Here is a 115,343-nt window from a genome sequence, read left to right on the forward strand (position 1 = left end):
CCGGCCTGTTCGGCGGCATGGGCGGCTGCGCGATGATCGGCCAGACGATGATCAACGTGAAGGCCTCCGGCGCGCGCACCCGAATCTCGACGTTCCTCGCGGGCGTGTTCCTGCTCGTCCTCGTCGTCGTGCTCGGCGACGTCGTCGCGATCATCCCGATGGCCGCGCTCGTCGCCGTGATGATCATGGTGTCCGTCGCGACGTTCGACTGGCACTCCGTGCGCTGGTCGACGCTCAAGCGGATGCCGAAGTCGGAGACCACCGTCATGGTCACCACCGTCGTCATCGTCGTGATCACGCACAACCTCGCGATCGGCGTCATCGCCGGCGTCGTCGTCGCCATGATCGCCTTCGCCCGCCGCGTCGCGCACTTCGCGAGCGTCGAGCGACGCGTCGAGCTCGATGGGGCGGTGCCCACCGCGTACTACAGGGTGGACGGTGAGCTATTCTTCGCATCGAGCAACGACCTGACCACCCAGTTCGAGTACGCCGACGACCCCGACCGGGTCGTCATCGACATGTCCGGTTCGCACATCTGGGACGCCTCGACCGTCGCCGCGCTCGACAGCATCACCACCAAGTACGAGCACCACGGCAAGCGTGCGGTCATCGTCGGCATGAACGAGGCGAGCACCCGCCTGCACGGCCGCCTCGCCGGCAACCTGGGTGCCGGGCGCTAGCACGCCACATGACTTGAAGCGGACCCAACAGCACTCATTCGTCGATGGGCATCTCAATCATGCTGGCTCACCCTGGCGAAACCAGATCAAGGCCGGCAGGGCTGCCTCGATCTCGCGAAGTTCATCCGCTTCTCGACTAGTCCCACCGGAGCGCCGGCCTGATTGGCCGCCGATGGCTTCCCGGTACAACGATTCCACAGTGTCGATGGATTTCTCGATGCTGTGTCGTTCTGCGATCGCTCGGCTTGCGCGCGCCATGGCGTCGAGTTGCGTCCGCGTCGAGGTGGCGATGCGCACCATCCGGTCTGCAAGTTGCGAAACGCTGCCTGGCTCGAACAGGTAGCCGTTGACTCCATCCCGAACCAGATGCGGGAGTGCTAGTGCGTTGGCTACGAGTACTGGCTTGGAGGCCGAGAGCGCTTCAAGCGTTGCGAGAGATTGGAGATCCGCCGTTCCCGGCATGCAGAACATCGTGCAGCGAAGGTAGGCGTCCCGCAGCTCCTCATCCGTCACGCGCCCAAGGAATCGCACCCGATTGGAAACGTTCAAGTCGTCGCACAGAGCCATCAGCATCGGCAGTTGCTCCCCTCCGCCCACGATCTCCAACCGCAGGTTAGCGCTGTGCACTGCTTGAGCGATCGCGCGGATGATCTGGTCGACGTGCTTCTCCTTCGCGAGACGACCCACGAATAGCACGGTTGGTACGTCGCTGGCGCCATGGCTACCGTGCCCGGAGAACTGCTGGAGGTCGATCCCGTTAGAAATGACGCGGATCGGTGTCTGGATGCCGTTCTTGGCCATTTCCTCCGCGGATCGGCTCGTCGGCGTCGTGAGGATGTCTGCGTCAGCGAACTTCTTGTCCATGTCTTTCCACATCCACCACTTGACGATTCTCTTCAGCCAGTCGGGCGCGGGCACGAAAGGCAGCAAGTTCTCCGGCATGAGATGGTTTGTCGCGACCAACGCAACGCCCCTTCGCTTGGCTTCCCGTATCGCGGCGCTGCAGATCGCGAACGTGCCCTGAACGTGGACGACATCGGGGGCGAATTCATCGAAAGCCTGCCTGATGGTCGGGCGTACCTCCCATGGAACACCGACGCGGTGCGACGTGTGGACAGCCACGGCTCGCGACCTCACTTCGTACACGCTCACTCCGGTGTCGGCGCGGGAGAACCGTGCTCGACCGGCGGTGGATCGCGGCGCAACGATCCTTACCGCGTTCCCCCGTCGAGCCAGTGCGTCCGCGAGCCTATGCGTCGCGATGGCAGCTCCATTGATCTCTGGGAGGTAGGTTTCGGCGACGATCAGAACTTTGAGCGACTCCTGGGTTCGCACTGGCGACCTCGACTTCCAATTTCGGTGTATGACGTCACGGAGGTATCACGCGCTTGCCGTGCTGAGCTGTACCCCGTTGCGCGGCTCGGCTGACGGTGATGCGATGCGTTCCCGTCCGAGAGAGCGACGCACTCGCGTCCGGGACTCTTCAGTGACCGCCGGCGTGCGTGCGGACGCGCACAACCGGGCGCGGAACGGCACGGGTTCGATACTGCTGCCCTACACTAGGCGCGCCGTATCCACTAGACAACGACCAGAGATCTTGCCCCCTTCATCGCTTCTCCTTATGTGTTGATGGAGTGTCACGCTCCTTGAATAGGCGGTCAATGCGAACGTTGGATCGAGGCGTATCGAATCGCGAATCCTCGCGCGAACCGATTCCTGCAGCGTCATCGGGTGGTTCGTGCGGTCGTTCGCGATCTGCTCGATCGTTGGGCAGGGCTCACCCGGCGGGCAAGGCGTTCGACTTCGTCACGGCCCTCGCTCAATCAGGGCCCTAGACACAACACATCCGTCCAGCCCATCGCAGCGCAGGCCAACTCCGATGCCGATCAGCACGCTCGTCAAGTGCCTCGAGTCAGCGATTCAGCCGGAGGATCGTGCTCCCGGCCTTTGCTCCACCTGCCATCCGCAGCGTGAAGCCGATCTGGCGTGCTGCGGCCCGAGCTGCCATCCGCGAGTCCGCGGCAACGAGTCCGACGGAAGCGAGTCCTTCCAGCAATTCCTGCATGGCGATCTCCGCAATCACGTATTCGAACGCCATTGTCGGCTTGCCGCTGAGATGACGTGCGCGTGTCTCGATCGTGGCCTCGCGCGTAAGTCGCTCAAGGTTGTGCTCGGCATGGCGGACGATTGCGTTCATCAGTCGCTCGAGCACTTGCCGGCGCTCGGCTCTCCGGACAACCGCCTGGGTGCTTCGGACGGCCGCCGAGATGTCTCGGCTCGTCAGCAGGTCCACGCGTCGAACCTGAGCGATGACGACGTCGACAGCCCGCGCGTACACCACCCGCTCGATGTCGACAAGCGGAAGTCCAAGCCGTCGGCGCCGATTCGCATAGGACTCAGCGAAGTCACGCATGGTCTGGGCGTGCTCGAGCATGTGCTCGGTCAGCGTCTCCCCGAACACCGTGAGCTGCCGAACATGCTCGTTGAGTGAGGGATCCTCGAAATACGCATCGGCGTCACGTTCATTCGCGCGGCGCTCTGCCGCGGACGTCGGGTGGAGGCGCTTCGGCGGCAACCCGGAACGCGCGAGCCGCCGCTTCAACCGTCGAGCTGCAGCATTCGCCTCAAGCTCCGCTTGATAGGTCTTGGGATCGCTCCGCCGCTGGCGCTGAAGCTCCGCCCGACGCTCCTTGTTCCGCTCAGCCCATTCCTTCGACGCGCGCCTGGTGCGTTCAGGGTCGGCGTCGCGTCGGGCAGCGGCGCGAGCGCTCACCTCCTCGCGGTGCGTCTCGTAATAGCGGTTGTAGTACTCGCGCACCTTGTCGCGGTTCGCCTCGACCCACTGCAGCTGGTACGTGCGCACCCGCTCGGGATGCTCCTCCCGCCAGCGCTTCGACCGTTCCCTCGCCTTCCGCCTCGTCTCGGCCTCGCGCCGCTTTCGCGCAGCGGCGCGGCGCGCAGAATCGCGGTTCTGCTGGCGTGAACGGTCGAGGTGTTGCTCCCGCCAGCGTCGGTTCAGCTCGCGTACGCGCTCGGGGTGGGCTGCCTTCCAGGCTCGGCTCTGCTCGTGGACGCGATCGAGGTTTGCCTCTCGCCAGCGTCGCTTCACCTCACTGGTGTGTTCCCGCTTCGCGGCAGCCCGAGCTGCTTCGTCGTCGTAATCCGGATCAGGCACGGCAGATCCCTATTCACGGGGAGGCGGTGCGAGCTCGATCACCAGGGCGAGGAGCTCGGAGCGATGCGCCGACGGATTGGTGATGACGCGTCCGACGACGGTGCGAAGGCGCTCGAGGTCCTCGGGCGGGAGTCCGTCGATCGGCTCGAGGCAGTACGCGATGTCCCGTTGGAGGTCGTACTCGTCATCATCGATCGCGATCTCCGGGTAGTAGAACAGCGCCGCGAGCGCAGTTCGGCTGAGAAGGTCGTCGAACTGCTCCTGCGGGACCGTCATGGCTGCACCTCCTGCTTGCGGCATCCTCGTGCCACAAGACTTACGCGAAGAACAGGTGCGCCGACGGTGCCGTGCCGGTCATCCGGCGATGAGAATCTCTACCTGACCAGCTCGACCGACGCACTGTCGACGCTGCGGCCGACGGGAGTGCCAAGGCCAAGGTCCTCATCTGCCTCGCGCGCACCCGCCGATGCCCGACGCGCACGGGCCTCCTGCGTCCGCACTCGAGCAAGCCGAAGCAGTGTCGCTGGCCCGGCGACCACGAACTTGAGCGCGTTCCAGGTGAAGAGCAGCCCGACGAGGTTGAGCCATCCGGGAGCGCCGCCCTCCGCCATCCCGAAGCAGAGCAGCGCTCCGAGGCCGTAGGGAACCGCAAATAGCATTGCCGGCACACCCCACTTGAGCCCGCGGCGCGTGTGGATGGCGTCGAGCAGCAGGTTCGTCGGCATGAAGCGTCGGAACGCGAGGCGAGTGCGGGCGACGACCACCCAGATGAGTCCGAACATGCTGCAGCCCTCCACGTGTTCGGCGACGAGAACCTGGAAGGACCGCCGAGGATCGGAGGTCATGCCACCGCGACGAGCGGTGCAACGAAACGAGGTCGCCTTCAGCGGCATTCTAGAACTGCGAACCGACAGCCGGAAGGCGTGTCGGGACACTCGGTCGCTGGCGTCCGAAATCGGCTTCATGCTCGGACAGCTGCCGCGCGAGACCGAGAGCACGCCGGGCCCGCGCCGCATCCGCCCGCTGCACGTCGGTGACGGGTTCCGGCCCCAAGGCAGACTTGCTCGCGACACCGTACCGATCTCGGTAGGCCGCGACCAAGCGGGCATGCCGGCGCCATTCCTCCATTGCCTGGCGCCCGGGTGTCCCGAGGGCAAGCGCCCACGGCTCCTTCGATGCCAGCGCCCGATCGAGAAGCGCATCCGCGCGCGCCTCCATGAGATCGCGCCGCTCGTCGAGCGCACGCCGCGCGCCGGGGTCGATCGCCCCCAATGCCGCCGGAATGAGCCCCGCGATGAAATGAGCCTCCCGGCGAGACGATCCACCTCGTGCACCGACACCACGCGCGGCCGCCACAACGATCCGCGCGCGAAGAACCGCCGCGACATCCTGCGCGTCATCGAAACCCCGCCCGCCGACGGCCGCAGAAAGCAGCTGCTCGACGTCGAAGCCGGCCGCCTCCCCGCGCCGCAGCTCCGCGCCCAGCGGCCCCAACGCCTCAGACGAGATCACGGCAGTTGCTTGCTCGTCGCCAAGGCCGGAAGTACGCACCAGCCCAGCCCAACGATCGCGCTGCGCCGCCGCCGCGATCGTCTCGTACTCCGCTGCGAGCTGCGCAATCGACCCCCACGAGTCCTGCTCCGCCGCGAGCGTCTCGTGCGCCGACGGTTCGGCGCCGACGTGGTGCAGCACCCCGTATAGGACGCTCCGCGCCGTCACCGTCTCCGCATCGCCCGGTCGAGGCCCGGCATGCGCGACATCGGGTCGGTCGACGGCGACGTACGCGACGTTCGACTCCCGCCCACGCGTCATCCCCACATAGAAGTTCTCTCGCGACGTGCCCGACGCGACCACGACGTGCGCGGTGTCCGTCGTGATGCCCTGCGCACGGTGCGCGGTCACGGCGTACCCGAGCTCGACATGACCTGCGACGTACGACGCGGGCAGCACGACGGTGCCGCTCCAGGAACGACCCGGCCGTTGCACCTCGATCGAACCGTCCTTGTGCACCGCTGCAACCGTCCACCGGTCCCCGTTGCGAACCCATCCCCCGCCCGCACGGCGGCGCCGATCATTCCGGCGCGTGATGACGGTGTCGCCGACGGATGCCGCGGTCCCGTCGTGAAGAGCCACTTCGCGTGTTGCGTCGACCCGCCCCTCCAAGATCAGCTCGCTGCGTGCCCGGATGTTGATGGCCAGCACCGCCTCGTTCGATTCGCTGATCAGGAGGCTCGCCTTGCCGGCGCGGCTATCCAGACGCCACGCTGCGTAGGCGGCATCTGCCATGGCCTCCGTACTGCCTTCGACCACGCGGTCATGCGCGACGTACTGGTCGATCGCGTCGGTCTGGCCATTGCGCAGCGACAAGGATGCCTCCTTCTCCCAAGCATGCACGAAGCGATGCACCTCAGCGAGTTCGGCGACATCCGTTCGGTGGTGAACGAGCATCGAGAACGCGCCGCCGGCGTCGACGGACTGCAGTTGCGCGGGGTCGCCGACGAGGAGAACCTTCGCTCCCCCGCGTTCGGCGAGCGCGGTCACTCGGTCGAGGTGCAGGGTGCCTGCGAGGGATGCCTCATCGACGATGACGAGTTGTCCGGGCCGGAACGACGTGCCCGAGGCCAGATGGTCGTGCCACCACTTCGCGAGGTTCTCGGTCGGAATGCCGAGGTCCTCTGAGAGCACGTGGGCTGCCGCGGCGGATGGCGCGAGCCCGACGACCGAGCCGGCGCCGCGTGCTCGTTCCCAAGCTCGTCGAAGTGCGCTCATGGTGGTCGTCTTCCCTGTGCCGGCCGGCCCCACGAGCACGTCGACGACGCGCCCCGACGCGACGATCCTGGCGATCGCCTCGAGTTGTCGAGAGTCGACCAGCGGCGTGCCTCGGCGGCGACCTAGCGTCGCCCGCTCCGTGGTTGGCGCGACACGTGGCGCCGACTCGCGTTCTGAACGCTCAAGCAGGTTCGCCTCAGCCGCCATCACATCCGTCGACGTGAACACGGCGGAGTGCTTCGGTCGGAACACGGAGCTCCCGTCGACTCGCTGGAACGCCGCCGGGCTCGATGCAAGCTCCGGCGGGGTCAGACGCAGCGACACCTGTTCCGCGGCATCGACGATCATCCCCACCACCGCCTCGCGATCGGCGGCCGAAGCGAATCGAAGTCCCATCGTCTGGCGCGCCGCCTCGGCCACGAGGTTCCAATGCCGCCACGTCGCACGCTTCTCGCTCACGCCGTGCATGACCGCTACCCCGAGCGCACGAACCTCGGGAAGCGGGAGATCGTGGGCGCCGAGCACGCCCTGCGATCCGTTCGCCGTCGCCGTGCCCGCCCAGCTCGTGGCATCCGTACCGAGCACGCGCGACGCGCGCTCACACCAACCTGCCGTGAGATCTGCGAGCGAACGAACATGCTTGACGGGGCGAGTCGACAGGGTGGCCTGCGCGCGCAGCTTCATGATGGTCACCCGACCGGGACGACGCCCATGCGTTGCGATGTGCGCTTCGATCAGCCGGTCCGTCTCCTGGCCGATGTGCCGCGATCGCGTCGAGAACTCGGCGACCAACGAGTCAGGAACCGTCGCGATCGCCCACGCGGGATTGCGGTCACGCCCTCGCGCCCGCTGCTCCCAATGCACGCCGATCAGGCGGGTCAGCTCGTCGGCGAAGATCGCCTCGTGCAGCTCCGAGATCGCAACGACCGCCGCATGCAGTGGCCGGCCGTCGAGCGAGCGCCACCGTCCGTCGAGCACGGTCATGACCTTGTTGCTGATCACGACGTGCGTGTGCAGGTGCGGATCGCCGGCGCGACTGTCGAAGTGGTCGTATGCGGTTGCGATGACCCCCGAGACCTCGACCTGCGCAACGGCGCCATCGCGCACCGCAACCCCGGTGCGCGTCGCTGCAACTTCGCGCTCGAGGTAGGCAAGCGATTCTGCAACCGCTGCATGGTGCGCTTGCGCGATGAGCGCCTGCGTCGTCGCATCCGCAATGCCCCAGAGCACGCTTGCGGACTTCGGAATCGAGAACGTGAAGTCGTAACCGGCGACGGCGCGACGGCGGGATGTCTCGTGGCCGGGCTGTCTCGCCGATTAGTCGTTAGGCTTCGACCGCCTGCTGACGGAGCGCTGGTTCGACTTCGTCGATGAGCTTGATCCATCCGCGCATCACGGTTAGGCCATCCACGAACAGGGTGAGCCCCTCTCGAAGGGTGCGAAGAGGCTTGCGCAGGTCTCGCGACATTTTCTCGATTGGCTCAATCTGCTCGATCATCGATGCGACCGCAGCCATACCGACCTCTGCTTGCTCGACCATCCCTCTGATCGCGTCAAAAAACCCCTCGAATTGCTGGAGCGACTCGGGGTTCGCAGCGACTTCCGCAGGAGCGCGCTCGATGATGACGCGGACGCCCTCGTCGACCTCGTTGAGGCTGCTTGCAAAGTCGCCGCCGAGGCCGCGGACCTGCTCGGCAGGCTGCGCGAGGCTCTCCGCCAACGCGCGCGCCACACGCAACCGATTCGCGACCTCAGCCTGAGGATTTCGGTTCGACTTGATGTCGGTGGTCGCCTCCTGCATCGCTCGGCCGATGTCCTCAATCGCGCTGCCGACCTCGGCCAAAATGTCAGTCATGCGCGGGAGGGAAGTCTCCATCGCGCCTAGCTTGTCCAGCGATCCGAGCGAAGAGTCGTCCTGTTCTTCGTCTGCGACGCGATCGAGATCGAGTGCCGCCGCGCTCGCCTCAGCCGCCGCATTGGCCTGCACCAACCGTTCCGCAAGCTGCGCGACGGCTCGGCGGTACTCACCAGAGCCCAACTCTGCGAACTTCAACTCGGTCCAGTCGGACCATTGGAATCGTCGAACCAGGGCGATCAGGTCATCGTCCGGATCCTCAACGTGCAATCCGGGAAAGTTGACCCACAACAGCGGCAGCACGAGTTCCTTGACACCCAAGCGCTCAGCTCGGCGGGCGAAGAAATTGAGCTCTCGACGGCACTCCTTGCTCTGGAAGTATCGCGGAGTGATCACGGGCACGAAGAAGGCAACCGTCGCCAGACTCGCGTCAATCTCCGGCTTCCAGTCGTCGCCCCATCCCAGTTGGTCGCGGTCGAGGAACAGTTCAACTGTCTCGCCGGTTAGCATCTCGAATTGAGCGCGAACGTCACGGGCCAATTGGGCGATCCGCCCTGAGTCGGCATTGTCATCAGCATGCACGTACGACCAGAAGCCTGAAATAGAGGTCACGCACCCATAGTGGCAGAGGGCTCGCGAGTGGCAGAAGGGTCACGCGGAGGGGTTCCGGCGGGGATTGCCAAATCTGGCCGTATAAGCCTGAAGCCCGGTCCACCGCTACTTCCGCGGTATTCCGGGCTTCTCCTATGGCTGGGGTACCTGGACTCGAACCAAGAACAACTGAACCAGAATCAGCCGTGTTGCCAATTACACCATACCCCAATGGCCCTGAACCGGGGTTCCGGGCCGACATGTAACTGTAGCCGATCGCGGGGTGCGGTCCAAATCGAGGGGGCCTCGTGAGCGGATGCCGCGGCAGCGACGAGAGCGGCGCGGCCGCGGCATCCGTCGGGGTCAGCCGACGAGTGCGGCGAGGCGGTCCAGGCGCTCGAGCGAGTCGACGCGACCGAGGATCTGCATGGACTCGAAGAGCGGCGGCGAGACGCGTCGGCCGGAGACCGCGACGCGGATCGGGCCGAACGCGACGCGGGGCTTGAGGCCGAGTCCGTCGATGATCGCGGAGCGGAGGGCCTCCTCGATCTCGGTGTGCGTCCATGCCTCGCCGGGAATGCGCTCGAGCGCCTCGCGGGCGGCGGCGAGGACAGCGGGCGCGTCGGCGGGCAGCGACCCGACGGCGGCCTCGTCGAACTCGAGCGAAGCGGCATCCGTGAAGAGGAAGCCGAGGAGGCCGGGCACCTCGCCGAGCACGGTGATGCGCTCCTGCACGAGCGGGGCGGCCTCGACGAGGAGGGCCTCCTCGCCGGGCGTGATCGGCGTCGAGACGACGCCGGCGGCCTGCAGGTAGGGCACGGTGCGCGCCGTGAAGTCGGCGAGCTCGAGCAGGCGGATGTGGTCGCCATTGATCGCGTCGGCCTTCTTCTGGTCGAAGCGGGCCGGGTTCGGGTTCACGTTCTCGACGTCGAACGCCTCGATGAGCTCGTTGCGGCTGAACACGTCGCGGTCGGCCGAGAAGCCCCAGCCGAGCAGGGCCAGGTAGTTGACGAGGCCCTCGGGGATGAAGCCGCGGTCGCGGTGGTGGAACAGGTTCGACTCGGGGTCGCGCTTGGAGAGCTTCTTGTTGCCCTCGCCCATGACGTAGGGCAGGTGGCCGAAGCGCGGCACGAAGCTCGTCACGCCGATCTCGATGAGCGCGTGGTACAGCGCGATCTGGCGCGGCGTCGACGAGAGCAGGTCCTCCCCGCGCAGCACGTGCGTGATGCCCATGAGCGCGTCGTCGACCGGGTTCACGAGCGTGTAGAGCGGGGCGCCGTTCGGGCGCACCACGACGAAGTCGGTCGTCGAGCCGGCCGCGAAGTCGATGCGGCCGCGCACGAGGTCGTCGAAGCCGAGGTCGACGTCGGGCACGCGCAGGCGCAGCGCCGGCTGGCGCCCCTCGGCGCGGAAGGCGGCGCGCTGCTCGTCGGTGAGGTCGCGGTCGAAGTTGTCGTAGCCGAACTGCTTCGGCCGACCGGCCGCCTCGTTGCGTGCGTCGATCTCGTCGGCGGTCGAGTAGCTCTCGTAGACGTGCCCGGCGGCCTTCAGCCGCTCGATGACGTCGGCGTAGATGTCACCGCGCTGCGACTGACGGTAGGGCTCGTGCGGGCCGCCGACGTCGACACCCTCGTCCCACGTCAGGCCGAGCCAGGTGAGCGCGTCGATGATCTGCGCGTAGCTCTCCTCGCTGTCGCGCGCGGCGTCGGTGTCCTCGATGCGGAAGACGAAGGTTCCGCCGGTGTGGCGCGCGTACGCCCAGTTGAAGAGGGCCGTGCGCACGAGGCCGACGTGCGGGGTACCGGTGGGCGAGGGGCAGAACCGCACGCGGATGTCGGATCCGGTGGCGGTCGTCGTGGGGTGGGTCGTGTCAGACATCGCCCTCAATGGTACGGCCCGGGCCGGCATCCGCGGGGGTGCCGCCGCGGCCCGCGACGAGGCGCGCGAGCGCCTCGGCGGCCACCGCGACGGCCGGGACCCCGCGACCGCCGCGCGCGGTGACGAGGTGCAGCGTCCGCCGGTCGCCGTTCATGGTGCCGCGCACCGCCACCCCGGCGCGCGTGCCCGCCGACTCGATCGCGAGCGCGGGCAGCACGGCGACGCCCAGTCCGCTCGCCACGAGCTCCTCGACGGCGACGAAGTTGTCGGTCTCGACGGCGATGCGCGGCGCGAAGCCCGCGGTGTCGCACAGCTCGAGCAGGTGGCCGCGGCAGCGCGGGCAGCCGGCGATCCACGACTCCCCCGCGAGCCCTGCGAGGTCGACGGTGTCGCCGCCCGCGAGCGGGTGGGCGTCGGGCAGCACGACATGCATCGGGTCGCTGCCGATCGTCGTCACCTCGAGCCCGCGCGCGCTCTCGCGGTGCGGGTCGCTGCGGTCGCCCGGGTAGCTGAACGTCAGCGCGAGGTCGGCGCGGTCCTCGCGTACGGCCGCGACCGCCTCGGGCGGCTCGGCCTCGACGAAGCTGACCCGCACGCCCGGGTGCCGGCGAGCCATCTCGGCCATGAGCTCGGGCACGATCGTCGGCGACGCCGACGGGAAAGCCATGAGCCGCACGCGCCCCGAGCGAAGCCCGCGCAGTTCGGCGAGCTCGCCGCGGGCCGCCTCGAGGGCGGTCGCGACCGCGCCGCCGTGCCGCGCGAGCACACGGCCGGCAGGGGTGAGACGGATGCCGCGGCCGGTCCGCTCCACGAGTGCGACGCCTGCGCGCGCCTCGGCCCGTCGCACCTGCTGGCTGAGCGCCGGCTGGCTGTATCCCAGGGCGTTCGCGGCCGCGGTGATCGACCCGCGCTCGGCGATCTCGCGGAGCACGAGCAGGCTGGTGGCGTCGAGGTCGGCGAGGCCGGTGGTCTCGGCGGGCGAGGCTGGCGAGGAATCCATGCACCGATCATAAGCCTGCCTTATGCAACAGATCGCAGACCTGCTCTCGACGGATCGAACCCCACCGCTCAGGCTGGAAGCATGACCGCGACCACCCTCGCCTCGACCGCGACGACGCTCCCCGACCCGCGCTTCACCGCCGGCCGCGGCTACCTCGCCGCGTGCACGCTCGGCATCCCCGCCGCGCCAACCGTCGCCGCGGTCGCGCGCGACCTCGAGCGCTGGCGCGACGGCCGCGCCTCCGCCGCCGAGTACACGGGCGTCGTCGAGCGGGCGCGCGGCCACGCCGCGACGCTCCTCGGCACCACTGCCGACCGCGTCGCCGTCGGCTCGCAGGTCTCGGTCTTCACGGGACTCGTGGCCGCGTCGGCCCCGGCGGGCGCCGAGGTGCTCTGCGTCGACGGCGACTTCAGCTCGGTCGTCGCGCCGTTCCTCGCCCGTGGCGACCTGCGCGTGCGCCACGTGCCGCTCGCGCACCTCGCCGACGAGGTGCGCCCGACCACGTGGCTCGTCGCGTTCTCGCTCGTGCAGTCCGCGACGGGCGAGGTCGCCGACGCGGCATCCGTCATCGCGGCGGCCCGCACGGCGGGCGCGCTCACCCTGGTCGACACGACGCAGGCGACCGGATGGCTCCCCACCACCGACCTCGGCGCCGACCTCGTCGTCTGCCACGCGTACAAGTGGCTCTCCGCGCCGCGCGGCGCGGCCTTCATGTCGGTGGGCGACCGCGCGCTCGACGAGATCACCCCGTTCACCGCGGGGTGGTACTCGGGAGAGGACCCGTGGGCGTCGTGCTACGGGCCCGAGCTGCACCTAGCCGCGGGCGCGCGGCGGTTCGACGTCTCCCCCGCGTGGCACGCCTGGGCGGGCGCCGAAGCGGCGCTCGAACTTGCGGCCGGCCTCGACCCCGCCGCCGTGCTCGCGCACGACCTCGGACTCGCGAACGGGTTCCGGGCGCGACTCGGGCTCGCGGCATCCGACAGCGCGATCGTCACCTGGCCAGACCCCGACGGCGACGACCTCGCCGCGTTGACCGCGGCGGGCCTCGTCGCCTCCGGCCGCGCCGGGCGCGCCCGCGTCGCGTTCCACGTGTGGAACGACGAGGAGGACGTCGAGCTCGCAGCGGCGGCCGTGCGATCGGCGCGGGGCTGACCGGGGCGGTCCGACTCCGGACGAGGGCGGGCGCCCACGGCCCGCGCTACCGTGGGGGCATCTCGACGCAGAGGAGCACCTCATGGGCAAGGTGGTCATGTACGCCACGGTGTCGGTCGACGGCTTCATCGCCGATGAGGACGACCAGCCAGGGCCCCTGTTCGACTGGTTGACGAGCGGTGACGTGCCGCTCGACGACAGCGGCGTGCTGAAGGTGTCGCAGGCGTCCCACGACGTCATCCGCTCGTACTGGGACGAGATCGGCGTGACGATCTGCGGCCGCCGCGTCTTCGACCTGACCGACGGCTGGGACGGAACGCCTCCGAGCGGTATCGACCACGTGGTCGTCGTGACGCACCGGCCGCCGCCCGAGGGGTGGGACCCGGCAGCGCCGTTCCACTTCGTCGACGGCATCGAGGCCGCCGTCGCCGCGGCGCAGGAGCTCGCGGGCGACCGTACCGTCGAGGTCGCCGCGGGCGACGTCGGCGGCCAGGCGCTCGCCGCCGGCCTGGTCGACGAGGTGCGCATGGATGTCGCACCCGTCGTGCTCGGGTCGGGCCGGCGCTTCTTCGGGTCGGTCGACGCGCAGCACCTGCTGGAGGATCCGGACGTCGTGATCCGGGGCGAGCGGGTGCTGCACCTGCGCTATCGCGTGCGCCGCTGACCGGCCTCCGCGATCAGCGCGCGTGCGCCTCGCGCACCGGGTTCACGAGCGAGCCGAGGCCCGACACCGCCACCTCGACCGAGTCGCCGTCGACGATCGGCCCGACGCCGGCGGGCGTGCCCGTCAGGATCACGTCGCCCGGCAGCAGCGTGAACACGTCGGACGCGTACGAAACGATCTTCGCGACCGAGTGCACCATGTCGGCGAACCGCCCGTGCTGGTGCCGCGTGCCGTTGACGCTCGTCGTGAGCTCGCCGTGCGCGAGGTCGACGTCGGTCTCGATCACCGGGCCGAGCGGGCAGAAGGTGTCGAAGCCCTTGGCGCGCGTCCACTGGCCGTCGCGGCGCTGCAGGTCGCGTGCCGTCACGTCGTTCGCGATCGTGTAGCCGAAGACGACGGATGAGGCATCCGCCTCGCTCACGCGGCGGGCGACGCGCCCGATCACCACGGCGAGCTCGCCCTCGAACTCGACCTGCGCGCTCTCGGGCGGCAGCACGATCGCGTCGCCCGGGCCGATCACCGACGTGTTCGGCTTCAGGAACAGCAGCGGCTCGGCCGGCGCCTCGCCGCCCATCTCCTCCGCATGCTCGCGGTAGTTCTTGCCGACGGCGACGACCTTCGACCGCGGGATCACCGGCGCGAGCAGCTTCGCGTCGGCGAGCGCGACGCGCTCCCCCGTCGGCTCGTAGCCGGCGAACATCGGGTCGGCCTTCAGCACGACGAGTTCGTGCTCCTCCTCATCGACGACGCCGAACGAGATGGTCTCACCGTGGGAGAAGCGCGCGATCTTCATGCGTCCAGCCTATTCCGCGGCATCGGCCGCGGGCCGGGGCGCCGCGGCGTCGTGGCCGGGCCGCGGCCCGTCGGGGATCAGGCGCTTGCCGAGCCCGACCGCGCCGTCGAGCTCGTACCCGAGCCGGCGGTACCACTCGATCACGGCCGTGTTCGTCGAGCGCACCTGCAGGTTGAGCTTGGGGCATCCGCGCTCGAGCAGCAGCCGCTCGGCCTCGGCCATCAGCCGCGCGCCGAGCCCGCCGCCGCGATGGGCCGCATCGACCGCGAGGTAGTTCACCCAGCCCCGATGCCCCTCGTAGCCGACCATCGCCGTGCCGACGACGGCGTCATCATCGCCAGCGACCGCGACGAGGAACAGCTCGGGCTGCACCGTCAGCTTGCGCTCGATGTCGCGGTACGGGTCGTTCCACGGCACGACGAGGCCCGCCGCGCGCCAGAGCGCGACGACGGGCTCGGTGTCGGCGACGTCGAACGAGCGGATGCGCACGGACGTCTGGCCCGCGGCATCCGCTCGATTCGCCTCACTCACGCGTCGAGTCGGACCATCCAGCCGTGGCGGTCCTCGACGCGGCCGTACTGGATGCCCGTGAGCTCCTCGCGGAGCGACAGGGCGAGCTCGTCCGCCTGCGGGCCGGAGTGCACGATCTCGAAGTCCTCGCCGAGCAGGCGGCCGATGGGCACCACGACGGCGGCCGTGCCGCACGCGAACGCACCGACGATGTCGCCGGATGCCGCGCCCTCGCGCCACTCGTCGAGCGTGATCGGGCGCTGCTCGATCTGGTGGCCGCGGTCGGCCGCGAGCCGCAGGATCGAGTCGCGCGTGATGCCCTCGAGGATCGAGTCGGACTCGGGCGTGAGGAGCGTGCCGTCCTTCTTCACGAGGACGACGTTCATGCCGCCAAGCTCTTCCAGGTACTTGCCCTCGTCGAGGAAGAGCACCTGCTGGCAGCCCTTCTCGTGCGCCTCAGCCTGGGGCAGCAGGCTGGAGGCGTAGTTGCCGCCGGTCTTCGCCGCACCCGTGCCGCCCTTGCCCGCACGGGCGTAGTGCGTGGAGAGCCAGATGTTCACGGGCTGCACGCCGCCGGGGAAGTACGCCGCGGCCGGGCTCGCGATCAGGTAGTAGGCGACCTTCTTCGCCGGGCGCACGCCGAGGAACGCCTCCTTGGCGAACATGAACGGCCGCAGGTAGAGGCTCGTCTCGGGCGCGCTCGGCACCCAGTCGGCGTCGACCGCGATGAGCTGCTTGAGCGAGTCGATGAAGATCTCGACGGGCAGCTCGGGCAGTGCCATCCGCCTCGCCGAACGCTGCATGCGCGCCGCGTTCTCGTACGGGCGGAACGTGCGGATCGACCCGTCGGCATGGCGGTACGCCTTGAGGCCCTCGAAGATCTCCTGCGCGTAGTGCAGCACCGCGGCGGCCGGGTCGAGCTGGATCGGCCCGTACGGGGAGACGCGGGGCCGGTGCCATCCGCCCTTCTCAGACCAGCAGATGTCGGCCATGTGGTCGGTGAAGTGGTTGCCGAAGCCGGGGTCGGCGAGGATCGCGGCGCGCTCCTCCGCCGACTTCGCGGTCTCGTTGCTCGTGACCTGCCAGACGAGGCCGGCGGGCGACGGGGTCTTCAGGGTGAGGTTCGACGTGGTCAAGGTGTCCTCCTTCGGAAGGGTGCGAGTCAGTGGGCGCCGACGGTGGCGCCGATGCGTGCGGCGATGGCGTCGCCGATCTCGGAGGTCGAGCGTCGAGCATCGCCTCGGTCGGCGATGTCGGCGGCGACCGCGTCGCGAACCCGGTCGGCGGCGCCTGCCTGCCCGAGGTGGTCCAGCAGGAGGGCCACCGAGAGGATGGCGGCGGTCGGGTCGGCGAGACCCGTCCCGGCGATGTCCGGAGCCGAACCGTGCACCGGCTCGAACATGCTCGGGAACCGGCCGTCGGGGTTGATGTTGCCCGAGGCCGCGAGTCCGATGCCGCCGCTGATCGCGCCGGCCAGATCGGTGAGGATGTCGCCGAAGAGGTTGTCCGTGACGATGACGTCGAATCTAGCAGGATCCGTGACCAGGAAGATCGTCGCGGCGTCGACGTGCAGGTAGTCGACCGCGACCTCCGGGTACTCGGCCGCGACGGCGTCGACCAGCCGCTTCCAGAGGGAGCCGGCGAAGACGAGCACGTTCGTCTTGTGCACCAGCGTCAGCTTCTTCTTCGGGCGAGCGGATGCCGCGGCGAACGCGTAGCGCACGACGCGCTCGATGCCGTAGGCCGTGTTCACCGAGACCTCGTTCGCGACCTCGGCGGGCGTGCCGACGCGGATCGCGCCGCCGTTGCCGACGTAGGGCCCCTCAGTGCCCTCGCGCACCACGACGAAGTCGACGTCACCGGGGTTCGCCAGCGGGCTGCTCACGCCCGGGTACAGCACCGACGGCCGCAGGTTGACGTAGTGGTCGAGCTCGAACCGGAGCTTCAGCAGCAGGCCGCGCTCGATGTTCGCGCCCGCGAGGCGCGGGTCGCCGGGCACGCCGCCGACCGCGCCGAGGAGGATGGCGTCGTGGCCCTTGATGGCCGCGAGGTCGTCGTCGGTCAGCGTGTCGCCGGTCTCGAGGTAGCGCGCGGCGCCGAGCGAGAAGTGCGTCTGCTCGAACACCACGTCGGTGCCGGCCGTGGCGGCCTCGAGCGACTTCAGCGCTTCGCCCACCACCTCGGGACCGATGCCGTCGCCCGGGATGACCGCGAGCCTGACCGTCGTTACCATGAACACTCCTTCGTACGCCAGCCCTCCCAGCGTACTGTCCGCCGCGAGCGGCGATCACTACACTCGGCGGCATCGGGGCGGCACCCCGCCCCCTGCCCCGCGGCCCTGCGCCGCCCGAGTGAAAGCAGGCACCCCAGAATGAGTCTCGGCCTCGGAATCGTCCTCTTCGCCATCGGCGCCGTCCTCGCGTTCGCGCTGAACCTCGCGGTGGACTGGATCAACCTGCAGATGGTCGGCTACATCCTCATGGCGGCGGGCGCCGTCGTGATCATCCTCGGCATCATCCTGATGGCCCGGCGTCGGAGCTCGGTCTCCACGTCGCGGACCGCGGTCGACCCGGCGACGGGCGAGCGCGTCACGCGCAACGAGACGTCGCGTCCGGACGACACCACCACTATCTGACCTGAAACGAGCGGGCCGGCCGCTCGACTCGCCCGCGAGGGGCGCCGCCTCACTCCGAGGCGGCGCCCCTCGCGTCGTCGGCGCCCCTCGCGTCGTGCAGGGTGAGCGCCGCGACGACGCCCGCGCCCACCATGAGCAGCACGCCGATGAACGAGGTCACGACGACGCCGCCGTCGAACGCGTGCGCGGCCGACGCGAGCAGTTCGGCGGATGCCGCGGCAGGCAGCGACTCGGCGACCGTGACGGCGCCCGCGAGCGTCTCGCGCGCGGCATCCGCCTGCGACGCCGTCAGGCCGACCGGCAGCTCGAGCGACGCGCGATACCAGGCCGCGAGGATGCTGCCGAGGAGCGCCGTGCCGAGCACCGCGCCGAGCTCGTACGCCGTCTCGGAGACCGCAGAGGCCGCCCCCGCCTTGGCGGGCGGCGCCGCCGAGAGGATCAGCTCGTTCGACACGGTCTCGGCCATGCCGATGCCGAGGCCGAGCAGCGCGAAGGCGATCACGACGCCCGCGATGCCCTGCTCCCCCGCCGTCAGCGCGACGACGAGGTAGCCGGCGGCCGAGACGGCGAGCGCCGACGGCACGAGCACGCGCGGGCGGATGCGTCGGGCGAGCGGCACCACGGAGAGGCCCGCGGCAATCATCACCACGAGGCCCGGTGCGAGCGCGAGGCCGGCCTGGACGGGCGAGAGCCCCGCGACGAGCTGCAGGTGCTGCGAGACGAAGTAGAGGAACCCGACGAGCGCGATCACGCTGAGCAGGTTCACCACCACGCCGCCGCCGAACGCACCGACGCGGAACAGCCGCATGTCGAGCATGGGCGTGCGTGCGCGCAGCTGGCGACGAACGAACCACGCGCCGAGCGCGAGGCCCCCGAGCACCGAACCGATCGCGATGGCGTCGACGCCCTCGGTCGCGAGGTGCTTGATGCCGTAGACCGTGGCGCCCATCGCGCCGAACGAGAGCAGGACGCTGGGCACGTCGATCGGTCCGGGCGCCGGGTCGCGGCTCTCTGGGATCAGGATCGGCAGCAGCACGACGAGCGGCACGAGCACCGGCACGGCGAGGAGGAACACCGAGCCCCAGGCGAAGTGCTCGAGGAGCAGCCCGCCGACGATCGGGCCGAGCGCGGCGCCGGCCGCGAAGCCCGACGCCCAGATCGCGATCGCGAGCCGCCGCTCTTCGCGCTCGGTGAAGACCGAGCGGAGCAGCGACAGCGTCGAGGGCATGAGCATCGCGCCGAAGAAGCCGAGTGCGGCACGTGCCGCGATGAGCGCCTCGGAGGTCGGCGCGAACGCGGCGCCGATCGACACGACGGCGAAGCCGATCGAGCCGATGAGCAACATGCGGCGACGGCCGAAGCGGTCGCCCGCGCTGCCCATCGCGACGAGCAGCGCGGCGAGCACGAGCGGGTACGCGTCGATGATCCAGAGCTGCTGCGCGGCCGTCGGCCCGAGGTCGCGCGCGATCTCGGGCAGCGCGAAGCTCAGCACGGTGTTGTCGACCGCGACGAGCAGGACCGGCAGCATGAGCACGGCGAGCGCGACCCAGCGGCGCGTCGCGGCGCGACGACCGGCCGGGGTCGAGGTGCGGCCGGGGTCGGGGCGCAGGGCGGATGCCGCGGCATCCGTCGTCGCGTGGCCCTCGGTGGTGCCGCTGCGGCGGGTCGTGTCGATCGTGCTGGTGTTCGTGTCGTTCGTCATGTCGGAGTCCTATTACTGTACCGGCTGGACGGTAGAGTATCAGATGCCGCCGACCGTTCCCCTCGCTACCATCGGAGCCATGAGCCGACCCCCCGCCGCCCGCGATGCCGTGCTCGACGCCTTCGAGCGACTGCTCATCGACGGCGGCGTGCGCGCGGCCACGCTCGACGCGACGGCCCGCGCCGCCGGCGTCTCGAAGGGCGGGCTGCTCTACCACTTCGCGAGCCGCGACGCGCTCGTCGACGGCGTGCTCGAGCGCTTCTCACGACTCGTCGACGACGACATCGCCGTGCTCGAGCGCGCGCCCGAGGGCGCGATCGCGTACTACGTCCGGAGCTCGGTCTCGCAGGACTCCCCGCTCGAACGAGCAGGCGTCGCCGCCGCCCGGCTCGCGCAGGCCGGCAGTGCACCCGCCGTGGTGATGATCCGCGACGTGCGCGACCGGTGGCTGCGCGCCATCCGCCGCCACGTACCCGACCCGACCATCGCGCTCGCGGTCACGCTCATCGGCGACGGGCTGTACTACGACTCGGCCCTCCACGGCGTCGACCCCGAGATCGGCGTCGACGCGCCGCACGGCGCCGACATGGACGCGCTCGTGTCGCTCTTGGAGCGACTCGCGCACGGGGCGTCGGCCGAGTAGCGCCGCCCCGCGGCAACCGCGCCGGTGGTCGAGCAGCACGCAGCGCAGCCGCGCGCGTATCGAGACCCTGACGTCGACGTCGCAACGCGCGACGATCCGACCACTCCCGCCAAACGGCGCTCGAGGCCGCCGTTTCACGGGAGTCGCAGCGAATCGAACCGAGACACCGCGGGGCGGCGGGTCGCACGTGCGACCCGCCGCCCCGCGGCATCCGTCTCGGACTAGGACTCGGTGATGTCGACCTCGACGAGCACGTCGGCGGCGATCGCCTCGCCCACGCGCTCGAGCACCTCGGACGGCACCGGCGAGTCGACGGTCAGCACCGACAGCGCCTGGCCGCCGGCCTCGCGGCGCGCGATCTGCATGCCGGCGATGTTGATGCCGGCCTCGCCGAACTCGCTGCCGTAGACCGCGACGATGCCGGGGCGGTCCGTGTAGAGCATGACGATGTGGTGGTCGGCGATCGGCACCTCGACGTCGTAGCCGTTGATGCCGACGAGCTTCTCGATCTGCTTGGTGCCCGTGAGCGTGCCCGAGACCGACACCTGCGTGCCGTCGGCGAGCGCGCCGCGCAGCGTGATGACGTTGCGGTACTCGGGGCTCTCGGCGTCGGCGATGAGCCGCACGGCGACGCCGCGCTGCTCGGCGAGGAGCGGAGCGTTGACGTACGACACCGACTCGCTGACGACGTTCGTGAACACGCCCTTGAGCGCCGCGAGCTTGAGCACGCTCACGTCGTAGTCGACGAGTTCGCCGTGCACCTCGACGTCGAGGCTCTCGAGCGGGCCCTGCGCGAGGCCCGCGAAGAGCTGGCCGAGCTTCTCGACGAGGGGGATGCCGGGGCGCACGTACGGGTCGATGATGCCGCCCGCGACGTTCACCGCATCGGGCACGAGCTCGCCGGCGAGCGCAAGGCGCACCGACTTCGCGACCGAGATGCCGGCCTTCTCCTGGGCCTCGTCGGTCGAGGCACCGAGGTGCGGCGTCACGACGACGTTCGGGAGGGCGAGGAGCGGCGACTCCTTCGGCGGCTCCTGCACGAAGACGTCGAGGCCGGCGCCCGCGATCGTCTTCGCGACGAGTGCGTCGTGCAGGGCCTCCTCGTCGATGAGGCCGCCGCGCGCGACGTTCACGACGAACGCCGTGGGCTTCATCTTCGCGAGCTGCTCCGTGCCGATCATGCCCGTGGTCTCCGGCGTCTTCGGCATGTGGATCGTGATGAAGTCGCTCTGCTCGAGGAGCTCGTCGAGCGCCACCGTCTGCACGCCGAGCTGCTGCGCGCGCGCGGCCGTGATGTAGGGGTCGTAGGCGATGACCTCGACGCCGAACGCCTGCAGGCGCGCGGCGATCAGGGCGCCGATTCGGCCGAGTCCGATGATGCCGACCGTCTTCTCGTAGAGCTCGGTGCCGGTGTAAGCGGAGCGCTTCCACTCCCCCTGCGCGAGCGCCGAGTGCGCGGCCGGGATGTGCCGGGCGAGGCTCAGGATGTGGCCGACCGTGAGCTCGGCGGCCGAGATGATGTTCGAGGTCGGGGCGTTGACGACCATCACGCCGGCCGTCGTCGCCGACTTGATGTCGACGTTGTCGAGGCCGACGCCCGCACGCGCGATGACCTGCAGCTTCGGCGCCGCGGCGATCGCCTCGGCGTCGACCTTGGTCGCCGAGCGGACGAGGATCGCGTTCGCGTCGGCGAGCGCCGCGAGCAGCGCCGGGCGATCGGTGCCGTCGACGTTGCGGACCTCGAAGTCGGGCCCGAGGGCATCGACGGTGGCGGGCGAGAGTTCTTCGGCGATCAGCACGACCGGCTTGGTCACGGACGGATCCTCACTGCGATTGGGGATGCGGTGCGCGCACCGCGGAAGGTCGCGCCGGCGTCGTCGGGGCGCGGATGACGCGGCCAGCCTACTTCAGGCGTATCGCGCCGCCCGAATCGTGTGACGCGCGCAGACGAGCGGGTGCGGCGATCGAGGGTGCTCAGGCGAGCAGCGAGCGGCGCCGCCCGGACTTCGGTATGGCGAACTTCGCGAGGCGGTATGAATCCGGTATGAGGGATCCTCATGACTCGTTGACGTCGCGATCGGCCGAGTCGAGAATGCGGATGTGGAGATCCGAGTGCTCGGTGACGTCACGATCGACGGCGGCCGGCTCAGGCCGAAGGAACGCTCGTTGCTCGCGGCCCTCGTGCTCCGATCGGGAAGCGGGGTCGCGGCATCCGAACTGGCGGACGCGGTATGGGGGGACGACCTGCCGGCGACGTGGCGGAAGCAGCTGCAGGCCCTCGTCGTGCACGTCCGTCGCGCGCTCGGCTCCGCCTCCGTGGAGACCACGGGCACGGGATACCGGCTCCGCGTGGCATCGGAGTCGATGGACGCCGCGCGGTTCGAACGATTGCTCGACGACGCGTCCGTGCACCGTGCGAACGGCGACCCGTCCCGCGCCGTCGACGTCATCGAGCGTGCGCTCTCCCTGTGGGGCGGAACTCCCTACTCGGACCTCGGCGACTGGCCGCCGGCGCTCGTCGAGGCCGAGCGGCTCGAGGAGGTCAGAGCCGCGGCCGAGGAGGACCTCCTCGTCGCGCGGCTCGAGTGCGGCGAGCACCGGTACGTGGTGCCTGCCGCTGAGCGCCTCGTGCGCGGCGATCCGCTCCGGGAGCGGCGATGGGCGATCCTCGCCACGGCACTGTACCGCAGCGGACGCCAGGCGGACGCGCTCGCCGCCCTTCGCAACGCCCGCGAGCGCCTCACCGACGAACTCGGCATCTCTCCCGGCGCAGAGCTGGTGGCCTTGGAGTCCGCGATCCTCAATCAGGACCCGTCGCTCGAGGCGCCCACGGCACCGCCGCACGGCGACGCCGACTGCCCGTACCGGGGACTGCAGCCGTTCGGCATCGACGATGCCGAGACGTTCTTCGGGCGGGATGCCGACATCCGGGCCGCGCTGAACCGACTCTCGACGTCCCCGTTCCTCGCGATCTCGGGCGCCTCCGGCAGCGGCAAATCCTCGCTCGTGCTCGCGGGCATCGTCCCGGCGCTTCGCGCGCGCGGAGATCACGTCGTCGTCATCGGCACGGGTACGACGCCCCTCCCCCGCCTTCGCGAGGCGTTCGCGGGTCAGGGCGACGGCGTCGTGATCGTGGACCAGTTCGAGGAGCTCCTCCATGCCGGGCTCCCTGATGAGCACGTCGAGGAAGCCTGCTCGATGATCGCCGGCGCCGTCGCGGCGAACCGGCGCGTCGTCCTCGCCGTTCGCGCCGACTTCCTCAGCGCCTGCGCCGCCGAGCCGGGGATCGGGCCGCTCTTCGCGGAAGGCGTGCACCTCGTCGGGCCGCTCAGTCCCGGTGGACTGCGCAGCGCCGTCGAGGGACCGGCGGCGCTCGCGGGGCTCCGCCTCGAGCCCGGTCTCGTCGAGCTGATCCTCCGGGATACCGCGGGCGCGCCCGGCGTGCTCCCTCACGTGTCCCACGCCCTCGTCGAGACCTGGGCGCGGCGCGAGGGCTCGACGCTCACTGTTGCGGGGTACGAGGACTCGGGCGGCATCTCGGGCGCGATCGCCCAGTCTGCCGACCGCCTCTACCTGTCCCTCGACCCCGAAGCTCGCTCTACGTGCCGGACCACGTTCCTCCGTCTCGTGGAGATCGGGGCCGACGGAGCTCCGATGCGCCGCCGGATCCCGATCCGGCCCATGCGACAGGATGCCGCTCACGAGCGCGTGCTCGCCACCCTCGCCAGCGCCCGGCTCGTGAGCGCCGAGGAGGACTCCCTCGTCGTCGCCCACGAATCGCTCGCCACCGCGTGGCCGCGGCTCCGGAGCTGGCTCGAGGACGACGCCGAGGGCCTCCGCACGATGCGAGCGCTCGCGAGCGCGGCCGACACGTGGGACGCCGACGGGCGTCCCGAGGAGGATCTCTACCGCGGGGCGCGACTCGCCGGCGCACTTGCGTGGCGCGAGGCGACCGCACCGGAACTCACCCCCGCCGAATCGGCGTTCCTCGAGGCATCCGACGCCCGGCAGCAGGCCGCCGAGGCCGATCTCGAGCGGCGCGCGGCGAACGATCGGCGCCAGAACCGCCGGCTGCGGGTGGCGCTCGGCGCCTCGGTCGCCCTGTTCGCCGTCGCCGCAATCGCGGGAGGACTCGTCGCGGCTGGATCGATCGAGACCGAGCGTCAGCGCGAGACCGCCCGGATCGAGGCGCTCACGAGCACCGCGCTGTCGCTGCGCGCGACCCAGCCGGATGTCGCGAGCCTGCTCGCCGCGGAGGCCCACCGTCGCTGGCCCGACGACCCGCGTTCCCGCTCCGCGCTGCTCGGAACCATGACGGGTTCGCTCGGCAAGCTCGCCACGACCCCCGTGGACGGTGCGGGGGAGATCGCGGGCGTCCTCGTCCCCGGCACGCGCACGGCCGTCCTGGCCACCGACGTGCCCGATCTCCGTGTCATCGACGTCGACTCGGGTGAACTGGTCCGCACGATCGACATCCCTCGCGCGAGCGCGTTCCTTGACAGTCGGCTCGGTCCGGCGCTGAGCTGGGACGGGACCCGCGTCGCCACCGTCGAGCAGACCCTCACCGACTACCTCGACCGCTCGGGCGGCCGACTGAGCGTCGCCGACGTCGCATCCGGTGCAGCGGTGCTCGAGCCCATGGACCTCGACTTCCTGGTGAGCACGCTCGCCGTCAGCCCCGACGGCAGCGCGGTCGCCGCGATCGACGAGGTGGGGACGCTCCGCCTCGTCGACGTCGCGAACGGCGATATCCGCATCGTCTCCGGCATCCCGACGCACGAGCCCGAGATGGACACCGACCGCGCCGGCGTCGTGCGATTCGCCCCGGACGGCCGCCTGCTCTACGGTGCCCTGGACGGCCGGTTGCGCGTGGTCGACCCCTCGTCGGCCCGCGTCCGGGACGAGATCATGATGCCCGCCGACGCGGTCAACGTCTCGATGGCGATCGTGTCCGGCGCGCAGGTCGTGACCACCGGCGACCGCCGGATCGCGCTCGTGGACCTCGTCTCCGGCCAGGTGGTGTGGTCTCAGGAGTTCGCGGAGTCCGGGGAGCTGTGCCGCTGGGTCACCGCGTCGGCCGAGCTCCGCACCGTCTACTGCGGCGGGCTCGAGGCCACCATCGAGGAGCGCAGCCTGCGCACCGGCGCGCCGACCGGCATCGTGCTGGAACCGCGGCTCGGGTACGTCGGGCCGATCGCCGTGACCTCGGAAGGTCGAGAGCTGATCGCACTCGGCCGTGGAGCCCCGACGATCACCCGCTGGATGCTCGACGGCTCGGGTCTCGCGTCCCGTCTCCTCCTCCCCGGATGGTCGGTCATCGGGTCGTACTCGCGCATCGAGCCGCATGTCATCGTCGCGCGCCGGCCGGCTGCCGGGAGCACGGAGGGCGGATACACCGAGTACGCGGTGCTCGACACCGCCTCCGGCGAGATCGTGAGCCGGCTCCCGATCCCGTCCTACCGGGTGTCGTGGGCGGGCGCCGACATGCTCTACGGCGAATTCGGCGGCGAGGGCGCCGACCACGACGGGTTCTACGACGTGCGGACGGGCACTCTCGTCCCGGGCTCGGCGCTCCCGGACGACCTCGTCAGAACCTTCCCCGACGCCACGGGCGATCGGATGTTCGCGGTGCGGGAGGGCGGCGAGGTCTGGACCATGGACGCCGCAACCGGCGAGCGCGTCGAGCCGACGTTCCATGTCGACGGCTTCCCGATCTCGCTGTCCACCACGGCAGACGGCGGCGAGGTGCTCGCGACCGTCTGGCAGGAGGGGGAGGACGGCGAAGCGGACCAATATCTGAGCCGCGTGTTCGACGGGACCGACGGGGAGCCGCTGCGCACGGGGCTCCACCGAGCCGCCGCGACCGTCTTCACGTCGCCCGGCGAGATCCTCACCGTGTGGGACGACAACCGACTCGTCCGTCACGACAGCACGACGTTCGAGCCGATCGAAGTGCTGCCGGCCGTTCCGGGGCGCCTCGAAGCGGTGAGCATCGACGCCGACGGACGGCTGCTCAGTGCATACTCGCCCGACGGCACGGTGTCGATCTACGACCTCGAGGCGGGCCTGCGGCTCGGCGACCCGATCCCCGTGACGACGCCGTCGGCGGCGTCGGGCATGTTCCGGGCCGATGGCGAGGAGATCGCGGTCAACGTGGCCGGCGGGGTCGCCGTCTGGGACCTGCGGCCCGAGACCCACGCGGATGCCGCGTGCAGGATGGCCGGTCGCGACCTGACCCGCGAGGAGTGGAACTCCTACCTCGGCGAGCTCGGGGCGTATCGGACGACGTGCGGTCTCGGCGATCCGTCCGCCGGGTGATGACCCGTCGAGCGGCTGCGCCGCTCACGCGAGCAGCGCGCCGAGACCGAACATGAGCAGGATGTCGAGGTAGAGGGCGGCCGACACCGCGAGTCCGGTCAGGTACAGCGCCGCTTGCACGACCGCCGTGCGCCGCCGCCCGATCAGGAACGCGATCGCGAACAGGCCCACGGGCAGCAGGATGGCGGCGATGAGCACGACCCAGCCCAGCCCGGTGATCGTCGTCTCGAGGGCCGCGGCGATCCCGGCCATCCCGACGAGGTTGCCGACCCCCTCCCAGGCGTCGTACGCGAAGAACAGCCCGAAGGCGATCGCGAGGGTCAGCTCGAGCCAGAACGGGGTGCGGCGGGCCGGCGCCTCGACCTCGGCACTCATGGGGTCACCCCTGCCACGAACGCGATCGGCAGCAGGACGACGGCGCCGACGAGCAGCCAGACCAGGCGCAGCCTCGTGCGACCGCGAGTCAGCGCGAAGGTGATGCCGAACCAGAGCGCGGGCGCGAGGACCGCGAGCCACGTCCCCACCGCGAACATGACCTGCGAGAGCGGATCGGCGGCCGTGTTCTGCACGCGCAGCACGCTGAGGATCCAGCCGAGCGTGTAGAGGAGGTACACGCCTCCGAACACCCCGAGGAGCACGAGCTCGGCGGAGCCGGGCTGTGCTGGGACGCGCTCGTCGACCTCCTCGGCCTCCTCGGCGGCCGAAGAGGATGCCCCGGCATGCGCCGTCACGACCTCGCCCGCCGTCGTGTCGGCGCCGGTCGCAGAGGTGAGCGGGGCGGGCGTGCCGACCCGCTTCCAGCCGGGCGCGAGCGCGTCGTCGTCGCCCTCCCAGCGAAGGGCGTCATCCTCGTCGGGGTCCGGGCTCATGCGACCAGACTAGCGATCCGGACGGCGCCCGGGGCGCCGGAGCGTGAGGGGGTCAGTGGCCGGCTGCGCCCGGTCGTCGCTCGGCCAGGTCGCGGTATACGTCGCCGGACACGGGCACGTCGACGTCGAGTCGCCGCTCGGCCAGATCGCGGTACACGTCGCCGGTCACGGGCGCACCGACGTCGAGTCGCCGCTCCGCCTGGTCGCGGTAGAGCTCGGCTCCCGCGGGTCCGCGTTCACGCGCCAGCTCAGACCGTCGCTCGGCGAGGTCGCGGTACCCGCCTCGCTGCTCCGCGGTCTGGGCGTCGGAGATCCGTTCGGCGACCGCAGCGGTCGACTGCCCCGCGCAGGCAGAGCAGGCCAGTCCGGCCGAGGCCGCGAGCACACCGGTCGCGATGATGCGCTGGATGTTCTGCGTGGTGTTCATGACGGCAGGTTCACTCGCGCCGGTATGGTCTCGTGGCGCGATCGGTATGGAACGGGTATGGACGCGTGCCACCGTTCGTTGACAACCTCTCGGACCGCGCCCACACTGCAGGTGTGGAGATCCGGGTTCTCGGTGACCTCACGACCGACGGCGGGCGACTCAGCCCGAAAGAGCGTTCACTGCTCGCCGTCCTCGTCCTTCGATCCGGCACTGTCGTCTCACCGTCCGAGCTGGCGGATGCGGTGTGGGGCGATGACCTGCCAGCGACCTGGCGGAAGCAGCTGCAGGCCTTCGTCGTGCAGATCCGTCGGGCGCTCGGAACGACGGCGGTCGCCACGCTCCGCACCGGCTACCGACTGCGCGTCGACTCGGAATCGATCGACGCCGCGCGGTTCGAGCGGTACCTCGCCGACGCTGCAGCGCATCGGGCGACCGGCGATCCGGCTCGCGCAGTGGACCTGACCGAGCGCGCGCTCTCGCTCTGGACGGGCACCCCGTACGCCGATCTGGCGGACTGGCCGGCTGCCGTCGCCGAGGCCGAGCGGCTGCAGGAGATCAGGGCCGGAGGCGAGGAGGACCTGCTGGCGGCCCGGCTCGAGTGCGGCGAGCATCGCACGGTGGTCCCCGACGCCGAGCGACTGGTCCGCAGCGACCCGCTCCGAGAACGACGATGGGCGATCCTCGCGACGGCGCTCTACCGGAGCGGCCGCCAAGCCGACGCACTCGCCGCGCTCCGCACCGCTCGCCACCGGCTCGCCGACGAGCTCGGCATCTCCCCCGGCGCAGAACTGGTCGGACTGGAGTCGGCGATCCTCAACCAGGATCCTGCCCTCGCCCCGCCCGAAGCACCCAGGTCTGTGGAAGCCGACTGCCCGTATCGCGGACTGCGGCCGTTCGGGACCGAGGACGCGGACGCGTTCTTCGGGCGCGACGCCGACATCCGGGCGGCGCTCAACCGTCTCGAGGCATCCCCCTTCCTCGCCATCTCGGGCGCGTCCGGGAGTGGCAAGTCGTCGCTCCTGCTCGCCGGGATCGTGCCTGCGCTCCGGGCCCGCGGTGAGCACGTCGTCGTGATCGGTTCGGGCGCGGCAGCGCTCCCCCGGTTCCGCGCCGCGCTCGTCGAGCAGCGCGACGGGGTCGCGGTCATCGACCAGTTCGAGGAGCTCTTCCATTCGGGACTGTCCGACGCGCAGATCGACGAGGCCGGCGCGTTGATCGCGGGCGCGGTCGCGGTCGGACGACGCGTCATCGTCGCGGTGCGCGCCGACTTCCTCAGCGCGTGCGCCGCCGAGCCTGCCATCGGGTCGCTTTTCGCCGAGTCGGTGCACCTGGTCGGGCCGCTCACCCCCGAGGGCCTGCGCAGCGCGATCGAGGATCCCGCGGCGCTCGCGGGGCTTCGGCTCGAACCGGGGCTGGTCGAACTGATCCTTCGGGATGCCGCGGGCGCTCCCGGTGTGCTTCCGCACGTGTCGCACGCCCTCGTCGAGACCTGGTCGCGGCGCGAGGGCTCGACGCTGACCGTGGCGGGGTACGAGGCATCCGGAGGGATCTCAGGCGCCATCGCGCAGTCGGCCGACCGCCTCTACCTCTCGCTCGGCCCCGACGCCCGAGCGACCTGCCGGTCCACCTTCCTGCGGCTCGTCGAGATCGGGGCGGATGGCGCGCCGATGCGCCGACGCATCCCGATCCGGCCGATGAGGCAGGATGCCGCGCACGATCGCCTCCTCACGCGCCTCGCCACCGCGCGGCTGGTCAGTGCCGAGGAGGACTCGCTCGTCGTCGCCCACGAATCGCTCGCCACGGCCTGGCCCCGTCTCCGCGGCTGGCTCGAGGAGGACGCCGACGGCCTCCGCACGATGCGAGCGCTCGCCGCCGCCGCCGACGCGTGGCAGGCGGGCGATCGATCCGAGGAGGACCTCTACCGCGGAGCACGCCTCAATGCCGTCCTCGCCTGGCGTGACGCCGCACACCCCGAGCTCACGGAGACCGAGGTCGCCTTCCTCGAGGCGTCCGTTCGGCAGGAGCGCGCCGCCGTCGAGGAGATCGAGCAGCGCGCACGGCACGACCGGACGCAGAACCGCCGGCTGCGCGTCCTGCTGGCGTCGGCCGTCACCCTGTTCGCCATCGCCGTGACGGCCGGCGGCTTCGTCGCCGCGGGATCGAACGAGACGGCGCAGCAACGCCGGACGGCCCAGATCGAGGCCCTCACCAACGCGGCACTCGCGTTGGGGGCGACCGAGCGCGATGTCGCCGCACTGCTCGCGGTGGAGGCCTACCGCCGATGGCCCGACGATCCTCGGGCCCGTTCGGCGCTGATGGGCGTCATGACGCGCTCGCACGGACTGCTCACGACGACCTATCTCGAGGGCGTCGAGGACATGTCCGGCATGCTGATCCCGGGAACGCAGCGGGTCGTCGGCGTGACGGCCGATGGCGTCGCGGTCTACGACATCGACTCCGGCCGGCTGCAGTATCCGCTCGACCTGCCCGGCGAATTCTCCTGGGTGGACAGTCGGTACGGTCCGGCTATCAGCGGAAACGGAGAACGGGTCGCGAGTGCCAGGCCCATCGTCGACGATGAGGGTGAGCAGGTGGGGACGGCGCTCGCTGTGGCGGACATCGCGACGGGCGATCTGGTTGCTCCGGTGATCGAGCTCGACGTCCTGCTGAGTTCGATCACGATGGATCACGACGGACTGCTCATCGCAGCGGTCGATCAGGTCGGCTCCCTCCGCTTGGTCGAGGCGAACAGCGGCGAGGTGAGGCAGGTCGCCGACACTGCGGTCCATGAGCCGGTGTGGAACACGGATCGCGCCGGGACCGTCCGCTTCACGCCCGAAGGTCGCCTGCTGTACGGCACCGTGGAGGGACCGCTGCTGATGGTGGACGCGGCGACGGCCGCGGTCGTCGCGACGGTGCCGATGCCCGCGGAATCGGCGAACGTCTCCATGACGGTGGTCTCCGACTCGCAGGTCGTCACGACGGGCGATCGTCGGATCTCGTCCGTCGACCTCGCCGCGGGACGCGTCGACTGGTCGCAGCCCTTCGCCTCGAACGCGAACGAGCCGTGCCCCTGGATGACGGCGTCCGCCGAGTTCCGGACCGTGTACTGCGGCAATCTGTTCGGGCAGATCGAGGAGCGCAGCCTCGACACCGGCGCACTGACGACGCGTTCGTTCAACCCACTGCTCGGGTTCGCGGGGACCCTTGCGGTCGCCGAAGACCGTCAGGAGCTCGTCGTCGTCGGCCGCGGCAATGCGATCACGCGGTGGAAGCTCGACGGATCCGGCGCCGTCACCCGGGTCGTCGCGCCGGGGTGGGTGATCCGCGACCGGTATTCGCCGACGGGCTCGAGTCTCGTCGTCGCCCGTCGCACGGACGGCGCGGAATGGTGGGCGGACTACCGCGAGTTCGGCGTGCTCGACACGCGTACCGGTGAGCTGACACATCGCCTTCCCACCCCCTCGTTCGGCGTCAAGTGGGCCGGAGCGTCGACCCTCGTGGGCGACTTCGGCGGCGAAGGGCCGCAACGCACCGGTTTCATCGACCTCAGGACCGACGAGATCTTCTCGGGAGACCCCCTGCCCGACGACGCTCTGGACGTCTGGACGAACGCTGTGGGCGACCGGATGTACGCCGGCCGAGCGGGCGGCGAGATCTGGACCGTCGACCCCGAGACCGGACGTCGGATCGAACCGACGCTGCAGACCGACGGCGGCGATCCGGTCCACGTGACGACGAGTCCTGACGGAGACCGTGTGCTCGTGACGAGCTGGAACTCGGAGTACATGCCCGATTCGATCCTCTTCGACTCGGAGACCGGGGAGCGGATCCGAGCCGGGCTCGTGCGACTCGGCATCACCTCGCTGACCGGGCGAGACGAGGTCGTCACCGTCTTCCGCAACCGGTCGATCTTCCGCTACGACGCCGACACCTTCGAGCGGATCGGTTCCCTCCCGAGCGGAACCGGCGGCCTCGACGCCGTGAGCGTGAGCGGCGACGGCCGGACGCTGGCCGCGTACGACATGAATGAGACGGTGTCCGTCTACGACCTCGTCGGCGGGATCCGACTCGGTGATCCCATCCCCGCGGCGGGCGAATGGAACTTCCCCGGACAGGGCACGTTCTCGGGCGTGATCCGCGCCGACGGCGAGGAGCTCGCGGTCAACATCGCCACGGGCATCGCCCTGTGGGACCTCCGAGCACCCTCGCACGCGGATGCCGCGTGCCGGATGGCCGGCCGCGATCTCACCCGCGACGAGTGGCGCGCGTACCTCTCCGGGTTCGGCCCGTATCGATCGACGTGCGGGTTCGGCGGCACGCCGCCGCGCGGCGGGCCGATCGGCTGACGTTCAGCCGAGGCCGACGACCCGCTGGTGGACGTACACGTCCGGGGCCTCGGACGGTCCGCTCAGCCTGCGGTGCACACGAGGATCGGTGTCGTCGGGAACGACGCGCGGCATCGGCACCGGCTCGAGCGGCCCGTCGTCCTCGATCTGCTGACGGAGGGTGGGTCGTGGGCGCGAGGGGGCCGATCCTCCGTCGGCTTCCAGCTGCTGCCTCAGGTTGGACCGCGGGACGGACGGGATCGACGGAACCGTGCCACGGTCGGCCTCGAGCTGCTGGCGCAGGTTCCTCGGAGCTGTCGGCGAGGTGATCCCGGAGTCGGCGGGCACAACCTGGCGGACGACGTGGTGACCGCGCGGGTCGCTGTCGCTCGGCACGAAGCGGACGTTGTCGACATCTCGCGGAGAGGCGTCGGTCTCGCCCGCGTGGGCGGTGATCGGCGTGATGGCGAGTGCGCATCCGAGGAGGATCGCGGTCGCCGGTCCGATACGACGGGTACGGCTTGCGGTGTTCATGTCTTCGACGATCCGCCACCCCGGTATGGGGCCGCCCCCGACCGGTATGAGGCGGGTATGCCGAGCGGAACGGCCCGCCCGGGTGTCCCCGGACGGGCCGTTCGGTCATCACGCTCAGAAGACCGGCGTCCCGCCCCGCGTGAGCCGCCAGTTCTCGACGTGGAACTCGGCCGGATCGATCACGCCCGCCTCCGAGGCGTACGAGACGATGGCCTCGCGGATGGCGACCTGCGCGTTGTACACGACCGGGGCCGTCGCGATGTGCGGGAAGCCGCCGCCGCCCGACTGCCGGTAGTTGTTCACCGCCACGAGGAATCGCTGGTCGGATGCCACGGGCGCTCCGCCAGACGAGAGGTTCGCGATGCGCGAGCCGACGGGCTGCGAGATGTCGACGTCGTAGTCGATGCCCGAGAACTGGTCGTAGTTGTAGTCGGGCGTTCCGCCGGCGTTGGTCCACGACGCCGGGGCGACCGGGGCGCCGGGATCCACCTGGGCGAAGTACTTCGCCGAGTACTCGAGGTAGTCCCTGATCTGCGCACCGGTCAGCACGGACGCGAGCAGGGTGTTGTCGTAGATGTAGAGCCCCGCGACATCCTTGATCGTCACCTCGCCGGCCGGGAACGTCGCCGCACGGTTGAACGGTGCCGCGATCGAGACGATCGGCAGTGCGGCCTCGGGCGTCCCCGCGACGGCCGCCGCGACGGTCTCGGTCTGCACGGCGTTGACGTAGTCGAGGATCGCGGTGTCCTTCCAGCACGCCTCGGCCGCCGACATCGCCTCGGTCGAGGTGGCGACGGGCGTGTTGACGTACTGCACGACGGCGTCGTGCTGCGCGCGAACCACCGCGACGAGCGCAGGGTCGTCGACGACGGTCCTCGTGTCGACCGTCAGTGCAGACCCGTTCGCGACGCTCCACGCGCCGCGCGCGAACTCGAGCTCGAGGTCGAAGACGCTGACCCGCTGGCCCCAGTTCTTCGGCTCGCTCATGATCACCGAGCGACCGGTCTGCGCGTTGGTGACGATGCGCTGCGGCACGTCGCGGTGGGCGTGCCCGAAGAGGATGACGTCGATGTCGGGCACCTGCTCGGCCACGAGCGCTGCGGCGTTCTCGACGGGCAGCTCGTCGCCGTACGAGGATGCGCCGCTGTCGCCCGAGTGGGCGCTGACGACGACGATGTCGGCCCCGGCCTGCTTCATCACCGGCACCCAGCGCGCGGCGGCCTCCACGAGGCTCTGCACCTCGATCTTCCCGCTCACGTTCGCCTTGTCCCAGATGACGACGCCGGGGTTCGTGAGGCCGAGGACGCCGACGCGGATCGGCGGCCGGCCCTGCACCTTCATGGTCTTGATCGTGTAGGGCGCGTAGGCGGGCACCTTCGTACCCGCGTGCACTGCGTTCGCGGCGAGCACGTCGGCGTCCATCTGGCCGATCCAGTAGTCGAGGAACTCGAGGCCGTAGTTGAACTCGTGGTTCCCGAGCGCGACGGCGTCGTAGCCGATCGCGTTCATCTGCGCCGCGATCGGGTGCACGGCGCCCGACTCGGTGACCGGGTCCACGAGCGCGTAGTAGAAGCCGAGCGGCGAGCCCTGGATCGTGTCGCCCGCGTCGAAGAGCAGTGTGTGCTCGCGACCGCGGTCGGCGCGGACCTGGTTCACGACGCTCGACACGCGCGCCAGGCCGATCGCGTTGCCGGCGCTGTCGCTGTAGGTGGCGTCCTTGTAGTAGTCCCAGTTGACGGCGTTGCTGTGGAGGTCGGAGGTGCCCATGATCGTGATCTTCACATTGCCGTCGCGCGGCGCCGCCTGCGCGGCGGCGGGCCATCCGGCCGCGGCGAGCACGCTCGCAGCAGATGCGCCGATGAGCACGTTGCGTCGACTGACACCGGATGGCGCTGGCGCGACCTCCTCGTCCGGGACGGCGCAGGAGCACCAGCGTGGAGTGGGTTCGGGGTCTGGGTGGGTGTGTCGGGTCATGGGATCAGATGCGACCACAACGGAACGAGCCGTGACAAGGGGGTGCACCGGATTCGCTCATCTGCGCACGGCGTCGGTCCGGCCCGGAGCGTCCGGGCCGGGCCGACTGCCGCGGACGTTCCGCGGCTCGGGGCGGTCAACGCGTCAAGCAGTCGGTCACGTCGACGGATCCTGCCGCCATGCAGGCGCGGACGAGGAGCTCGCGGACGTAGCGGTCGGCGGCCTCGTGCGGCGACCTGGCCGCCAGCCCAGCCCGGGCCTCGAGCTCGCGGACGTAGCGGTCGGCGGCCTCATGCGGCGACCTGGCGGCGAGAAGCGCCCGATCCTCGAGTTCGCGGACGTAGCGGTCGGCCGATTCCCGGACGAGGGCTCGGTGCTGCTCGGGGGCGATGGGGGCCGCGGCGGCGACCCGGGTGTCGTTCCCGCCCGCGACGACCGCCGGCTCGGCGGTCGCGCATCCGGCGAGGGAGGCCGCCAGCGCGACGACGGTCGCAGCGACGGCGAGGCGATTCGTTCTGGTCGAGGTGTTCATGTGGATCACACTGCGCCGCGCGGGTATGCACGCGGTCCCCGGCGGTATGCGGCCGGTATGCGGGGTATGCGCGCGACGTTGACGCCGCCCCGCGAACGGCGAACAATGCGGAGCATGAGCGTGGCGGTCTTCGGCCCGCTCACTCTCGAGGGGGTCTCGCTCAGCCCGAGGGAGCGCACGGTGCTCTCGGCGCTGGTCCTCCGCGCGGGTCGGCCGATCACGACCGACGAACTCGCCGAGGCGCTCTGGGGCGGCGATCTCCCGGAGACCTGGACGAAGCAACTGCAGGCGTCCATCGGCCGGTTGCGGAACGCGGTCGGACGCAACGGGATCGAGACGACGCCAGGCGCGTACACGCTGCGGATCGACCCCGACTCCGTCGATGCCGAGCGCTTCGAGCGCCTCGCGGCATCCGCCCGCCGTCACCTCGACGACGATCCCTCACGCGCGCTCGATGCCGCGGAACGCGCGCTGGAACTCTGGCGTGGCACGCCGTATGCCGACCTCGGATCGTGGCCCCCCGCCGTCGTGGAGGCGGGGCGTCTCGACGAGGAGCGGATGGAGCTGGAGGAGATCCGCGTCGACGCCCACCTCAGGCTGGGCGAGGACGCGGCATCCGTCGCCGATGCGGAGCGACTCGTGCGAGAGGCGCCGCTGCGGGAGCGGCGGTGGGTCCTGCTCGCCACAGCCCTGTACCGGAGCGGTCGCCAGGCCGACGCGCTCGCGGCCATCCGCGCCGCGCGCGAACGACTCGCCGACGAGCTCGGCGCGGAGCCCGGTACGGAGCTCGTGGAACTCGAGCTCGGCATCCTGCGGCACGACGATGCCCTCGACCTGGATGAGCCGCCCACGAGGGCGAGCGCAGCCTGCCCGTATCGCGGGTTGCAGCCGTTCGGCGTCGAGGACGAGGACGACTTCTTCGGTCGGGACGCCGACATCGAGGCCGCACTCGGCCGGCTCGGCCGGTCCCGATTCCTCGCGGTGTCGGGCGCATCGGGAAGCGGGAAGTCCTCGCTCGTGCGCGCGGGCGTCGTCCCGGCCCTGCGGCGGCGCGGCGATCGTGTCGTCGTCCTCACCCCGGAACGGGACCTCGACGTGAGGATCCGGGAAGCCGCGTGGTCGGGGCGCACCGAGGTCGTGGTCGTCGACCAGTTCGAGGAGGTGTTCCACTCGGGCGAGGCCGACGTCGACACCGCCGCGCGTGCGATCGCGGAGGCCGCCGTGACGGGCACGACCGTCGTGCTGGTGGTGCGCTCGGACTTCCTCGACGACTGCGCCGGCCACCCCGACCTGGCGCCGCTCGTGGCCGAGGGCGTCCACCTCGTCGGCCCGATGGCGCCCGCCGCCCTGCGGGAGGCCATCGAGCAACCCGCCCGGCGCGCCGGCCTCCGCCTCGAACCCGGGCTGGTCGAGCTCATGCTGCGGGATGCCGCGGGCGAGGCGGGCGCGCTCCCCCACCTCTCGCACGCACTCGTCGAGACGTGGCTTCGGCGCGAGGGCGCGACCCTCACGGTCGCGGGATACGAGGCCTCCGGCGGCATCTCGGGCGCGATCGCCCAGTCGGCCGAACACCTCTACCAGTCGATGGACGCCGATCAGCGCGTGACGTGCCGCCGGCTCCTCCTGCGGCTGGTGGCACTGGCGCCCGACGGAAGCCCCGTCCGCCGCAGGGTGCCGTCCAGACCGCTGCGAGCGGATGCCTCGCGGGAGCAGGTGCTCTCGATGCTGGCCGGATCGAGGCTCGTGAGCGCCGAGGCCGACTCGGTGGAGGTGGCGCACGAGTCCCTCGCCACCGCCTGGCCGCGCCTCCGCGCCTGGCTCGAGGAGGACGCCGAGGGCACGCGCATCCTCGCTGCCGTGGCTGCCGCCGCGGAGGCGTGGAGCGCCGCGGGCCGCCCCGACGACGATCTCCTGCGCGGGGCGCGCCTTCAGGCGGCCGTCGAGTGGCGGGATGCGGCGCCGCGGGACCTGACCGACGTCGAGCGGGCGTTCCTCGACGCATCCGCCGCCCGAGCGACCGCGGAGGTGAAGCAGCTCGAGGAGCGCGCGGAGCGCGACCGGCGCCAGAACCGGCGGCTCCGCACGCTCCTCGTGGCCGCGGTGGGCTTGATCGTGCTGCTCGTCGGCGCCGGTTCCGTCGCCGTGGTCTCCTCGCGGGAGGCGAACGCGCAGCGCGACAGCGCTGCGCTCGAGGCGCTCGTCGCCACGTCGCTCGCGCTGCGCACGACCGAGCGCGATGTCTCGGCGCTCCTCGCCGCAGAGGCCTACCGACGCTGGCCCGCCGACCCGCGCACGCGGTCGGGGCTGATGAGCACTCTGCAAGGCGCCGGCGGATTCCTCGGTACCGCGGTCGTGGCATCGTCCGGAGACGTCTACGGAAGCCTCATCCCCGGCACGGAGCGCGTGCTGGTCGTCACGGCCGTCGGGGAGGCCGGCATCCATGACGCCACGACCGGAGAGGTGGTCCGAGAACTCGACCTCGGGTTCGATCCCGGCTCGACCCCGCCCGATCCGCTCGTCGAGGTGAGCGGCGATGGCCGGGTCGGCGCCGTGTTGTGGTCTGCGCACTCCCAGCCCGGTACGCGTCCCTCGTCCAACATCTCCACGCGGTCCGATCTCGTGGTGTTCGATCTCGAACGCGCCGACCGCATCGCGGGGCCGATCAGGATCGACGTGGGAACCGGTGCGCTCGCCGTGAACGCCGACGGCTCGATCATCGCGATCGCCGAGTACCGAGACGGGGCCGTGACGCTCGTCTCGACCTCGGACCTGCTGATGCGCTCCATCGCCCGAGAGACACCCGTGGCGCCTCCCGCACCGTGGACCTTCAACTACCCGCACGCCGCTGCGCTCGCGTTCGACGGTCGAGATCGACTCCTGGTCGGACGGTTCGACGACCGCGTCGACGTGATCGATCCCGCGTCGGCGTCGATCGAGACGACCATCCGAGTTCCCGAATCCTCTGCGAACGCCGCGATGGCGGTCGGCGCCTCGGGGCTCGTGATCGCGTCGGGGGCCTCCGGGCTCATCGCGTTCGAACCCGACGGGCGACGGATCCGGTGGTCGACGGACCTCAGTCTGCCCGTCCCGGAGTCATGCAACTGGCTCGCCGTGTCGGAGTCGAGGCAACGCGTGTACTGCGGGAGCCGATTCGGGCGGATCGACGTGTTCGACCTCGCCGACGGCGCCCCGATTTCCGCGGAGGAGCTCGGTCCGTTCTACGGCGAGGTCGGAACGATCGACGTGAGCGCCGACGGCTCGATCCTGACCGCCGTCAGCGGCAGTCAGCCGATCATCACCAGGTGGCGGCTGGATGGGCTCGGCCTCGGCCGGCGGATGGTGGCCGCGGAGCACGCGTTGGCGGGACCGTACTCGTTCGAAGGCTCATCCGTCGTGACGGCACCCCGGGCCGGCTCCGCGGTCGGCCTGCCCTTCGACATCGTCGGGCGCCAATCGGACGTACTCGAGCGCAGGCCGATCTTCGACGGGGTCGTCGTGGTGGACACGGTGACCGGCGACGTGAGCTATCGCTTCGACGGGCCGGTCAGCGATGTCGGCTGGACTCGAGGCTGGCGACTCTACGCGCGCTCAGCCGAGGACCGGTTGTTCCGCATCATCGATGCCGAGACCGGGCAGGTCGTCGGGACGCCCATCTGGGGGGTCGATTCGTTCGTCACCTCGCTCCGCGGCGTGGGACTGACTGCGGTGCGCGAGGACGGTCGCATCGAGGAGTTCGATCCGCAGACCGGTCGCGGGACCGGCGAGTCGTGGCGGGTGGAGGGGTTTCCGCAATGGCTCTCGGTCGCTCCCGGGGAGGACCGGATCGCCGTGACCCACTGGAGCGATGGATCGCCGTCGGACAAGGACACGTCGACGAGCGCGCGGGAAGGGACCTGGTTGGCGGTCCTCTCCGGTGATGACCATCGAATCCTGTACGACGAGCCGACGGAGGTCGACGCCCACGTCATGCTCGGGGGCGGCGAGCTCATCGGCATGGAGGGCACGCGCATGGGTCGGTACCGAACCGATCCCGTCGAACGCGTGGGAACGGTGCCCGGCGCCGTGGGCGATCTGGAGCACCCGTCGCTGAGCGACGACTCACGCACCCTGCTCGTGATGGCCGGCGACGCCACCGCATTGCTCTACGACACGGCGACCGGAGCGCGGATCGGCGAGCCGTTCCCGACCGACGACCGTCCGCTCTCCGGAGCCATCCTGGACTACGCGGGCAACCCGATCGCGGTCTCGATGCCCGACGGGTTCCTCCGCCCTGATGGGCTCGAGATGGCTTTGACGATGCCCGAGGGCGTCGTCGCGTGGGATCTCGACCCCGACCACCAATTCGAGTTCGCCTGCCGGATCGCCGGACGCGACCTGACCGAGAGCGAGTGGCGCACGTACCTCGCCGGCCTCGGAGCACGACAGAGCACGTGCGGGTTCGACTGACGTCGGGCGCCTGAACGCCGACGGCGGGGCCGGCAAGAGCCGGCCCCGCCGTGCGGGTGGGTCTCGATACGCGTCCGCCTGCGGCGGGCGCTACTCGACCAACGGAAGGATCAGCGAGCGACCTCGCCGTCCCCCTGCGCCGAAGGCGCATCGACAGGCACAGCGTCGCCGACTGCGAGGACGCGCAAGGACGCGAGCGTCAGCGTGCGACCTCGCCGTCCACGTAGTCGTCCTCGTTGACCTGGGTCCATGCGAAGAGCTTGCGCAGGTCGCGGCCGGTGGTCTCGATGGGGTGCTGCTCGCCCTTGGCACGGAGCTCGAGGAACTCCTTCTGGCCGTTGTCCTGGTCGGCGATGAAGCGCGTGGCGAAGGTGCCGTCCTGGATGTCGGCGAGCACCGCCTTCATGTTCTCCTTGACCGACGGGTCGATGACGCGCGGGCCCGAGACGTAGTCGCCGTACTCGGCCGTGTCGGAGACCGACCAGCGCTGCTTGGCGATGCCGCCCTCCCACATGAGGTCGACGATGAGCTTCAGCTCGTGGAGCACCTCGAAGTACGCGATCTCGGGCTGGTAGCCGGCCTCGACGAGCGTCTCGAAGCCGTACTGCACGAGCTGCGAGGTGCCGCCGCAGAGCACGGCCTGCTCGCCGAACAGGTCGGTCTCGGTCTCTTCCGTGAAGGTCGTCTTGATGACGCCGGCGCGGGTGCCGCCGATGCCCTTCGCGTACGACTTCGCGATGTCCCAGGCCGTGCCCGAGGCGTCCTGCTCGACGGCGATGATGTCGGGGATGCCGCGGCCCGCGACGAACTCGCGACGCACGGTGTGGCCGGGCGCCTTCGGCGCGACGAGGATGACGTCGACGCCCGCCGGGGCCTCGATGTAGCCGAAGCGGATGTTGAAGCCGTGGCCGAAGACGAGCACGTCGCCCTCGTTCAGGTTGTCCTTCACCGACTCGGCGAAGATGTGACGCTGGTACTGGTCGGGAGCGAGGATCACGACGACGTCGGCCCAGGCCGCCGCGTCGGCGACGTTCTTGACCTCGAAGCCCGCCTCTTCGGCCTTCTGGATCGACTTCGAGCCCTCCTTGAGGCCGATGACGACCTCGACGCCCGAGTCGCGCAGGTTCTGCGCGTGCGCGTGGCCCTGCGAGCCGTAACCGATGACGGCGACCTTCCGACCCTGGATGATCGAGAGGTCAGCGTCCTGGTCGTAGTACATCTCAGCCATTGCGGTTCTTTCTCCTTGTGGTGGTGTTCGGTGACGGATGTCGCGGCTCGCGCCGCGGCATCCGATTCAGTTCTTGAAGACGCGTTCGGTGATGGACTTGCCGCCGCGCCCGATGGCGAGGAGGCCCGACTGGGCGATCTCCTTGATGCCGTACGGCTCGAGGACCTTCAGCAGCGCGGTGGTCTTTCCCGAGTCGCCGGTGACCTCGATCACGAGCGCATCGGTCGAGACGTCGACGACGCGGGCGCGGAAGAGGTTGACGGCCTCGAGCACCTGCGAGCGCGTCGTGTTGTCGACGCGGACCTTGATGAGCAGGTGCTCGCGCTGCACCGACTGCGTCGGGTCGAGCTCGACGATCTTGATCACGTTGACGAGCTTGTTCAGCTGCTTCGTGACCTGCTCGAGCGGCAGGTCCTCCACGTCGACGACGACGGTGATGCGGCTGAGGCCGTCGATCTCGGAGTGGCCGACCGCGAGCGACTCGATGTTGAAGCCGCGCCGCGCGAACAGCCCCGCGACGCGGGTCAGCAGGCCGGGCTTGTCCTCGACGAGGAGGGAGAGCACGTGGGTCGACATGTTCAGTCCTCCTGGCTGAAGGCCGGCGAGTGGTCGCGGGCGTACTGGATGTAGGAGTTGGAGACGCCCTGCGGGACCATCGGCCACACCATGGCGTCGGCGGAGACGACGAAGTCGATCACCACCGGGCGGTCGTTGGTCTCGAGCGCGAGCTTGATCGCGTCATCGACCTCCTCCTCCTTCGTGACCCGGATGCCGAGTGCGCCGTAGGCCTCGGCCATCTTCACGAAGTCGGGGACGCGAACGGTGTCGTGTCCCGTGTTCAGGTCGGTGTTGGAGTACCGGCCGTCGTAGAACAGGGTCTGCCACTGGCGGACCATGCCGAGCGAGGAGTTGTTGATGACCGCGACCTTGATCGGGATGTCGTTCAGGGTGCAGGTCGCGAGCTCCTGGTTCGTCATCTGGAAGCAGCCGTCGCCGTCGATCGCCCACACGGTGCGGTTCGGCTCGGCGACCTTGGCGCCCATGGCCGCCGGCACCGCGTAGCCCATGGTGCCCGCGCCGCCGGAGTTCAGCCACGAGTTCGGCCGCTCGTACTTGATGAACTGCGCGGCCCACATCTGGTGCTGGCCGACGCCCGCGGCGTAGACGCCCTCGGGACCGGTGAGCTCGCCGATGCGCTGGATCACGTACTGCGGCGCGAGCAGGCCGTCGGAGGTCGGCGCGAATCCGAGCGGGTACTCGGTGCGGAGGCCGTCGAGCGTGGCCCACCACTCCTCGAGGTCGGGCTGCGCCGCCTTCGTGACCTCGCGGTACGCGGCGAGCAGGTCGACGAGCACCTCCTTCGCGTCGCCCACGATGGGCACGTCGGCCGCGCGGATCTTGCCGATCTCGGCCGGGTCGATGTCGACGTGGACGACCTTCGCGTCGGGCGCGAAGAGCGCCGCCTTGCCGGTCACGCGATCGTCGAAGCGTGCGCCGAGCACGATCAGCAGGTCGGACTCCTGCAGCGCGAGCACCGCCGGGACGGTGCCGTGCATGCCCGGCATGCCGAGGTGCTGCTGATGCGAGTCGGGGAACGCGCCGCGGGCCATCAGCGTCGTGACGACGGGCGCCTTCGTCGCCTCGGCGAAGGCCGTCAGCTCGTCGGAGGCTCCGGCGCGGATGATGCCGCCGCCCACGTACAGCACGGGGCGCTTCGCCTCGGCGATGAGCTGCGCGGCGGCGAGCACCTGCTTGCCGTGCGCCTTCGTGATCGGGCGGTAGCCGGGCAGGTCGAGCTTCGGCGGCCACGAGAAGGCGAACGTCGCCTGCTGCGCGTCCTTCGTGATGTCGACGAGCACCGGGCCCGGGCGACCGGTCGAGGCGATGTGCGCCGCGGCCGCGATCGTCGCCGGGATCTCCTCCGCGCGCTTGACGAGGAAGGAGTGCTTCGTGATCGGCATCGTGATGCCGACGATGTCGGCCTCCTGGAACGCGTCGGTGCCCATGAGGTTCGAGAACACCTGGCCGGTGATCGCGAGCAGCGGCACCGAGTCCATGTGCGCGTCGGCGATGGCCGTCACGAGGTTCGTCGCGCCGGGGCCCGAGGTCGCGATCGCGACGCCGAGCTTGCCGGTCGAGGACGCGTAGCCCTCGGCGGCGTGGCCGGCACCCTGCTCGTGGCGGACCAGGATGTGCCGCAGGCGACGGCTGTCGAGCAGCGGGTCGTAGACGGGCAGGATCGCACCGCCGGGCAGTCCGAACACGTCGGTGATGCCGATGAGCTCGAGCGATCGCACGACCGCCTCGGCTCCGGTGAGCATCTCGGGCCCGTTCTGGGACTGCGACAGGGTGGCGGGCGATGGCACGGGGTTGGCTTCCGTGGTCATTCGATTCCTGTTCATGGTGATGGTGAGTTCGGGACAGGCGAGAGCCTCAGCCCGTGGTCGCGCCTTCGGCTGCGGAGCGCACGAGCTTGGAGTACTTCGCGAGGACGCCTCGGGTGTAGCGCGGAGGAAGCGGAGCCCAGCCGTCACGGCGGGCTGCCAGCTCGGACTCGTCGACCAGTAGGTCGATGGAACGAGCCGCGATATCGACCCGAATCAGATCACCATCGCGCACGAAGGCGATCGGACCTGCGTCCACCGCCTCGGGTGCCAGATGGCCGATGCACAGGCCGGTTGTGCCGCCTGAGAATCGACCGTCCGTCAAGAGTAGTACATCTTTTCCGAGCCCAGCGCCCTTGATGGCGGCGGTGATGGCGAGCATCTCGCGCATGCCGGGCCCGCCCTTCGGGCCCTCGTAGCGGATGACGACCACGTCGCCGTGCTTGATCTCGCCCGCGGTGAGCGCGTCCATGGCCGCACGCTCGCGCTCGAACACGCGCGCGGGGCCCTCGAAGGTCGCGGCGTCGAAGCCCGCGGTCTTCACGACCGCGCCCTCGGGTGCGAGCGAGCCGTGCAGGATCGTGAGGCCGCCGGTCTCGTGGATCGGGTCGTCGAGCGTGCGGAGCACCTCGCCGTCGAGCGCCGGGATGTCCATCTCGGCGAGGTTCTCGGCGAGGGTCTTGCCCGTGACGGTGAGCGCGTCGCCGTGCATGAGCCCCGCGTCGAGCAGCGCCTTCATCAGGACCGGGAGGCCGCCGCGGCGGTCGACGTCGTTCATGACGTACTTGCCGAAGGGCTTCAGGTCGCCGATGTGCGGCACCTTCGAGCCGATGCGGTTGAAGTCGTCGAGCGTGAGCTCGACCTCGGCCTCGCGCGCGATGGCGAGCAGGTGCAGCACGATGTTGGTCGAGCCGCCGAGCGCCATGCCGACCGCGATGGCGTTCTCGAACGCCTTCTTGGTGAGGATCTGCCGCGCGGTGATGCCCTGGTTCAGCAGGTTCACGACGGCCTCGCCGGAGCGGTGCGCGTAGTAGTCGCGGCGGCGGTCGGCCGACGCGGGCGACGCCGATCCCGGCAGCGAGAGGCCGAGCGCCTCGGCGACCGAGGCCATGGTGTTCGCGGTGTACATGCCGCCGCACGCGCCCTCGCCGGGTGCGAAGGCGCACTCGATGCGCTTGGCGTCCTCCTCGCTCATCTTGCCGGCCTTGACCGCGCCGACCGCCTCGAACGAGTCGATGATCGTGATGTCCTTCTCGGTGCCGTCGGAGAGGCGCACCCAGCCGGGCGCGATCGAGCCGGCGTAGAGGAACACCGAGGCGAGGTCGAGTCGTGCGGCGGCCATGAGCATGCCCGGGATCGACTTGTCGCAGCCCGCGAGCAGCACCGAGCCGTCGAGGCGCTCGGCCTGCATGACGACCTCGACCGAATCGGCGATGACCTCGCGCGAGACGAGCGAGAAGTGCATGCCCTCGTGGCCCATCGAGATGCCGTCGGAGACCGAGACGGTGCCGAACTGCAGCGGGTACCCGCCGCCGCCGTGCACGCCCTCCTTCGCGGCCTGTGCGAGTCGCGCGAGCGAGAGGTTGCAGGGCGTGATCTCGTTCCACGACGACGCGATGCCGACCTGGGGCTTGTCCCAGTCGGCGTCGCCCATCCCGACCGCGCGGAGCATCCCGCGGCTGGTGGTGGCCTCGATGCCATCCGTGACGACGCGACTGCGGGGCTTGGGATCGATCTCCGACATGGGTCGAGTCTACGGGCCGTCGGATACCGGTTTCGCCGCGCGTGCGTCGCTCGCGGCGGCATCCGTTCGCCACGGTGTCGAGGGCGGGGCGGATGTCGCGCCGCGCCGTCTCAGCGGGCGTCGTCGCGGGCGTCGGCGAGGAGCTCCAGGAGCTCGGCGACGTCGTCGGGTCCCTTCAGCCGGTAGGCGGCGAGGGACTTGCCCTGCCCGACCTTCACGCCGACGTCCTCGCCGCCGAGCACGGCGAACGCGTCTTCATCGGTGACGTCGTCGCCGACGTAGATCACGGCATCGGCGCCCGCGTGCTGGCGGAGTCGCTGCAGCGCCTCGCCCTTGTCGCTCGCGCGCACCGCGAACTCGAGCACGTTCTTGCCGGTGCGCGTGGCGAGATCCGGCAGCGCCTGCTCGACCTGCTCGCGCGCGGTGCGCTGGAGCGCGGCGCCCGCGCTTGCGCCGAGCTTTCGCGTGTGCAGGGCGATGCCGGCGGGCTTGCGTTCGACCCAGGCGCCGTCGGCCGCGGATGCCGCATCCTCCACGATCTCGATGAGCTGCTCGAGGCGCGTGAGCTCGCCCTCGCGGAGGTCGATCGTGACCCCGCCCGCGTCGAGCTGGAGCTCGACGCCGTGCGACCCGCTGAGGAGTGCGGCCACCGGCGGCTCGGCGACCTCCTTCAGGCTCGCGAGCGCGCGACCCGAGACGAGGGCGACACGAGTGTCCTCGTGCTCCGCCATCCGCTCGACGGCCGCACGCGCGCGCTGGGTCGCGCGGGCGTCCTCGGGTCGGTCGACGATCGGCGCGAGCGTGCCGTCGAAGTCGAGCGCGACGAGCAGCCGCGGCGCCTCGACGAGCCGCGCCACCGCGGTGCGGAGCGCCTCGGGCACGCCCGGGTCGATCGTGCCGACCCCCGTGAGGGTCTCGAGGAAGGTCGCCGACCAGTTCGCGACGTCGTTCTCCTTGACGCGCTTGCGGAGCACGCGCATGCGCCGGGCGCGCTCGCGCTTGGGCATCTGCGCCGCCTCGACCATCGCGTCCTTCAGGCCGTCGATGTCGTGCGGGTTCACGAGGATCGCCTGGCGGAGCTCGTCGGACGCCCCGGTGAACTCGCTGAGGAGGAGGACGCCGTCGTCGTCGTACCGGCTCGCGACGTACTCCTTCGCGACGAGGTTCATGCCGTCGCGGAGCGCGGTGACGAGCATGACGTCGGCCGCGAGGTAGAGCGCCGCCATCTCCTGTCGCGGGTAGCCGTGGTGGAGGTAGGTGATCGCCGGGTGCCCGAGCGTGGAGTAGTCGCCGTTCAGCCGACCGACCGTGAGCTCGATCTCGTCGCGCAGCTGCCGGTACGTCTCGACGCGCTCGCGCGACGGGCTCGCGACCTGCACGAGCGTGGCGTGCTCGACCGAGACCCGGCCGTCGCGGAGCAGCTCGCCGAACGCCTTCATGCGGTGACGGATGCCCTTCGTGTAGTCGAGGCGGTCGACGCCGAGCATCACGATGTCGGGGTCGCCGAGGCTGCGACGGATGGCTCGGGCGCGCTCCTGCACCTCGGGCATGCGCGCGAGGTCCTCGAAGGCCGCCGCGTCGATCGAGATCGGGAAGTGGCGCGCGACGACGTGGCGGACGCCGCCGTCCCCTTCCGGGACGTCGACCACGGTGCCGCGGGTCTTGTACCCGAACAGGCGACGGACCGCGCGCGAGAAGTTCCCGGCATCCGCGGCCCGCTGGAACCCGATCACGTCGGCGCCGAGCAGGCCCTCCACGACCTGGCGCCGCCACGGCAGCTGCGAGTAGATGCCGTACGCGGGGAACGGGATGTGGTTGAAGAAGCCGATGACGAGATCGGGGCGGGCCTCGCGCAGCATCCGCGGCACGAGCTGCAACTGGTAGTCCTGCACCCACACGACGGCGCCCTCGGATGCGGCCGCCGCGGCGGCCTCGGCGAAGCGGCGGTTGACGGCGACGTACGCGTCCCACCATTCGCGGTGGAAGCTCGGCCGCGCGATGACGTCGTGGTAGAGCGGCCACAGCGTGTCGTTCGAGAAGCCCTCGTAGTAGTCCTCGATCTCCTGCGCGGAGAGCGGGACCGGGACGATCGAGATGCCGTCGTGCTCGAACGGCGCGAACTCGCGGTCGGCGACCCCGGCCCAGCCGACCCAGGCTCCCTCGGTCGCGCGCATGACCGGCTCGAGCGCCGTGACGAGGCCGCCCGGCGAGGACTTCCACTGCGTCTCGGCACCTTCGCCGCCGACGTAGTCGACGGGCAGGCGGTTGCTCACCACGACCATGTCGTAGATGGGTTCGATGTCTGGCTCGGTCTCGGAGTCGGTGGCGGGCTTCACGTCGTCGGATCCTCCTGGCGGCTCGCGATCAGGCTAACAGTCGAAGGTCCCCACCCGATCTCCAGCCGCCGGGGCTAGACTTCGAGCCTCATGATCCGCATCGGTATGAGCACCACCTGCGTGTACCCACTCGAACCCGAGCAGGCCTTCCGCATCGCGAAGGATGCCGGGTTCGACGGCGTGGAGATCATGGTCACGCAGGAGGCGACGACGCAGGATCCCGCGGCGCTCATCGAGATGTCGGAGCGCTACGAGCTCCCGATCCTCTCGATCCACGCGCCGGTGCTGCTGCTCACGCACTTCGTGTGGGGCCGCGACCCGCGCGTCAAGCTCGCCCGCACCGCCGAGCTCGCGAAGTCCGTCGGCGCCGACAGCGTCGTCGTGCACCCGCCGTTCCGCTGGCAGGCGAGCTACGCGCTGGAGTTCCTCTCGATCGTCCGCACCCTCTCCGAGGAGCACGGCGTCGCGATCGCGGTCGAGAACATGTTCCCGTGGCGCGCCGCCGGCCGGAACATGAAGGCGTACGCGCCCGGCTGGGACCCGCGCCAGATGGACTGCGACGCGGTCACCCTCGACTTCTCGCACGCCGCGCTCTCGGGCACCGACAGCATGCAGCTTGCGACCGACCTCGGCGAGCGCCTGCGCCACGTGCACCTGTGCGACGGCTCGGGCGCGATCGGCGAGGGCCAGATCTTCGACGAGCACCTGCTGCCGGGCAAGGGCCGCGAGCCCGTCGCCGAGGTGCTGCGCATGCTCGCCGACCAGGGCTGGGACGGCTCGATCGTCGCCGAGGTGAACACGCGCAAGGCGAAGACCGAGGCCGAACGTCTCGAGATGCTGCGCGAGACAGTCGCGTTCGCGCGCGAGCACACCGCGGTCGAGGCCGATGCGGCGGCGCCCGAGCCGCATCACGAGTCGCCGCTGCGGCGCGTGATCGACGCGATCATCCCCGGCCGCCACTCGTAGGCCGCGGCGTTTCCGCGCTCGCGCCGTCGAGGCATCCGTCTCGGCAGTCGTCTCGCCGACCGCGATGCGGGGCGACGGCGCCGGGCATGAGCCGCGACGCCGCCGCAGAGCGCGTCAGGTCGTGACGGGTGCGAGGCGCGGTGCGGTGCGGATGCCCCGGCGCCGGGCGACCACGATCGCCGTGCCCGCGACGCCGAGCACCCCGAAGAGCACCAGCGCGCCGGCCGCCGCCCAGACCCCGGAACCGCCGGCGCCCGAGACGATGAGCTGCATGCCCTGCACCGCCCAGGTCAGCGGCAGGAACGGGCTGATCGCCTGGTAGGGCCCGCTCACGATCTCGAGCGGGTAGACCCCGCCGGATGCCGCGAGCTGGAGCACCACGAGCACGAGCGAGACGACCGTGCCGATCCGCCCGAGCCAGGCGCTGAGGAACGCGTGGATCGCCGTGAACACGACGGCGAGGAGCGCCGAGAACGCCAGCGTCTGCGGCAGCAGCGACCAGTCGACGCCGAGCACGGTGTGCATGAGCGCCACCACGGCGGCCGCCTGCGCCAGCCCGATGAGCGAGCCGCGGAACAGCGTGCGTGCGACCAGCCGGCCGGTCGGCGCGGTCGTCTCGAGCGCCTCGCGTCGCAGCGGACGGAAGACGAGGAACATCGTCATCGCGCCGAGCCACAGTCCGATCGGGCCGATGAGCATGGCGACGACTTCGCCGAACGTCGAGATCTCGTTGGCGCGGGTCGCCTCGGTCACGACCGGCTCGGCGACGACACCCGCCGTCTCCTCGGGGTCGAGGCCCTCGAGCGACGAGGTGCCCTCTGCGCCCCGGGCGAGGCCGTCGGCGAGCTCTCCCGTGCCGTCGGCGATCTTCGCCGCACCGTCGGCGGATGCCGCGGCGCCGTCGCTCAGCTGCGTCAGACCACTCGCGATGCCGCTGACGCCCGACGCGAGGCCGTCGGCGCCGTCGCGCAGCGCGGGCGAGCCGGCCGCGGCCTGCGACGCGCCGCCTGAGAGCTGGGAGATGCCCGACTGGAGGCCGTCGATGCCCGACCCGGTGCCCGACACGAGCGCCGCGCCGCCCGCGGCGAGCTCGTCGAACCCGGTCGCGGTGCCCGCGCGGAGCGCGTCGCCGCCGGCGACGAGCTTCGCGAACCCGTCGGCGGTCCCGGCCTGGAGCTGGTCGCCGCCGGCGACGAGCTGGTCGAAGGTCGTGTCGGTGCCGGCGATCAGGTCGGCACCGCCATCGGCCGCGGCGTGGACGCCCGCGACGTACTGGGCGATCGCCGCCTGGAGCGCGGCACCGCTCGGGTCGGCCGCGAGCAGCGCCGGCACGGATGCCGCGAGCTGGTCGCCGCCGGTCGCGAGCTGGTCGATGCCGTCGACGTAGTCCGACGTGCCCTGTGCCAGGCCGTCGCCCGCGAGGCCGATGCCGTCGACGTACGACGCAATGCCCGCGTCGATGCCCGTGCCCGCGGAGCGGACGCCCGCGACGTACTGCGCGATGCCGCCGTCGATGCCCGACCCGGCCTGCGCGACGCCGTCGACGTACTGCGAGACGCCCGACGTGATGCCGTCGAGTCCGCCCGCCTCGGTGTCGAGCGTGCCGAGCCCGCCCGCGAGCTGCTCGACGCCCGACGTGTACTGGCCGACGCCCGACGCGTACGCCGCGGCGCCGTCGGCCGCCTGCGCGGTGCCGTCGGCCGCCGAGCCGATGCCGCCGGCGAGCTGGTCGAGCCCGGTGGCGAGCGAGTCGGCGCCGTCGGCGAGCTGCCCCGCGCCATCCGCCGCATCGCCGAGCGACCCGCCCACCTGCACGAGGTTGCCGTAGAGCCCCTCGAGGTACTGGGTCGTGAGCTCGTGGCCGAACGTCGTCGCGATCGCGTCGCCGACCGTCGCGCCGATGGTGCCCGCCAGGTAGCTGTGCGCGTCGTCGGTGCGGATGTCGAGGGCCGCCGTCGTCGGGGCGTCGCCCGCGAGCGAGGTGACCGAGGCCGAGAAGTCGGCCGGGATCGTGAGCACCGCGTACGCCTCGCCGTCGGCGAGCTCGGCGGCGGCCTCCTCGTCGTTCGAGATCGTCCAGTCGAACCCGGTGTCGCCGTCGCCGGTGAGCTCGGTCACGAGCAGGCGGCCCGCGAGCACGGGCTGCTCCTCGCCGTCGGGCGTGGTCGTGGTGACCATCTCGTCGTTGTTGACGACGATCGCGGGGATCGCGTCCATGCGCTCGTCGGCGCCGCCGATCGCGCCGGCGACGAGGCCGGCGACGGCGAGCGGAACGGCGATCACGGCCGCGAGCAGCGCGGCGCGGCGACCTCTGCGGCGGGCCGCGGGCGCGGCCTGGGCGGGGGCGTCGGTGCGGGTCATCGGAGTGCCTCCAGGGGGCGGGTGGCGAGGTCGATCGAGCGGATGGCGCGGGGCTCGAGCGCCGCGCCGGCGGCGTCGAGGTCGGCGTCGGGGTCGGCGGTCGCGATGAGCACGACGCCGGGGGGAACGATGCGGTCGAGGGCCGCCCACGCGGCGGCCGAGCGGGAGAGTCCGTCGAAGTCGACGACGATCGCCCGGGGATGCTCGGCGAGCGCCGCCGACACCGTGACGAGCAGGCGGTCGAGCGCGTCGAGCGACGCGATCGGGGTGTCGGGGTCGATCGTGCGCGAACGGCGGGAGACCCCGTCGCCGGGCGCGAGGCGCGCGTCCGCGACGCGGCGGAGCGCGGCCTCCACCGCCGACCGGGTCGAGTCGAGGCGGTACCACGCGCGGGTCGCGTCGGCACGCGCGGCGATGAGTTCGCCCGCGCTGCCCGCGGCCGCGGCATCCGCTGCCCCGTCGGCGATCGCGACGCGGCGCATGACCGTGCCGGCGTCGATCGGGAGCGGGGCGTCGAGGACCGCGAGTCGGCCGTCCGCGGGAAGGACACGTCCGGCGAGGGTCGCGGCCACCAGGCGGCGCTCGGCGGGCTCGCCGAGCACGACGAGGGCGCCGCCACGCGGGACGCTGACCGAGATCGGGCCGATGGGCGCCGCCGGGTCGCCGACGAGGAGGTCCTCGGCGAGCACGTCCGCGTTCCATGCGGCCGCCCACTCCGACTCCGCGAGGTGGGCGCGCAGACCCTCGCCCTCGATGTCGACGTCGGGCAGGATCCGGCCGAGCCACTTGGGCAGCCACCACGCGCCGCGACCGGCGAGCGCCATCGCGGCGGGCACCAGCGTCATCCGCACCAGGAACGCGTCGAACGCGACGCCCACGGCGAGCGCGAACGCGATGCCCTTGATCACCCCCGTGCCCTCGGGCACGAACGCGAAGAAGACGAAGAACATGATGAGCGCGGCCGCCGTGACCACGCGCGCGGCGTGCTGGAAGCCGTGCACGATCGAGTTCCGCGCGTCGCGGGTCTTCACGAACTCCTCGCGCATGCCGGAGACGAGGAACACCTCGTAGTCCATGGCGAGGCCGAAGAGCACCGCCATGAGCAGGATCGGCAGGAAGCTGAGGATCGGGCCGGGCTCGATGTGCATGAGGTCGGCGAGCCATCCCCACTGGAAGACCGCGACCGTGAGGCCGATCGCGCCGAACGCCGAGAGCAGGAAGCCGAGCGCGGCCTTGACCGGCACGAACAGCGAGCGGAACACGACGAGCAGCAGGATCACCGAGAGGCCGACGACGATGAGCGCGAAGGGCACGAGCGCGTCGTTCAGCCGCTGCGAGATGTCGATCGACCCGGCCGTGTACCCGGTCACCGCGATGGGCGTGCCGAACTCGTCGACGATGTCGTCTTCGAGGGCGCGGATGTCCTGCACGACCTGCTTGGTCTCGGGGTCGGTCGGCGCCGACTCGGGGATCACCTGGATGATCGCGGTGTCGACGGTCTCGTTGGGCAGGCCGTCGCCGACGTACGCGACGCCGTCGACCTCGGCGAGCCGGGCGCCGATGGCGTCGAGGTCGCCGAAGATGTCGGTGGTCTGCGTGATGTCGACTGTGACGATGAGCGGGCCGTTGTAGCCGGGACCGAAGCCCTCTTCGATCATGTCGTACGCCTCGCGCTGGCTCGTGCCCTCCTCGCCCTGCCCGCCGGGCAGGTTGAGGTCGAGGCTCGCGGCCGGCACCGCGGCGGCGCCGAGGAGGCCGACGACGAGCAGCACGAACACCACGGGCGCCTTCAGCACGGTGTCGACCCAGCGGCGGCCCATCGTGCGCTTGCCCGAGTCGTCGGATGCGACCGCGCGGCGGTGCGCGCGACTGCCGGGCTTCGGGGCGAGGCGGCCCTTCGCGAGGCCGAGCATGGCCGGAAGGAGGGTCGTCGCACCGAACACGGCGACGAGCACCGCGAACGCGGCGCCCACGCCCATCACGCTGAGGAACGGGATGCCGACGACGAGGAGGCCGAGGAGCGCGATGATCACGGTGAGGCCCGCGAACACGACCGCGCCGCCCGCGGTGGCGACGGCCTCGGCCGCGCTCTCCTCGGGGTCCATGCCGCGCGCGAGCTGGGTCCGGTGGCGCGACAGGATGAACAGCGCGTAGTCGATGCCGACCGCGAGGCCGATCATCACGGCGAGCATGGGCGCGGTGCTCGAGACGGTCGCGAAGGCCGCGACGACCGAGATGCCGCCGAAGGCGGTGCCGACGCCGACGAGGGCGGTGAGCAGCGGCATCCCCGCCGAGAGCAGCGAACCGAAGGTGATGAGGAGCACGACGCCCGCGAAGATCACGCCGAACGCCTCGGTGATCGTGAGGCCGAACGTCGTCTCCTGGAAGACCTCGCCGCCGAACGCGACCTCGAGGCCCGCGTCGCGTCCGATGTCGCCCGTCGCGAGGACGGCGTCGAGCTGGTCCTCCGTGACATCCGTCGTCTGGCCGTCGAACTGGACCTGGATGTACGCCGTGCGAGCGTCGTCGGAGACCTGGTCGCCGGCGTACTCGTCGAACGGGCCGAGCACGCTCGCGACGCCGTCGAGGCCTTCGAGCTCGGACTCCATCTCCTCGATGGCGTCGCGGTAGGGGGCGTTCTCGACGGAGTCGCCCTCGGGCGCCTCGACGACGGCCTTCGCCGCCGCGCCGGCGGTCTGCGGGAAGACGGCGGCGAGCTGGTCGATCGCGTCCTGGGATTCGGTGCCGGGGATCGCGTACGACTCCTGGAGCTGGCCGCCGAGGGCGATGCCGCCGCCGACGAGACCACCGAGGGCGATGACCCAGGCGACGATGACGATCCATGCGCGGCGGTAGGCGAAGCGTCCGATGCGGTGGAGGAGGAGGGCCACGGTTCTCTCTCAGTTGCTGGGGGTCGGGGCGGGGGTGAGGATGTCGGCGATGATGCGGCGGAGGGCGTCGCGCAGCTCGTCGTCGGTCGGCATGGTCGCCTCGTCGGCGAAGGTGCGGCCGGCGGTGAGCAGGAAGGCGGCGCCGCCGAGCGCGATGCCGAAGCGGACCTGGTCGTCGACGCTCTCGCGCTCCTCGCAGACGGCGGCGGCGAGGCGGCGAACGGCGACGTTCGCGCGCGCGATGATCGGCAGCTCCGCGAGGCTCTGGCCCTGGGTGAGGAAGACGTGCACGGCCTCGCGGTGCTCGAGCAGGAGGTCGACGACGCGGTCGACGAGCTCGTGACGGCGGGCATCCCTCCGGCCTCCGCGGCCGGCGAGGAAGATCTCGAGCACGTCCTCGAAGCCCGCGACGGCGGGCTCGATCGCGGCTTCCAGCAGGGCCTCCTTCGAGGCGAAGTGGTACAGCACGCTCGACTTCGCGTAGCCGGCCTCGTCGGCGATGTGCTGCAGCGACGTGCCGGCGAAGCCGACGGTCGAGAACTGCTCGAGGGCGGCGTGCTTCAACTCGTCGGCGGCGCGCACGCGCGTCGTCGTTCTCGCATCGGTGGGCATGCGATCGACGCTAATTGACCGATCGGTCAGAGACTGCACGATCGGTCAGACTCGGGGCGTTCTCACAGCGTGCGCGGCGCGCGTCAACCGGTCGCGCGAGCCGATCCCGACGCGATAGCGTTGCGGAATGCGCAAGTACCTCTTCAGTGGAGCGGTCCTGAGTTCGCTGTTCGGCGCGGTCGGAGTCATCCGCGCGACGCAGGCGGGGCCACGCGACTGGAGGCTCGTGCTCATGTGGGTCTCGTGGGCCGCCACGCTCGCCATCGCGATCGGGACGGTCGCCGACGAGCAGAAGCGCCGCGAGCTGGCCGAGTAGCCTCGGCCGACCCGTACCGTCCGCGTCCGACGGCTCGGCGCCCCTGCGGCGTGTCCGAGCCCGGGGGGTCGCCGCGTGACGGACACTGGACGAAACGCCGTCCGACGTAGTCCGCCACCCGTTCCGACCGAGAGGACACCGATGTTCCGCCGCTGGCGCCGCGCACGGCTCGCCGCACAGGCCGCAGCCCACACCGCACCCGCGCCCTCGCCCCGCGCCACCGCCGCAGACCTCCGTGGCGAGCACATCTTCGAGCTCGTCAACGCCCGCCTGTCGCGGTTCATCGGCCCGGACGGCCAATGGTCCCTCGTCCGCCGTCAGGCGGACGACTCCGATCGCATCTTCCAGGCGATGCTCACGCACCAGATCGCCGCCGAGGTCACGCGGGCGATCCTCGAGGAGCGCGAGCAGGTCGCCGTCGTCGTGCCCGCCGACGAGACGTCGCACGCCCTCAGCTGGACGCCGGCCCCGCTCGTGATGTGGGCCGACCCGGTCGAGGTCGACGAGACGGATGCCGCGGAGCCGGCGGTCGACGTCGAGGTCGACAACGTCGCCGAGCTGGCCGTTGAGGAGCCCGCGCGCGCCGCGTGACCCGCGTGATCGTCACGTTCGTTCGATGAGGTTCGTGGATTCGTTCGTCGACCGAGCCGAGCGCTACTCGCTCGGTGTCGAGCAGGAGTCCGCCACCGCCTACCTCTCGATCCCCGTGTCGAGCAGCCTCACCGACTACGAGGAGTACTACGCGCTGAGCGACGAGGAATACGCGTCCTTCGGCGCCGACCCGAACTCTGCGCGCGCCTTCGCGGAGGAGTGCCGACGCCGCGCGCACGATGACCGCCTCATGCTCAAGCCGGGCTGGAATCGCGGCTCGCCCCGGTAGGCGCGGTCGGTGTGACGACGGCGCTCCCGAGGTGGGAGGGAGGACGGCGGTCCCTCTTCACCACCAGGGAGAGAAGGAGAAGCGGGCCACCTTTCTCCCATCTCCCGAGGGTCGATGCCCGCGCCCGATGGCGACCTCGGCACTCCAAAATCGCGCGGGGTTTCTTGTACGGCCACCTCGCGCGGGGCCTCCCCCGCGGTTCGTAGCGTGAACGACACGGGCATCCCCGCCCCCTCACGCCGACCGATGGGAACCGCATGACCGCCGCACCCAGCCCCGTCGCCGCGCCCGAACGGCGCCGCGTCCGCACCTCCGCCCGCGACCTCGCGCAGATCGCCGTGTTCGCCGCGCTCATCGCCGCGCTCGGCCTGCCGGGCGCGCTCTACCTCGGCGGCACTGCGGTGCCGATCACGTTCCAGACGCTCGGCGTCATGCTCGCCGGCGCGATCCTCGGTGCGCGCAAGGGCGCGCTGAGCGTGCTCCTGCTGCTCGTGCTCGTCGCGGCGGGCCTGCCGCTGCTCTCGGGCGGACGCGGCGGCCTCGGCGTCTTCGTCGGCCCGTCGGTCGGTTACCTGATCGGCTGGATCTTCGGCGCGCTCGTGATCGGCTGGCTCACGGCCCGCCTGCTCCCCCGCTACCGCATCCTGCCCGCGCTCGGCGCGACCGCACTCGGCGGCATCGTCGTGATCTACCTCGTCGGCGTGCCGGTCTTCGCCGCGATCACCGGCAACCCGCTCGGCGTCGCGATCGCCGGTTCCGCGATCTTCCTCCCCGGCGACATCCTGAAGGTCGTCGTGACGGTGCTCGTCGCCAAGGGCGTGCACCGCGCCTGGCCGGGGCTCATCGAGCCGCGCCCGTGGCCGTGGAAGCGAGTCGCCTCGGAGGCCGCCGCCACGTGATCGACCTGCTCGGCGCATCAGGCGACCGCATTGCGCTCTCGTTCGGAGGACGGACCGTCCGCTTCGACGAGCTCGCGCGTGCGGTCGCCGGCGTCGAGCTGCCCGCAGGGCGGGGGCCGGTCGGATGCCGCGCCGAAGCCGACCCCGTCGCCGCCATCACGACCGTGCTCGCCTGCCTCGACCGTGGCCGGCCCGTGCTCGTCGGTGGAACGCAGGCCGACGCCGACCGCATCGCCGACGCCCTCCCGGCGGGCACCGGGCTCGCGCTCACGACCTCGGGCTCGACCGCGGCCGACGGCCGGCCGCGGATCATCGCACGCACCGTCGAGTCGTGGCTCGCGTCCGCCGAACCGCTGGCCGAGCTGGCCGGGCTCGGGCCCGACGACCGCATCGCGGTGACGGGCCCGCTCGCCGTGTCGATGCACCTCTACGCGGCGCTGCACGCGCTCTGGATCGGCGCGACGGTCACCGATGACCTGAGCACGGCGACGGCGGTGCACGCGACGCCGACGAGGCTCGCGCGGCTCCTCTCCGCCGACACGCCGCCGCCCCGCACGGCGATCGTCGCCGGCGCAGCCCTCCCTGCCCGGCTTCGCGAGCAGGCGGCGGCGCGCGGCATCCGTCTCGTGGAGTACTACGGGGCTGCCGAGCTGTCGTTCGTGCTCGCCGTCCGTCACGAACCGGGCGGCGGAGCCGATGCCGGGCTCGCGCCGTTCCCGGGCGTCGAGGTCGACCTGCGGCCGGTCGACGCGGGGCTCGAGCTGTGGGCGCGATCCCCGTACCTGGCGCTCGACGTCGTGGGCGGGCGGATGCGTCGCGACGCCGACGGGTTCGCGACGGTCGGCGACCTCGTCGAGCACTATGCCGGTGGCGGCATGAAGGTGCTCGGACGCGGCGAGTCCGCGATCATCACGGCGGGCGCGACCGTGCTCGCCGAGGACGTCGAGGCGCACCTCCTCGCCCTGCCCGGCGTGCGCGACGCGGCGGTCGTGGGCGAGCCGCACGACCTGCTCGGCGAGCGCATCGTCGCGGTCGTCGAGCTCGAGCCCGGCACGCGGCTCGAGACGGTGGCGGATGCCGCGCGCGCCGCGCTCAACCCGGTCGAGCTGCCGCGGCGGTGGTTCGCCGCCGACCTGCCGCGCACCCCGTCCGGCAAGCCCGCACGCGGGCGGCTGCGCGAGGACATCGTGGCCGGGCGGCTCGGGACGGGGCATCCGCAGCCCTTCATCGACCGGAGGAATGCATGACCCGCGACCAGGCACCCGTGATCGTCGCGGCGCGACGCACGGCGATCGGCACCGCCGGGCGAGCGCTCGCCGGGCACACCGTGGACGCGCTCGCGGCGCCCGTGCTCGCTGCCGTCGCCGCCGAGGTCGCGCCCGCGGGCGTCGCGGTCGACGACGTCGTGCTCGGCAACTGCATGGGCCCGGGCGGCGACCTCGCGCGCGTGGCCGCGCTGCGCGCGGAGCTCGGTGCACACGTGCCGGGCGTGACGGTCGATCGGCAGTGCGGGTCGGGGCTCGACGCGGTGATCCAGGCGGCGTCGCGCGTGCGCGCGGGCGACGCCGGGCTCGTGCTCGCCGGCGGCGCCGAGTCGGCGTCGACCGCGCCGCACCGGGTGTGGCCCGACTCGGGCGAGCGGTACACGCGCGCACCGTTCGCGCCGGCCGGCCTGCCCGACCCCGACATGGGTCCGGCGGCCGAGCACCTCGCGCAGGTCCGCGGCATCACCCGCGAGCGGCAGGATGCCTGGGCCGCGCGATCGCACTCCCGAGCGGCCGCCGCCCGCGACGCCGGGCGGTTCGACGCCGAGGTCGTGGCGATCGACGGCGTCGCCCGCGACGACCGGCCGAGGGCGTCGATGGATGTCGCGATGCTCGCGCGGTTCGCTCCGGCGTTCGTTCCTGAATCCGAGGACGTCCTCGGATTCGGAAGCGTCCTCGGATTCAGGAACGAACGCGAGCATGCGACATCCGGCACCGTCGACATCACCGCGAGCGGCGCCGACGGCACACGCTGCGGCACCGCGGGCACCGTCACCGCCGGCAACTCGTGCGGGTTCTCCGACGGCGCCGCGGCCATGGCCGTGGCCACCGCCGACCTGGCGCGCGACCTCGGCCTGCCCGCGCTCCGCATCCGCGCGACCGCCGTCGCCGCCGGCGACCCCGCCCTGCCGGGCCTCGGCGCCGCGTGGGCGGGCCGCCGCGCGCTCGAACGTGCAGGCATGACGGCCGCCGACCTCGGCTTCGTCGAGATCACCGAGGCGTTCGCCGCGCAGGTGCTCGCCGTGAGCGACGAGCTCGGGCTCGATCAGGAGACGATCTCGGGCGACGGCGGCGCGATCGCGCTCGGCCACCCGTGGGGTGCGTCCGGCGCCATCCTGCTCGTGCGCCTCGCAGCCCGCATGGCTGCCGTCGACGACGCGCGCGCGGGCCTCGCGGCGTGCTCGATCGGCGGCGGGCAGGGCGTCGCGATGATCGTGGAGCGCGTCGCATGAGCGCCATCCGCTTCGAAGGCGTCAGCCACCGCTTCGACGGCGAGCTCGTCGTCGACGACGTGAGCCTCGAGCTCACCGAGCGGCGCATCGGCATCGTCGGCGCCAACGGCTCCGGCAAGTCGACGCTCGCGCGCATGATCAACGGACTCGTGACGCCGACCTCCGGCACGGTCACGGTCGACGGCCTCGACGTCGCCCGGCACGGTCGCGAGGTGCGCCGCCGGGTCGGGTTCGTGTTCACGAACGCCGACACGCAGATCGTGATGCCGACCGTCCGCGAGGACGTCGCGTTCACGCTCCGCCGGCACCGGCTGGATGCCGCGACCGCGACCGCTCGCGTCGACGCCGTGCTCGACCGCTTCGGCCTCGCCGAGCTCGCCGACCGGCCGGCCCACCGCCTCTCGGGCGGGCAGAAGCAGCTCCTCGCCCTGGCCGCCGTGCTCGTCGGCGAACCCGCGATCGTCGTGGCCGACGAGCCGACGACCCTGCTCGACGCACGCAACGCGCGCCGCATCGCCGAGCACTTCGCGACCCTCGACGAGCAGCTCGTCGTCGTGAGCCACCAGCTCGAGCTGCTCGAGTCGTTCGACCGCGTGATCGTGATGGAGGCCGGCCGGATCGTCGCCGACGACGCCCCCGAGCCCGCGCTCGACGCCTACCGGGCGCTGATCGGGTGAGGCGGCCATGATCGGCGTGTACCACCCGGGCTCCTCGGTCCTCCATCGGATGCCCGCGCTCGCGAAGCTCGCACTGCTCGCGGCCACGGTGACGGCGACCGCGCTCGTCGGCTCGCTGCCCGCCCTCGGCATCGTCGCCGCGGCGACGCTCGGGCTGTTCGCGCTCGCCCGGATCCCGGTGCGCGTCGCCTGGCGCCAGGTCTCGCCGATCCTCTGGGTGCTCGCGTTCGCGGTGCCCGTGCAGTGGATCTTCGCCGGGTGGGAGGCCGCCGCGACCATGGGCGTGCGGCTCGTGCTCGCCGTCGCCCTCGCCGCCGTCTACACGATGACCACCCAGGTCTCGGCGACCCTCGATGCGATGCAGGTGCTGCTGCGCCCGTTCGCGCGGTGGATCGACCCGGACCGCGTCGGGCTGGCGCTGGCCCTCGCCATCCGCTGCGTGCCGCTGCTCGCCGACCTGGTGCGCGAGGTGCTCGAGGCGCGCAAGGCGCGCGGCGCCGAGGGGTCGCTCACCGCGCTCGCGGTGCCGGTCATCGTGCGGACGCTCCGCACGGCCGACCACCTCGGCGAGGCGCTCATGGCGCGCGGCGTCGACGACTAGGAATCCGCTGTTCGGCTGCCCGTCTCGAGCACGTCGCCGGCCGGCAGTTCCCGGTGCCCGCCGAACTGCAGCCGCATCGCCGAGAGCAGCTGGTTGGCGTAGCGATCGTCCTCGCGCGAGGCGAAGCGCTCGAACAGCGCGGCCGCGAGCACGGGCGCCGGCACGCCGGTGTCGACCGCGGCCTTGACCGTCCATCGACCCTCCCCGGAGTCCGAGACGCGGCCGGCGAGACCGTCGAGCGTCGGGTTCTCGACGAGCGCGGCCGCGGTCAGGTCGAGCAGCCACGACGAGATCACGGATCCTCGCCGCCAGAGCTCGGCGACGGCCGGGGTGTCGATCGTGAACCGGTAGACCTCGGGCTCCTCGAGCGGCGCGATCTCGGCCGAGTGCTCCTCGGGGCGGAGCCCGGCATCCGCGTTCTTCAGGATGTTCAGCCCCTCGGCGAGCGCGGCCATGATCCCGTACTCGATGCCGTTGTGGACCATCTTCACGAAGTGCCCCGACCCGGAGGGGCCGCAGTGCAGGTATCCGCGCTCCTCCGGGGACAGCTCCCCCGTGCGTCCCGGTGTGCGTTCGATGTCGCCCGGCCCGGGCGCGATCGAGCGGAGGATCGGCTCGATGCGCGCGACCGCCTCGTCGGGACCGCCGACCATGAGGCAGTAGCCCCGCTCGAGGCCGAAGACGCCGCCGCTCGTGCCGGCGTCGACGTAGTGGATGCCGGACGGCGCGAGCGCCTCGGCGCGGCGGACGTCGTCTCTGTAATTGGAGTTGCCGCCGTCGATGATGACGTCGCCCGCCTCGAGGACGGTGGCGACCTGGTCGACGAGCTGCCCGGTGATCCCGGCTGGAACCATGAGCCACACCGTCCGCGGCGCGGCGAGCTTGGTCGCCAGGTCGGCGATGCTCTCCGCGCCGGTCGCGCCCTCGGCCGCGAGCGCGCTCACGGCGCCGGGATCGACGTCGTAGACGACGCAGTCGTGCCCGTCCCGCATGAGGCGCCGCACGATGTTCGCGCCCATCCGCCCGAGTCCCACCATCGCGATCTGCATGAGCCGTCCCCCGTCGCTCAGCCGGCTCGGATCGCTCGGTCCGGCCGGCGCGTTCACGCGGCAGTCTAGGGCTGCTCGCGGGCGCGCCGCACCGTTGCACGCGGAGATCTCGGGCCGCGCCGCGGGCCGACGGGACGGTGTCCGCGGGTCCGGGCACACTTGGTCGACGCGGACCCTTCTCCGCCGTTCGCCCGGCCGCCCCCTCGGCCGAGCCCGACCCGAACCCATGGAGCACCACCCTCGATGATGGGCATCACCCATGCCACGAGCGGCGCCGCCGCCTGGCTCGCGATCACCGGAACCATGCCGATCGTCACCGCCGGGGCCTACCCCCTCGACCCCGTCGGCGTGCTCGCCGGCACCGCGGTCTGCGCGGGCGCCGCGCTGCTGCCCGACGCCGACCACCACAGCGCCACGATCGCGCACTCGGTGCCCGTGCTCGGCAAGCTCGCGACCGCCGTCGTGGAGACGGCATCCGGCGGCCACCGGCAGGGCGCGCACTCGCCCGTCGGCGTGCTCGTGACGTTCGCGGCGGCCTGGGCCCTGACCCTCGTCGCGTTCCCCGTCGACCCGCTCGGCACGCTCGCCATCGGCGCCGGGGCGGGCACCGCCGCGCTCACCGCGTTCGGCCTGAAGGCGCGCGGCCTCATCCGCTCATGGCCGGCTGCGTGGGCGGTGGGCGCTCTGCTCGGCGCCTTCATCGTCGTGTTCGCGCCCGAGCAGGTCGCCTGGTTTCCGCTCGCCGTGCTCGTGGGCTTCGTCGCGCACCTCGCGGGCGACCTGCTCACGACGGGCGGCCTGCCGGGCCTCATCTGGCCCTGGCGGATCCGCCCGCCGAGGGCGCTCCGCCAGGTGCCCGTGCTGGGCCGTGTCTGGCTGCCGAACGGCTACGTGTCGCTGCCCGTGCTCGGCGACACCGGCTCGCTCCGCGAGACGATGCTCGGCGCCCTGCTCGGCACGTACTGCTTCATCGGCTCGACGTACGAGGTGCTCCGGCTGGTCGGCGTCGACCCGTTCACGTTCTGGTGAGCGCGGTCGAGCGGATGCCCCCGTCAGTCCGCCAGCCGATCGCACGGCACCTCGACCGCCCACCCGTCCGGGGCGATCGCGACCGCCGTGCGATCCGGCGCGGAGTCGGCCGCGCACGCCGCGCGCGCCGCCGGGATCGCCGACGCCCAGTCGGGGCCCGCGCCGCGTGCCGACGGCTGCGGGACGAGCGCACCGACGACCGTTGCGATCAGGACGGCGACGAGCACCGCGACCGCCGTCCGCCGAAGGACGCCGGCACGCCAGGACACGGAGGTCGCGAGCACCACGACCGCGAGCAGGAAGAGCGACGGCACGACGCCGTACCGCGTGAGGTGGATGTTCACCGCGACGTCGACCGGGACGAGCGAGAAGAAGTAGTCAGGGTTCGAGTTCAGCACGTAGGCCGCCGACCAGGCGACGACCGATCCGGCCGCGAGCGCCGCGCCCGCGATGCGCTCGACGGCGAGGCCGCGCCACAGCACCCACACGAGCGCGACGAGGAAGGGCAGCAGCACGAGCGCCGCTCCCCACCAGCCGAAGTGCAGCACCCATGCCGCCTTCCACTGCCGCGACGGGAAGACCGCCTCCATCGGCGCGTGGTAGAGGTAGCCCTGCACGGTCGACAGGAACGGCGGCGAGCCCTCGGCACCGGGATCGCGCGGCGAGAGCAGCAGCGCGACGACCTGCGCGGCCGATCCGAGGAGCACGCCGGCCCCGACGATCAACCGGTTCGGATCGCGGAACCGCCACGCCAGCAGCGGCAGGAACAGCAGCATCTGGATCTCGGTGAGGGCGGCGGCGAGGCCCACGACCCCGAGCAGGATCGCGGTCGACCGACGCCGGGGAGCGGCCAGCAGCAGCCACGGCGCGAGCCAGAGCGCGTACCAGTGCAGGTTCGCCGCGTTGCCGACGACCTCCCAGCCGACCGCGGGGGCGAGGAAGGTGAGCGCGCCGAGCGCGACGCGCGCCGGAAGCCAGGCCACCACGCTGCGGGCGCAGGCGAACACGATCGCCGAGACCGCTCCGACGACGAGGCACGACCCGACCGTCATCGCGATCGCGTACCCCTCGACGGGCACCACCGCGACGGTGACTCCCGCGATCATGCGCGGCACGAGGTGCAGGTACCCCTGGTACGGCTGCAGGAGCACGCCCAGCGGGTCCGCCGCGAGCGCGTCGCCCAGGAAGAACGCGCCGTCCTCGGCCCACAGCGCAGCCCGCGCAGCAGGTTCGACGCGCGCCCACGACACCACCGCGCCGAGCACGGCGAGGGCGATCGTCCAGACCCACTCGGGCACGCGCCCGGCGCCCGCACGGTCCGGCGGTGCGATTCGACCGGTCTCGTCGGTCGCCGAGGGCGCGTCCATCGTCCTCCCGTCGTCCGATCCGCTCCGGTCCACGATACGGCCGGAGCCCTCGCGCGCCGGGGAATGACGAAGGCCCCGGCGATCACTCGCCGGGGCCTGCTGGTGCACCCCCAGGGACTTGAACCCTGAACCCACTGATTAAGAGTCAGTTGCTCTGCCGATTGAGCTAGAGGTGCGTTTCGGCCGGTTTCTCTCGAACCCCGAACCGAGGAACAACGGTATCAGGTGACCGGCTCGAACGCGAAATCGAGGTCGGCCCGGGCGCGCCGCCCGCCGGAAGCCGGCCGCCGACGGCTCGATAGGCTGAACCGGTGACGGATGCCTCGTACGCCGACGACCTCGCCCTCGCCCTCGAACTGGCCGACCTCGCCGACGCGGCCGCGATGGCGCGCTTCCGCGCCGTCGACCTCCGGATCGACACGAAACCCGACCGCTCATTCGTGACCGAGGCCGACCTCGCGGTCGAGCGCGCGGTGCGCGAGGTGCTCGCCGAGCGCCGCCCCGGCGACGGCATCCTCGGCGAGGAGTACGGTACCGAGGGCGCGGGCTCGCGGCGGTGGATCATCGATCCGATCGACGGCACGTCCAACTTCCTCCGCGGCGTGCCGGTGTGGGGCGCGCTCATCGCGCTCACGGTCGACGACCGACCGGTCGTGGGCGTCGCCTCGATGCCCGCCCTCGGGCGACGCTGGTGGGGCGCGGCCGGCGCGGCCGCCCAGACGACGGATGCCCCCGGCGCGACGCCCCGCGACATCCGCGTGTCGAACGTGGCCGACCTCGCCGACGCGTCACTCAGCTTCCAGAGCATCGCGCAGTGGCGCGAGGCGGGCTACCTCGGGCGGCTGCTCGCGCTCGGCGAGCGCGTGTGGCGCGACCGCGCCTACGGCGACCTGTGGTCGTACTGCCTGCTCGCGGAGGGCCTCGTCGACGTCGTCGCCGAGTTCGACGTGAAGGCGTGGGACCTCGCGGCGCTCATCCCGATCGTCGAAGGTGCGGGCGGGCGGTTCACCTCGGTGACGGGCGAGGCGGGCGTCGGCAACGGCAGTGCGCTCGCGACGAACGGGCTGCTCCACGACGCCGTCCTCGAGGCCCTGAAGTGAGCCGCGGGCTCGAGGTCTGCATCTTCACCGAGCCGCAGCAGGGCGCGAGCTACGAGGAGCAGCTCGCACAGGCGCAGGAGACCGAGCGCCTCGGCTTCGATGGCTGGTTCCGGAGCGACCACATCCTGCACATGGGCCCGGGCGATCCGATGCCCGGACCGACCGACGCGTGGACGACCCTCGCGGGCATCGCCCGCGAGACCGACCGCGTCCGGCTCGGCACGCTCGTCTCGCCGGTGACGTTCCGCCACCCGGGGCTCCTCGCGATCCAGGTCGCCCAGGTCGACGACATGTCGGGCGGGCGCGTCGAGCTCGGCCTCGGCGCGGGCTGGTTCGGCGCCGAGCACGCCGCGTACGGCATCCCGTTCCCGGATCGGCGCTTCGACCTCCTCGAGGAGCAGCTGCGGGTCGTCACGGGCCTCTGGCAGACCCCGGTGGGCGAACGCTTCTCGTTCGGGGGCGAGCACTACGAGCTCGACGACGCCCCGGCACTGCCGAAGCCGGTGCAGTCGCCTGTGCCGCTCATCATGGGCGGCGGCGGCCGCACCCGGCTTCCCGCCCTCGCGGCGCGGTTCGCCACCGAGTTCAACCGCGGCTTCTCCGACGAGGACGAGATCGCCGCCTCGTTCGCGCGCGTGCGCGCAGCCTGCGAGGCGATCGGCCGCGACCCGGACACGATGCGCCTGAGTGTCGCGCTGCCGACGGTGGTGGCGACGGATGACGCGTCCTACCTCGCGCGACTCGCCGCGATCCACGCCGACCCCGACACCTTCGCCGAGGTCAACGTCGCCGGCACCCCCGAGGTCGTGGTCGAGAAGATCCGCCGGCTCGCCGACCTCGGCGCCGACCGCGTGTACCTGCAGCTCGTCGACCAGCGCGACCTCGACCACGTCGAGCTCATCGCCGCGGAGGTGCTCCCCCACCTCGGGTGACGCGCACCGGACACGTCGCCGCTCGAGGACGCTGCGTCGCCACCGCCGATATCGCGTTTCGGGCACGATCCGCGCCACCGTGACCGGAGTGTCGCCGTCGTCGCGTACCCTTGTCGTGAGGGCCGGGGGGCCTCGAGGGGGAAGAGATGCGGCTGATCGCACGCCGACGGCACGAGGTCGTCGACCAGCAACCGCTGGATCCGGAAGACGACCCGTACGCCGCCTACCTGATCTGGAAGGCGGAGCGCGAGGCGGAATCGGGCGAACCGGACACCGAGCTCGACGGTGCGGATGGCGCGGTGAGCGCCGCTGCCTCCGCCGCAGCGATCGAGTCCACCGAACCGGCACGCGGCTCGTGGTTCCGCCGCATCTCCGCGCTCGGCCACGTCAACGCCGCACGCGGCCGCTGACGGCCGGCGGCTCATCGAGCCGATGGGCGACGACGGCCGCCCGCAGCGGAACGTCCTGCAGATATTGACACTTCCTCGGGTCCGAGTAGTGTCTGTGGCGATCCGGCAGTTTCCCGTACCGCTGAAGCAACGGAGGAATCATGCTCAAGAGAACCCTGGCCGCGGCCGGCCTCGCCGCCGCATTCGTCCTCATTCCCACCTCGGCTCAGGCGCTCGACTGCATCAATGTCAGCAAGCCGCCCGCAGCCTGCGGCAGCGAATGCGACGCGCCCGTCATCCGCGGCAACTGGGGATGGCTCCCGAGCGTCTTCCCCGGGGCGCCCGAGGTGTGGGTGTTCGTCCCGCCGGGGACGGTCCAGGAGTTCGGCCTGCCGGGCGAGAACGGCAACTACCAGAACGGCGAGGGGTACGCCCTGCTCGTCAACGCCATCTGCGACTCGCTCGGCCAGGTGAGCGAGAAGCGCCAGGCCGAGCACGGGATCCAGCTCATGGAGGGCTGCCCGTGATCGGTCGCTGACGACGCGCGCGACGAAGGCCGCCCCGCGGGGCGGCCTTCGTGGTACTCGCGAGCGTGCGATGACGACCGGTGGTGGAGATGGGGGGAATTGAACCCCCGTCCATCGCTGGGATTCCACGGTTTCTCCGGGCGCATCCTGTGAGGCGTTCTGCTCGGCCCCGACCCTTGCCACAGGCAGCCAGGTCGACGGGCCCAGCCTGAAAGAGTCCCGTACGACGCTCAGGCGACGTCGCACAGCGAGTTCCCTAGATGACGCCAGCGACCGGGGCGGGAACGAACCCGGGCTGACGGACTAACGGACTCGCTTAGGCAGCGAGGGCGTAGTCGTTCTGCGACTTATTGGCAGTTATTGTTTCGCAGGGAGCGTTCACGAGATAACCCTGCATCCTCGGCCCGCTTCACGCGGTCTCGCAGGCGATGTCGAAACCGATCATCCCCATGAGACGCGCTCCGACCGGAGGTCGGACGGCGGGTCGTCATCGCACGCTGTGGAGTTGCCAACCGCGAACCCGTGAGGGGTGCGCGGCCCTACAGGATACAACAGGACCGCCCCCGAGGGCATTCCGGATGCCGCGCCGGAATCGTTCATGTGGCTGTAACCCGCGGGGCTCCGCCAGCACGTAGCGTCCCGGCATGGGACGTTCCGAGATCGCCTCTCCCCGAACGGGCACCGCCGCCCGCGCCGGGTCCGCCGCCGCACGCCGTCGCGCCGGAGACGCATGATCGCGCGGGTCGATCCGTTCATCGGCACCGAAGCCGTCGACCTTCCCCCGCAGACGGGGCTGGCCGCGACGTGGTGGTGGCCGAAGCCGCAGGTGGGCAACACGCATCCCGGAGCCACCTTCCCGCTCGGCATGGTCTCCGCGTGCGCGTACTCGGGCGCGTACCCGACCGGGTACGGACGGTACGACCTCGCCACGGAGGGCGTGCCGCCGATGATCCACAAGAGCGGCGTGGCATCCGGGTTCACGCACTTCCAGCAGTCGGGCACGGGTGCGATCCGCAAGTACTACAACTACTTCCGGGTGACGCCGATGCTCGAGCCGCTCGACGTGCTCGGCCGCACGTGGGAGCTCCTCGAGGAGTCGGCGGAACCCGGGTACTACGCCGCGACGCTCGACTCCGGCATCCGCGCCGAGCTCACGGTCGGGCCGAAGTCGGCCGTGCACCGCTACACGTTCCCGAAGAACCAGAACGCGCGGATCGTCATCGACTTCTCGCTCGGCGGCCTGTCGATCCCGCACGGCGAGACCATCCCGCTCCGGGCGAAGCTCGAGCAGGTCGCGCCGGGCATCGCGCAGGGCGAGATCGTCGTAGAGGGCGCGCCGCTCGCGGTCTACATCGAGTGCGACGCGCACACCTGGCGGCAGATGCTCTGGTACGACCGGCGCTTGATGCCCGGCGGCACGCGCCTCGCGTTCGACCACATCCGGCCGACGACCCTGCGCCCGTTCGGGCTCATGTGGGCCGGCCCCAGCGAGCCCGGCCAGAGCATCGAGGTGCGCATCGGGTTCTCGCTGCGCGGCGTCGAGCAGGCGCGCGCGAACCTCCGCGCCGACGAGGGCACGGGTCCGGCACGGTTCCCGCACCGACGCGACCGCACCAAGAAGGCGTGGCGCAAGCACCTCAAGGCGATCACGGTCGACACTCCGTCGACCGAGCGCCAGACGGTGTTCTCGACGGCGCTCTACCACTCGCTGATCAAGCCCTGCCTCGCGCCCGAGGAGAGCCCGTTCTGGCCGACCGAGGGCCCCTTCGTGTTCGACCTCTGCACGATGTGGGACATCTACCGCACGCAGCTTCCGCTCATCACGACGCTGTTCCCCGAGCGCGCGGTCGAGCTCGCCAATGCACTGCTGACGATCTGCGAGGAGGAGGGCAACTTCCCGATCGGGTACCGGATGGCGCGCGGCAGCGACCGGTTCTCCCGACAGGGCAGCGCGCTCGCGCAGACCTTCCTCGCCGACCTCTGCCAGCTGGGGCTTCCGGGCATCGACTGGGAGTGGGCGCTCGTGCACATGCACGCCGACCTCCGCCGCACCTACGGCGAGGACTTCCTGCTGCGCGGGCACGCGCACCCGATCAGCCACACGCTCGACCTCGCCTACGGCTACTGGTGCACCGCGAAGGTCGCGGCTCGCGTCGGCGACCGCGCGCTCGCCGAGGAGTTCACGTCGCTCGCGAGCCGATGGGTCAACGCGTTCGACGCGGAGACCGGGCTCCTGCGCGACTCCACGTTCTACGAAGGCAGCAGGTACAACTACTCGTTCCGGCTGGTCCACGACATGCGCCGTCGCATCGAGCTCTCCGGCGGCGACGAGGGCTTCGTCGCCGCGCTCGACGCGTTCTTCGGGTTCGGCGCCGAGCCCGTGCGGCAGCCCGGCGTCGCGCCCGGTCTCGAGGAGCTCGCGGCCGGGTACGCGCTCGGCCGCTTCGAGGGCCTCAACAACGAGCCCGACATGGAGGCGCCCTGGGCGTACCACTACGCCGGGCGCCCCGACCGGACGGCCGAGATCGTCCACGCGGCCGTGCACCAGCAGTTCGGCACCGGCCGCGGGGGCCTGCCGGGCAACGACGACTCGGGCGGCATCAGCTCCTGGTACGTCTGGGCGAGCCTCGGCCTGTTCCCCGTGGCCGGCCAGAACCTCTTCCTCGTCAACGCGCCCGCGTTCGCCGAGTCGGAGCTGCGCGTCGGCGGCGACGCGTTCCGCATCGAGACCAGCGGGTTCGTCGAGCCGCGCCGCGACGGCCCCGCGCAGTACGTGCAGTCGGCCGAACTCAACGGCGATCCGCTCGAGCGCACCTGGCTGCGCGGCGACGAGCTCCATCGAGGCGGCAGCCTGCTCCTCCGCCTCGGCCCCGAACCGAGCGAGTGGGGGCGGATGTCGCGGCCGCCCTCATCGCCGGAACGCTGACCCCGCGGCATCCAGCCACCAGACCTGCCCGATCAGGACGCGCACCTCGCGCCCCACAGGAAAGGAGGAGCCATGAACGCTCCGCCTCGGAACCGCCTCGTCATCGTCAACCGCGCCGATCCGGTGATCTGCGGCCACTCGGTCGAGGGCCGCAACCTCGCCGAGGCCGCGCTGCAACGCGGGTTCGACGAGGTGCGCATCGTGACCTGGCCGATCGATCGGCTCGAGGCGGCGGGGCTGCCGCTGAAACCGCTGGATCGGATGCTGCCGTACAGTCCCGGCATCATCGTGGAGCGCCCGGAGCCCGTCGGCGACTACAAGGTGCCCGACGGGCGCTACCTCGCGGGCATCACCGGGCGGCTCGTCGAGCTCTTCACCGACGGTGTGCCGACGGTCTGCCTGTCGCTCTACCTCAGCCCGCACACGGTCGCGGTGACCGACGCGGTGCGCGCGGCGTGGAGCACCGGCCTTCCGGTGAACGTCACGACGATCGCCGAGGCGGTCGGGTCGGATGTCACGAACGTCGTGCGCTCGTGCGTCGAGGAGGGCCGCTTCGGCGCGGCCGCGCACATCCTCTCGAGCTACCTCGCGCAGGACCACTGCGTGGCGGTCTCGGAGTACACGCGCGAGCTCATCGTCGCCGCGGCCTCCGAGATCGACGCCTTCCACGGCACGCGCTTCGCCGAGCAGTGCCGCGACCGGATCCGCATCTCGTACCCTGCGATCGACACCTCGCAGTACCTCGACCTCGACCCGGGGATCGTGCGCGGCGTGCTCGCCGCGCGCGGGCTCGAGCCCGACGGGTACGTGCTGTTCCTGTCGCGGCTGACGGAGGCGAAGGGCGTGGACGACCTCATCGCGGGGTACGAGCGGACGGCGGCGCACGGCCGGCTGAAGCTCGTGATCGTCGGGCGCGGCCCGGCCGCCGAGAAGTTCCGCGCCCGTGCGGCCGCCTCACCCGTGGCCGACCGGATCGTGTTCCTCGACGACGTCGACGATGCGGAGAAGCCGTACCTGATGGCCGGGTGCGCGACCTACGTGCTGCCGAGCAAGCCGCGGCCCGAGTTCGTCGAGACCTTCGGCATCGCGCTCGCCGAGCAGATGCTCGCGGGTGGCGGCACGGTGATCACGACCGACACCGGCGGCATCGGCGAGGCCGTGGGCGAACACGCGATCATCGTTCCGGTCGACGACCCCGACGCCATCGCCGCGGCCATCGATCGCGCGCTCGCGCTCTCCCCGGAGGAGCGCGCGCACCGTGCCGAGCGGGCGCGGGCGTACGCGCTGCAGTTCGACCGCGGCGTCGTGTTCGAGCGACTGTTCGACGGGGCGGGGGTGCTGCCGGCGGCCGCCCTGCCGATATGACATTCGGCCCTCCGACGCCGGTGCTCCGCGGCCGAGACTGGAGGGGTGCCATCGGGAGGCGGGGCGACCGATCACGGCGACGTCCGCGCATCGGCGACCGAGCAGTGGGCCTCGAGGCGTCGGCTCTACGTCGACAACCTCAAGGTCATCCTGATCGCGGCGGTCATCGCCGGCCATGCGGTGCTCGGGTACGCGCCCCTCGACTCGTGGTCGTACGCCGATGTCCGCGAGGTCTCGCTCTCCTCCGTGACCGGGATCGTCCTGCTGGTGCTGGCGGCCCCCTTCGGGCTGCTCGTGATTCCGCTGCTGTTCCTGATCGCCGGACTCCTGACCGCGCCATCCGTTGAACGCAAGGGCAGCCGGCGCTTCGCGACGGACCGCCTGCTGCGCCTCGGGGTGCCGTTCGCGGTGTTCGCGCTGCTGATGTGGCCGGCGCTCGAGTACGCGCTCTTCCGATGGCTCGGAGCGGCACCCGATCCGTGGACCTACCTGCTCGCCGAGCGCAGCCTGGACACCGGAGTGCTCTGGTTCGTGGGCGCGCTGCTCGTCTTCTCGCTCACCTACGCGGGCTGGGCCCGCGCTCGGCGCGGAGCCCCGGCCCCGAGGCGGCGCGGCGGGATCCGGATCGGCCACCTGTTCGCACTGGCCGGGGCGGCGACCGTCGCCACGTTCCTGGTTCGCCTGGTCGTCCCGTTCGAGGAGGACAACTGGTTCATCGACCTGAACATCTGGGAGTGGCCGGCGTGCGCGGCCGTGTTCGGGCTCGGCATCGTCGCGGCACGCGAGGACTGGCTGAGCGCCGTTCCCGATCGGCTCGGTCGGCAGAGCCGCACCGTCACGCTCGCCGCCGTCGGTGCTGCGGGGCTGCTCGCGCTCGCCATGCTCCTCCTCGGCCTCCCCGTCGACCTGATCTGGGGCGGATGGCACTGGCCGGCGCTCGCGTTCGCGGCGGGCGAGGTCACGCTCTCCGTGTTCGGGCCGGTCTGGCTTCTCGCGGTGGCGCAACGCCACCTCGATCGCCGCATCGCCATCGCCGGGCCGGTCGCGCGGCGAAGCGCCTACGGCGCGTTCATGCTGCAGGGTCCGGTCCTGATCGGGCTGGCGCTCGCGCTTCGCCCCGTACCCGTGCCGGCGGAGGTCAAGGCGATGCTCGTCGCCGTTGCAGGCGTCACGTGCTCGTTCGTCCTCTCCCGGCTGCTCATCGAGCGGGTGCCCGGCGTCGCGCGCGTCCTGTGATGCGACGCCCGTAGGCTGAGGGCGATCACCAGCGGCGGCCTCGACGACGGCGCATCGACGCGCACCGGTCGCCGCGACGAGAGGGGAACCGCATGCCGACCACCATCGCCGTCACCGGTCGCGCCGAGGAGCGCGTCGACCCCGAACTCGGCGCGGTCTCGCTCACGGTCGCGGCGAACGGCGCCGACCGCGACCGTGTCCTCGCCTCGGTCGGCGAAACGCACGAGCGGGTGCTCGCCGCGATCCGCGACCTCGAGTCCGCCGGTGCGCTCGAGTCGTGGTCGGCCGGACAGCTTCGCGTCTGGTCGCACCGCCCGTGGAACGACCAGGGCCGTCAGCTGCCGCTCGTGCACCAGGCCTCCGCCGACGTCGAGGTCGTCTTCCGCGACCTCGACGCGCTCGGCGCCTGGGTCGGGCCGATCTCCGCGACCGCGGACGTCACGGTCCAGGGCATCGACTGGCGGCTGACGGATGCCACGCGGGCGCGCGTCCAGGAGGCCGCGCAGCGCACGGCGGTCGCCGACGCCGTTCGCAAGGCAGCCGTGTACGCCGAGGCGCTCGGGCTCGGCACGCCGGCGCCGACGGAACTCGCCGACCACGGCATGCTTCACGCGCAACCGATCCCGCGGGCGCACAAGGCGGTCGCGATGCGGGCGATGGCGATGGACGCCGCGGACGCCGGGCCGACGCCGGAGTTCGCTCCGGCGAAGCTCGTGGTCGAGGCATCCGTCGACGCTCGGTTCACCGCAGGCTGACGCAGCCGAGGGCCGGCGCGGGCCGGCGGCGCGGGCCGGCTCAGTCGCGCTCGATGAGCCACGCCTCGAGCGCGGCCAGCTCGTCGTGGCCGAGGCCCGACGCGACGAGGTACTCGCGAACGGATCCGTGGCTCCGCTCCACCTCGTCGAGCGCGGATTCGAGCGCCTCGCGCGGGCTGCCGCCCATGAGGATGCGGAGCTCGGGGGTGTCGGGCACGCCGTAGCGGCCGATGAGCTCGACCATCTCCTCGAGCCACTCGCCCGCGAGGTGCCCCTCGGTGAGCGCGTAGTCGACGATCACGGCCTCGCGCTCGACGCCGGCGGCGAGCAGGGCGAGCGCGACCACGATGCCCGTGCGGTCCTTGCCCGCGGTGCAGTGCACGACGACCGCGCGGTCGCCTGCACTCGAGATCTCGCGCAGCGCCTCGACCACGACGGCCGAGTGCGTGGTGACGATCCGGTGGTAGAGCGCCTCGAGCGAGATGCCGCGCCCGTTCTGCGACGCGCCGGAGCCCTCGAACACCGGCAGCCGCAGCACCTCGACGTCGAGCCCGACGAGGTCGTCGGGCATGGCCCGCGCCTCGTTGTCGTCGCGGAGGTCGACGATCACGCCGACTTCGAGCCGGCGGAGCGCATCGCGCCCGTCGTCGCCGAGCCGGTGCAGCCCGTCGGAGCGGAAGAGTCGGCCCGCGCGGACGGTGCCGCTGCGCGCGGGAAGCCCGCCCACGTCGCGGAAGTTGTACGTGCCCGGCACCGGGATGCGCGTCGAGATCTCCACGCGGCGGAGTCTAACCCGCCGCGCCGTCAGGCGGCTCCGAAGGCGCTACTCCCCCAGGTGCTTGCGGCTGGCCATGGCGCGATCGGCCTCGCGCTTGTCCTGTCGCTCGCGCAGCGCCTGCCGCTTGTCGTACTCGCGCTTGCCCTTGGCCACCGCGAGCTCGACCTTCGCGCGGCCGTCCTTGAAGTACAGCGACAGCGGGATGAGCGTGTAGCCGCCCTCCTTCGTCTTGTGGCTGATCTTCACGATCTCCTGCTTGTGCATCAGGAGCTTGCGCTTGCGTCGCGGCGCGTGGTTGTTCCACGTGCCCTCGGTGTACTCGGGGATGTGCACCGCGTCGAGCCAGATCTCGCCGCCGTCGATGAAGGCGTACCCGTCGACGAGCGACGCCCGGCCCTGCCGGAGCGACTTCACCTCGGTCCCCGAGAGCACGATGCCGGCCTCGTAGGTGTCCTCGATCAGGTAGTCGTGGCGCGCCTTGCGGTTGGTCGCCACGACCTTCTCACCGCGTTCCCTGGGCACGGTCCACTCCTCGCTTCGATGACGGATGCCGCCGGCGATCGCCGGCAAGCCCTTCAGTCTAGCCGCGGTCGCGACATCCGTCGCCGCGGCCCGGCCCGGCCGGTTGCGACATCCGTCGCCGCCGCCGGACCGCGATCGGCTCAGACCCGCAGGTATCGCCGGATGGCGATCGCCGCCGACACCGCGGCGAGGAGCACCCCGACCGCGACGAGGAGCGGCACCACGAGCAACGCGTCGTCGAGCCCGACGAACGTGAACGACAGCGAGTCGGCGAGGTAGCCCTGGACGAAGAAGGTCACGATCGCGACGACCGCGCCGCCCGCGAGCAGCGAGCCGAGGAGCCCCGCGAAGATGCCCTCGAGCACGAACGGCGTCTGGATGAAGCGGTTCGAGGCGCCGACGAGTCGCATGATGCCGAGCTCCTTCCGGCGCGAGAACGCCGAGAGCCGGATGGTCGTGGCGATGAGGAGCGCCGCGGCGACGAGCATGACCGCGGCGACCGCGATCGCCGTGTAGCTCGCGGCGTTCAGCACGTCGAAGATCTGGTCGAGGTAGCGGCGTTGGTCGACGACCTGCTCGACGCCCGACAGGCCGGCGAGGCTCTCGACGAGGACCGCCGACTGCGACGGGTCGGTGAGGTTCACCCAGAACGTCTCGTTGAGCACGTCGGGCGTGACGTAGTCGGCGGCGGGGGTGCCGGCGAACTGCTCCTGGAAGTTCGCGTAGGCCTGCTCGCGGTCCTCGAAGTAGTACTCGTCGATGAACGGCGCGAGCGTGTCGCCGCGGAGCTGCGCCTCGACGGCCTCCTTCTGCTCGGGTGTGGCCTCGCCGTCGACGCACCCCTCGGTCGTGGAGACCGCGGTGCAGAGGTACACGGCGACCTGCGCGCGGTCGTACCAGTAGCCGCGCATCTGCGCGATCTGCAGCTGCAGCAGCGCCGCGGTTCCGACGAACGTGAGCGAGACGAACGTCACGAGGACGACGGAGATGACCATGGTGGCGTTGCGGCGCAGGCCGTTCGCCGCCTCGGCGAGCACGAGACCGAACCTCACTTGACCGGCCCCACTTCCTGGTCGTCGTCGCCGGCGCGCGGGCCGGCCGGGCTCCGCAGGCCGAGGCGCTCGGCGAGCGTGAGGTGCGCGGACTTCGCGCTCGCGGGCGCCGCCGGCCTGCCGGGCGGGCCGTCCCGACCGTCGCCGTCCGCGGCGTCGTCGGCGTCGCCGGAGGAGCCCCCGCCCTTCCGGGCCTTCGTCGTCAGCGGCTCGATCGGCATGGTCGCGGCCGCGGTGATCTCGGCGGCCTCGTCGGTGACCGCGTCGCGCGCCTCGGGCTCGATGTAGAGCGGCGGCGCCTCCTCCATGACCTTGCGGGTGACCTTGGGTGCGGCGACGCCGACGGTGCCCGTGTCCATCGCGGTGTCGACGGCCGCCTCCTCCGAGGCCTTCGTCGCCGACCCCGCCTTCGCGGCCGGGCGCTTCGCCGGACGCTTCTTCCCGGCCGCGGGTCGCTTCGCCGTGGTCGGCGCGGTCTCGGCGACGGATGCCGCGGCATCCGTCGTCTCGATCGGCACGGCGTCGCCCGACGACGCCCGCTCCGACTCGTGGAGCGCCTCCTCGGCCCGGATCGACGCGACGAGCGCATCGGCCGTCGCGTCATCCGTCGTCGAGGCGGCGATCGGAATCGTCTCGGCCTCGGCGCCGTCCGCGTCGCCGGAGGACTCCGCGCCGACCGCGGCGAGCGCGGCCGCGGCTCCGTCCGTCGCAACGGCATCGTCCGCCGGGATCGCGCCGACGACCGACGTGACAGGCGGTGCGAGCGTTCCGCCGACCGCGTAGCCCGCGCTGCGCTCGTCGCGCACCACCTCGCCCGAGCTCAGCTCGATCACGCGGCGCTGCATCTGGTCGACGATGCCGGCCTCGTGCGTGGCCATGACCACGGTCGTGCCGGATGCGTTGATCCGCTCGAGCAGGGTCATGATGCCGGCGCTCGTGACCGGGTCGAGGTTGCCCGTGGGCTCGTCCGCGAGCAGGATCTGCGGCTTGTTGACGATGGCTCGCGCGATCGCGACGCGCTGCTGCTCGCCGCCGGAGAGCTCATGCGGCATCCGCTTGCCCTTGCCGTCGAGGCCGACGAGCTTCAGCGTCTCGGGGACCGCGGTCTGGACGAAGCCGCGCGACTTGCCGATGACCCGCAGCGCGAACGCCACGTTCTCGAAGACGTTCTTGTTCGACAGCAGCCGGAAGTCCTGGAAGACAACGCCGAGGTTGCGGCGGAAGTACGGGACCTTGCGCGTCGAGATCGAGCGGAGGTCCTGTCCGAGCACGTGGATGCGACCCGCCGTCGGCCGGTCCTCCTTGAGGATCAGCCGGAGGAAGCTGGACTTGCCCGACCCCGAGGCGCCGACGAGGAACACGAACTCGCCGCGCAGGATCTCGACCGTGATGTCGTCGAGGGCGGGTCGGGTCTGCCCCGGGTAGGACTTGGTGACGGAATCGAAGCGGATCATCGCGTTCGAGCGTAGGCCGCATCCGCGCGAAACGGGGCAGCGACACCGGAAAACGTCGCGCCGCGCCCCGGTGCCGGGCGGGTCAGGCCGGCTGCGCCGCGAGCTCGGCGGCGACCTTCCTCGCCCAGGCGTCGATCGCGTCCCAGTCGCGGAAGTCGCCCGTGGGCAGCGCGTCGTTCTCGGGCATCCAGCTCACGATGCGATCGGGGCCGCGCAGGTGCTCGGTGTCGAGCGCACCGAAGAAGACCATGGTCCCGCGCGGGTGGATGAGCTCCTCGAACTCGGCGAACTCCTTCGGGGCCGCGCCGGCGAGCACGTCGTTGCCGTCCTTGTCGACGCGCTCGGTGCCGAGCGGGCCGCTGGAGAACAGCCACACCGGACGACCGGCGAGCAGCTCGTGGTTGCGGCGCACGAACTTGCGCGCCTCCTTCCGCCACTTGCCCAGGTAGACGGCGCTGCCGATGACGAACGCGTCGAACCCCTCGGGGAACTCGACGTCGTCGCAGTGCTCGATGTCGACCTCGTGGTCGGCGTCGCGCAGGCGATCGGCGACCCGGTCGGCGATCCCCCGCGTCGCGCCGTACTTGCTCGAGTACGCGACCAGCACGCGCATGATGCTCACTCCCCCCGGCGGGACGCACGTCGTCCCACACGGGTGAGGGTAGGCCGGGCGCTCGCGCGCGACCGGTGCCGAAGGTCCCGCGCGCCGCGTCAGAGGGCGCGCGGGGCCAGGGGGCAGCGTCAGCGGGTCAGTCGTCGTCCTTCTGCTTGCGCCAGCGGATGCCGGCCGCGATGAGGCCGTCGAGGTCGCCGTCGAACACGGTCGCCGGGTTGCCGACCTCGTAGCCGGTGCGGAGGTCTTTCACGAGCTGCTGGCCGTAGAGGAAGTAGGACCGCATCTGGTCGCCCCAGCTCGCGGTGATGGTGCCCGCGAGCTCCTTCTTCTTCGCCGCCTCCTCCTCGCGCTTCAGCAGCAGCAGGCGGGTCTGGAGGACGCGCATGGCCGCGGCGCGGTTCTGGATCTGCGACTTCTCGTTCTGCATCGAGACGACGATGCCGGTCGGGATGTGCGTGAGGCGCACGGCCGAGTCGGTCGTGTTGACCGACTGCCCGCCGGGGCCCGACGAGCGGAACACGTCGACGCGGATGTCGTTCTCGGGGATGTCGACCTCCTGGGCCTCCTCCATCACCGGGATGACCTCGACGGCGGCGAAGCTCGTCTGGCGCTTGTCGGCCGACCCGAACGGGCTGATACGCGCGAGCCGGTGCGTGCCCGCCTCGACGGAGAGGGTGCCGTACGCGTACGGCACGTCGATCTCGAAGGTCGCCGACTTGATGCCCGCACCCTCGGCGTAGGAGGTGTCCATGACCTTGACGGGGTACTTGTGCCGCTCGGCCCAGCGCAGGTACATGCGCATGAGCATCTCGGCGAAGTCGGTGGCGTCGTCGCCGCCGGCGCCCGAGCGGATGGTGACGACCGCGCCGCGCGGGTCGTACTCGCCGTCGAGGAGCGTCTGCACCTCGAGCTGGCCGACCGTCTCCTCGAGGGCGGCGAGTTCCTTGCGCGCCTCGACGGCGGACTCCTCGTCCTCCATCTCGTTCGCGAGCTCGACGAGCACCTCGAGGTCGTCGATGCGGCGCTCGACCTCGGTCACGCGCTTGAGCTCGGACTGGCGGTGGCTGAGCGCGCTCGTGACCTTCTGCGCGTTGGCGGGGTCGTCCCAGAGTGAGGGCGCGCCGGCCTCCTCGGAGAGCCGCGCGATGTCGGCCCGGAGGGCGTCGACGTCGACGACGGCGCGGATGTCGCTGAAGGTGGTTCGCAGGGCGGAGATCTCCTGCGTGAGGTCAAGATCCAACATGGCCCGTCCAGCCTAGTGGCCCGGCCCGTGAGCGGCCTGCGCGAGCCCCGATCGCGGGCCGAGGTCCTTCCCGCTGGCAGGTGCCTGAGGCAGACTCGACCCGTTCGACGGCGAGGGCGAGGGCGAGGTGCGGTCGATGGATGTCACGGAGTGGCTGCTCGACGCCGACCCGTCGATCCGATGGCAGGTCATGCGCGACGTGACCGGAGCCTCGGCCGACGCGATCGCCGCCGAGCGCTCACGGGTCGCCCGGGAGGGCTGGGGCGCGAGGCTCCTCTCGCTCCAGGGCGACGACGGCCGGTGGGGCGGCGGCACGTACTCGCCGAAATGGGTGTCCACGACCTACACGCTGCTGCTGCTCCGGCTGCTCGGGCTCGATCCCGAGTCCTCCGAGGCCGGCCGTGCCATCGAGCGCGTCCGCGAGGGCGTGACCTGGGAGGGCCGGGGAGGGAAGCCGTTCTTCGGCGGTGAGCGGGAGACCTGCGTCAACAGCATGGTGCTCGTCCTCGGCGCGTACTTCCGCCAGCCGGGGCCGCTGCTCGACGCACTCCTCGAGCGACTGCTCGGCGAGCAGCTCGAGGACGGCGGATGGAACTGCCAGGCGCCGCGACGCTCGCACCGGGCGTCGTTCAACACGACCATCCTCGCGCTCGAGGCCATGCTCGAGGTCGAGCGATCGATCGGGCCCGACCCGGCGATCGCCGCCGCGAGGGCGCGCGGCGAGGCGTACCTCCTCGAGCGCCGGCTCTTCCGGTCGCGCTCGACGGGCGAGGTGATCCGCCCATCGTGGACCCGATTCTCCTTCCCGCCGCAGTGGCACTACGACGTGCTGCGCGCGCTCGAGTACTTCCGGGCGGCCGGCGCGGAGCCCGACGAGCGCTGCGACGAGGCGATCGGGCTCGTGCACGGGCGACGACGCGCCGACGGTCGATGGCCGCTCCAGCACACCCATCCGGGGTTGCGCCACTTCGAGATGGAGGACGGCGACGGGAAGCCGAGCCGCTGGAACACCCTTCGGGCCCTCCGGGTGCTCGCCTGGCACGAGGGCGGCTCGGGCATAGCATCGAGGTGATGACCGACACGGCCCACTCCTTCTCGTGGCGATCGATCGTCCTCCCGGCGTACCTGCCGACGTTGCTGTTCTCCCTCGGCGAGGGCGCGCTGGTTCCGGTCATCCCGGTCGTCGCGGTCGACCGCGGCGCCTCGCTCGCACTCGCAGGGCTCATCGCGGCGATGCTCATGGTCGGCGGGCTCGTCGGCGACCTCCCGGCCGGATGGCTCGTGGCCCGGATCGGCGAACGCGCCGCGATGATCGGGGCGTCGGCACTCGCCGCCGGGGGCACGCTCCTCGCGCTGCTCGTGCCGACCACGTGGGCGCTCGCAGTCGGCGTCTTCCTCCTCGGCCTCGCGACGGCCGTGTTCGGCCTCGCCCGGCACGCGTTCCTGACGAGCTACGTGCCCGCGCACGTGCGCGCCCGCGCGCTGTCGACGCTCGCCGGGGTGTTCCGCGGCGGCTGGGCGATCGGCCCGTTCACGGCGGCCGCGATCATCGCGTGGACGGGCTCGGCGACGGCCGTGTTCTGGGTCCTCGTCGCGTCGTGCGCGGCGGTCGTCGCGGTGCTCCTCGTCCTCCCCGATCCCGAGCGCGTCTTCGGCGCCGCGGTGCGGGTGCGGGCGGCGTCCGCCGGGAACGGCAGCGACGTCGCGAGCGTCGAGCAGGGCCGAGCGGATGCCGCGGGTGGCATCCGTCACGCCGTCGTCACGTATCGCGGGGTGCTCGGCCGGATCGGCACCGGAGTCGGACTGCTCGCCGCGCTCCGCGCGAGTCGCACCGTGATCGTGCCGCTGTGGGCGGTCTCGCTCGGCATGCGGCCGGACGCCGCTGCGCTCGTCATCGGCATCGCGGCGACGGTCGACTTCGCCCTGTTCTACGTCAGCGGCCACGTCATGGATCGGCACGGCCGGCTCTGGAGCGCGATCCCGGGGCTCGTGGGGCTCGCGGCCGGACACCTCGTGCTGTCGGTCACGCACGACGTCCCCGGCGCGGTCGCGTGGTTCACGGCGGCCACGATGCTGCTCGGCATCGCGAACGGACTCTCGTCGGGCGTGATCCTGACGCTCGGCGCCGACCTGGCGCCCGCGTCGAACCCGGCGCCGTTCCTCGGCGCGTTCCGCACGATCGCCGACGCCGGCGGCGCCGCGGCGCCGCTCGCGATCTCGGCGATCACCTCGGCGCTCTCGCTCATGGCCGCCGCCGCGGCGATGGGCGTGCTCGGGCTCGTGGGGGCGGGCATGCTGTGGCGGTGGATCCCGCGGTACGTGCCGCGCACGCCGCGGCATCCGTCGCCCGAACCACCCGAGCCCGACGAGGCCTGGACGCCCGCCGTCGACACCTGAACCGCGGCCGGGTGGCACCGCGCGGGCCGGACGGCCCGGGGGCGCTCGCGCGACCGGAGTAGCGTCGGCACCGGGCGGTGGGCTCGCCATCGCCGGAGCGGAGGCAGGGTGCGGGCCGTGGTCATCGGGGCCGGGATGGCGGGTCTCACGAGCGCGCGGCAGCTCGCGCTCGCCGGCTGGGAGGTCGACGTGCTCGAGCGGGCCGACGGCCCGCGTGCGGACGGCTACATGATGGACTTCTTCGGGCTCGGATTCGACGCAGCCGAGCGGATGGGGATCCTGCCCAGGTTGCGGGAGGTGGCCTACCGGATCGGCGAGGTCGAGTACGTCGACGCGCGGACGGGGAAGCGGACGGCGAGCATCGACTACGACCGGTTCGCCGAGGCCGTCGACGGGCGTCTGCTCAGCCTCATGCGCCCCGACCTCGAGCTCGTGCTGCTCGACGCGCTCGCCGACGCACCCGACGGCTCGGTCCGCGTGCACTACGGCGCGCCGTACGACGCCTCCGCGGCGGCGGACTCCGGCAGTGAGCTCGGCGGGCGCCTCGCGGACGCCGACCTCGTGGTCGGCGCCGACGGCATCCACTCCAGCGTGCGCGAGGCGCTGTTCGGCGACGAGACGCAGTTCGTCCAGCCGCTCGGGCTCCGCGCGGCGGCGTACGTCATCGACGGTGCGCCCGACCTGCACGCCGAGTTCGACGGGCGGTTCGTGCTCACCGACACGGTCGACCGGCAGGCCGGCATCTACGGGCTGCGCGACGGGCGGGTCGCGGCATTCCTCGCGTACCGCGAGGACGCGAACGACGGCCTCGACCCGCACGAGGACGCGCCGACCCGGCTGCGCCGCGTGTTCGGCGGGCTGTGGCATCCGATCGACCGACTGCTCGAGCGCTGCCCGCCGCACCCGTACGACGACGTGGTCGCGCAGGTCGTGCTGCCGCGGTGGCATCGCGGCTCGACCGTGCTCGCGGGTGACGGATGCCAGGCCGTCTCGCTCCTCGCGGGGCAGGGCGCGTCGATGGCGATCGCGGGCGCCGAGCTGCTCACCGAACTCGTCGGCCCGTGCCGCGACGCCGACGCGATCGAGGCGGCGCTCGGCGAGGTCGAGCGACGGTGGCGTCCGGTCGTCGAGGAGAAGCAGGCGGCCGGGCGTCGTGCGGCGAACACGTTCCTGCCGCCCGACCGGTTCCGGCTGCTGCTGCGGCGGTGGGTGCTGCGCGCCTCGTCGCTGCCGGTCGTCGACGCGCTCGTCATGCGCTCGATCGCGGGCGGCACCGGGCTGAAGGGCGGGACCGGGATATGAGCGTCCACGGCGTGCTGCTCGACCTCGACGGCGTGTTCTACGTCGGCGACGAGCCCGTGCCGGGCGGCGCCGAGACGGTCGCGTGGCTCGTAGAGCGCGGCATCCCCCACCGGTTCGTGACGAACACGACCTCGCGCCCACGGCGCGACATCGTCGCGAAGCTCGGACGCATGGGCATCGAGGTCGGCCTCGGCGAGGTGCTCACGCCGGTCGTCGCGGCCGCGGCCTGGCTCGAGGCGGAGGGATGCCGCCATCCGGCGCTCTTCGTGCCCGAGGCGACCGCTGCGGAGTTCGCGGAGCTCGGCGTGGGCACGGCCGACCCCTCAGAGTCGGCGGATGCCGTCGTGGTCGGCGACCTCGGCAGCGGATGGGACTTCGCGACGATGAACCGGGCGTTCCGACTGCTCGCGGCGGACCCCGGCATCCCGCTCGTGGCCCTGGGTCTCACGCGCTACTGGCGCGCCGAGGACGGACTCCGGCTCGACGTCGGCGCGTTCGTGCGCGGCCTCGAGTACGCATCCGGACGCGAGGCCGTGGTGCTCGGCAAGCCGGACACCGCGTTCTACCGCGCCGCGGTCGACTCGCTCGCCGAGACGCCCGACGAGGCCGTGATGGTCGGCGACGACCTCAGGTCCGACGTCGAGGGTGCGCAGCGCGCGGGACTGACCGGCGTGCTCGTGCGGACCGGGAAGTTCGACCCGGCCGACCTCGAGGGCGCGATCGAACCCGACGCCGTGCTCGATTCCGTCGCCGAGCTGCCCGAATGGTGGCGGAATCGATCGCTCGACGACGGAATCGACGAATCCTCCGCCTGAACCTTGACACCGCGAGACGCCCGCGGCCAAGGTGGCCCCTAGGGTCCGCAGGCGCCAGAAGCGTGGCGAGCTTGGTACGCACAACGTCGTCGTCACCAATCCCCTCTGGCCGGAAGCCGGACCGGAGGGGTCGTCATGACTGGAAACCGTTCCACCCGAACCCGGATCGCCCTCGGAACCGCCGCTGCGGCGCTCGCCGCGGCGATGCTGAGTCCCATCGGCGCGAACGCCGCGGAGGACGACGTCGGCTCGCTCGACATGTACACCGCGGAGGTCAGCGCGGAGGAGGCGGCCGACATGGCGGCCTCCGGCCTCGACATCGCCGCGAGCAAGGCGTCCGGGAAGGGCGTCGAGATGCAGCTCATCCTCTCCGAGGACGAGGCGAAGGGGCTCTCCGAGCGCGGCATCGACGTGAAGCTGACGAAGGGCAAGAACGGCAAGTCCGCGAAGCAGATGGCGGAGGAGCAGGCCGCGTCCGGCTACGACGTGTGGCGCTCGTACGACGAGCCCGGCGGCATCCGCGACGAGCTGTACCGGCTCGCGAAGGACAACCCGCAGCTCGTCAAGCTCGTCAAGCTCGGCGAGACCTACCAGGGCCGCGAGATCATCGCGCTGAAGCTCACGCAGGGCGCGAAGGGCCAGAAGGACGGCTCCCGACCCGCGGTGCTCTACAGCTCGACGCAGCACGCGCGCGAGTGGATCTCGACCGAGACCAACCGGCGACTGCTGAACTGGTACATCGACGAGTGGAAGTCCGACGACAAGGAGGTCAAGAACCTCCTGAAGACGACCGAGCTCTGGTTCCTCGTCGTGGCGAACCCCGACGGCTACCAGTACACGTTCGACGCCGAGCGGCTGTGGCGGAAGAACCTCCGCGACAACGACGGCAACGGCCAGGTCAACCGCGGCGACGGCGTCGACCCGAACCGCAACTACGAGGAGCACTTCGGGTACGACGAGGAGGGCTCGTCGTCGCAGACCGCGAGCGAGACCTACCGCGGGCCGTCACCGGCCTCCGAGCCCGAGACGCAGGCGATGATGTCGCTCTTCGACCGCGCGAAGCCGGAGTTCCAGGTGAACTGGCACTCCTTCGGCGAGTGGCTGCTGTACCCGGAGGGGTGGCAGATCGGCACGCCGAGCGCCGACGATCCGATCTACTACGCGCTGTCGGGCAACCTCGACAACCCGTCGATCGACGGCTTCGAGCCGGGCCTGTCCTCCGACGTCCTCTACGTGACGAACGGCGAGACGACCGACTTCGCGCACTCCGCGCACGGCACGCTCGCGTGGACGCCCGAGCTGAGCGACGGCGGCAGCGGGGGCGGCTTCGTCTTCCCCGATGACGAGGCGCTCGTGCAGGCGGAGTTCGAGCGGATCTTGCCGTTCTCGACGGATGTCGCGAAGTCGGCGGCCGACCCGGCGAACCCGGTGTCGCACCTCGGCATCGAGACCGAGCCGTTCTACCTCGAGAGCGACGACGACTACAAGGTCGGGCTGCCGCAGTCGAACTTCACCTTCGACTACTCGTACGGCGACCCGCAGGAGGTGCGCGTCCTCGCGAAGCGCAGCCTCGGCGACGTCACGGTGAAGTACTCGATCAACGGCGGTGCGGCGCAGAGCGCGCCGACCGAGGAGTGGGCGGGAGGCGACCGCTACGGCGGTGGCACCGACGTCCACTACCGGGTCATGAGCGGCATGGTGACCGGCACCGATCCCGGCGATTCCGTCGAGGTCTGGTTCGAGGGCGGCGGTGAGACGAGCGACTCGTTCACCTACGACGCCGTCTCGGAGTCGGGTGCCGAGGTGCTGGTGCTCGCGGCGGAGGACTACACCGGGGCGTCGCCGGGCATCGGCGGAACCGAGCCCGCGTACCTCGAGTACTACACCGACGCGCTCGAGGCGAACGGCACGAGCTACGACGTCTACGACGTCGACGCCCGCGGCCGCGTCGCGGCCGACGCGCTCGGCGTGCTCTCGCACTACGACGCCGTCGTCTGGTACACGGGCGACGACATCGTGACGCGGGATGCCGGCCGGACCGGGGGCAACGGCTCGCGCCTGGCCATGGACGAGCTGCTGAACGTGCGCGACTTCATGAACGAGGGCGGCCAGGTGCTCTACACGGGCGACTGGGCAGGGAGCCAGTACACGCCGAACGTCGGCACGCAGCTCTACGACCCGACGTCGGCGAACGGGCAGTGCGTGGTCGGCGGGGCCCAGGTGATCGACCGATGCAAGCCGTTGGGTGGTTCCGGCGACGGGACGAACGACGTGCTGCAGTACTGGCTCGGCGCGTACGTGGCAGTCGACTCGGCCGGGCTCGACGAGCAGGGTGACGTGCTCGACGCGCTCGGCGTGGACGTGCCGCTCGAGGGCCTCAGCTGGGGCTTCAACGGCGCCGACAGCGCGCAGAACCAGTTCCACACGAACTCGTTCATCACGACGAGCGGCGTGCTGCCCACGACGGACTACCCGCAGTTCGACAGCTGGGTCTCGGCCCGCTGGGATCGCGCGGGCGGACCGTTCGAGCCGCACACGGGTGACTACTACCTGTACTCGCAGCTCGGCGACGTCTCGTACAAGCAGGTCATGCGCACGATCGATGTGCCGGATGAGGGCGCCACGCTGTCGTTCTGGACGTCGTACGACACCGAGGCCCACTGGGACTTCACGTTCGTCGAGGCGCACACCCCGGGTCAGGATGACTGGACGACGCTGCCCGACCTCAACGGGCACACGGAGCAGGACACCGGCGACAGCTGCCTCTCCGGCTGGAACGAGCTGCACCCGCAGGTCGACTACTACCAGACGCTGAACGGCGACGGCACCTGCAGCCCGACCGGGTCCGACGGCGGCGCGTGGAACGCCGCATCCGGCAACTCCGGCGGATGGCAGGAGTGGGAGGTCGACCTCGGCGCCTACGCGGGCGGCCAGGTCGAGATCTCGCTCTCGTACGCCAGCGACTGGGCGACGCAGGGCCTCGGCGTGTTCTTCGACGACATCGAGGTCTCGACGGGCGAGGGCACGACCTCGTTCGAGGCGGATCTCGGCGGCTGGGAGATCACGGGTCCGCCCGAGGGCAGCGCACCCAACCCGAACAACTTCATCCGCACCACGGCGGGCGGGTTCCCGGAGGCCGCGGTCGTGGCCACGCCGGGCTCGCTCTACGCGGGCTTCGGGTTCGAGGGCATGACGGATGCCGCGACCCGGGCCGAGTGGATGGATGCCGCGTTGAGCCACCTGCTGGACTGACACGCATACCCGTTCGGGACACCGAGACGGGGCGGCCGGCGACCTTCGGGTCGCCGGCCGCTCCGGCGTTTCCACAGGTCGCGGATGCAGCCCCCATTGCGCCCGCCCGGCCTCTATCGTGGCGCGCATGCCGACCGACGATGCTCCGCAGCCCACGAGTCCGCACCGATGCCCGCTCCCCGCGGCGACCGCCCACGCGGCCGGAACGATCTGGGAATGCGACCACTGCGGGTCCCGGTATCGTCGCGTCATCCGCACCGGCATGCAGCTCAATGCGATGTGGGATCACGATCCGATGTACCGGCTGCGCCGGGCCGTGATCCTGGGCGCGATCGGCGTTCCGATCCTGCTCGTGCTCATCGGCCTCCTCGTGGCGATGACCCGCACCTGACGAGCGGTCGCCTCGGCCGGTCAGGCCGTCTCGTCGCTGCGTGTCCGAAGTTGCCCGATCGGGCAATCCGACGCGCTCGTCGGATGCGACACTGGAATCGGACCGACCGTTGGGGGTGGTCACCGTGAGGACGCTGGAACGCGCGCCGTCGCATCCGTCGTATGCGGTCGCGCACGCCGGGAAGTCGAACGCGCACGCGACGGCCGCACCGCAGCGGCTCACGCCGTCGACCGCGCTGCACTTGCAGCGCCTGGCCGGGAACGCCGCGGTCTCGCACGCCATCGCCTCGAGTGCCGGACGGACCGTGCCGCCCGGCCAGCAGGACGACCCGGTCGCGACGTTCCCGCCGCAGCCCGTCGGTGCGCCCGCCGCGCGCACGGCTGACGAGGCGGTCGTGCAACGGACGATCGGCGACGGCCACGACCTGAAGAACTCCCGCTTCGCCGGTGACACGGTGCTCGAGGCGGCCTTCGACAACGAGCGTTTCGTGCGCGTCGGCTCCAGCGGGCCGGCGGTGTCGAAGCTGCAGCAGGCGATGGTCGATGTCGGCCTCAGCCTGCCGAAGTTCGGCGTCGACGCGAAGTTCGGGCCCGAGACGAAGTCGCGGGTGCAGGCCTTCCAGCGCTCGGCGGGCATCGTCGACGACGGCATCGTCGGCCCGATCACCATGGGCGAGTTCGACCGGCGCATCCCGGGCAGCGGGCCGCCGCCTCCCCCACCGCCTCCGCCCCCGCCGCCCGTCCTGACGACGACCACCGTCGCGGCCGCGCCCGACGGCGGGCCGAACTCCCGCCGGAGCGTCGGTTCGGGCGAGTTCGTCGACCTCGCCGCCTCGGCGCCCGTCACCTGGACGGTCACAGCGGGCACGCTCACCATCGCCAGCGGGCCGAGCACCCGTTGGACGGCGCCCGAGACCGGGTCGGTCACGGTCACGGCCACGCCCGCGAGCGGCCCGCCGGCGACCGTCGTGCTCACCGTCGTGCCACCCGACAACATCAGCATGACCCGCGACGTCGTGAATCCGATCCCGGCCGGCTCGGCCGGCGCCGACATGCTCACCGAGGTCGACTTCGGGCACCGCGACGTGAGCTTCGCCCGCGTGCAGTGGCTCGAGGACCCGGGGCCGCCGAGCGGCGTGAACGGCTACTTCCGTTTCGGCAAGGGCTCGGCGATGGACCTCAACCACCATCCGAACCCGGCGTTCGTGACACTGCAGGCCGACAACCACTTCAAGCACGACCACTGCGGCAGCGGGTTCCCGCTGGCCCCGCCATTCTTCCGCGTGTTCCCGTTCCCCTCGTTCTTCGGCGGCGGCTGGACCTGGTTCATCCCGAACCGCTTCCGAGTCCTCGGCTCGGGCACGGCCGGCACGTTCTTCTTCCGCTCCGCGCAGGTCTTCTCGATCGATTCGGTCGGCACGACGTCGGTCAGCAAACAGGGCGCCAGCATCACCCGCACGCGGGCGGGGGCCGTGACATGAGCGGCGGACCGCTGCAGCTGGCGCTTCGGGTCGACCGCGCGCCTGGAGAGGATGCCGCCCTCGTGCGTGTCACGCTCACCGTGACGAATACCGGGTCGGATCCGATCGCGCCCGGCGTGTTCGGCTCGGAGCTGATCGTCAACGGCGAATCCGACCCGAGCTGGCGACTCGCGATGAACGGCGCCGTCGAGCCCGAGTTAGTGCAGCTTCCGCCCGAGCGGTCCGCGGAGCTGGTGCGCGACCTCCGCGTTTCGGGGCTGCGAGCCGGGCCGAACGAGTTCGTCGGGCGGATCGGCGACGTGCAGAGCGACCCGGCCGTGCTCGACCTGCCTTGACCGGTGCGGCGCACGTCGAGTTCTTTCGACGGGCCTGCCCGTCAATGGAACACCGACCTCGCGTCGGCCGTCACCTCGATCGGCACGGTGACCGGCACGAGATCTGTCGAGATCGGCGCGTGCCACACGGCGCGGAGCGTCACGCTCGCGCTGCGCCCGTCGCTCGAATCGGCGCGTACGAGTTCGAGCCCGCGCAGCGAGTGCCCCCAAGTCGCCGAGGTAGTCGGTCGCGGCGTCGGCGACGGATGCCGCGTCGAGGCCGAACACGAGCGCGTCGCCCTCGACTCGGACCTCCTCCAGTTGCCACGATTCGGCGGCGGCGAGGGCGGCGCCGTCGGCGAGAGCGGACAGCCGCGTTCTTTCGGCGCGGGATCGAGTCGAGGACTTTGTGAAGCTAGGCGATATTGCACGCAGGCGTTGCTCCGGGAAGCCAATGTCCACACCGACCGGACCTAACGACGGGGGCGGGACAAGCCTCTCCAGCGAGTCATGATGCGCGACGACCAGCCACGTGACTGGCGTTTGACCTCAGAATCGGGACCAGCTGACACTGTCGGTTGCAGGACCGGGCCCTGGCTTGGCGCCCGAACCCCCGACGGTGCAGCATCATCGAGCGACGGAAACGGATCGAAGGCCCGGACCATCCCAGCGCCCACAAGAGAGACGAAGAATCCCGCGGCGATCCCGAGGAAGAAGGTCAGCGAACTCTGGTTGGCAACTGCGGAATTGTCGGAATACCGGGCGATCAATGGGTCCACCGTAGTCCTCGCCCAAGAAGAGTCTGCAGTCCAACCAGTTGAGCTCGCCGAGAACGAGTCCCCCTCCTGATCTGAGCGACTTGCTGGTGGGTACCCGTTCATGTAGTACAGATTGTCGCCCCTAGCAGTGCGAACCGAATTTGTAACGTCGATATCGAACCCGTCAATGGCGTCTCTACCCGAGTAGAAAGCAACTGTGGGCACCTGGACATCGCGCGTTGTATCTGAACTCGGAATCCACATCGCGGCCGTTTCGAGCGAGCATTGAATGGCATACGAACGGCGCCGCTCGGGTTCACCCTCAAAATCAACGTTCTTTGACCATCTCTTTAGTGACCAATCCTTCGTTTCCTCCGCAAGATCCGTGTCGCTCCTTGGGCTCGAGTCCGTCTGGAGCGAGCGCATAGCCGTGTAGACCGCTTCCTTTTCTTCATCACTCAGTTTTCCTTGCTCGACAGTCTCAACATCTCCCTCCGGGCATGTCGATAATTGCTCAGCAATAGGACCGAAGAACACGGCTGACAGGGTCGACGCAGTCGGCACATCCTTCTGATCAAGCGTTATTGAGAGTCGCAGGATCGACGACTCGTCACCGTCGAGCGGCGCAACAGTGACAGAGACGCTCGCGTCGGCATCGGCGGTCAATGCTGTCGAACTAAGTGCGATGAACCCGTACGAGACCGCGTATGGAGGGTGCGGGCGGTTGGCGGCCGTGTAGGCGGGAAACACGAGGAGCGCCGCGCCGACGAGGCCCACGGCTATCGGAATGATTATCCCGAGGAAGTAGCGCCTCCGGAGGCGCCTGTAGCGAAGTTCTTCGGTGCTCGTCAATGGACCTCCAGCTTGTTCATCGCTACCACAGATCTTGAGCCGTCGACTGCAGGAGTCGCGCCCCGCAAGAATTGGTGGTCCGGATCACATCCCAGCCTATGGATTGGCTCATCGCATCAGGGCGTGAGTCCCCCGCGGCGTGGTCGCACATGGAATTTCTCGGAAGAATCGTCTTCGTGGCGCGTGCCACCAAGTACCCGCGCAAGCTTTGTGAGCGCGCAGTCCGGGTGGTTAACGACGGGCGGTCGGACTATCCTAGCCAGTACTAGGCGATGACGGGGCAGACCCCTTCAACCTCCGCTGAGATCCTTCCGCATACCGCTGGCGGGTTCGAGGGTATCGGTGTTTCGCGCACAGACTGTCGTTTCTCTTTCACGCCCTGTCGGCAGTCCGGCAAGTCCTTGACGCTGAGTCCTCCTTGGCGGCCAGCTCAGAGCCGATGCGTAGATTCCTCCGCAGCACGGAGGCCGCGTACTTCACCGGAGATCCGGGTTTCAGGTCGCTTCGCAACTACTCGATGCATTGTGGGATCCGCGACCCTGCGCTGGCCCTTGACCCCGACGCGCCGATGTTCGGGCTCATTGAGGCCTTGACCGCCACTCAGGCGCCGGAGCTTTGGAGAAGGGTCTCAAGCACGACGCACGCCCTGTGTGACCTCCTTCGTGAGTGGTGCGCAAGTCACTGATGCGGTTCCCCGGGCCGGCCCTCGTGTCGAGCGAGTTCATCGTACGCAGATGCTGGAGCTTCTGGTCGAGTGTCGCACAAGTCAGCCGGTCGGCTCTCACTAGAGTCAAAGCATGCAGCTGACGTACACCCGTGAAGATTGGGCGCGCCGTGTAGCAGATGCTGCGGGCGCGCAGCACGCGAACGAAGCGGAGCTTCGACACAGGCTGTACGCCGTTCTTGCCCCGTACTGCATGGAAGTCGTGGGCCTGGACCAATCGGCACTTCGACACGAAGGCACCTCGGCTAGCGGGCGCTTCGACATGCTTCTCGGTTCCACGCTCATTGAGTTCAAGTCGCCAGGTGAGCTTGACACTCTTTCCAAGAGGCGCCAGCACGCGAAGCAGGCGCTGAGGTACCTGCGCGACGAGAACATCGGCGCCAATGTAGTACTCGTCACGGATGGTCGCATGTGGGGAATCCTGCGGGATCCTTCTTACTCCACCGACGTCGGCTTGACCCTAGACAGTGACTTGTTCCCCGCGACCGACGATGAACTCTTCCAGTGGCGACCCAATTCCCAAGGGACCTCAGAGCGGGTCCTCGACCTTCTCGACACCATCACGTTCGATCCGGTCACGCCCAAGACACTCATGAACAAGTTGGGTCCAACGACGACGCAGGGCCGCGCAACGCTGGCGGAGTTGGCACGCTCGCTTAGCGAGCGCTCGGACGATGGCCGGACAGACATTCTGTTTCGACAGTGGCTCGCCCTAGCCGGGGTGTCATATGGCATCGGAGCGGATCCGGAGCGATGGCCGAAGGATCGAAAGGCAACGCTTGGCCCGCTGAGCGACGTGATCCCGGACATTGGCTACGCGCACACCATCTTCACGTTGCACACCTACGTAGCGCTGTGTTCGAAGCTCATCGCGGCCGAGGCCTTGGCACTTACTCGAGGCAGGCCCGAGCAGCGCCCATCCCAATGGGCTTCACTGAGCGATTTGGAGTTCAGGACGGCGTTCGACCGTCTCGAATCAGGCGCTCTCGCAACTGCCATGGGTGCGCCACGAATGATGGGTGGTGATCTCTTCGGCTGGTATGCCGAGGCGACCCACGCCGAACCGAGTCTGTCCAAGGCGATCCGAACGTTGGTTGTCTCATTTTCTGAGTTGGCGTGGGCGCGGCTAACGCACGCCTCTCGTGTTAGCTCCGACCTCTTGCGGGACTTCTACACCGGCGTTGTTCCTCGGGGAATGAGGAGAAGTCTTGGCGAGTTCTTCACGCCCGAGTGGATCGCAGAGCAGGTGGTCGACCGCGCGCTTGCATTGAGCGAGCAGGCGGATGCGAGCGCCGTGCGGTATCTCGATCCCACGTGCGGCTCTGGCACATTTCTGGTCGCTGCGATGCGCAGATGCATTCTGTCTGGCCAAGAACGCGGGACCAGCCCCGCTGAGCTTGCTCAGATTGCCGTCGACGCGGTAACGGGGTTCGATGTGAACCCGGTGAGTCCCTTGATGGCGCGAGTGAATCTTCTACTCACCATGGGTGACCTCGCTGATCAACTACCCGTGATTCAGTTCAATGTCTTCCAAGCGGACAGCATCCTCATACCTGAGGAGCCAAGCGGTCAGGTCCGACTCGATCAGGGCCAAGCTGAGCTGACGATTCCGCTCGTGATCGGCGACGTGTCTCTGCCTCGGTCGCTCGCAACCCTTCCCGCTATCGCGGGCCTGGCTCGAATCGCAGATGCATCGATCCAGAACAACCGAGACAACGACACGTTCGCGAGGAGACTGCGCGCGGAGCTCCCTTCCATGGGGGTCGCCGCCGAGGATGCGGATCGAGCGATTGACGCGGCAGTGGAGCTGTACGACGTGCTGCGAACGCTTCATCTGGAGGGTCGGGACGGTGTATGGGCCCACGTCATCGAACAGTCGTTCGCACCGCGCGTCTTGAAGCCTGTTGACGTTGTGATTGGCAACCCGCCGTGGATCTCATGGAAGAACTTGCCCCTAGAGTGGCGAGACCGCTCTGAGTCGACGTGGACCAGATGGGGGCTTTGGCAGTCGAAGCGCCGAGGCGGCGGGACTCCGATGGGAGACATCAGCAGTCTCCTCCTGGCACGTGCCATCGCCACTTACTGTCGAGCCGGGGTTGTCGCTCTCCTATTGCCAGAAGGCGTGCTGATCAATGAGCCCGGTGGCCGCGCAATTCGCAGGTGCGTATTGGGCCGCGGTACTACCCACGAACAACCCTTCGCACCGCTGTTCGTCGACGACTTCTCCGAGCTCAATCCGTTCCCCGATGCCGCGACTCGCCCGATCGCGCTCTACGTGAGGTCCGGGTCGGAGGCTGCGTTCCCGATCGACGCGCGTAAGTGGGAGCGTGTCAAGGCTCGCACGCCGCTGCCGGTCGAACTTCCGCTTGCGGCCGCGAAGACTCGGCTCAGGACGGAGCATCATCAGCTCGCGCCCGTCGATCCGACTGATATCGCATCGAAGTGGCGGCCGGTCGCCGACGAGTCGGAAATCGACGCTGCCGGGCCGGTCAAGGGCCAGCGCTACACATGGGGACAGGGTTTCCATTCCCGCGGCGCCGACGGTATCTACTTCTGCGAAGTTGTGTCCGACGCTCCCTTCCCTGGCGGGCTGGTTCGGATCAGGACGCGCCCGGATCTCGGGCGGAACACCAAGCACCTCGAATCGGTCGAGACGTTGATCGAAGCTGAATACCTTTGGCCGCTGGTCCGAGGAGCAAACGTGAACTCGTTCGCCGTGGAGTCGTCGGGGCTCTATTGCATCGTTCCGCACGATCCTCAACGGCCGACACAAGTTCTCAGCCGCAACGAGGCGATCCGGAAGGCGCCGCGGCTCTACGACTACTTCGAGCCGCATCTGCAACAACTCGAAGGTAGGAGCGCCTACGACATGCGCCTTGATCACGACTATCCCTGGGGGATCCAGGGCACGGCATGGAAGCACATGAGTCGTGATCGGATCCTCGTGGTTAGCCGGTACATGGAACCGAATAAGCGACCTCCTGCCGCTGTGTATCAGCCAACCGAGGACACGCGCCTTGGTATGCGGACCACGTGTTATCCCAACAACAAGGTCAACTTCTTGGCATGCACCTCGCTTGCCGAGGCGGACTACGTCGCGGCATTCATGAACTCAGGCCCAGCGCTAAGCACAGTTGCCCGCCGGTCTTCAACGACCACGATCGCGCCGAGCACCCTCAACGCGCTAGCTATCGAGCAGTACAACCCAGCGATCGGTCTTCATCGCGAGGTCGCAGCTATCGGCGAAGAATGCAGGGTCGACCCACATGCGTGGCCAGCTTTGGCGCGAGCGCTCGATGAGAAGGTCGTCGCTCTCCTGGCGCGACACAGCACCGACTGACTGAGGCAGAAATGGGTGCCAGGCAAGTGACGGCTTGGTCGGAAGGGCGAGCAAGCGGGTGGGACCTCTCACATCGATCCCTCCGACGCCCGAGGACTTTCGCTCGGCGATTCACGCCTGACCGGGTCTGAGTCCCGCCACTGGTCCTGATGCGATTGCGACTGCCAGCGTGATCTGCATGAGCGAGTGAGCACTTGGAAGGAGGACACAGTTGCCACTCCTCGCGATGCGTGACGGCGAGCCGATCATTGCGCCGCTCACCAGCGAGATGGCGGGGGAAACCGTCCGCTCGAGCTTGGATCTGCAGCTGCCGTGCGGCGCACGTGCCATCGCGAAAACCAGCAGGTACGGCACCCATTTCTTCGCCCATTGGCCGGGTAGTCACTGTGGAGTCGAGCATCGAGGCGAGTCATCGGAGCATCCGAGGGCCAAAGGAGAAATCGTCCGCGGGGCAAGTGCGGCGGGCTGGAAGGCGGTCCCGCAGGTGATGCCCGCAGAGGGACTTGGATCGCCGATGTCATCGCGACGAACGGCGATAGACGGGTGGCCCTTGAAGAGCAGTGGTCGCAACAGACACCCGATGAGTACCTCAGGCGAACACGTCGATACTTAGCGGATGGTGTCGACTGTTATTGGTTCGCTCGCCACGCCGCACAAGTGCGGACCGCCGGGCTTGCCCTACCCGTATTCGAACTTGACCTGAATGGGGGTGAGGCGGAGGTCAACCTGGGCGCCGATTCGCCGTTGCCCGGTGATAGTCGCATGCTGCTGCCAGACCTTGTTGACAGGTCGAGGCTCTCGGCCTCGCGCACCTCGCCCACGACGAGCCGATCAGGCCGCATCCGCAGTGCCTCCTTGACGAGCCTCCGCAGGGTGATCTCACCCGACCCCTCGAGGTTCGGCTGGCGGCACTGCATCGCGACCAGGTCGCGCACGTCGAGGTCGAGCTCGAACGTCTCCTCGACGGTGACGACCCGCTCGCCCGTGCGCGTCGCCGCGAGCAGGGCGTTGAGCATCGTCGTCTAGCCCGTGTGCGTTGCACCGGAGACGAGCATGTTGGCGCCCGCGAGCACGCTCATCCGCAGGAACTCGGCCGCCGGGCGGGTCATCGAGCCGAGCTCGACGAGCTGCTGCAGCGAGCGGATGCGCTGCTGGAACTTCCGGATGTTCACGGCCCAGTGGGCCCGCGTGACATCGGGGATCGCGACGTGCAGGCGCGAGCCGTCGGGCAGCGACGCGTCGACGAACGGCGAGCTGAGGTCGACCCTGCGGCCCGAGTGCTGCAGCATCCGCTCGACCAGGTCGCGCACCTCGCGATCGGAGAGCACGACCGTGGTGAGCTCGGCCACGCCGCCGCGCGCCACGAACACGCGGGTCGGCGAGTTGATCCAGATCTCCTCGATCGTGGGGTCGTCGAAGTACGGCTGCAACGGTCCGTACCCGGTGATGGATGCCACGACCTCTCGGGCAGCCGCCTGCTCGTCGCCGAGCGGCGCGTGCGCCCCGGCGAGCGCCCGCTCGGAGTACCGGCGCACCTCTTCGGCGGCGAACCGCGCCGCGACCGCTTCGTCGCGAGCGAGGTCGACGCCCTCGCGGAGCACCCGCCCGCGCACCCGCTCGGCGATGGTGCGCACGGGGTCGGACATGGCTCCCATCATGGAGAAGCGGAGCGGATCGCCCGCTCAGTTATCCACACCGCTCCGTCGCCGCCGCGCCGTCAGCCGTCGAACACGGGCGGGATGTATCCGTCCGGCGAACGGACCTTCCCGCAGCGGGCGCACTCGTAGTAGCCGTCGCCGGTCTCCGGTTCGTGCTGCAGCACCCACTTGTGGATGCCGATCCGGCACTCCCAGTTCTTCTCGGCCATGGCCCACTCCCGTCTCCGGGTCAGGGGAACCGGGCCTCAGGCTACTCCCCCGTGCGGCACGCCGCACGGTCGGATCGGCTCAGCCGTCGAGGTCGTCGAGCGCGGCCTCCGCTTCGTCGCGGGCGCGGGCCGAACGTGCGGCCTCCGCGGCCGCCGACTCGCGCGCGCGGGTCGCGATCCGCAGCTCGCGCTCGGCCGGGCGGAGCTCGTCGCGCACCTCCGACAGGCGCCGCTCGAGCTCGTCGCGCTCGGTCTCGAGGTCGTCGAACCGGCGCACGGCGGCCTCGAGGCGAGCGGATGCCTCGGCGAGCGCGTGCTCATCGTCGTCGGCGCGCTCGCGCGCCTGCCGCAGGGTCTCATCGAGCCGTTCGCGTTCCCGGCGGGCGGCCTCGGCGGCTCGGTCGGCGGCGGTGTCGCGCGCAGCGCCGCGGGAGGCGGCATCCGCTCGCCCCTCGCGCTTCGCCGCTCGCGTGTCGACCCGCTCGGCCGGGCGCTTCCCGAGGCGGCGCGGCGGGCCGGGCTCGCCGCCCCCGACGGCACCGGCGAGATCGACCTCGATGCCGACCGCGCGGAGCGCGCGCACCAGCCGGCCGCTCGCGACGGCGGCGCCCGCCTCCGCGGACACGCTCGCGGCGACCAGGGTCTGCTCGACCTCGTCGAGCACGGCCCGCGAGGGCGAGCGGTCCGCGGCATCCGCCAAACCCGATGCGAGGCGCATGAGGTCGGCGATGAGCTCGCGCCGCTCGGCGACCAGTGCGCCGAGTGCGCGTCCGTCGCCCGCGGCCTGCGCGTCGGCGAGCTCGCCGCCGAGGCCCACGAGGTCGCCCACGCGGTCGGGCTCCTCGCGCGCGAGGCGGTTCACGATCCACGCCGACGGCGAGGGGCGGCGCAGCGCGCCGATCTGCTTGGCGAGCGTCGCGCCGCCCGCGGCGCGCGCGTCGACGGCGCGTTCGTTGCGCGCCGCCGTGAACTCCTCGGGCACGAGCGCGTAGAGCGCGTCGGCCGCCTCCGCCACCGGGTCGGTCGCCATGCCTCCATCATGGCGCGGCGGTCGCGGTCGGCGGCGGAGGAGTTCGCAGGATGAGACGCGTCATCCGCCTGCACACGGGGGCATCCGCCCTCTCATCCTGCGAACCCGATCCACCGACCACGCACCCCGTCCTCGGCGCCCGGCACCGCCGCGCCGGTTCGCAGGATGAGACGCGTCATCCACCCGCACACCGAGGCATCCGCCCTCTCATCCTGCGAACTCGATCCACCGACCACGCACCCCGTCCTCGCCGGCCGGCACGGCCGCGCCGGTTCGCAGGATGAGACGCGTCATCCACCCGCACACGGGGGCATCCGCCCTCTCATCCTGCGAACTCGATCCACCGCAGCGCCGTGCGAGCCGATCGAGCGCGATCGTCGCGCCAGTTCGCAGGACGAAACGCGTCATGACCGCTGCTGAGGGCGCGTGCGCCGCGTCATCCTGCGAACTCAGAGGAGCCCGGCCGCGGCGCCTCAGACCGTCTCGAGGTACTTGTGCACGAGGCTCACCGCGACCGAGCCCTGCCCCACCGCCGACGCGACGCGGCGCATCACGTCGTGCCGCACGTCGCCGGCGGCGAAGATGCCGGGCACGCTCGCCTCCTGCGGGAACGGATCGCGCTTCGGCGCCCACTCCCGAGGTCGGCGGCCGTCGTGCACGAGGTCCTGTCCGGTCAGCACGAACCCGTGATCGTCGAGTTCGACGAGGTCGCGCACGAGGTCGGTGCCGGGCACCGCGCCGATGAAGACGAACATCGCGTCGGCCGGCAGTTCCTCCTCGCCGCCGGTCGCCATGTCGCTCACGGTCACCGACTCGAGGTGGTCCTCGCCGGTCAGCGCGACCACGCGCGAGCGCGGGCGCACCGTGATGTTCGGCGCCGCCTCGATCTGGTCGATGAGGTAGCGCGACATCGATGACTCGAGCCCGTCGCCGCGCACGAGGATCGTGACCTCGGCCGCATACCGCGACAGGAACATCGCGCCCTGGCCGGCCGAGTTCGCGCCGCCGACGACGGCCACGCGGCATCCGCTGTACGCCACCGCTTCTGAGGCCGCCGCGCCGTAGTAGACGGATGCCCCGAGCAGCCGTTCCTCGCCGGGCACGCCGAGCGTGCGCGCCGACACGCCGGTCGCGAGCACGAGCGCACGGCACCGCAGCTCGCTGCCGTCGTCGAGCGTGAGGATCTTGTACGAGTCCTCGAGTCGGATGCCGGTGACCGCCTGCGGGCTCATGATCTCGGCGCCGAGCCGCTTCGCCTGCGTCACCGCGCGCCGCGCGAGGTCGGCGCCGCTGATGCCGTTCGGGAAGCCGAGGTAGTTCTCGATGCGCGAGCTCGTCCCGGCCTGGCCGCCGGGCACCTCGCGCTCGACGACCACGGTGCGCAGGCCCTCGGAGGCGCCGTAGACGGCGGCGGCGAGCCCGGCGGGGCCGGCGCCGACGACGACCAGGTCGTAGAACGGCTGCTGCGCGGGCGCCCGCAGGCCGATGCGCTCGGCGAGCTCGTGCAGATCGGGGCAGAACAGCGTCGTGCCGTCGGGGAGGAAGACGACGGGCAGCCTGCGGGCACCGCTCGTGGCGGCCTCGACGAGCTCGCGGGCGCCCTCGTTCTTCTCGATGTCGAGCCACTGGTACGGGATCTGGCTGCGCGCGAGGAAGTCCTTCACGGCGTGCGTCGTCGGCGACCAGAGCGTGCCGGCGACGCGGATGCCCTCGTACACGGGCGGTGACGAGGCGCGCCAGTCGTCGAGCAGGTCGTCGATCACCGGGTAGAGCCGCTCCTCCGGCGGATCCCACGGCTTCAGCAGGTAGTAGTCGAGGTCGAGCGCGTTGATGCTCGTGATCGCGGCACTCGTGTCGGCGTATGCCGTGAGCAGCACGCGCTTGGCGTCGGGTACGCGCTTCAGCGCCTGCTCGAGAAACTCGGTGCCCGTCATCCCGGGCATCCGCTGGTCGACGAGGAAGAGCGCGACCGGCGTGCCGCGTTTCAGGTACTCCCCCACGGCGTCGAGCCCCTCCTGTCCCGACGCCGCCTTCACGATCCGGTAGTCGTCGCGGTAGCGCGACTGCAGGTCTCGGGCGATCGCGTTGAGCACCTGCGGCTCGTCGTCGACGGTCATGATCACGGGCTTGGCCACCGGTCAGCCCTCCCCGTCGCCCGGGCCTTCGCCCGGTGCGTAACCCACGCCGTCGCCCGGCGTCGAGTCGATCGGCAGGCGCACGGTGAAGCACGTCCGGCCGGGCTCGGATTCGACCGTCATGTCGCCGTGGTGCTTCTTCACGACGATGTTCCGTGAGATCGGCAGGCCGAGCCCCGTGCCCTCGCCGACCGGCTTCGTCGTGAAGAACGGGTCGAAGAGCACGACCATGTTCTCGGGCGGGATCCCGGGGCCGTCGTCCTCGATCTGCACCTCGACCACGTCGCCGACGCGTCGGGCGCGTACCGTCAGCGTGCCGCGACCGCCCATCGCGTCGATCGCGTTGTCGATGAGGTTCGTCCACACCTGGTTGAGTTCGCTCGCGTAGGCCTGGATCACGGGCAGGTCGGTGTCGTAGTCGCGGACCACGTGCACGCCGCCCTTGAGCTTGTTGTGCAGGATGATCAGCGTGTTGTCGAGCCCGCGCCGCACGTCGACGTCCTGCACGGGGGTCTGGTCCATGTACGTGTAGGTCTTCAGCGCCTTCACGAGGTCGACGATGCGCGTCGTGCCGACCGCCACCTCCGAGAGCAGGGTGTAGATCAGGAACTTCAGGCCCAGCCACTCGATGACGATCGAGGCCTCCTCGCCGTCGAACGTCGCGGCGAGGCCGTCGAGGTCGTCGACCGAGAGTCCGAGGCTGACGACGGCGGGCGCGAGCTCCCCCGCATCGGAGACGCCGTGCGCGTCGAGCCAGTCCTCGGCCGCGGCCTCGCGGTCGCTGCGCTCGAGCGCCCCGAACTCGACCGGCTGGTCGGCGCGCTCGACCGCCATCCGATCGAGTTCGCGGAGGTGCTCGAGCTTCGAGCCGTAGAGCCCGAGGCGCCCGAGTTGGAGCTGCGCCTCCTGCAGCTTCGCGAACACCGCCAGCGCCTGCGACGCTCCGCGCTGCGCGGCGGAGGCCGGGTTGTTGAGTTCGTGCGCCATGCCGGCGCTCAGCTTGCCGAGCGACGCCATCTTCTCCTGCAGGATCAGCTGGTCCTGCATCTGGCCGATCTGCTCGAGCGTCCGCTCGAGCACCGAGTTCTTGCCACGCAGTTCCTCGGTGCGCTCCCGCAGCTGCTGCTCGCTCTGCCGCAGCGCCTCCTCGGCCGCCTTGCGCTCGCCGATGTCGCGGATGATGCCCGTGTAGTAGCGGTCCTCGTGCACCGTCCACGTCGACAGCGAGAGCTCGATCGGGATCTGCTCGCCCGACTTGGTGATCGCGGAGAGCTCGACCGTGGTGCCGATCACGTGCGCCTCGCCGGTCTCGGTGTAGCGCTTGATGCCCGTGCGGTGCAGTTCGCGGAACTCCGGCGGGATGACGAGCTCGAGCTGCTGCCCGACGGCCTCCTCCTCGGTGTAGCCGAGGATCCTCGTGGCCGCCGAGTTCCACGACATGATGCGGCCCGTGTGGTCGGCCGAGATGATCGCGTCGATCGCCGACTCGGTGACCGACCGGAACTTCTGCTCGGCCTGCTTGCGTTCGCTGATGTCGCGGATGATGCCCGTGTAGTAGCGGTCCTCATCGAGGAACCACGTCGCGAGCGAGAGCTCGATCGGGAACTCCGATCCGTCGCTGCGGATGGCGGCGAGCTCGACGGTCGAGCCGATGACGTGGGTCTCGCCGCCGGTGCTGACGCGGTGGATGCCGGTGCGGTGCAGGTCGCGGAACCGCTCGGGGATCACGAGTTCGAGCCGTTGCCCGATCGCCTCGGACTCGGTGTGGCCGAACAGCGCCGTGGCTGCGCTGTTCCAGCTTCGGATGATCCCTTCCGCATCCGCTGAGATGATCGCGTCGATCGCCGACTCCATGACGGAGCGGAACTTCGCCTCGGACTCGCGCAGCGCCATCCGCACCTTCGACACCGTGACCTGGCGCTCGATGCGGGCGAGCACCTCGCGCGCGTCGAACGGGATGCCGATGAGGTCGTCGCCGGCCTCGAGCCCGCGCACGCGCGTCTCGACGTCGGCGTCGGCGGCCATGAGGATGACGGGCAGGTCGTGCGTCTCGTCGGCTCGGTGCAGCTCCGCCGCGAGCGCGAACGCATCGGCACGCCGGAGTCCGGCGTCGAGCACGATGAGGTCGGGTCCAGTCGTGAGCGCGGCGTGCGCGCGGGCCGGGTCGCCCTCCGCGGTGATCACCGTGTAGCGGTCCTCCTCGAGGATGCCGCGGAGCTCGGCGACCGCCTCCGCGTCGTCGGAGATCACGAGGATCGAGCCGAGCTGGGCCACGGAGTCCACCTCCCCGTCGTCCGCGTCGTCGTCGCCTGGTCCTGTCCGGCCACCCTATCGACGCGAGCGGGCCGCGGACTGCCCCCCGTCCGGGGCCGGGCTCAGGGCGGGCGTCGAGACCAGCGACGTGACGAGGAGCGACGCCGCGGCCTCCGCCCGGGCGTACGGACCCCGCATTCGGGTGCCACCGCTCCGACACGCCAGCGCGTCGCCGCGCTTCCGACCGCGATGCCTGACTACATTCGGCCACGAGACACGGCCGCGGGGGGCGCCGAGAACGGAGCGAACGCGAATGACCGGACCCGAACCTGCACGCACGCCGGAGGCCGCAGCCGCCCGGACCGGCGACGACGTCGCGTACCGACCGGAGGCCGTCGACGACCTCGTCGCGCGAATCGTCGAGGAGGAGGACGCTGAGCTCCGACGCGGCTTCGCCTCGGGCGCCGAGTTCGCCGTGACGCGCGGTGCCTCCTCACGCGAGCACATGCTGCACCGGCTGGAGTGCGCCTCGATCGAATCGCACCTGGACCGCAGCTCCAAGTGGACCGAACCGCACCGGCGGCGCCTCGCGTCGAACCCGGCGTATCGCCTCCCGATGCCGACGTTGATCACCAGGCAGGCCGCGCGCGACCTCTCGGGCGTGCGCTCGTGTCGGATGTGCTGGCCGAATCCGACGGGCGGTGAGCCCCGACCGCTCCGGCGGCTCTCGGCGCGCAGCCTCGGCCCGCAGCACGTCGGCCACGTGCTCGCGCGTCCCGACGGGGAACCCCTCGGGACGATCGTGCGCTGGGGCGCCCGCACGGGCGCCGACCTCTTCGGCGTGGAGCACGACGAGATCGAGATCGTGACCTCGATGGGCACCGAGACGGTCGGGCCCGACGACCACGTGATCATCTGGGACCTGCCGACCGACGAGCAGGCCATCCGACGGAAGGCGCAGCTCGTCCAGCGGTTCGCCGACCACGGCGACGGCGTGGCGCGCTGAGCGCCGCGGGCAGGCCGCGGCAGCGGGCGCGGGCGCGGGCGCGGGCGAGCGCAGCAGTCGGGCCGACGGCCGAGCGACCGCCGGGCCTCAGCCGTCGATCCAGGGCTCGCGCCATCCGCCCCGCTCGCCCATGAGCGCCTCGGCCGCCGCAGGACCCCAGGTGCCGGGCTCGTACGCCTGCACCTCGGGCGGCGCGTCGAGCAGGGGTTGGATGACCGCCCACTCGGCGTCGATCGTCCCCTGGCTGGCGAATCGCATCCCGCCACCCGCGAGTGCCGCCTCGAACAGCACCTCGTAGGGCGTCGGCACCTCCCCCGGCTTCGCCGCGAATCCGACGTCGAGCTCGGCGAGCTCGGGTCTCGCGGTATCCACCCGCTGAGCCGCGAGCGCGACCCGGACCCCGAAGGTCGGACCGAGCCGGACGACCAGTTCGTTCGACGGCGGGTGGTCGCCGCGCAGGCCGAACCCGAGCGACGGAGCGTCGCGGTAGACGATGCGCACCTCGGTCTCGGTCGCGCGGAGCTTCTTGCCGGTGCGGATGAAGAACGGCACGCCCGACCATCGCGGATTGTCGATCCGGAGCTCGAGCGCGGCGAACGTCTCGGTCGTGGAGTCGTCGGCCACCCCGTCGACCTCGCGGTAGCCGCGGTACTGACCGCGGACGTAGCGGGCCGGATCGGCCGGCGCGACCTGCCGCAGCAGCTCGGTGCGTCGTCGACCGATCGAGGCTCGGTCCCCGGGCTCCGGCGCCTCCATCGCGACCGCGACGACGACCTGCAGCAGGTGGTTCACGACGACGTCGCGGAGTGCTCCGACCGGATCGTAGAAGTGTCCCCGATCGTCGACGCCGAACGCCTCGGTCATCGAGATCTGCACGTGATCGATGTGGTCGCGGTTCCACGTCGGCGCGAGGAGCGTGTTCGCGAAGCGCAGGAACGGGATCTCCTCGAGCCCGACCTTGCCGAGGTAGTGGTCGACGCGCAGCAGCTGCGACTCGTCGACGACCGAGTGCAGCTCGGCGGCGAGCGCCGTCGCCGACGCGCGGTCGTGCCCGAACGGCTTCTCGATCACGAACCGCGCGTTCGTCGCCAGGCCGCCGCCCGCGACGCCCTTCACGACGGTTGCGAACAGGTTCGGCGGCACCTCGAGGTAGAAGAGCGGATGCTCCGCCCCGCCCATCGCCTGCTTCACGCCGTCGTACGTCTCGGGCTTGCCGAAGTCGCCGTGCACGTACGACATCCGGTGCATCAGGCGCCCGAACACCGACTCGTCGATCTCCTCGCCGGTCGCCGCGATGCTCTCGCGTGCCCGGTCGGCGAGCCGGTCCATCGTCCAGTCCTCGAACGCGACGCCCACGATCGGACAGTCGAGCAGGCCACGTCGCTCGAGCCGGTACAGCGATCGGAAGGTCATCACGCGGGCGAGGTCGCCCGTGATGCCGAAGATCACCAGGACGTCGCGGCGCGCGGTCGTGTCATCCGTTGCCCCCATGGGCGGCAGTCTGGCCGAGCGCGCCGATGACGACAAGGGGCGGATGCCACGGGCGCCCGGCGCCTCGTGCCGGGTCGGCGCCTCGCCGCCGCCTAGACTGAACGGGCACTCGCGGGAGTGGTGAAATCGGCAGACACGCAGGATTTAGGTTCCTGTGCCTTCGGGCGTGAGGGTTCAAGTCCCTCCTTCCGCACTGGACCGGACTCGGCGGGGCTGGGCTGGGCTGGGCTCGGCTCGACGCGACGCGACTCGCTCGGCCCTACGGTCGCAGCACGCCGACCTGCCGGACTTCAGGCGCCGGCGGCCCCAGTCGAGGGCCGCCGTGGCCCGTGTCTCCCGATCCGATGCGGTTGCTGCGCTCGGTCAGGCTGACCAGCGCCAGGTGCTGGTCAGCCGTCCAGCAGATCAGCTTGCCCTTCTGGTTCTTGGTGCGACCGAGGATGCCCGCGTCGGCGAGCTGGATGAGCGCGCGATGTGCGGCAGCCGTCGACACCTGGTGCCGAGCAGCGACCTTCTCGATGGTCAGGACCGGCTCCGTGGGCAGCGCCTGCAGGATCTTCAGCACCACCGCATCGCTCCGCGGATTCGCGGGCGTGATGCCCTGTTCCCTACGGAATCGGACCAGGTGCTCGCGCACCTTCTGGTCGAGCGCTCCGATGTCCGCAGCGAGCATGACCGCGTTGCCCGCTGCCAGCTCGGCGGCCTCCGCGAAGCCGATGACCCAGTCGTCCAGACGCGACGGGATCTCCCGGTACGCGGTGAGTCCGGCGATGTAGCGATCCGTGTCGCCGGCGAACACCGTGCTGATGGGGATGAGCGAGTTCCGGAGTGCGTCGGCGCGACGAAGCACGGTGTGGATCAGTGCCCTGCCCGTGCGGCCATTGCCGTCGATGAAGGGGTGGATCGTCTCGAACTGCGCATGCGCGACCGCCGCGCGCACGACGGGGTTGCCCGAGGTTGCGGTGACGAAGCGCGCGAGATCGTCGACCAGGCGACGCACCTCGGTCTCGGGCGGAGGAACGAAGTCCGCACGGAGCGGGCTCCACCCCGGCCCGCCGACCCAGTTCTGCTCTGTCCGCAGGCCTGGCTCGAGCCTCGGCTCGATGATGTGCTGCAAGCGCTCGATATCCGCCGTCGTGACATCGCGGGCGCGCTCGCGGTCGCCCAGTTCGGCGATGGCCTCTTCGGTTGCGCGCACGTTCGCGATGACGTCCAGCGCCACGCGAGCGCCGACCCCACCGCCCCTGCTGTGGTCGAGCAACTCGGCGATGGCGAGCTTCTTCGGGCTGATGCGATTCCCCTCGATCCATGACGAGGAGATGCTCTCGGAACGGATCAGCAGATGGTTCAGGTATCCGCCTCGGTCACCGATGCGCTCATCGGCGCGAGCGAGCACGGCCACCGCATCCTCCGCGGCCCGCTGCGCATCCCGACCGACTGCAGGAAGCTCCTCGCCGAGATCATCGGGAACGTAGGCCTCGTACCGGCCCGGAGCGCGGTCCCTTCGACCGAGGTGCGACGCGTCTTCGGGGTTCCAGAGCAGATCGACGTAGTGAGCCATGAGACATCTCCAAACGTCGACGAGGGAGGGATAATATTTACTTTATACCATCTAAAATAGATATGTCCGCCTGTGGGTCGACTCTGCTGCGCCTCGTCGCCTCACGCGAGGGACAGCACGAACGAGAGCACGAATCCCGCGGCCGTGCTGAGCGCCACCGCCGGGCCACCGTGCTCGTACGCCTCGGGCATGAGCGTGTCGGCGAGCGACGCGATCACGGCGCCGGCGGCGAACGCGAGCGGCAGCGAGATCGTCTCGGGGTCGGCGTTCGCGAGCGGTCCCGCCCCGATCACGACGGCGAGCACGAGGAGGGCGGCGCAGGCGCTCCACAGGAGCACGATGCTCCGGGTCGACCGCCCCTGGCTGCGCATCGACGACGCACCCACCAGCGATTCGGGCAGGTTCGACACGAAGATCGCCGCCAGGAGCGCGAACCCGCCGGTCCCGGCCTCGCCGAGGGAGACGCCGAGCGCGAGGTTCTCGGGCACGCCGTCGAGGGTCACCGCTGCGAGGAGCGCGAGGCCCGCGGCCCCGCGGGTGGTCGCGGCCGAGGCCGGCCGATCGGATGCCGCGGCATCCGTGTCGAGCTTGACGCTCCCCTCGACCTCGTCGGCCGGCCGCGCCTGCCGCCCCGGCTGCGCCCAGCGATCGAGGAGCGCGCTCAGGACTGCGAAGACGATCGCGCCGACGAGGAGGCCGAGTGCCGCCCGGACGATCCCGCCGCGCTCGTACGCGTCCTCGAAGAGTTCGAAGGCGAGTGCGGTGATGAGTGCGCCGGCGGCGAACGACAGCAGGATCGCGAGCACGCGCTTCGGCAGGCGGACCCGCGCGCCGACGACCGCGCCGATCACGAGCGCGCTGGAGGCCACGATCCCGAACCAGAGTGCCGTCACCACGCGCCAAGTCTCGGCCGGATGCCGCGCCCGGTGAAGGGGATTGACGCGTCCGAGCGCTCAGGCGTAGTCCGACCGGTGCCGACCCGCAGCATCCGCGTCGAGGCCGAAGACCTCGGCCGCGCCGAGCAGCGCCTCCGCGCGGGCGATGCGCGGCAGGTCGCTGCCGTCGCGGATGCCGTGCCGCTCGAGGGTCTCGAGCACGTCGCGGGCCCACGCGAGCTCGACCGCCGAGGGGCTGAGCGCCGCGTTGACGGTGGCGACCTGCTCCTCGCGGAGGCACAGCCGGCCGGTCATGCCGACGGATGCCGCGTGCCGCGACGCCTCGGCGAGCGTCGCCGGATCCCGCGGGACCGTGGGGCCGTCGACGGGCCCGGGCAGACCGGCCGCGCGACTCGCGCAGACGAGCCGTGAGCGGGCGAACAGCAGCGCGAGCGGATCGTCGGCCGCGCCCGTGTCGCGGCGGAAATCGCCGCTGCCGAACGCGAGCCGGGTGACGCCCGGGGCCTCGGCGATCTCGAGGGCCGCCTCGATCCCCCTGGCGCTCTCGACGAGGGCGACGAGCGGCAGCGCACCGCCCAGGGCGTCGTGCAGGGTCCGCACGTCGCGATCCGACTCGACCTTCGCGAGCACGACGCCCGCGACCGGGCCGCACTCCCGCAGCAGCGCGACATCCGCGCTCCAATGGTCGCTGGCGACGTCCGCGATGCGCACCCACGGCCGCAGCCCGGAACCGACCGCCTCGGCGAGCGCGTCGCGGGCCGCCGGCTTGTCGGCCGCGGCGACGCCGTCCTCAAGGTCGACCACCACCACGTCGGCTGCGGATGCCGCGATGCGGTGCGCGAGGCCGTCGGCCGATCCCGGCACGAGCAGCCACGAGCGAGCGACCGACGGATCGACGGTCGCGGGCAGGGCGGCGGGCGCCGCCGACGCGGTGCGACCCGCCTCGACGACGCCCGACGTCTCCGGGCCGACCGGCATCACCGGCGCACCCCCGCCTTCTCGGCCTCGATCTCGCCCACGATCGCGGCGATCGCCTCGGTGGAGGGGCGCTGCTCGCGGTCGACCTCCGCCTGCTCGTCGGGCGAGAGGTGGTCGTCGACGCTCATGGTGGTCTCGTCGAAGGGCCGCTCCCCCGAGAGCACGCCGGCCAGCTGCTCGCGATCGAGTTCCCTGGTCCAGGTGCCGACGAGGAGCGTGGCGACCGCGTTGCCCGTGAAGTTCGTCAGCGCCCGCGCCTCCGACATGAACCGGTCGATGCCGACGATGACGCCCACGCCGTCGACGAGGTCGGGTCGGTGCGCCTGGAGGCCGCCGGCGAGCGTCGCGAGGCCCGCACCGGTGACGCCGGCGGCGCCCTTCGAGGCGACCATCATGAACAGCAGCAGTCCGACCTGCTCGCCGATCGAGAGCGGCGTGCCCATGGCGCTCGCGATGAAGAGCGACGCCATCGTCAGGTAGATCGCGGTGCCGTCGAGGTTGAACGAGTAGCCCGTGGGGATCGTGATGCCCGCGACCGGCTTCGAGACGCCCGCGTGCTCCATCTTCGCGATGAGGCGGGGCAGCACGACCTCGCTCGACGACGTCGAGACGATGAGCAGGTACTCGCGGCCCAGGTACTTCATCATGCGGAAGATGTTGACGCGCGCCACCGCCCAGAGCAGCGATCCCAGCACGACCACGATGAACAGCGCGCACGTGATGTAGAAGGCCACCATGAGGGTGCCGAGCGCGAAGATCGCGGCGACGCCGGTGTTGCCGACGACCGCGGCGATCGCGCCGAACGCGCCGATCGGGGCGACCCACATGATCATCGCGAGGATGCGGAAGACGAGCGCCTGGATCTGGCGGATCGCCCCGAGGATCGGCGTGCCCTTCTTGCCCATCTTCTGCAGCGCGAAGCCGACGAGCAGCGCCACGAAGAGCACCTGCAGGATGTTGCCGTCGACGAGCGACGACAGCAGCGAGGTCGGGATGATGCCGAGGATGAACTCCTGCGTGGTCTTCGCCTCGGTCGCGCCGGCGTCGTACGAAGCGCCCGCGATGTTCAGGCCCTCGCCCGGGTGGATGAGGTTGCCGACGACGAGGCCGATGCCCAGCGCGAAGGTCGACATGACGATGAAGTAGAGCAGCGCGAGCCCGCCGACCTTGCCGACCGTCGCGGCCTTCGCGATCGATCCGACGCCGAGGACGATGGTGCAGAAGATGATCGGGGCGATCATCATCTTGATGAGGAGCACGAACGCGTCGCCGATGGGCTTCAGGCCGACTGCGAACGCGGGGGCGGCGAGACCCACGACGATGCCGGCGAGCACCGCGACGATCACCGCGATGTAGAGGTAGTGCGAGGGGTCGATCCGCTTCCGAGGCCTGGTGCCGTCGATGCGAGACTGGAGCGCCATTGCCGTCCCTGCCTTCCATGGTCGGTCGTCGCCGGTGCGACGAGTCGGGATGTCGGGCCAGCATGTTCGAGCGGATGGCGCGGCGTCCGCTTGTGTTCATACTGTTCGCACCACGACCGGCGCGGGGCCGCTGCGCCCGCCGTAGGGTGTGACGAGACGACGACGCCTGCGAGGTGGACATGGTGCGATGGGTGCGCGGATGGAGCATCGCCGCGAAGCTCTTCGCCCTGCAGCTGGCGGTGATCGTCGCCCTCGCGGCGATCGCCGTCGCGCTCATCTGGGCCGACGCGCGCGCCGACGTCGAGCGTGACGCGGCCGTGAAGTCGATGGCGATCGCCCAGACCATCGCGAACGACCCGTTCGTGGTCGACGGCGTGCGCGCCGACGATCCGCCGGCCGTGCTGCAGCCGTACGCGGTCGACGTCATGCGCGAGGCCGAGGTCGACTTCATCACGATCATGGCGCCCGACCGCACCCGCTACACGCACCCCGATCCGTCGCAGATCGGGCAGGAGTTCCTCGGCAGCATCGACCGGGCGCTCGACGGCGAGCCGTTCAGCGAGACCTACACGGGCACGCTCGGGCCGTCGGTGCGCTCGGTCGTCCCGATCGAGGATGCCTCCGGCGACGTCGTCGCGCTCGTGTCGGCGGGCATCACGGTGTCGAACACGCAGGTCGCGCTCGGCGCGCGGATCGCCACCGTGGTCCTCGCGGCGGCGCTCATGATCGCGCTCGGCGCGCTCGGCGCGTGGCTGCTCAGCCGCTACCTGCGGCGCGTCACCTGGGGCCGCGGCGCCGAGGAGATGAGCCGCATGTTCGCCTACTACGAGGGAGTCCTCCACTCGATCGGCGAGGGGCTCGTGCTGCAGGACGACCGCAACCGCGTGGTGCTCGCGAACGATCGCGCGCAGGAGCTGCTCGGGCTGACCCGCGGGAGCGTCGGGGGGACGGCGCCGGCACCGCTGGACGGACTCGGGCTCCCGCCGGCGGTGGCCGACGTGCTGGCACGACCCGACGCCGTCGTGGACGAGATCGTGATCACGCCGACGCACGTGCTCGTCGTCGATCGCGACGTCGTCGTCTCCCGGGCGCGCCCCGGCGACCCGCACGCGCGGCGTGTCGGAACGGTGACGACCCTTCGCGACCACACGCGCCTCCAGGAGCTGACGGGCGAGCTCGCGACGATGACGACGCTCTCCGACGCGCTCCGCTCGCAGGCGCACGAGTTCGCGAACCGGCTCCACACGATCATCGCGCTCATCGAACTGGGCAGGCCCGAGGACGCCGTGGAGCTCGCGTCGAGCGAACTGGCGCTCAGCCAGGCGCTCGCGGACCGCCTGCTCTCCGCGGTCGAGGAGCCGGTGCTGCTCGCGCTCCTGCTCGGCAAGGCGGCGCAGGCCGGTGAGCGCGGCATCCGCTTCGAGGTCGACCTCCCCGAACGCCTCGCGGCGACGGGGATCGACCCGCGCGAAACCATCACCATCGTCGGGAACCTCATCGACAACGCGCTCGACGCCGCGAGCACCACGGCCGCGCCCGCGATCGACGTGTCGATCGCGACCCGCGAGGAGCGACTCGTGATCGCGGTCGCCGACAGCGGGGCGGGGCCGGCCACCGGTGCGCGCGTGTTCGACCTCGGTGTGACGGGGAAGGCGGATGCCGCTGCCGGCGGACGGCACGGACAGGGCATCGGCCTCGCGCTCGTCCGCCAGTCCGTCGACCGTCTCGGCGGGCGCATCCGCGTCGACGGCTCCCGGTTCGAGGTGACCCTCCCGCTTCCGCGCGACCTCGCCGCCGCAGCCGGATCCGGCGGACCGGGAGCCGCGGATGCCTGAGCCCGACTCACCGATCCGGGTGCTCGTCGTCGAGGACGACCCGGTGACCGCCGAGGCGCACGCCGCCTACACCACCCGCGTCGCCGGGTTCGAGGTCGCCGGCCTCGCCGGCACCGGCGCGGAGGCGCTCCGACTGCTCCGCGACGCCCGTCGTCCCGACGGCTCGATCTCCGGCATCGACCTGATCCTGCTCGACGTGAACCTGCCGGACACGACCGGCATCGAGCTCTGCCGGGCCCTCCGCGCCGCCGGAATCGAGATCGACGTGATCGCCGTGACCGCGGTGCGCGAGGCCGCCGTCGTGCGGTCGGCCGTCTCGCTCGGCATCGTGCAGTACCTCATCAAGCCCTTCGCGTTCGCGGCGTTCGCCGAGAAGCTCGGCGCGTACCGCGACTACCGGGCACGGGTCGGTTCGGCGATCGTCACCGACCAGCAGGAGGTCGACGCGTCGTTCGCGGCGCTGCGGGTCTCGTCGGGGTCGGACCTGCCGAAGGGGCTCACCCGCGAGACGCTCGATCGGATCCGCACCGCGGTCCGCGCGGCACCGACCGGCACGGGCGTCTCGGCGGCCGAGCTCGCCGCGCGACTCGAGCTCTCGCGGGTGACGGCGCGCCGCTACCTCGAGCACCTCGCCGACACGGGCGCGGTCGAGCGGGCGAACCGCTACGGCACGCCGGGCCGCCCCGAGGTCGAGTACCGGCCGAGGTGAGCGCGGCGCGCCTCACGCCCGCCCCGGCGCTCCGTACGATGAACCGGTGACCTCTCCGAACGAGCCGCCCGCCATCTCCCCCGGCACCTACGAGCACATCAAGGGCGCCCGCTACGAGGTCCTGACGCTCGCCCGCCACAGCGAGACCGAGGAGTGGGTCGTCGTCTACCGACAGCTCTACGGCGACCTCGGCGTGTGGGTGCGACCGGCCGACATGTTCGCCGAGCGGGTCGAGGTCGACGGCCGGCTCGTCCCCCGCTTCCGGCGCGTCGACTGAGGGGCGAGCGGATGCCGCGGCGCCGCCGCTCACGGCGGCGCCGCCCCCGACCGGCTCAGCCCGCCAGGTCCGGTTCCGGGACCTCGACCGGCTCGGCGAGGCCGAGGAAGGCGACGATCTCGTGGCCGCCGGGGTTCGTCTGTATCGGGACCTCGATCCAGTTGTTCGCGACCCAGACGTGACCGGACTGGTCCACGGCCACACCGGTGTTGCGCACCAGTCCGTCGAAGAAGAACCCCGTGAGATCCGGTGAGATGGGATCGCCCGTGCCGACGCCGGGCGGGCAGGTCGAGGCATCCGCCCCGCAGAAGGCCGACAGCCGCTTGCCGGCGAAGTTCGCGACCCACACGTTGCCGTCGCCGTCGGTCGTGATCCCCCACGGCAGCGTCGTGCCGCCTCCGTCGTACCGGGTGACACTGCTGCCGTCGGGCGCGATCATCGCCACGGACCCGAGGTACGGGTTCGGTCCGACGCCGGTGTAGGCGCCGACCGCGTCGAACTCGGCGCCGAGCACGCCGGAGAGGTCGAGCTCGGTCGAACCACTGCCCGGCACCGTCGGGCACGGCAGCTCGACGAGGAACGAGTTGGCCGCCCACACGTTGCCCGCGCCGTCGGCGGCGAGCCCCATCGGGTTGGCGAAGGCGGCGTTCGCACCCGGTGACCCGGGGAGCACGTTCCCGTCGTAGTCGAGCATCTGGACCGCGGAATTCACCATGCCCGATGCGAAGATGCGCTGGCCGTTGTCGACCACGTCGAAGGGCTCCACGAGCTGCAGCTCGGACGCGGGAACGGCTCGCGCCGCACCGCGATCGCCGCCGGGGTACAGCGTCAGCGTGTCGGCGTGGCAGTTCGCGAACCAGACGGATCGCTGCGAGTCGACCTCGATGCCCTGCGGCCAGTCGAGCTCACCGTCGGTGAAGCCGCCCGCCCCGGAGAGCGCCACCCCCTCCGGACTGAACAGCGAGGCCGTGTCGTGCGGCGGCTGCCGCTTCTTCGTGCAGAACGGCTCGGGCGCCGAGAAGCCGAAGTTCGACACCCACACCTCGCCCGTACGCTCGTCCAGCTCGATGCCGTACCCCGCTCCCGAGAGGCCGCCGCCGGTGAACTTCTCGAACCCGCCGGTCGGCGAGAACCGGAAGAGGGCGTCCGAGCCGCACGCGGGCGCCTTGGGCTGTGGCCGGTACTGGTAGTTGTTGTTGACCCAGAGGTTGCCCTCGTGGTCGATCGCGAAGTTCCCCGGGCCGTCGAGCGAGCGCCCGTCGCCGTCGAAGCGGAGTGCGAGCGTCCACGCCGCGGGCGGCAGGGTCAGCACCGGAGTCGCTCCGGAGAGCGGCACGAGGGTGGAGAGCTCGAAGAGCCGGGACGGCGCGACGACGGCGGGGTTGCGTGCGATCTCGGCGAACGCCCGGAACACGTCGGATGGGGCCGCCGGGTCCTCCGCCTCGCCGGCGATGTCGATGATCGTCGCGCAGGTGCCGCCGGGGTGCGCCCCGGGATGCCCGAACGGGTCGACTACGCATGACGCGAGCGCAGCGGTCAGCGAGCCGAACGCTGCGAGGGTCGAGGTCTCGTCGCCGTTGGGCGAGTTCGCGAGCACCGCCGCCACCCGGCCGGTCGCCGGATCGGCGAGGTTCGCGGCCATCCCGGCCGCGTTGCGCAGCCCTGGCGCCGCGCCGTCGATGCCGTCGTCGTCGATGAACTGCGCCATGGCCCACGCGGTCGCGACTGTGGTTCGCTCGTTGACGACCACCGACGGTGCGGCGGGCATGCCCGGCAGCGCCGACGCGAGCACCGCGGTCGGCGCGTCGGGTCGGGCCGCGTCGACCGGGGCGCTGGCGACCAGCCAGAGGATGCCGTCAGTCGGCACGGCCACGTCGATGTCGAGATCGAATTCCCCCGCGGCGTCGACGGCTGCGGTCGCGACCGGCGTGCCGTGACCCGTGACGGAGGCGGCGACCTCCCATCCGTTCCAGCCGCCGGGCCTGCCGCCCGCGGCGACGGTCTGCAGCGAGCCGTGCAGGTCGGTCCCGGCGGCCGTGGCGCCCGGCGCGGGACCCACGAGGATCGGTGCCGCGAGGATCGCAGCGGTGACGAGGACGAATGGCGTGCGCATCGGACTTCCCCCAAAGTCTCGGCAACGCGGCACAAGCTAGTGCGGCATCGGGCCATCCGCAAGGGCGGGAGGCCCGCCCGGCGTGCCCGCCGGCCGGCACCTCATCCTCACGGCGGATTCGGGGGCTGCCCCGATCGCCACGAGGCATCCGCTCGCTAGACTGCTCGAACACCCCAGCCGACCGAGGCCGGCCGCCGCCGCGTCCGACGACAGGAGCACCACGCCGTGATCCACACCGCGCTCATCCCCTGGCTCGACCCGGAGACGATCATCCAGGGCGCCGGGCCGTGGGCGCTGCTCGTGGTCTGCTTCATCGTCTTCGCCGAGACGGGCCTGCTCGTCGGGTTCCTGCTGCCGGGCGACACGCTGCTCGTCATCTCGGGCCTGCTCTCGAACTCCGAGCTGGTGCCGCCGAACGGGGTGTTCGGCGTCTCGGTCTGGATCGTCGCGCTGCTCATCGGCCTGTCCGCGTTCGTCGGCGGCGAGGTCGGCTACGAGATCGGGCATCGCGGCGGCCCCAGGGTGTTCGAACGCAAGGAGAGCGGGCTCTTCAGCGTGAAGAACGTCGAACGCACGAACGCGTTCTTCGAACGGTTCGGCGGGCTCACGATCATCCTCGCCCGCTTCGTGCCGATCGTGCGCACGTTCGCTCCGGTCGCCGCGGGCGTCGGCCACATGAACCGCGGCCGCTACACGCTCTACAACTTCATCGGCGCGGTGATCTGGGGCTTCGGCCTGACGATGTTCGGCTACGCGGTCAGCTTCATCCCGCCGATCGCGTACCTCGTGCGCGAGTACATCGACCTGATCCTCCTCGTCGCGGTCGGCGGCACCGCGCTCATCACGGCGTGGCACTACTTCAGCGAGCGCCGCAAGGCGAAGAAGGCCGAGGCCGCCGGCGAAGACGTCGTGACCGACGAGGAGGAGGCCGAGGAGCTCGTCCTCGACCCCGACGTCTTCGACCGCCCGCCGCACCTCGACGGCGACCACCCGCACCACGGCGAGGGCCACGGCGACGACCGGCCGCCCCACGACGGGCGCTGAGGTCGATCAGCCGGCGAACCACCCCGTGGCGCCGACGGTCTCGCCCATGCGCGGCACGTACTGGTCGAAGTAGACCCGCGAGATGAGCTCGCGCCGGCTGCGGACGCCGGCCTTGTCGAACACCGACTTCAGGTGGTCCTGCACGGTGTAGGCCGACACGTGCAGCGTCGAGGCGATCTCCTTCGTCTCGACGCCCTGCAGCACGAGGCGCGTGACGTCGCGCTCGCGCTGGGTGAGGCCGAACGCCGCGACGACGAGCGAGACGATCTCGGGCGGCCTCGCCTCCTCGATGGTGACGACCACGTCGCCGGTCGCGCCCGTGGCGCCGCGCAGCGGCGAGGCGTGCAGCAGCAGCCAGACGCCCGACGCGGTCCGGACCCGGGCGCGGGCGGGCGGCGCCTCGGGTGACGCGAGCGTGCGTCGCGCGGCGCCGACGAGCGAGGTGACGAGGCTCAGCGGGTCGCCGCCGTGCGCGTTGCCGCGCAACTGCTCGAGTCGTTCCTCGGCGCCGACGCTGATCTGCGCGACCCCGTCGTTCGCGTCGATGATGACGACGGCGGGTCCGCCGGTCTCGCCGAGCGGCATCGAATCGTGCGCGAGGCGCGTGAGGATGCCCGAGCGCACGCCCCGCGCGAACGCCTCGGACAGCGACCCCAGGAACTCGACCTCGTCGGCGGTGAACGCCGGATCGTCGCTGCCGCGGAAGATCGCGAGGCATCCCCAGACGGCGGTGCCGTCGCGGAACAGCAGGCGGGCCTCGTCGGCGAATCCGTAGTGCGGACGCATGAGCCGGGTCATCCGCTCGGACCGGTCGATCTCGGCGGCCTCGGTCGCCCGCATGCCGATCGCCTTCTGATCGCTCACCGCGAGCGACCGGAACGACGTGGGCTCCTCG

At 71.1% G+C, this 115,343-nt stretch carries 88 protein-coding genes, 3 tRNA genes, 1 other RNA gene and 2 pseudogenes (1 of these 94 running past the window's edge); 42 read left to right on the top strand and 52 right to left on the bottom strand.

Features of this window, described 5'->3' with window-relative positions:
* On the top strand, positions 1 to 680 hold a 680-nt coding region (locus GJ743_RS00005), incomplete at its 5' end, for an STAS domain-containing protein (RefSeq protein WP_155049902.1).
* A 57-nt stretch (positions 681 to 737) separates the two neighbouring features.
* Here the strand turns inward: GJ743_RS00005 and GJ743_RS00010 are convergent.
* The 9 genes and pseudogenes from GJ743_RS00010 to GJ743_RS00050 form a co-directional block, all read right to left on the bottom strand.
* Complete coding sequence (locus GJ743_RS00010) at positions 738 to 2,015, bottom strand: glycosyltransferase (protein ID WP_155049903.1); 1,278 nt, start codon at positions 2,013 to 2,015, stop codon at positions 738 to 740.
* Positions 2,016 to 2,592: 577 nt separating this feature from the next.
* Positions 2,593 to 3,855 carry a hypothetical protein gene (locus tag GJ743_RS00015; protein ID WP_155049904.1) on the bottom strand — a complete coding sequence of 421 codons (1,263 nt, stop codon included), beginning with the start codon at positions 3,853 to 3,855 and terminating at the stop codon, positions 2,593 to 2,595.
* 9 nt (positions 3,856 to 3,864) lie between these two features.
* Positions 3,865 to 4,131 (bottom strand): hypothetical protein, encoded by a 267-nt coding sequence (locus GJ743_RS00020; protein WP_155049905.1) that lies wholly within the window; start codon positions 4,129 to 4,131, stop codon positions 3,865 to 3,867.
* Positions 4,132 to 4,229: 98 nt separating this feature from the next.
* The gene (locus tag GJ743_RS00025; RefSeq protein WP_328288630.1) at positions 4,230 to 4,748 is read right to left on the bottom strand and encodes a hypothetical protein; all 519 of its coding nucleotides are present in this window, start codon (positions 4,746 to 4,748) and stop codon (positions 4,230 to 4,232) included.
* A 1-nt stretch (position 4,749) separates the two neighbouring features.
* Positions 4,750 to 7,920: pseudogene (mobF, locus tag GJ743_RS00030) on the bottom strand (MobF family relaxase); the annotation flags it as partial.
* A gap of 28 nt (positions 7,921 to 7,948) precedes the next feature.
* Positions 7,949 to 9,091 (bottom strand): TIR domain-containing protein, encoded by a 1,143-nt coding sequence (locus tag GJ743_RS00035; RefSeq protein WP_155049906.1) that lies wholly within the window; start codon positions 9,089 to 9,091, stop codon positions 7,949 to 7,951.
* A gap of 135 nt (positions 9,092 to 9,226) precedes the next feature.
* Positions 9,227 to 9,301: transfer RNA gene (locus tag GJ743_RS00040), tRNA-Gln, on the bottom strand.
* 132 nt (positions 9,302 to 9,433) lie between these two features.
* Complete coding sequence (gltX, locus tag GJ743_RS00045; protein ID WP_155049907.1) at positions 9,434 to 10,948, bottom strand: glutamate--tRNA ligase; 1,515 nt, start codon at positions 10,946 to 10,948, stop codon at positions 9,434 to 9,436.
* The gene (locus tag GJ743_RS00050; protein WP_155049908.1) at positions 10,941 to 11,948 is read right to left on the bottom strand and encodes a LysR family transcriptional regulator; all 1,008 of its coding nucleotides are present in this window, start codon (positions 11,946 to 11,948) and stop codon (positions 10,941 to 10,943) included. The genes gltX and GJ743_RS00050 overlap by 8 nt, the downstream gene beginning before the upstream one ends.
* Positions 11,949 to 12,029: 81 nt before the next feature.
* Here GJ743_RS00050 and GJ743_RS00055 point away from each other — a divergent pair, with 81 nt between their 5' ends.
* On the top strand, positions 12,030 to 13,100 hold the full coding sequence (locus GJ743_RS00055) for an aminotransferase class V-fold PLP-dependent enzyme (RefSeq protein WP_155049909.1): 1,071 nt from the start codon (positions 12,030 to 12,032) through the stop codon (positions 13,098 to 13,100).
* Between the two features lie 82 nt (positions 13,101 to 13,182).
* Complete coding sequence (locus GJ743_RS00060; RefSeq protein ID WP_155049910.1) at positions 13,183 to 13,764, top strand: dihydrofolate reductase family protein; 582 nt, start codon at positions 13,183 to 13,185, stop codon at positions 13,762 to 13,764.
* A 13-nt stretch (positions 13,765 to 13,777) separates the two neighbouring features.
* Here the strand turns inward: GJ743_RS00060 and GJ743_RS00065 are convergent, their stop codons facing one another.
* From GJ743_RS00065 to GJ743_RS00080, 4 genes are read right to left on the bottom strand one after another with little or no spacing between them, the layout of a single operon-like run.
* Complete coding sequence (locus tag GJ743_RS00065; RefSeq protein ID WP_155049911.1) at positions 13,778 to 14,557, bottom strand: fumarylacetoacetate hydrolase family protein; 780 nt, start codon at positions 14,555 to 14,557, stop codon at positions 13,778 to 13,780.
* A 9-nt stretch (positions 14,558 to 14,566) separates the two neighbouring features.
* On the bottom strand, positions 14,567 to 15,088 hold the full coding sequence (locus GJ743_RS00070) for a GNAT family acetyltransferase (protein WP_328288631.1): 522 nt from the start codon (positions 15,086 to 15,088) through the stop codon (positions 14,567 to 14,569).
* Positions 15,085 to 16,182, bottom strand: coding sequence for a branched-chain amino acid aminotransferase (locus GJ743_RS00075; RefSeq protein ID WP_155049978.1), 1,098 nt, complete (start codon positions 16,180 to 16,182; stop codon positions 15,085 to 15,087). Before GJ743_RS00075 ends, GJ743_RS00070 begins: the two co-directional genes overlap by 4 nt.
* 47 nt (positions 16,183 to 16,229) lie before the next feature.
* Entirely contained in the window at positions 16,230 to 17,300 is a 1,071-nt protein-coding gene (locus GJ743_RS00080; RefSeq protein ID WP_155049912.1) for a 3-isopropylmalate dehydrogenase, read from the bottom strand.
* A gap of 138 nt (positions 17,301 to 17,438) precedes the next feature.
* Between GJ743_RS00080 and GJ743_RS00085 the strand changes: the two genes are divergently transcribed.
* Positions 17,439 to 17,702, top strand: a complete 264-nt coding sequence (locus GJ743_RS00085; RefSeq protein ID WP_155049913.1) for a DUF6458 family protein — start codon at positions 17,439 to 17,441, stop codon at positions 17,700 to 17,702.
* Positions 17,703 to 17,751: 49 nt separating this feature from the next.
* Here the strand turns inward: GJ743_RS00085 and GJ743_RS00090 are convergent, their stop codons facing one another.
* Positions 17,752 to 19,404 (bottom strand): MFS transporter, encoded by a 1,653-nt coding sequence (locus GJ743_RS00090; protein WP_155049914.1) that lies wholly within the window; start codon positions 19,402 to 19,404, stop codon positions 17,752 to 17,754.
* 79 nt (positions 19,405 to 19,483) lie between these two features.
* On the opposite strand from GJ743_RS00090, the gene GJ743_RS00095 reads away from it, so the two are divergent.
* Positions 19,484 to 20,047: a TetR/AcrR family transcriptional regulator gene (locus GJ743_RS00095; protein WP_155049915.1), complete on the top strand. Its 564-nt coding sequence runs from the start codon at positions 19,484 to 19,486 to the stop codon at positions 20,045 to 20,047.
* Between the two features lie 221 nt (positions 20,048 to 20,268).
* Here GJ743_RS00095 and serA read toward each other — a convergent pair whose 3' ends face one another.
* A complete protein-coding gene (gene serA, locus GJ743_RS00100; RefSeq protein WP_328288632.1) occupies positions 20,269 to 21,861 on the bottom strand; it encodes a phosphoglycerate dehydrogenase in 1,593 nt (530 codons plus the stop codon).
* A 286-nt stretch (positions 21,862 to 22,147) separates the two neighbouring features.
* Between serA and GJ743_RS00105 the strand changes: the two genes are divergently transcribed.
* Positions 22,148 to 26,365, top strand: coding sequence for an nSTAND1 domain-containing NTPase (locus GJ743_RS00105; protein ID WP_155049916.1), 4,218 nt, complete (start codon positions 22,148 to 22,150; stop codon positions 26,363 to 26,365).
* A 24-nt stretch (positions 26,366 to 26,389) separates the two neighbouring features.
* On the opposite strand, the gene GJ743_RS00110 is transcribed toward GJ743_RS00105, so the two are convergent.
* The 3 genes from GJ743_RS00110 to GJ743_RS00120 are packed head-to-tail and all read right to left on the bottom strand — an operon-like array spanning position 26,390 to position 27,661.
* Positions 26,390 to 26,740 carry a bacitracin resistance protein gene (locus GJ743_RS00110; RefSeq protein ID WP_155049917.1) on the bottom strand — a complete coding sequence of 117 codons (351 nt, stop codon included), beginning with the start codon at positions 26,738 to 26,740 and terminating at the stop codon, positions 26,390 to 26,392.
* Entirely contained in the window at positions 26,737 to 27,234 is a 498-nt protein-coding gene (locus GJ743_RS00115) for an Asp23/Gls24 family envelope stress response protein (protein ID WP_155049918.1), read from the bottom strand. The genes GJ743_RS00110 and GJ743_RS00115 overlap by 4 nt, the downstream gene beginning before the upstream one ends.
* A gap of 52 nt (positions 27,235 to 27,286) precedes the next feature.
* Complete coding sequence (locus GJ743_RS00120; protein WP_155049919.1) at positions 27,287 to 27,661, bottom strand: hypothetical protein; 375 nt, start codon at positions 27,659 to 27,661, stop codon at positions 27,287 to 27,289.
* Between the two features lie 113 nt (positions 27,662 to 27,774).
* On the opposite strand from GJ743_RS00120, the gene GJ743_RS00125 reads away from it, so the two are divergent.
* The gene (locus GJ743_RS00125) at positions 27,775 to 32,010 is read left to right on the top strand and encodes an nSTAND1 domain-containing NTPase (protein ID WP_155049920.1); all 4,236 of its coding nucleotides are present in this window, start codon (positions 27,775 to 27,777) and stop codon (positions 32,008 to 32,010) included.
* A 3-nt stretch (positions 32,011 to 32,013) separates the two neighbouring features.
* Here the strand turns inward: GJ743_RS00125 and GJ743_RS00130 are convergent, their stop codons facing one another.
* From GJ743_RS00130 to GJ743_RS19140, 3 genes are all read right to left on the bottom strand, one after another.
* Entirely contained in the window at positions 32,014 to 32,523 is a 510-nt protein-coding gene (locus tag GJ743_RS00130; RefSeq protein WP_155049921.1) for a hypothetical protein, read from the bottom strand.
* Between the two features lie 114 nt (positions 32,524 to 32,637).
* Entirely contained in the window at positions 32,638 to 34,497 is a 1,860-nt protein-coding gene (locus GJ743_RS00135) for a bifunctional metallophosphatase/5'-nucleotidase (protein ID WP_155049922.1), read from the bottom strand.
* A gap of 136 nt (positions 34,498 to 34,633) precedes the next feature.
* Entirely contained in the window at positions 34,634 to 35,029 is a 396-nt protein-coding gene (locus GJ743_RS19140) for a hypothetical protein (protein WP_196216855.1), read from the bottom strand.
* Positions 35,030 to 35,143: 114 nt separating this feature from the next.
* Between GJ743_RS19140 and GJ743_RS00140 the strand changes: the two genes are divergently transcribed.
* Positions 35,144 to 39,475 (top strand): nSTAND1 domain-containing NTPase, encoded by a 4,332-nt coding sequence (locus tag GJ743_RS00140; RefSeq protein WP_196216856.1) that lies wholly within the window; start codon positions 35,144 to 35,146, stop codon positions 39,473 to 39,475.
* A gap of 199 nt (positions 39,476 to 39,674) precedes the next feature.
* Here the strand turns inward: GJ743_RS00140 and ilvC are convergent, their stop codons facing one another.
* The 5 genes from ilvC to GJ743_RS00165 form a co-directional block, all read right to left on the bottom strand.
* Positions 39,675 to 40,703: a ketol-acid reductoisomerase gene (gene ilvC / locus GJ743_RS00145; protein ID WP_155049924.1), complete on the bottom strand. Its 1,029-nt coding sequence runs from the start codon at positions 40,701 to 40,703 to the stop codon at positions 39,675 to 39,677.
* Positions 40,704 to 40,769: 66 nt separating this feature from the next.
* On the bottom strand, positions 40,770 to 41,279 hold the full coding sequence (gene ilvN / locus GJ743_RS00150; RefSeq protein WP_154347830.1) for an acetolactate synthase small subunit: 510 nt from the start codon (positions 41,277 to 41,279) through the stop codon (positions 40,770 to 40,772).
* A gap of 2 nt (positions 41,280 to 41,281) precedes the next feature.
* Positions 41,282 to 43,090, bottom strand: coding sequence for an acetolactate synthase large subunit (locus GJ743_RS00155; RefSeq protein ID WP_155049925.1), 1,809 nt, complete (start codon positions 43,088 to 43,090; stop codon positions 41,282 to 41,284).
* A gap of 46 nt (positions 43,091 to 43,136) precedes the next feature.
* A complete protein-coding gene (gene ilvD, locus GJ743_RS00160; protein ID WP_155049926.1) occupies positions 43,137 to 44,831 on the bottom strand; it encodes a dihydroxy-acid dehydratase in 1,695 nt (564 codons plus the stop codon).
* Positions 44,832 to 44,941: 110 nt separating this feature from the next.
* Positions 44,942 to 47,113 carry a bifunctional alpha,alpha-trehalose-phosphate synthase (UDP-forming)/trehalose-phosphatase gene (locus tag GJ743_RS00165; protein WP_155049980.1) on the bottom strand — a complete coding sequence of 724 codons (2,172 nt, stop codon included), beginning with the start codon at positions 47,111 to 47,113 and terminating at the stop codon, positions 44,942 to 44,944.
* A 144-nt stretch (positions 47,114 to 47,257) separates the two neighbouring features.
* On the opposite strand from GJ743_RS00165, the gene GJ743_RS00170 reads away from it, so the two are divergent.
* Positions 47,258 to 48,133 (top strand): sugar phosphate isomerase/epimerase family protein, encoded by an 876-nt coding sequence (locus tag GJ743_RS00170; RefSeq protein WP_155049927.1) that lies wholly within the window; start codon positions 47,258 to 47,260, stop codon positions 48,131 to 48,133.
* Positions 48,134 to 48,247: 114 nt separating this feature from the next.
* Here the strand turns inward: GJ743_RS00170 and GJ743_RS00175 are convergent, their stop codons facing one another.
* From GJ743_RS00175 to GJ743_RS00185, 3 genes are read right to left on the bottom strand one after another with little or no spacing between them, the layout of a single operon-like run.
* The gene (locus GJ743_RS00175) at positions 48,248 to 50,494 is read right to left on the bottom strand and encodes a YhgE/Pip domain-containing protein (protein WP_155049928.1); all 2,247 of its coding nucleotides are present in this window, start codon (positions 50,492 to 50,494) and stop codon (positions 48,248 to 48,250) included.
* Entirely contained in the window at positions 50,491 to 53,385 is a 2,895-nt protein-coding gene (locus GJ743_RS20035) for an MMPL family transporter (protein ID WP_155049929.1), read from the bottom strand. The genes GJ743_RS00175 and GJ743_RS20035 overlap by 4 nt, the downstream gene beginning before the upstream one ends.
* 9 nt (positions 53,386 to 53,394) lie before the next feature.
* Positions 53,395 to 53,997 (bottom strand): TetR/AcrR family transcriptional regulator, encoded by a 603-nt coding sequence (locus GJ743_RS00185; RefSeq protein WP_155049930.1) that lies wholly within the window; start codon positions 53,995 to 53,997, stop codon positions 53,395 to 53,397.
* Between the two features lie 127 nt (positions 53,998 to 54,124).
* Here GJ743_RS00185 and GJ743_RS00190 point away from each other — a divergent pair, with 127 nt between their 5' ends.
* The 8 genes from GJ743_RS00190 to GJ743_RS00225 all read left to right on the top strand — a co-directional run bounded on the left by GJ743_RS00190 (position 54,125) and on the right by GJ743_RS00225 (position 59,867).
* Positions 54,125 to 54,313, top strand: coding sequence for a hypothetical protein (locus tag GJ743_RS00190; protein ID WP_155049931.1), 189 nt, complete (start codon positions 54,125 to 54,127; stop codon positions 54,311 to 54,313).
* A gap of 141 nt (positions 54,314 to 54,454) precedes the next feature.
* Positions 54,455 to 54,904 carry a hypothetical protein gene (locus GJ743_RS00195; protein ID WP_155049932.1) on the top strand — a complete coding sequence of 150 codons (450 nt, stop codon included), beginning with the start codon at positions 54,455 to 54,457 and terminating at the stop codon, positions 54,902 to 54,904.
* A 25-nt stretch (positions 54,905 to 54,929) separates the two neighbouring features.
* Positions 54,930 to 55,193: a hypothetical protein gene (locus GJ743_RS00200; RefSeq protein WP_155049933.1), complete on the top strand. Its 264-nt coding sequence runs from the start codon at positions 54,930 to 54,932 to the stop codon at positions 55,191 to 55,193.
* A 257-nt stretch (positions 55,194 to 55,450) separates the two neighbouring features.
* Positions 55,451 to 56,092, top strand: coding sequence for a biotin transporter BioY (locus tag GJ743_RS00205; RefSeq protein WP_155049934.1), 642 nt, complete (start codon positions 55,451 to 55,453; stop codon positions 56,090 to 56,092).
* Positions 56,089 to 57,339: a class I adenylate-forming enzyme family protein gene (locus GJ743_RS00210; protein ID WP_155049935.1), complete on the top strand. Its 1,251-nt coding sequence runs from the start codon at positions 56,089 to 56,091 to the stop codon at positions 57,337 to 57,339. Before GJ743_RS00205 ends, GJ743_RS00210 begins: the two co-directional genes overlap by 4 nt.
* A complete protein-coding gene (locus GJ743_RS00215; protein WP_155049936.1) occupies positions 57,336 to 58,589 on the top strand; it encodes a thiolase family protein in 1,254 nt (417 codons plus the stop codon). The genes GJ743_RS00210 and GJ743_RS00215 overlap by 4 nt, the downstream gene beginning before the upstream one ends.
* Complete coding sequence (locus GJ743_RS00220) at positions 58,586 to 59,266, top strand: energy-coupling factor ABC transporter ATP-binding protein (protein ID WP_155049937.1); 681 nt, start codon at positions 58,586 to 58,588, stop codon at positions 59,264 to 59,266. Before GJ743_RS00215 ends, GJ743_RS00220 begins: the two co-directional genes overlap by 4 nt.
* A 7-nt stretch (positions 59,267 to 59,273) precedes the next feature.
* Entirely contained in the window at positions 59,274 to 59,867 is a 594-nt protein-coding gene (locus tag GJ743_RS00225) for an energy-coupling factor transporter transmembrane component T family protein (RefSeq protein ID WP_155049938.1), read from the top strand.
* Here GJ743_RS00225 and gnd read toward each other — a convergent pair.
* Positions 59,864 to 60,973 carry a phosphogluconate dehydrogenase (NAD(+)-dependent, decarboxylating) gene (gene gnd, locus GJ743_RS00230; protein WP_328288633.1) on the bottom strand — a complete coding sequence of 370 codons (1,110 nt, stop codon included), beginning with the start codon at positions 60,971 to 60,973 and terminating at the stop codon, positions 59,864 to 59,866. The two genes, GJ743_RS00225 and gnd, sit on opposite strands and share 4 nt — an antisense overlap.
* 186 nt (positions 60,974 to 61,159) lie before the next feature.
* Here gnd and GJ743_RS00235 point away from each other — a divergent pair, with 186 nt between their 5' ends.
* Complete coding sequence (locus GJ743_RS00235; protein ID WP_155049939.1) at positions 61,160 to 61,945, top strand: metal-dependent hydrolase; 786 nt, start codon at positions 61,160 to 61,162, stop codon at positions 61,943 to 61,945.
* 23 nt (positions 61,946 to 61,968) lie between these two features.
* Here the strand turns inward: GJ743_RS00235 and GJ743_RS00240 are convergent, their stop codons facing one another.
* Together GJ743_RS00240 and GJ743_RS00245 are read right to left on the bottom strand one after the other, a co-directional pair.
* On the bottom strand, positions 61,969 to 63,312 hold the full coding sequence (locus GJ743_RS00240; protein WP_155049940.1) for a hypothetical protein: 1,344 nt from the start codon (positions 63,310 to 63,312) through the stop codon (positions 61,969 to 61,971).
* 100 nt (positions 63,313 to 63,412) lie between these two features.
* Positions 63,413 to 63,488: transfer RNA gene (locus GJ743_RS00245), tRNA-Lys, on the bottom strand.
* A 135-nt stretch (positions 63,489 to 63,623) separates the two neighbouring features.
* Here GJ743_RS00245 and hisN point away from each other — a divergent pair.
* The 4 genes from hisN (at position 63,624) to GJ743_RS00265 (ending at position 66,260) form a co-directional block, all read left to right on the top strand.
* Positions 63,624 to 64,412, top strand: coding sequence for a histidinol-phosphatase (gene hisN, locus GJ743_RS00250; protein ID WP_328288634.1), 789 nt, complete (start codon positions 63,624 to 63,626; stop codon positions 64,410 to 64,412).
* On the top strand, positions 64,409 to 65,344 hold the full coding sequence (locus GJ743_RS00255) for an LLM class F420-dependent oxidoreductase (RefSeq protein WP_328288635.1): 936 nt from the start codon (positions 64,409 to 64,411) through the stop codon (positions 65,342 to 65,344). Before hisN ends, GJ743_RS00255 begins: the two co-directional genes overlap by 4 nt.
* Positions 65,345 to 65,490: 146 nt before the next feature.
* Positions 65,491 to 65,754, top strand: coding sequence for a hypothetical protein (locus GJ743_RS00260; protein WP_155049941.1), 264 nt, complete (start codon positions 65,491 to 65,493; stop codon positions 65,752 to 65,754).
* A gap of 140 nt (positions 65,755 to 65,894) precedes the next feature.
* On the top strand, positions 65,895 to 66,260 hold the full coding sequence (locus GJ743_RS00265) for a hypothetical protein (protein ID WP_155049942.1): 366 nt from the start codon (positions 65,895 to 65,897) through the stop codon (positions 66,258 to 66,260).
* An 81-nt stretch (positions 66,261 to 66,341) separates the two neighbouring features.
* Here the strand turns inward: GJ743_RS00265 and ssrA are convergent.
* Positions 66,342 to 66,709, bottom strand: a transfer-messenger RNA (tmRNA) gene (ssrA, locus tag GJ743_RS00270).
* 281 nt (positions 66,710 to 66,990) lie between these two features.
* On the opposite strand from ssrA, the gene GJ743_RS00275 reads away from it, so the two are divergent.
* From GJ743_RS00275 to GJ743_RS00290, 4 genes are all read left to right on the top strand, one after another.
* A complete protein-coding gene (locus GJ743_RS00275) occupies positions 66,991 to 69,186 on the top strand; it encodes a glycoside hydrolase domain-containing protein (protein WP_155049943.1) in 2,196 nt (731 codons plus the stop codon).
* A gap of 72 nt (positions 69,187 to 69,258) precedes the next feature.
* Positions 69,259 to 70,551, top strand: coding sequence for a glycosyltransferase (locus GJ743_RS00280; protein WP_155049944.1), 1,293 nt, complete (start codon positions 69,259 to 69,261; stop codon positions 70,549 to 70,551).
* Between the two features lie 45 nt (positions 70,552 to 70,596).
* Complete coding sequence (locus GJ743_RS00285; RefSeq protein WP_155049945.1) at positions 70,597 to 71,787, top strand: acyltransferase family protein; 1,191 nt, start codon at positions 70,597 to 70,599, stop codon at positions 71,785 to 71,787.
* A 92-nt stretch (positions 71,788 to 71,879) separates the two neighbouring features.
* Positions 71,880 to 72,542, top strand: coding sequence for an SIMPL domain-containing protein (locus GJ743_RS00290; protein WP_155049946.1), 663 nt, complete (start codon positions 71,880 to 71,882; stop codon positions 72,540 to 72,542).
* A 40-nt stretch (positions 72,543 to 72,582) separates the two neighbouring features.
* On the opposite strand, the gene GJ743_RS00295 is transcribed toward GJ743_RS00290, so the two are convergent.
* The 6 genes from GJ743_RS00295 to prfB form a co-directional block, all read right to left on the bottom strand.
* Entirely contained in the window at positions 72,583 to 73,320 is a 738-nt protein-coding gene (locus GJ743_RS00295; RefSeq protein WP_328288636.1) for a tyrosine-protein phosphatase, read from the bottom strand.
* A gap of 45 nt (positions 73,321 to 73,365) precedes the next feature.
* Positions 73,366 to 73,842 (bottom strand): SsrA-binding protein SmpB, encoded by a 477-nt coding sequence (smpB, locus tag GJ743_RS00300; protein WP_328288646.1) that lies wholly within the window; start codon positions 73,840 to 73,842, stop codon positions 73,366 to 73,368.
* A 140-nt stretch (positions 73,843 to 73,982) separates the two neighbouring features.
* The gene (gene ftsX, locus GJ743_RS00305; RefSeq protein WP_328288637.1) at positions 73,983 to 74,894 is read right to left on the bottom strand and encodes a permease-like cell division protein FtsX; all 912 of its coding nucleotides are present in this window, start codon (positions 74,892 to 74,894) and stop codon (positions 73,983 to 73,985) included.
* On the bottom strand, positions 74,891 to 76,348 hold the full coding sequence (gene ftsE / locus GJ743_RS00310) for a cell division ATP-binding protein FtsE (protein ID WP_155049949.1): 1,458 nt from the start codon (positions 76,346 to 76,348) through the stop codon (positions 74,891 to 74,893). Before ftsE ends, ftsX begins: the two co-directional genes overlap by 4 nt.
* 82 nt (positions 76,349 to 76,430) lie before the next feature.
* A complete protein-coding gene (locus tag GJ743_RS00315; protein WP_155049950.1) occupies positions 76,431 to 76,961 on the bottom strand; it encodes a flavodoxin domain-containing protein in 531 nt (176 codons plus the stop codon).
* A 136-nt stretch (positions 76,962 to 77,097) separates the two neighbouring features.
* Positions 77,098 to 78,207: a peptide chain release factor 2 gene (prfB, locus tag GJ743_RS00320; RefSeq protein ID WP_155049951.1), complete on the bottom strand. Its 1,110-nt coding sequence runs from the start codon at positions 78,205 to 78,207 to the stop codon at positions 77,098 to 77,100.
* A 136-nt stretch (positions 78,208 to 78,343) separates the two neighbouring features.
* Here prfB and GJ743_RS00325 point away from each other — a divergent pair, with 136 nt between their 5' ends.
* From GJ743_RS00325 to GJ743_RS00365, 9 genes are all read left to right on the top strand, one after another.
* The gene (locus GJ743_RS00325; RefSeq protein WP_155049952.1) at positions 78,344 to 79,279 is read left to right on the top strand and encodes a hypothetical protein; all 936 of its coding nucleotides are present in this window, start codon (positions 78,344 to 78,346) and stop codon (positions 79,277 to 79,279) included.
* Positions 79,279 to 80,604 (top strand): MFS transporter, encoded by a 1,326-nt coding sequence (locus GJ743_RS00330; RefSeq protein WP_155049953.1) that lies wholly within the window; start codon positions 79,279 to 79,281, stop codon positions 80,602 to 80,604. Before GJ743_RS00325 ends, GJ743_RS00330 begins: the two co-directional genes overlap by 1 nt.
* Positions 80,605 to 80,721: 117 nt before the next feature.
* Complete coding sequence (locus tag GJ743_RS00335) at positions 80,722 to 81,906, top strand: FAD-dependent oxidoreductase (RefSeq protein ID WP_328288638.1); 1,185 nt, start codon at positions 80,722 to 80,724, stop codon at positions 81,904 to 81,906.
* A complete protein-coding gene (locus GJ743_RS00340; protein ID WP_155049954.1) occupies positions 81,903 to 82,721 on the top strand; it encodes a TIGR01458 family HAD-type hydrolase in 819 nt (272 codons plus the stop codon). The genes GJ743_RS00335 and GJ743_RS00340 overlap by 4 nt, the downstream gene beginning before the upstream one ends.
* Positions 82,722 to 82,856: 135 nt before the next feature.
* Complete coding sequence (locus GJ743_RS00345; RefSeq protein WP_230386231.1) at positions 82,857 to 85,973, top strand: M14 family metallopeptidase; 3,117 nt, start codon at positions 82,857 to 82,859, stop codon at positions 85,971 to 85,973.
* 127 nt (positions 85,974 to 86,100) lie between these two features.
* Positions 86,101 to 86,364: a hypothetical protein gene (locus GJ743_RS00350; RefSeq protein WP_155049955.1), complete on the top strand. Its 264-nt coding sequence runs from the start codon at positions 86,101 to 86,103 to the stop codon at positions 86,362 to 86,364.
* Between the two features lie 124 nt (positions 86,365 to 86,488).
* Positions 86,489 to 87,844, top strand: a complete 1,356-nt coding sequence (locus tag GJ743_RS00355; protein ID WP_155049956.1) for a peptidoglycan-binding domain-containing protein — start codon at positions 86,489 to 86,491, stop codon at positions 87,842 to 87,844.
* Positions 87,841 to 88,179 carry a hypothetical protein gene (locus GJ743_RS00360; RefSeq protein WP_155049957.1) on the top strand — a complete coding sequence of 113 codons (339 nt, stop codon included), beginning with the start codon at positions 87,841 to 87,843 and terminating at the stop codon, positions 88,177 to 88,179. The genes GJ743_RS00355 and GJ743_RS00360 overlap by 4 nt, the downstream gene beginning before the upstream one ends.
* A 3-nt stretch (positions 88,180 to 88,182) precedes the next feature.
* The gene (locus tag GJ743_RS00365; protein ID WP_155049958.1) at positions 88,183 to 88,635 is read left to right on the top strand and encodes a hypothetical protein; all 453 of its coding nucleotides are present in this window, start codon (positions 88,183 to 88,185) and stop codon (positions 88,633 to 88,635) included.
* Here the strand turns inward: GJ743_RS00365 and GJ743_RS00370 are convergent.
* Positions 88,632 to 89,768, bottom strand: a complete 1,137-nt coding sequence (locus GJ743_RS00370; protein ID WP_155049959.1) for a hypothetical protein — start codon at positions 89,766 to 89,768, stop codon at positions 88,632 to 88,634. The two genes, GJ743_RS00365 and GJ743_RS00370, sit on opposite strands and share 4 nt — an antisense overlap.
* A gap of 797 nt (positions 89,769 to 90,565) precedes the next feature.
* On the opposite strand from GJ743_RS00370, the gene GJ743_RS00375 reads away from it, so the two are divergent.
* Positions 90,566 to 93,832: an N-6 DNA methylase gene (locus tag GJ743_RS00375; protein ID WP_155049960.1), complete on the top strand. Its 3,267-nt coding sequence runs from the start codon at positions 90,566 to 90,568 to the stop codon at positions 93,830 to 93,832.
* Between the two features lie 785 nt (positions 93,833 to 94,617).
* Here GJ743_RS00375 and GJ743_RS00380 read toward each other — a convergent pair.
* The 5 genes and pseudogenes from GJ743_RS00380 to GJ743_RS00400 all read right to left on the bottom strand — a co-directional run.
* Positions 94,618 to 95,487, bottom strand: a pseudogene (locus tag GJ743_RS00380) (CpaF family protein); the annotation flags it as partial.
* A gap of 62 nt (positions 95,488 to 95,549) precedes the next feature.
* Entirely contained in the window at positions 95,550 to 95,699 is a 150-nt protein-coding gene (locus GJ743_RS00385) for a hypothetical protein (protein WP_155049961.1), read from the bottom strand.
* A gap of 79 nt (positions 95,700 to 95,778) precedes the next feature.
* Positions 95,779 to 96,729 carry a coiled-coil domain-containing protein gene (locus GJ743_RS00390; protein WP_155049962.1) on the bottom strand — a complete coding sequence of 317 codons (951 nt, stop codon included), beginning with the start codon at positions 96,727 to 96,729 and terminating at the stop codon, positions 95,779 to 95,781.
* Between the two features lie 473 nt (positions 96,730 to 97,202).
* A complete protein-coding gene (locus GJ743_RS00395) occupies positions 97,203 to 98,864 on the bottom strand; it encodes an FAD-dependent oxidoreductase (protein WP_328288639.1) in 1,662 nt (553 codons plus the stop codon).
* 3 nt (positions 98,865 to 98,867) lie between these two features.
* Positions 98,868 to 101,138, bottom strand: coding sequence for a PAS domain S-box protein (locus GJ743_RS00400; RefSeq protein ID WP_155049963.1), 2,271 nt, complete (start codon positions 101,136 to 101,138; stop codon positions 98,868 to 98,870).
* 292 nt (positions 101,139 to 101,430) lie between these two features.
* Here GJ743_RS00400 and GJ743_RS00405 point away from each other — a divergent pair, with 292 nt between their 5' ends.
* Positions 101,431 to 102,123: a hypothetical protein gene (locus tag GJ743_RS00405; RefSeq protein WP_155049964.1), complete on the top strand. Its 693-nt coding sequence runs from the start codon at positions 101,431 to 101,433 to the stop codon at positions 102,121 to 102,123.
* Positions 102,124 to 102,210: 87 nt separating this feature from the next.
* On the opposite strand, the gene zwf is transcribed toward GJ743_RS00405, so the two are convergent.
* Positions 102,211 to 103,614: a glucose-6-phosphate dehydrogenase gene (gene zwf / locus GJ743_RS00410; protein ID WP_155049965.1), complete on the bottom strand. Its 1,404-nt coding sequence runs from the start codon at positions 103,612 to 103,614 to the stop codon at positions 102,211 to 102,213.
* Between the two features lie 111 nt (positions 103,615 to 103,725).
* Here zwf and GJ743_RS00415 point away from each other — a divergent pair.
* Positions 103,726 to 103,807: transfer RNA gene (locus tag GJ743_RS00415), tRNA-Leu, on the top strand.
* A gap of 66 nt (positions 103,808 to 103,873) precedes the next feature.
* Here the strand turns inward: GJ743_RS00415 and GJ743_RS00420 are convergent.
* The 4 genes from GJ743_RS00420 to GJ743_RS00435 all read right to left on the bottom strand — a co-directional run bounded on the left by GJ743_RS00420 (position 103,874) and on the right by GJ743_RS00435 (position 108,470).
* On the bottom strand, positions 103,874 to 105,016 hold the full coding sequence (locus GJ743_RS00420; protein ID WP_328288640.1) for a Fic family protein: 1,143 nt from the start codon (positions 105,014 to 105,016) through the stop codon (positions 103,874 to 103,876).
* A gap of 260 nt (positions 105,017 to 105,276) precedes the next feature.
* On the bottom strand, positions 105,277 to 106,071 hold the full coding sequence (locus tag GJ743_RS00425; RefSeq protein ID WP_328288641.1) for a ZIP family metal transporter: 795 nt from the start codon (positions 106,069 to 106,071) through the stop codon (positions 105,277 to 105,279).
* A gap of 57 nt (positions 106,072 to 106,128) precedes the next feature.
* Entirely contained in the window at positions 106,129 to 107,049 is a 921-nt protein-coding gene (locus GJ743_RS00430) for an HpcH/HpaI aldolase/citrate lyase family protein (RefSeq protein WP_155049967.1), read from the bottom strand.
* Positions 107,049 to 108,470: a cation:dicarboxylate symporter family transporter gene (locus GJ743_RS00435; RefSeq protein WP_155049968.1), complete on the bottom strand. Its 1,422-nt coding sequence runs from the start codon at positions 108,468 to 108,470 to the stop codon at positions 107,049 to 107,051. Before GJ743_RS00435 ends, GJ743_RS00430 begins: the two co-directional genes overlap by 1 nt.
* A gap of 179 nt (positions 108,471 to 108,649) precedes the next feature.
* On the opposite strand from GJ743_RS00435, the gene GJ743_RS00440 reads away from it, so the two are divergent.
* The 3 genes from GJ743_RS00440 to GJ743_RS00450 are packed head-to-tail and all read left to right on the top strand — an operon-like array spanning position 108,650 to position 111,291.
* A complete protein-coding gene (locus tag GJ743_RS00440; protein ID WP_155049969.1) occupies positions 108,650 to 110,305 on the top strand; it encodes a sensor histidine kinase in 1,656 nt (551 codons plus the stop codon).
* A complete protein-coding gene (locus GJ743_RS00445) occupies positions 110,298 to 111,014 on the top strand; it encodes a response regulator (protein ID WP_155049970.1) in 717 nt (238 codons plus the stop codon). Before GJ743_RS00440 ends, GJ743_RS00445 begins: the two co-directional genes overlap by 8 nt.
* A 46-nt stretch (positions 111,015 to 111,060) precedes the next feature.
* Entirely contained in the window at positions 111,061 to 111,291 is a 231-nt protein-coding gene (locus GJ743_RS00450; RefSeq protein ID WP_328288642.1) for a DUF1653 domain-containing protein, read from the top strand.
* Positions 111,292 to 111,346: 55 nt separating this feature from the next.
* Here GJ743_RS00450 and GJ743_RS00455 read toward each other — a convergent pair whose 3' ends face one another.
* A complete protein-coding gene (locus tag GJ743_RS00455; protein ID WP_155049971.1) occupies positions 111,347 to 113,404 on the bottom strand; it encodes an NHL repeat-containing protein in 2,058 nt (685 codons plus the stop codon).
* A 225-nt stretch (positions 113,405 to 113,629) separates the two neighbouring features.
* Between GJ743_RS00455 and GJ743_RS00460 the strand changes: the two genes are divergently transcribed.
* Positions 113,630 to 114,448, top strand: coding sequence for a DedA family protein (locus GJ743_RS00460; RefSeq protein WP_376862012.1), 819 nt, complete (start codon positions 113,630 to 113,632; stop codon positions 114,446 to 114,448).
* A gap of 6 nt (positions 114,449 to 114,454) precedes the next feature.
* Here GJ743_RS00460 and GJ743_RS20040 read toward each other — a convergent pair whose 3' ends face one another.
* Positions 114,455 to 115,343, bottom strand: partial view of a helix-turn-helix transcriptional regulator gene (locus GJ743_RS20040; protein ID WP_328288643.1) — the 3' portion only. It continues 245 nt past the right edge of the window; 889 of the gene's 1,134 nt are visible here — the last part of the coding sequence; the start codon falls outside the window, past its right edge; the stop codon is at positions 114,455 to 114,457.

The organism is Agromyces bracchium (assembly GCF_009709675.1).
GTDB lineage: Bacteria > Actinomycetota > Actinomycetes > Actinomycetales > Microbacteriaceae > Agromyces > Agromyces bracchium.

What these genes read in the sequence shown, in the direction of transcription:
- GJ743_RS00020 (WP_155049905.1), bottom strand. Translation starts at nt 4,131, where the DNA reads ATGACGGTCCCGCAGGAGCAGTTCGACGACCTTCTCAGCCGAACTGCG.
- GJ743_RS00025 (WP_328288630.1), bottom strand. Translation starts at nt 4,748, where the DNA reads ATGCCGCTGAAGGCGACCTCGTTTCGTTGCACCGCTCGTCGCGGTGGC.
- gltX (WP_155049907.1), bottom strand. Translation starts at nt 10,948, where the DNA reads ATGTCTGACACGACCCACCCCACGACGACCGCCACCGGATCCGACATC.
- GJ743_RS00050 (WP_155049908.1), bottom strand. Translation starts at nt 11,948, where the DNA reads ATGGATTCCTCGCCAGCCTCGCCCGCCGAGACCACCGGCCTCGCCGAC.
- GJ743_RS00055 (WP_155049909.1), top strand. Translation starts at nt 12,030, where the DNA reads ATGACCGCGACCACCCTCGCCTCGACCGCGACGACGCTCCCCGACCCG.
- GJ743_RS00060 (WP_155049910.1), top strand. Translation starts at nt 13,183, where the DNA reads ATGGGCAAGGTGGTCATGTACGCCACGGTGTCGGTCGACGGCTTCATC.
- GJ743_RS00065 (WP_155049911.1), bottom strand. Translation starts at nt 14,557, where the DNA reads ATGAAGATCGCGCGCTTCTCCCACGGTGAGACCATCTCGTTCGGCGTC.
- GJ743_RS00080 (WP_155049912.1), bottom strand. Translation starts at nt 17,300, where the DNA reads ATGGTAACGACGGTCAGGCTCGCGGTCATCCCGGGCGACGGCATCGGT.
- GJ743_RS00085 (WP_155049913.1), top strand. Translation starts at nt 17,439, where the DNA reads ATGAGTCTCGGCCTCGGAATCGTCCTCTTCGCCATCGGCGCCGTCCTC.
- GJ743_RS00090 (WP_155049914.1), bottom strand. Translation starts at nt 19,404, where the DNA reads ATGACGAACGACACGAACACCAGCACGATCGACACGACCCGCCGCAGC.
- GJ743_RS00095 (WP_155049915.1), top strand. Translation starts at nt 19,484, where the DNA reads ATGAGCCGACCCCCCGCCGCCCGCGATGCCGTGCTCGACGCCTTCGAG.
- GJ743_RS00110 (WP_155049917.1), bottom strand. Translation starts at nt 26,740, where the DNA reads ATGAGTGCCGAGGTCGAGGCGCCGGCCCGCCGCACCCCGTTCTGGCTC.
- GJ743_RS00115 (WP_155049918.1), bottom strand. Translation starts at nt 27,234, where the DNA reads ATGAGCCCGGACCCCGACGAGGATGACGCCCTTCGCTGGGAGGGCGAC.
- GJ743_RS00120 (WP_155049919.1), bottom strand. Translation starts at nt 27,661, where the DNA reads ATGAACACCACGCAGAACATCCAGCGCATCATCGCGACCGGTGTGCTC.
- GJ743_RS00130 (WP_155049921.1), bottom strand. Translation starts at nt 32,523, where the DNA reads ATGAACACCGCAAGCCGTACCCGTCGTATCGGACCGGCGACCGCGATC.
- GJ743_RS00135 (WP_155049922.1), bottom strand. Translation starts at nt 34,497, where the DNA reads ATGACCCGACACACCCACCCAGACCCCGAACCCACTCCACGCTGGTGC.
- GJ743_RS19140 (WP_196216855.1), bottom strand. Translation starts at nt 35,029, where the DNA reads ATGAACACCTCGACCAGAACGAATCGCCTCGCCGTCGCTGCGACCGTC.
- GJ743_RS00140 (WP_196216856.1), top strand. Translation starts at nt 35,144, where the DNA reads ATGAGCGTGGCGGTCTTCGGCCCGCTCACTCTCGAGGGGGTCTCGCTC.
- ilvC (WP_155049924.1), bottom strand. Translation starts at nt 40,703, where the DNA reads ATGGCTGAGATGTACTACGACCAGGACGCTGACCTCTCGATCATCCAG.
- ilvN (WP_154347830.1), bottom strand. Translation starts at nt 41,279, where the DNA reads ATGTCGACCCACGTGCTCTCCCTCCTCGTCGAGGACAAGCCCGGCCTG.
- GJ743_RS00155 (WP_155049925.1), bottom strand. Translation starts at nt 43,090, where the DNA reads ATGACCACGGAAGCCAACCCCGTGCCATCGCCCGCCACCCTGTCGCAG.
- ilvD (WP_155049926.1), bottom strand. Translation starts at nt 44,831, where the DNA reads ATGTCGGAGATCGATCCCAAGCCCCGCAGTCGCGTCGTCACGGATGGC.
- GJ743_RS00165 (WP_155049980.1), bottom strand. Translation starts at nt 47,113, where the DNA reads ATGGTCGTGGTGAGCAACCGCCTGCCCGTCGACTACGTCGGCGGCGAA.
- GJ743_RS00170 (WP_155049927.1), top strand. Translation starts at nt 47,258, where the DNA reads ATGATCCGCATCGGTATGAGCACCACCTGCGTGTACCCACTCGAACCC.
- GJ743_RS00175 (WP_155049928.1), bottom strand. Translation starts at nt 50,494, where the DNA reads ATGACCCGCACCGACGCCCCCGCCCAGGCCGCGCCCGCGGCCCGCCGC.
- GJ743_RS00185 (WP_155049930.1), bottom strand. Translation starts at nt 53,997, where the DNA reads ATGCCCACCGATGCGAGAACGACGACGCGCGTGCGCGCCGCCGACGAG.
- GJ743_RS00190 (WP_155049931.1), top strand. Translation starts at nt 54,125, where the DNA reads ATGCGCAAGTACCTCTTCAGTGGAGCGGTCCTGAGTTCGCTGTTCGGC.
- GJ743_RS00195 (WP_155049932.1), top strand. Translation starts at nt 54,455, where the DNA reads ATGTTCCGCCGCTGGCGCCGCGCACGGCTCGCCGCACAGGCCGCAGCC.
- GJ743_RS00200 (WP_155049933.1), top strand. Translation starts at nt 54,930, where the DNA reads ATGAGGTTCGTGGATTCGTTCGTCGACCGAGCCGAGCGCTACTCGCTC.
- GJ743_RS00205 (WP_155049934.1), top strand. Translation starts at nt 55,451, where the DNA reads ATGACCGCCGCACCCAGCCCCGTCGCCGCGCCCGAACGGCGCCGCGTC.
- GJ743_RS00215 (WP_155049936.1), top strand. Translation starts at nt 57,336, where the DNA reads ATGACCCGCGACCAGGCACCCGTGATCGTCGCGGCGCGACGCACGGCG.
- GJ743_RS00220 (WP_155049937.1), top strand. Translation starts at nt 58,586, where the DNA reads ATGAGCGCCATCCGCTTCGAAGGCGTCAGCCACCGCTTCGACGGCGAG.
- GJ743_RS00225 (WP_155049938.1), top strand. Translation starts at nt 59,274, where the DNA reads ATGATCGGCGTGTACCACCCGGGCTCCTCGGTCCTCCATCGGATGCCC.
- GJ743_RS00235 (WP_155049939.1), top strand. Translation starts at nt 61,160, where the DNA reads ATGATGGGCATCACCCATGCCACGAGCGGCGCCGCCGCCTGGCTCGCG.
- GJ743_RS00240 (WP_155049940.1), bottom strand. Translation starts at nt 63,312, where the DNA reads ATGGACGCGCCCTCGGCGACCGACGAGACCGGTCGAATCGCACCGCCG.
- GJ743_RS00260 (WP_155049941.1), top strand. Translation starts at nt 65,491, where the DNA reads ATGCGGCTGATCGCACGCCGACGGCACGAGGTCGTCGACCAGCAACCG.
- GJ743_RS00265 (WP_155049942.1), top strand. Translation starts at nt 65,895, where the DNA reads ATGCTCAAGAGAACCCTGGCCGCGGCCGGCCTCGCCGCCGCATTCGTC.
- GJ743_RS00275 (WP_155049943.1), top strand. Translation starts at nt 66,991, where the DNA reads ATGATCGCGCGGGTCGATCCGTTCATCGGCACCGAAGCCGTCGACCTT.
- GJ743_RS00280 (WP_155049944.1), top strand. Translation starts at nt 69,259, where the DNA reads ATGAACGCTCCGCCTCGGAACCGCCTCGTCATCGTCAACCGCGCCGAT.
- GJ743_RS00290 (WP_155049946.1), top strand. Translation starts at nt 71,880, where the DNA reads ATGCCGACCACCATCGCCGTCACCGGTCGCGCCGAGGAGCGCGTCGAC.
- ftsE (WP_155049949.1), bottom strand. Translation starts at nt 76,348, where the DNA reads ATGATCCGCTTCGATTCCGTCACCAAGTCCTACCCGGGGCAGACCCGA.
- GJ743_RS00315 (WP_155049950.1), bottom strand. Translation starts at nt 76,961, where the DNA reads ATGCGCGTGCTGGTCGCGTACTCGAGCAAGTACGGCGCGACGCGGGGG.
- prfB (WP_155049951.1), bottom strand. Translation starts at nt 78,207, where the DNA reads ATGTTGGATCTTGACCTCACGCAGGAGATCTCCGCCCTGCGAACCACC.
- GJ743_RS00325 (WP_155049952.1), top strand. Translation starts at nt 78,344, where the DNA reads ATGGATGTCACGGAGTGGCTGCTCGACGCCGACCCGTCGATCCGATGG.
- GJ743_RS00330 (WP_155049953.1), top strand. Translation starts at nt 79,279, where the DNA reads ATGACCGACACGGCCCACTCCTTCTCGTGGCGATCGATCGTCCTCCCG.
- GJ743_RS00340 (WP_155049954.1), top strand. Translation starts at nt 81,903, where the DNA reads ATGAGCGTCCACGGCGTGCTGCTCGACCTCGACGGCGTGTTCTACGTC.
- GJ743_RS00345 (WP_230386231.1), top strand. Translation starts at nt 82,857, where the DNA reads ATGACTGGAAACCGTTCCACCCGAACCCGGATCGCCCTCGGAACCGCC.
- GJ743_RS00350 (WP_155049955.1), top strand. Translation starts at nt 86,101, where the DNA reads ATGCCGACCGACGATGCTCCGCAGCCCACGAGTCCGCACCGATGCCCG.
- GJ743_RS00360 (WP_155049957.1), top strand. Translation starts at nt 87,841, where the DNA reads ATGAGCGGCGGACCGCTGCAGCTGGCGCTTCGGGTCGACCGCGCGCCT.
- GJ743_RS00375 (WP_155049960.1), top strand. Translation starts at nt 90,566, where the DNA reads ATGCAGCTGACGTACACCCGTGAAGATTGGGCGCGCCGTGTAGCAGAT.
- GJ743_RS00385 (WP_155049961.1), bottom strand. Translation starts at nt 95,699, where the DNA reads ATGGCCGAGAAGAACTGGGAGTGCCGGATCGGCATCCACAAGTGGGTG.
- GJ743_RS00390 (WP_155049962.1), bottom strand. Translation starts at nt 96,729, where the DNA reads ATGGCGACCGACCCGGTGGCGGAGGCGGCCGACGCGCTCTACGCGCTC.
- GJ743_RS00405 (WP_155049964.1), top strand. Translation starts at nt 101,431, where the DNA reads ATGACCGGACCCGAACCTGCACGCACGCCGGAGGCCGCAGCCGCCCGG.
- zwf (WP_155049965.1), bottom strand. Translation starts at nt 103,614, where the DNA reads ATGGGGGCAACGGATGACACGACCGCGCGCCGCGACGTCCTGGTGATC.
- GJ743_RS00430 (WP_155049967.1), bottom strand. Translation starts at nt 107,049, where the DNA reads ATGCCGGTCGGCCCGGAGACGTCGGGCGTCGTCGAGGCGGGTCGCACC.
- GJ743_RS00435 (WP_155049968.1), bottom strand. Translation starts at nt 108,470, where the DNA reads ATGGCGCTCCAGTCTCGCATCGACGGCACCAGGCCTCGGAAGCGGATC.
- GJ743_RS00440 (WP_155049969.1), top strand. Translation starts at nt 108,650, where the DNA reads ATGGTGCGATGGGTGCGCGGATGGAGCATCGCCGCGAAGCTCTTCGCC.
- GJ743_RS00445 (WP_155049970.1), top strand. Translation starts at nt 110,298, where the DNA reads ATGCCTGAGCCCGACTCACCGATCCGGGTGCTCGTCGTCGAGGACGAC.
- GJ743_RS00455 (WP_155049971.1), bottom strand. Translation starts at nt 113,404, where the DNA reads ATGCGCACGCCATTCGTCCTCGTCACCGCTGCGATCCTCGCGGCACCG.